We start from the raw sequence: 94,844 nt of genomic DNA, 5'->3' as shown, positions 1-94,844 counted from the left end.
TTGACGAGGTGCCAGCTGGCAACCTCGCTTTCATCACGGGTCTTGCAGACGTTCTTGCAGGCGATACTCTGGTGGCCCCGGAGCTGCACGGGATGGAGCCGCTTGACAGACTACAGATGCCGACTGAGCCCGTTGTGACCTACACTGTCGAGCCAAAGATGCTCAGAGACCTCAGCACTATTCAGAAGCCCATAATGGACTTCGTGAGAAGCGACCCGGCTCTGGAGTTCACCGTAAACCCTGACACTGGAGAGATGCTACTGTCGGGAGCAGGGGAGCTTCACATTGAGATAGCAACTGAGAAGCTGAGGAGGATTGGTGTCGAGATTCAGCTTGGACGTCCAGTGGTGGTGATCAAGGAACAGATGACAAGAGATGGCCCACTCTGCGAGGGTGGCGGTCCAGAGACCAGCCGATTCAGTGCGCGTGCGGTGTTATCGCGCCCAGACCTGTCAGGACACACGGGCAATGTGTTAGACTCCGAACCGAGGTCAGACTGCCACCTGATCGACTCCACAGGCACGATTGACCCCAAGTCCCAGGAGGCACAATGGGTGAGAGAGGCCTTCAGAACCGCCATCAACAGGGGACCAAAGAGAGGCGAGAGGATGCGCGGCGTGACGGTCATCATCGAGTCCGCGGAAGTTCGACTGGAGTCGGAAGAGATGTCATGGAGAGACATCACCCAACCCCTGCTGGATGCGATAAGAGCCAGTATCTGTGGTGGACAACCAGAGTTGGTTCAGCCATGGGCCAGACTTGAGATCAGCAGCCCAGAGGAGCACGTTGGCACAGTCACTGCAATCCTGATGAGGAGAAAGGGACGAGTGCTTGAGATGGACTCGGAGAGAACACTCTATCGGATTGAGGCTGAGTTGCCTGTGAGCGAGTCCTTCGGACTGGCCAATGAACTCCGCACCGCAACGTCAGGATGGGCCACATGGGGAGCAAGACCTGGTGAATACAGGCCTTTGGGCAATGGGTGAGTTGGGTACGGGAAGTGAGCAGGGGTCGTGTCTGTCCGAAGACACTGGACCGGGGAGGGCACTCCTAGAGAAGAAGTCAGTTGAACAGGCAAGTCGACCTCTGTTTCTGCGAGTGCACACACGGGAACACGAGCATCATGCAGTGTGTGTGTCTGAGGTCGTCCAACTTCCGGGCAGCTGCTGCGAGACCCGTGGGCGCCTACGCCCTGAGATAGAAGCGTCGGCTCATCTCCTGCCCCAGATATGCCAGTACGCGCCTGTCAACCATCGCCACACCATCCATCATCCTCAGCGCTCTTGTCAGGTTGGAGAACACTGCATTGAGATACGGTTGAGCTCTGAGAGGTTCGGCCTCTTCAATCATCTGAAGGTATGCATTCGTTATCTTGATCAGCCCAATCCAGTCTTCGGACAGTAGATAGTCAGATTCATCGGAAACGGCGTCGAGCGCCTGGGAAGACCGCGCCTCGCTGATGATAGCCTCATAGTGGCTCTCAAGAGCGGTAGAGAACCGCAGAAGGACCTTCGCAATTGACAGCGACGTCGCCCTGATGAACTCCGAGGACTCTGTGAGCTGCGATGAGACCTTGTCTGTAGCGAAGAACTCCAATGCGGCTCTGTAGAGCCCTGTGGCCAGCTCCGAGTAGTTTCTGTTGTGGTAGAACTGCCGGACTGTCCGAGACAGTATTGCGTGTCCTGACCAGTACTTTGCGAGCATCTCGTCTACCTCCGCAACCGCAGACACTGCTGGATAAACCACATCCTGGGCGACCTCAGGGCTGGTGGCCTGAGTATTCAACTTCCCCAGGGCCAGAGCCTCCATCAGCATGCCGACTTTCGAGAACTGTGAGTCACTGGAAGCCACGGAGGCCGCTCTCCTTCGGAGAGCAGTCCACTGGGAGTTCATGAGAGGGATGACAAGGAGCGCACCGCTCAGGAAGGGCGACCGATGCGATGGGTCAAGGTCTTCCAGCATCCCATCAATGTCCTCTAGAAGGCTCTTCAGTCGGTCAGGAAGTACAACACCGTGACGAAGCACGAGCCAGACTACGTTGTACAATGCAATGCCAATCTCAATGAGCGCACGCGAGTCCGTTGGAAAGAGCTGCATGTATTGTGCAAGGGTATCGCGTAGCTGGTCCATCAGACTGGCTGACACGGGCACTCTCGAGTCCCTCAGAGCCGAGAGAGACAGGCCCAGTCTGCTTCCAAGAAGCTCAATCGTTGACACACGTCCCTCGAGAAGAAGCCGCTCTCGAGTCTCAATCGCTCTCTGAAATGCTTTGACACCCGCAGACCAGAACTCGTCAGACTCGGTGAACAGACAGATCCACCCGAGTGTGTTATCGCACTGTGCCTCCTCAGGGGTAGGGTCGTACACCGTACGGTCAACTTGCTGAAGCGTTGCCTTGGCCCGCTCCATGTACTGAACAGAGATAGCAATGTTGTCGTGGTCGCCGAGGAGTCCATGTGCCAGCCCCAGACCAACCAGACAGTTGTAGACATGGAGGTCATCCTCGGCCCGGCGAGACTCCAATGACTCAAACGTAGCAAGAGACGCTTCCAGCATCTGAATGGCTTCCGGGACTGCCTCCCGCCACCCATTGGCAAGTATGTTGGAGCCTATTGTAAGCTGAGCAATACCCAGCTGGCACGGGTGTAACTTTCCGCGTGATATGGCTTCGGAATAGAATTGAATTGCCTTCCGAGACAGGGCGCGTGCTACCGTATGGTCTACAGAGTCGTCCCGTGTCTCGTTGATAGCCTGCTGGAGTGTGACGAGAGCTGTGAGCTCAGGGCTGTCCATCACAACCTTGGAGCGCTCCAGACCCTGTAGTATCACCCGCGCCTGACTGTGGATTCCCAGTTCAGTCTGGACAGCTGCCAGGTCGAGCGCAGTGCTGACAGCGACCTCGTCCATCTTCATCTCCCTGGCAATATCGACCACTCTGTTCAGCAAAGCCTCAGCACAGTCAAATAGGCCCTCCTCCATCAGCAGATAAGTCAGATAGTGGACCTCGTGGATAGCCAGACGGGTTGACTGAGGGTGGTCACGTTCATATATGGCCTCAAGTGTGAGCAGAGTCTCGTCTGTCAGAAACTGTAGCAGAGGGCGCAGGTTGTGGCGGAGAGCGGTGGACATTGCACTACCGAGCTCTCCGAGAATGTCAAGTAGGACAGGAATGGCGTCTATATCAGGCAGAATCTCGGTCTCGGAGCGACGATGAGCGTTGGTGAATCGTGTGTCTAGGAGAGAGATGAGCTCTGGCATGGTGCGGTCTTCGCTGAAGGAGAGCCGCACAATCAACTCCGTGAGTTTGATATTGGCAAGCCCCGGTCTGCGGAGTATGATCTCTTCAATAGCACGAGCCACTTCAAATATCAGGTCTATATCGTCGGGAACGGAACGCGCCACGTTCTGGATAGCAGAGAGACCATCATCCAAGGAGATAGATGAACACAGAATCTCTCTCAGTGTTGAAATGATACGGGAGTCCAAGGCTGCAACTCCTCTCAAGTACTGCAGAATTCGGCTGACTCCCAGTTAAAAGCTTTCACAGCTATTCAAGCACGAACTCTCTCCATGCACGAGAGGTTTCTGTTCCCCGCATACGCTCGACCCGAAGGGAGTAGGTGACCTTGGGACCCAAGTCATCGAACTTGAAGCGCAGAACAGCGTCAGTGAGATACGAGAAGGTGGCATACGTCTTGTCGTCGTGAACGCCATCCTCAAGAATGTACATTATGCTGTGTGAGTTCTGAGTGAGCCTGCCACTGAGTCTCTGTACCGCACGCGGAATGTTCGCAGGGTTTGAGTTCAGTATCAGGGTTGAGAGACTGTCGATTACAACCCTAGCGGCTACCATCTTATCAAGTACTTCCGACAGCACGATGCCCAGCTCACTGGTGTCGTCCAGCTTTGACAGCGAGTGTGCTACACCACCCTTGGGGGCGCCCATCCGCTCCGAGTATCCATCAATAAAGACGAATCTGCCCTCGCGTTCATATTCCTCAACAGGCCATCCATGCCGGCTCATGTCGTTGCGGATGACTCTCGGAGAGACATCGGTCGTGACAAACACTGCAGGAAAGCCCAAGGTAAGCCCCTCAGCAAGAAAGGCCTCTGCGTACGTCGTCTTGCCTGAACCAACCTCACCGACAACCATGATTGATATCTGTGTGAGCTGTCCAAACTGAACCAAGTCCCCAATCATGGGATATGCCTTGAACTGGAACTGCTGTGGTGTTGTTCCTTGGGACCTGTCCATACTCACGTTTCAGCTGCGCCCCCTATTCTAGCTGCCGGGTCCAATCTCGCCAGGCCAGACGCGAATGCCCTCGTCTGTGATTCTCATGGAGTGAATTCGTGAACTGTGCTTCGAGCCACGGAGCTTCAGCACCTCTATTGACCGTGACCGTGATGTGTCACTGATCTTCTCGTTGTATAGCACAATGACTCCTGAGGCGAGAAAAGCCTCGATGTCAAAGACGCCAAGGCCGGTCTCTTGGGCAGGAATCTCACTTGTAAGTAGGAGAGTCGCGCCTGTCCCGGTGATATGCGCACACAGTTTGAAGAACTCCTCCCGTAGTATGTCACGACTTCTGAACTTGTAAGCCATTATGGAGAGTGTATCGATGACCACCCTGCGAGCGTGAATCTTGTTGATTCGATTCAGGATGATGGCTTCAAGACCGGACAAGTCGAAACTTGGGTACTCGACCACTGTGACAGATGGTGGCTTTGCCGGAGAGAGGTCAACAATGCCAAGCATATTCTCTTGTTCAAGCTTGCTTAGATTCATGCCAAACCTGAGCATGTTGCGCTTGATGAGATGAGGAGGTTCCTCCAGCGTCACGAGTACGCCTGGTTCTCCGTATTCAACCGCTCCACGATACAGGAACTGCGTGGCCAAGATGCTCTTGCCTGTACCCGGCTTCCCGGCCACAAGTATGGTGTCACCGCGTGGAAAGCCGCCTTCCACTAGCTCGTCCAGACCGGGAATGCCTGTCTTAACCCGATCGATATCTTGTCCGCTCATTCTACAGATCCCTTCTTGGACAGTCGATGTCCGAGTATCATCTTCATCATGACGTCAGGTTCCGGAATACCTGTCAATGACATACTACCAATCATTATGGTGGGCACAGCAAGCACGCCATACGCTTCGGCCGCTTCAGGTTGTTGACTTACATTGATGACTTTTATCATAAACATCTTGGGGTCTAGCGTTGAAAGGAACTCATGCAGTACTTCCTCTGCTCTGAAACAGAAACCGCATGTGTCCGACTTGAAAAACACTATCTCAATCACAGAAGATGGCCGATTCGAGCCCTCAGCGGTGGTCGTCTGAGATGTGTCTTCCAAGCAGGCGTTCTCCGATGTGTGTTTGGTGCGGGCTCTCTATTGGATGGGCTCTCTTGAATGTTTTGAGTAGTCCATGTTCTCACCAGACGCACTCGAACCAGCTCTATCGCTTGTAACGCAGTAGATTCTTAATCCGTGTCGCAGCTTTGCCGAGAGGCCGGGAGTGGTATCTTATGTTCCGAGGCATGAGGACTGCCAGAAGAAACGTGTCACTGCCATCGGTGGTGATGGTCTTCACTACCATCTTGCCGGCTGTGCACCTCACCGAGATGTCACGGATGTCACCCAGAGAGAGCTCCTTCTTCACGCGTTCGCTAGTATCGACCAAGTAGCCAGCCATGGCGGCGACAAGGTCACGATTTGTCGTCGGTGAGACTGCAGACGCAATCAGAAAACCTCCATCCTGTCGTGCGAGAATCGAGGCATGATACCCACCCTCCCTGTTCATGTCTTCGAGGATATCAGTGAGTGAAGCATAGTCAGGCCTCTCCATGCATTGAAACGCTCCCTGTTAGGACTGCCATTCCGTTTGCGCATTCGCCTATTAAATGATGATGTCACAGCCCCGGACTTGTCGAGGAAGCGATGGGGACCATAGATTTAAGGGTGCGACCTCATCTGCTCACATTCAGGATGTGACACCTGTGACAGCTGAGTACCGGTTCAAGATAATCATGCTTGGGGACGGCGCAGTGGGTAAGACCGCACTCACTACCAGGTTCACACAGGACCACTTTGATGCCGACTACAAGCGCACAATCGGCTCAGACTTCTCTGTGAAGAGACTACAAGTACCTGATATCAATGCCAATGTGACGCTACAGGTGTGGGACCTTGCAGGTCAGCCCAGGTTCGAGGTTGTGAGACAGTCATTCTACAGGGGAGCGAGGGGAGGACTCCTCGTCTTTGATGTCACACGAAGACGCACCTTTCTCAATCTGGACCGCTGGAGGGAGGAGGCTCGGGCAAGTCTGGGTAGGGATGTGCCCATGGTGGTTGTGGCCAATAAGGTGGATCTGGAGGGCAGCAGAGTGGTCACGACACAGGAGGGAGAGGAGTACGCCAAGAGGATTGGCTCACTCTACGTGGAGTCGAGTGCTCTCACCGGGGAGAATGTCGAGGACTCGTTTGTGAAACTGTGCAGGGTTATGATTGAAGAGGCAAAGAAAGCAATCTAGTCCTCCTTCGGTTTTCCTTTCAATAGACCGAGCGCTTTCTTGCACTGCCATATGAGGTAGAAGACTTGCCGGTCCTGAAGGACCTCTGGGTCATATTGCCCCCTCAGTTCGTCAAGTGCCCTTGTCAACTCCTCGCGTCGCAGCATCTGGGAGTCGGCCTCAATCTCCCTGAGAAGAGCCCTGAACGGTTGGAGCATGGACTCCATTTGAACCACATCCCAGCGTATGATGGCCCCGCTCCCCTCGCAGCTGACAAACGAACTCTGGTCAGGAAACCACTCGATCCCATCAACCTCGCTTGTCGTCTTGCCCTCCCCACTAATCGCGTAAGGCGAACCCATCCACACATAGATGCACTTGTCACTCGACCCCGAGGCAATCATGCTGCCGTCGCTGCTGAACGAGGCCGTCCGTACCTCCTCTGAGTGGCCTCGAAGTGTCTGAATCATCTTGAGCTCAGGTCCGGTGGCATCCCAGACAATAGCGGAGAGGTCGGAAGACGTGGAGACCACCTTGGCTCCATCGGTCGAGAAGCGCACCGAGTGAACTGCAGTGCGATGCTCCTTTATCCACTGAGTCTTATTCCCAGTCTTCGCGTCCCAGAGACCGATGATTCCGTCAACCCCACCGGAGACTATTCTGTCACCGCGCGGGTCCCAGTCACAGGAGACCACGTAGAGCGAATGTCCTCGCAACTGATGTGTCTTCGAACGGCTGCCCACGTCCCAGACAATCATGGTGGTATCACCACTCGACGTGACCACACGGGAGCCGTCCGGAGAGAATGCGATGGACAAGACAGGGTACGAGTGACCCTCAAGACGTGCGATGCACTCCCCAGTGCGTATGTCCCAGAACTTCAGTATGCGGTCCACGCCACCACTCGCGAGAATGTCACCTCTCGGAGAGAAGGCCATCGATGTACAGAGATAGTCATCCTTCAGACGCTGAATCTCCTCTCCGTTACGCACGTCGTAGAGCCGAATCGTCCGGTCCTGATGCGCTGCGGCTATCATCCGACCTATCTTGTTCATGGCCAATCTCCGAGTGATCTGATCGGCGCTCTGTGCCGCGGGCTTCAACACCTTCGGCTTCAAGAAGAGTGTGAGTTCCTTCTGCTCCAACTTTGACACCCGAAACTACACTGCTTCCCCTTGAAACGTACTCTAAAAGCCTTGTGAGTGCGCACTACTGTACAACTGTGGAGGTTCTCGAGGAGGTCTACTCACTGTCACTACGTTCGGTGGGAGTTCTCAGACAACATCATGGCCGCTCTAGGCCATGCCGCCAGCCTCAAGAATCTTGATTGCCAGTTCGAGGAAGGCTGCCTCAACATTGTGCCCTGTCTTCGCAGAGGTCTCAAGGAATGATGCGTGTGCACCCTTCTTTCGAATCTGTTCTGCGAGGCCCTTGCCCTCCTCAGTGGTGACCATTGTCTGTTTCATGACCGGATTGTCCTTGAACTGCTCCCGCAGGTCAATCTTGTTCCCAATCACGACGACTGGAATCATCTTGCCAGCGTTGTGCCAGCATTCTTCGAGCCAGTTGGAGAGATTGGTGAAGGAACTCCGCTCCACCGTTGAGTAGACGGCGAGGGCTCCCTGGGCGCCCTTGTAGAAGGTGGAGCGCACACTCTTGAAGTGCTCTTGTCCAGCGAGATCCCAAATCTGTATACTGACTTCATGTCCGCCTTCGAGGACCATCTTCTTGACGGCAAAGTCTGCACCGATGGTGATCATGTAGTTGGCTCTGAAACCCTCTCCCATGTAGGTTCGACGGAGCGAGGTCTTTCCAACCGATCCGTCACCCATTAAAACCACCTTAAAGAGCGCTGTGACCATCTCTGACCACCGGCGAAGCAACTAATCTGCTCGGCTATTTTACACTTCCGCTATTTGAGTGTTAGGCGAATGCATTCCAGAGAAGAAAAAGGTGACTGGAGTGACGAGCGGGGCGTCTGAAGCACCTTAGTTTCGGGGAGGACTCCCCCTCGGGAGTGTTCCACAGGCAGTACACAGACGGGAAACAAAGGGGAATACTGCTGACGCGCATGATGAAGAGTACAGGTCATACCAGCGACGGTCGTATTCAGAAGCCAGACACCTGTGCGGACTTGTCGTACTGGTGTGTGGCGGTCTCGTCAAATGGTGTGAGCAAGACGAGCCCTGTCTGCATACCAGTGCTCACCCGACCAGCCCATCTATGGATGACGGGTTCGGACAAGCCCAGCAGTATGCATGAAGAGCAATTGGAAGAGAACCGAACAATGGGTCGTACTGCCCGGACTTTCAGAGATGCCCTTGACATAGAGGAGGAACGCTGGAAGGACTTCAGGCGAACGCTCAGGCCATCTAAGAGAGAACTCATGGACAGAATATTCGAGTATGCGAGGATGTCTGGCGACGCGGGTTCAATGATTGTCACGCCGCGGGTCACCGAGGTCGTGCTTCTGTCTGCAATGCTGGAACTACTGCGGGAGATAGAGGAGCTCCAGCGAAGGATAGGCGTGCTTGAGGGGACCACTAAGGAGAATGCACAAGATGATGGTGCAAGGGTGGCTCTTGGATGCGAGCATAGACCGTGACAGAGATGCACTGACACTGTGGATCAAGTCAAATGGACAGACACGCGGTTGCGTCTACCGAGGTTTTCAACCATCAGTCTTTGTGAGCACAGGTCTACTCGGCAGTGGTGAGAGAGAGAGGGACAGTTTCCGTCACGCAATAATGGAACACGAAGCAGTGACACGGGTCGAAGCGGTGCGCAAGTATCTATCGGTATACGATGACCATCCGAGTGATGTCCTAGAGGTATTCACAAGACTGAACTCATTTCACGAACTTGCACGAGACTTGGAACAGATTCCCGGTGTCACAGTCTATCATGCTGACATCAATCCGGTGCAGCAGTTCTTCATAGCGGAAGAGGTCTTCCCATTCGGACGTGTAGAGGTGGAAATGAGGGGAGAGGAGATTACAAAGATCAAGTGCCTTGACCGACGTGAGGACACGGAGTACGAGACACCCGAACTGGAAGAGATGCAGATTGAAGTCTTCGTAGACACCAAGGGTCTGTTTCCAAGAGACGAGGACCCAATACACCACATTGAGGTCCACCACCGAAAGAAGACCATTGTGGTTCAGGAGGAGGATGAGAGAGAGACCCTGCTTCACCTTCAGCGGCTCATTGACACGATAGACCCGGACATCATAGTCACAAGGGGTGGTGACGAGGACCTCTTCAGATACCTCTCACTACGATGCAAGGTCAACGGCGTGGTACTTGTCTTCTCAAGAGATGGCACTCCGCTGAGCGTGACACACAGAGAGCACCAGTCATTCTGGCAGTACAACCAAGTCGTCTTCAGAGCAGGCAATCAAGTCATGTTCAATGGCAGAATTCACATTGACAGGGCAGAGAGCCTGTACTATTCGCCCTCAGGACTAGAGGGTATTATTGAGGGCTGCAGACTGGCTCTTGTGCAGCCCCAGAGAGTCGCACGAATGTCGATTGGATCCATCAATGCAGCAGTTCAGTATTATACCGCATACAAGAGAGGTATCCTCATACCACCGGTGAAACGTAATCCGGAGTTCCTAAAGACGATGACCGCTCTTGCCGCAATTGATAGAGGGGGACTCATACTGCAGCCCGAGCCCGACGTATATGATAGCGTCATAGAGTGCGACTTCGCGTCGATGTATCCAACACTCATGGTCACACGCAATATCAGCCCGGAAACGGTCTGTGCAAGGATAGAGTGTCCCCACGACTACAAGTACTGTATAGATGTCCCCGGGGTGGACCTTAGGATCTGCAATCGCAGGAGAGGAATTGTAGCAGAGTCGCTGGAACTCGTAGTCAGGAAGAGAGCTGCCTTCAAGAGAGCTATTGCACAGGGGAGAGAGTCCCGGAAGTACGAGTTGATGCAGAACACACTCAAGGGAGTGCTCGTCTCATGCTTTGGATATCTGGGATTCAGGAACGCAAGGTTCGGCAGAGTAGAGGCGCATACTGCGGTCACTGCCTTTGCACGAGATGTACTGCTCACGACACAGGCAATTGGAGAGAGCATGGGCTTTGAGGTGATTCATGGCATTGTTGACTCACTCTGGCTCAGGTCTGCAGAGAAGCCGGACTACGACAGAGTGCAGGAGTTCTGCAGGGCCGTCAGTGGCGCAGTTGGCATTGAAATGTCACTCAAAGGGACATACCGCTGGATGGTGATCCCCTCCTCGCGTATTCATAGTTCAATATCACCCATGAACCGCTATTACGGTGTGTATCTGAACGGATCAATAAGGACACGAGGAATAGAGACGAGAAGGAGGGACACATGTCTGTACGTGGGAGACTGCCAAAAGGAGATGATCAAGACCCTTGCTCGAGCGAAGGACCGAAGGGAGTTCATCAAAATGATACCATCGGCATGGGAAGTATGCAGGGACTTCATCGACGGGCTCTTGGAGGGGGATGTTGACATCAGAGACCTCGTACTACATTCCAGACTGACGAGAATGCCTCACGAGTACCGTACTACATCCAGGGCGTCAGTGGTGGCACGGCAGCTCGTCACAGCAGGCAGAGAGCTGTGTGCCGGACAGAAGGTGAGGTATATACTGACAGAGCCCGACTCAATGAATCCAAACAGACGTGTCAGGGCCTTGGAACTCCTAGACCCAGCGACCCGGTATGACTCACATGCATATGCCATACTCTGCGTCAGAGCTTTTGAGAGTCTGATACCCGCCCAACTCATTGACTCGCAAGAACTTGACTCGTATGAGTCACTAGCGAGTGCTGTACCACCCGACTGACTACTCGGTGACTGCGTGGGCTTGCATAGCAATGCGCGGCTTCAACTCTCGCACAGGAATGCCGGTCTCCGCAGATATCTTGAGTACATCGTCAGCCTCCGGCTTGATGGATATCACACTGCCATCCAGTCCACGTGCCACCTTGACGCGGACCATGTACTCCTTGTCATCAATCTCAAGCCTGCACACGACAATCTCACGAGTGGCCTTCAGTCGTTGCCAAGTAGTGTAACGGATTCCAAGTGTGCCAAGGTTCCGAATCATCACCGCAGCAACACTTTTGAGACCAGCCTTAGGGGCAATCACCTTGACCACGAAGCAAGGTCGGTTCTTCTTTCCAAAGGCGGGAATCATGACCACATCATAGGCAAGTCCCTCGACCAGAAGGGTATCAAAGAGGTTGCCCATGACCTCCCCATCGACATCATCCACATTCGCCTCGATAACAACAACCTCATCGTCGGCCCAGGAGTCGAGGACCTCCATTCTCTGACCTGCCTGTTGTTCGGCTGGAAGCGGCTTGCGGGCTTCTGCCTTTGCCTCGCTCTTCGAGGGCGGAGCGACCTCGGTGGGAGGCTCAGTCGCAGGTGCCCTTTCTCCAATCAGGATTCGCATCGCGTTCGGCACGGTCCCAAGCGTACGGCTTCCAAAGCCCAGGCCCTGCTTTCGCGCTATGAAGCCATCAGCAGACTCCAGGTACTCATTGGCTAACGTGACAAGTATCGCTGCACCAGTTGGGGTCAGGACCTCCGTCTTTGCGTCGCCGGTGTGGAATGGCACGTCGTGAGATACAAGAATCTCTGCCACAGCGGGAACAGGGACCTCGAGGTCACCGTGTTCCGTATGTATGCTTCCACTGCCAACAGCGACCTTGGTGGAGAGGAATCTCGCCCGACCGAGCAGACCAGCACGCTCGAGCAAGTACATGGTGCCAACAATGTCGAGTATCGTGTCAATGGTACCAGTCTCGTGAAGATGGAGGCTCTCCAGCGGTGTATCGTGAACTCTTGACTCAGCCTCAAGCAGTATGGAGAGAGCCCTGTCTGACAGCGTCTTCGCAGTGGAAGACAGCTCTAGTTCCTCGCTCACAGTCTTCACTATGCCATGCATCGAGACAGGTGACAGTCGAAGCTGGTTGTCTCGAGCAATCTCAAGACGCTTCCCCGACCCGGCACCTGAAGCACCTGAGATCACCCTTACTCTGAGAGCAGGGTCATAGATGAGGAGACTTGCCGCGACAGGCACGAGAGCCTGGTCGTCGCCTAGAAGGTCAATTAGTGCGGACAGGAACATATCTCCCGAGGCGCCTGCCGCGCTTACGTCTATCAGCACTGAGCTGTCTGGCACTGATGTCTTCACTACTCCTTGGTGGCCGGGTGAAAACCCTTACTGGGGGTTATGGTACTATCGGTACGTGCGCATTTGAACCACTCCCACGCTGGCCGCTTAAATAACGTTGTGAGTACAAATCATCGGTCCGGCGCCTGTCGTCGCGCAGTCAGACCCTCCGAAGACCGGGGTCACTTCTGCGGACGAGGCACGCTCTCAAGCCTCGAAGAGAGCACACAGCAGCTCTGTGCGTGTGCGCCCAGCATGCATACCACTAGACTCTGCTTGCCGGACCATCTCGTCGCCACTGCTCAAAGATTGCCATGTACATGCACTCACGCGGACTTATCCACATCTCAGAGTAGTCAAAGGCCTGGTCTACAAACTCGACGGGCGCATCCCTTATGATGACCGCAGGTGTTGCCTCATCAGACTCGCCCATGAGGGCTGTCGCAGCAGAGGCAAGATTGTCTGCAACTCCGCGTCGGGTGATTCTGAGCACATTTCCAAACAGGTCCTTGCGCCCACGATCATCTGCAACCGGACGAAAGCCGGCCACGCCAAGTGCCATTCCTATGTTTCCGAGCCGAAGCGGCTGTGTCCTGCTGTCGATTATCATCACAGCAATGTCCTTTCCATATCTGACTCGTACTTGCTCACGAATGCGAGCGGCACTGGCCTTTGGGTCTCTGGGGAGCAGCGTGGCAGTACCCGGAGGACTGTTCGACTTGTCAACACCTGCATTTGCCATCAGTGTGTTATTCTTGATTGTGAGGAGGACATGAGGGATTCCGCCAAGAATCTCGTCGGCCTCGCGTAACACGAGTTCGGCCACAGCAGGAATCAACTCGTATTTCCCAGCGAGTCTGTTGGCCTCAGGGGAGACCTGAACGTCTGAGAGCTTGACAATTGTTCCCTCAGTTGTCCCGAGGGGGGTCTCAGCAATTACGAGGATGTCTCGATCTCGAAGCTGCTCTCCAGATGCGGTGAGAGCATCCACAAGCACGTCAAGGATGTCATCCTCGGGGGTGATTATCCTAGTCCTTATTGGAATCACAAGCATGCGCTATCCCCGAAGCGACGGGGGCGTTGGGGCGATAAAACCTATCGGTATGAGATTCAAGCGTCCGAACCTGCATCGTGTCGAGTCCCAGACTGTCTGTCGGACTGAAGCTTCATTCGCGCGGCCATTATGCACCTGTCACCTCTCCTGCCGCCCATCGGATGCTCCACAGTACCCATCGAGTTCATGCACCGGGCGGCAACAGCGGCACCAATGGCGAGTCCGTCCTCGACAAACACAAGCTGATGACTGTCGGTCCACTTTGTCCCGTCAGGCAGTCTCAGTGAGCCTGCGATGAGCTCGGGCTTTCTACCAGTCGTGGCAGCACGACCCGTTATCCCGAGTGAAGTGTCTTGCATCACCAGCCCGTTCTGGGACGCAAGGGTGACAATGCGCTGTACCGTTGCAGTCTGAACGAGGTCCACAACGGCAAGTAGATACCTTGAGTCATGCTCAGCCATTATGGCCGCCCCGAGTTCCTCAAGTCTGCAGAGGTCAGAGCCGTCCGTGCCCACATCCACACCAATCATGGTGACACCGGCCTCCGCAGCAGCCTTAGGGTTGACAGGGACTGTTCCAAACCGATTCACTCCTACGGGCACAGGCTCAACCCGGATCATGCGCTCGGCTGACTCCACCCACTCAGAATCGACGGCCACACGAAATGTGGAGGGTGTATTTGGCAGGTCGAGTGCACAGCCGTCTTCGCGACTGACGAGTCCTGAACCTCGGACTATAGCATCAGGGATAGCACCTGCGAGACCCGCAAAGGAACCAATGGTACGCGCATAGGGGTAGGAGTTGTCCGTCACGCGGCCAGCAAGAGTTGTACCGAAGTCTAGGGTCATCACAGGGTTACGAAAGTCCATACCTGAGCCTTTGACGGCTCCCTTTATCCCAGCCGTGACGAGTTCCCCCTCCATCTCATTGGCCACTATCTCTGTTGTAGACGGCGGAAGACTACTTGCGATGGCCCCATCGAAGTAGACCTTTCTCAGCCAAGTATAGTCTCTCAATGAGGGGGGAAGAGCGTCTTCACTCATTGCGGCGGTCATTGACCGGGTTGGTGCTCCAGCCTGAAGACATCCCTCCGCAAGAGCACGCACCAACTCATCCACCTCCTCAGGTGTGGAGAAGCCGGCAGTGACACCGGTCGATCTCACAACGAAGTGAACGTCGGTCTTCAAGTCAATTCTGGCACTGGCCACCGCTGCTAGAATCACGTCACGGACCAGATCAGTCACCGCCTCGCGCGTCAGTTCCACACCGACCAGAGTCTTGCCAAAGACCTGCTCGCCAACTCTTGGAGGGCGCACGGAACGGGTCATCCTGACCTCCTTGGCGAGCTCGAAGACCTCAGCGGTCTGAAGGTTTGTCGTCATCAGAATGCACTTCGTGGTCGTATTGCCGAGCTCAACCGAGGCCACAGTGTAGTAGGGCTTTCCGCGCAGAGATGAAACCCCTATGCTTCGCGGACGGATGAATTGGAAGTTCACCAGACCACCTCGCAGACTACAGGAGCTTTCGAAACGGGTGGTTCTCCTCGGGTGTGAGCCCAAACTCCATGCTTGCTGACTCGGCTGCGAATACGTCAGCCATTGCGACCACAGGGAAGACCCTGCGTGCGTTGCTGATTGGGCCGTAGAGAACAAAGTCTCCGCCCATGGCCTGAACGAGGAGTGGAGATGCGGTGTCACAGGCCTCATATGCGTCTCTGTCAGTCTTCTTGTAAGCCCTCAGCCACGGCCATGATGTGGGAGCATTGTGTACACCTGAGCCAGTAGGCTGACCGTAGAGAGTCTTGGCGACCATGATGAAGGAAATGGATGTGCCGGCTCCAGCACCGATGGCAGTTGTTGCCGTATCCACAAGGGGTTTCGTCACACCCAACTCTCGGGCCAGTTCCAGCAAGCCCTTGTCCCTACCCGAGACCGGTTGCTCCAGTACAGCCCGTCTTCCAGCAATCGTGGAGTCGTGCGGATTGAAGGCCAGTATGATGGCACTCTGAGGTCGAGTCTCTTCAAGTCCCCGGATCTCTTCATCCGTCACTGAGGCGTTGATGCTGTTGTATACGGCTCGGTCTAGGAGGCCAGTCTCTTGGCAATGCCGGAGCCCATCCAGCCGGACCTGAGCGTCTGTCGAATCGATGAGAAACGGTGAGCTGGTAGCATCAGAGACAAAGTCGATGTAACGGACCATTGCCGCAGACGACTCGGCAAAGACCTGAACCATCGCGGGATTGCCTGTGACCTCTGAGACCCGGTCCTGTTCCTCAATCTGCCGTCGGGCGGCGTCTCTGTCAAACAAACCCTTCTTGTGGTCCGCGACCACCTTGTCACCACTGTAGAATATCGTTCCAACCAGAACAGTTGGGGTCTCGCCTCTTACGCCACCGATGCGGACGCCGGCGATGTTGTAGATGTACTGTTCTCTCTCGAAGAAGTACATGACTAGACCTCCCTTACAGACAGTAGAGTCCCGCCTTCATCACTGTGTCTGAGTTCAACCCCCACTAACGACGGATGACGCGTCACCATGACAAGCGACTGACGTCTCTGAACCAGTCCGCTGTCTGGTTCGAGCGCAACACCGTACTCGGGAAGAACATAGACATCACCACTGACCATACGTTGTTTTGTCTTCTCTCTGGAGGCCCTGAAGGTGACCCACATGGGCTCGGCAGAGAACGGATGAACTTGTCGTGAGAGCAGTTCATCCACCGTTGCCGCTATCTTCTCAGGGTCGGACACGTTCAGCATGTCAACGAGTTCCACTTGCTGTCTGAAACGCTCCACGGCCTCGACAGGGACGTTCTCAATGTACGGGATGGCGCCCTCGGCCTCCCGAATGCGACGCGTGTCAGGGTCCACACCATTGCGGTACAGTGCTCTCACTGAAGCACCGGTACGATGCCCCGGCACCTCAGGACCAGCCAACACAAAGAACCGTATGGAGGGGTTTGATATGACGTTGGCAATCATCCGCTCAATGCCGATGTTCTCGGTCTTGCAGGTCCCGATTATTGCATACTTGGCTGGGACATCGAACTTCTTGCCAAGGGTGCACACAGCCACGCTTGCACTCGGGTCCTTGACTTCAAAGTCGCCCGGTACCGGTGGCCAGCGCTGCTCACGGTCTTTGTGAACCATCAGTGCATCCCTCACTCGAATGTCGGTGGGTCGAAGAGCTCACGGTCTAGTCCCAGAGCCTCATTGGTCTCGGCGGCAGCCGACGCAATGGCATTTCCAGTCAGGGCAACCGCAGCAAACACCTGCTTGGTACGCAGCATTGAGCCGTACATGATGCAGTCACAGGCATACACCTGTGCATTGACCGTGGCTGCAACAACGGCAGCAAGATGTGTCCCCTCGTCGTCGAAACCAGGCTCTCGTATGAACCTCCACGCCGATGGTGCGTTGTGCGGTCCCAGACAGGTTGGGAGACCCAGCTGTGACTTGATAGCCAAGAGCGTGCGGTATTCTAGCCCGTAGCCCGCACCGACGGGTAGTGTTGCCGGGTCCACCATGAGCCTTGTGATGCCCAGTTGCTCTGCCTCTGCAACCATCTTCTCTATTACTGCCATGCGGTCGACGAGTGACGTTGCACGAGGGGCCCAGCCAAGGACCACAGCCTTGTCAATTGAGCTCTCTCTCAGGAGCGCTTTCTCGTCCTCCTTCATGGACATGTTGATGGAGTTGTAGATTGCCCGCTCTGCCAAGCCGGTCTCACAGCAGTACTCGATTGCCCGCACCCGCGCGTCTGCGCTTGTTGACTCGAACATGAACGGCCCATCGAAAGCCTCAGAGAGCCATGAGAGGTGTTTCTCCATCGCAAGGGGTGTTCTTCCAAACGCCTGGATTATCAGAGGGTGTCCTGTCCTGTTCACCATGTCGACCCCGGTCTGGACCCACTCGCGAGCCATCTCTTTGTTGAAGGTGCCATCCTTTGTACTCTCGACAATGGGCTGGCCCTTGAAGAACAGCCCTCCAACAAGGACGGTTGGATGCTGACCCGGTTGACCGCCGATGCGGACCCCACTGAAGTCGAAGACCTGTTGCTCTCTCTTGAACACCAGCATGTCGTCATTCACCTCTCACAGGCCGCGGATACAGGCCCGACCCTCTGACAAGCTCCGGAATGCAATCCTCCCAGCCAACACCCATTATGTGAATGCCGTTAACTCCTTTGACCGAGCGGACCTCTCGTATTGTCTCCAGAGCAATGGTGATGCCTGTGCGCTTCATCGCTTCTCGCTTCTCGTCGCCGTGAAGGCCGTCACCCGAGCACTCGAGCCGCTCAATCACCTCGGAAGGTATCTTGATTCCGGGAATCCTGTCGTTCATGAACCGTGCCATCTTTGCGCTCTTCAGTGGTATGATACCAGCAAGGACACTCGCGTCAATACCCTCTATGAGGCCCATGAAATCTCGAAACCTGTCCGTGTCGTATATGGCCTGGGTCTGAAAGAACCGCGCGCCTGCAGACTGCTTCTTCTCCACGCGCCATGCTTGGACCTCCATCGGATCAGCATATGGATTGAAGGTGGCACCTATGAATAGCTGAGGAGTGCCCTCCAGCTCAGTGCCGGCCAAGTCACGTCCGGTCATCAGGTGACTGGCAATCTGAAGAGCCTGCACTGAGTCAATGTCGTACACCATCTTCGTCTGGGGATGAGTGCCCAACAGTGTGTGGTCACCAGTGACAAACATCACGTTTCTGACGCCGAGAGCATACGCCCCGTAGAGATCGCTTTGAAAGAGCACCCTGTTGCGGTCTCTTGTCGACATTTGCATAATGGGTTCGGCTCCGGCCCTGAGTACGAAGTGTGCACACACCATGCTGCTCATTGTGGGAATACCACGAACGTTGTCGGTTATATTGACTGCATCACAGTGGTCCATCACGACCCGGACCCGCTCAGTCACTAAGGAGTGGTCTGTACCGTGCGGGGGACCCACCTCACCGGTCACGACAAAGTCGCCCCGCTCAAGCAGAGATTGAAAGTGACTGAGCACGAGTTCGGTCTTCTCCTGATAGCCTGTCTGTCGGTTCCTCAGGCGGTCTGCTTATCAGCTTTCCCAATGCATGACTCGTGACTGGAGGTCATGGGACCGACATCTACGAGATGTGAGTCGTGTTCGGTGACCTGAGTGTCATGTAGAGAACTATGGCAACTGTGGTAACGGCCAGACCGACCACTGCAAGGAACTAGATGGCTAGGAATCCAGAAGCCATGCAATGTGTCACGCAGACCATTGACCGCGTCAGGAACACTTGAGTGGCCAAGAAGCAGTCCGCGTAGGACCTATGTCCCGCATGATGTAACGGTGCGCTCACACCAGACATACGAGTGGATGAGTCTACAGAGCAGTACGTGAGGGCATTGTCGCTCAGGTGAGCTGGACATCGGGATGAACTTCTCCACGCGCCCTGTGCATTTACTCCTCAAGATGGACCACTGCCCGTGGACCCTTTGCCTTGCTCCAGTCCTTTATCTCCCAGATGCGCCTGATGTTCTCGAGCTTCCCAAGGGACTTGAGCCGCTCGTATATCAATTGCCACACGCAGTCGGTATTCCTGTCTCTCTCACACTTACCGTCCACAGAACCGCCGCAGGGCCCGTTCAATATGCCCTTGGCACACCTAGCAATCGGGCAGATACCGCCTGTGAGATGAAGGATGCACTCACCACAGAGAGCACACTGTTCGTAGTGATGGTGTCGCTCGGGCATATTGCCGAGGAACTCCGAGTCTGTGGCAGGGAAGGACTCCTTATCGGGCAGGAGCTGTGTGAGTGTCTGAGTGGCGACGCCGCAGGCCTGCACCAACAGAGCATCAGCCTGTCTGATTATTGCGCTGCTCTCCGCGACAGCCTGCCGAAGGGCGTTCATGTCGCAAATCCCGCCCTCAACGAAGACATAGCCTAAGACCTCCTTCCCATGGGCCCGCAAGAGGTCCTCCATGTCCTCCAGCTGGAGAATGCCACCCACATCGCATAGCTGCGCGCAGCCAGAGTCACCAAATAGTACAATCCTCTGTTTGCCCTCGAGCATTGACAGGATGTCGTCGGCAGACTTCAGCTCCATGACTATCAAGACGTGTCACACTCAGTAGGAGGCATGAGGGACTTGTCAAAAGGCTATCGCATTAGGCGATACATAGATTGAGATGGCTCACTCCTGCGTGACTCTTCTGACTGAACCTGCTGGGAGGATCTTTACCAGCCGCTCGGCGGAGGCCTGATCGAACCGAGCAATGACCTGAATGCCATCCTCGGCATATGACTCGGACTCTACAAGCCCAACATGGTGTATCCATGAGAGAAGGGACATGCTCAGGTCTCCATACGGAAGCAGAAGCGCGTATGGACTCATAACAGGTAGGTTTCGATCAATCGCATCAAGGAGCTCCTCTAGATTCGTGCGCTTGGCAGCGGAGATTGGCACAACACATGAGACCAACTCCTGCAGTGCAGATACTCTCTCGGCCAGCTCCTGAGGCCTAATCAAATCGGTCTTGTTCAAGGCCGCCACGATGGCAAACGAGTTGACACCAATATTCCGGAATGTGTCAAGGCAGGAGAGCGTCTTCCTCCGGATTTCGCTTGGTTGGTCTGACCCGTCCACCACAAGCAGAATCAGGTCCGTGTCGGCAAGCTCCATGAGTGTTGTGTTGAAGGCCTTCAGCAGAGCGCTTGGCAGGTCGCTAATGAAACCGACCGAGTCTGAGATTACGAGCCGGCGTCCGTGCACTCGAATCTCTGAAGACTTGGTCGCAAGTGTTGTGAACAACTGGTCTGCAATCTCGACGCCTGAGCCAGTGAGCGCGTTGTGGAGCGTGCTCTTGCCTGCGTTGGTGTATCCTGCGATTGTCACTTCAAAGACTCCCTTGTCCGAACGCCGCTTCCTCACCAGCTCTTGGGACCGCGATATCTCCTCCAACTTGGAATTGATTAGCGCGATTCTCCTTCGAATCTCAATCATTCGTAGATTGAGAAGGTCCTCGCCTGCACCAATCTGTTCTCCAACGGGCCTGGCACCTGTGTGCTCCCTCTGCAGCCTCATTCTCAGCTGGTGTTTGATGAAGGGCAGCTCATATCTGAGCCGAGCGTGTTCAATCTGGAGCTTCGCCTGTACCGTCTGGGCGTGCTTGTCAAATATCTCCAGGACCAACTGTGCCCTATCGCGCACTTCAGTCTTCCATGCCTCAATGAGACGGAACATCTGAGAGGATAGAAGCCCCGGTGAGAACAACACAACATCGACGTCATTGGCATCGATCCAGATGCGAATCTCGTCTACCTTGCCGGAGCTTATACCGAATCTTGAGTGGGGCCCACCGACAATATCGAACCTGCCAACCACTGTGTAGCCGGCTGTGCTAGCCAGAGCTTGGAATTCGTCCAGAAGGTCAGGCTCAGACCTGCGTCGTCGCTGAACAAGGAGAGCTCTTGTGTCATCCACGGGCGCAGGCGGACGCATACTGTCTTAAAGAGTTCGAAGTGAGTCATCGCGATAGCGCATGGATCAGTTCGAAGTGAAAGCGTGTGATGGCCTGGCCAGACTGGGTAGGCTGTCCACAGGGCACGGGGCAGTGACCACACCGCTCATCATGCCGGTGGTCCATCCGGGCAAGACCGCCATATCTCCTAAGGAACTTCGACATCAATACGGCTTCGAGATGGTGATAACGAACTCCTACATCATCAAGTCAAGGGCCGAGTTCAGAGAGAGAGCATTGAGCGAGGGGGTGCATGCACTTCTTGACTTTGACGGCCCGATAATGACCGATTCCGGCACATTCCAGATGTACTTCCATGCACTTCCGGAGAACGAGATTGACCACCTCGAGATAGTCCGATTCCAACGGGCGATAGGGTCAGACATAGGCACGATACTCGATGTGTTCTCTGCACTGGACGTAGGTCGACAGAAGGTTGAGGAAGACGTACGAGTGTCACTCGAACGAGCAGCAGCGTCCGTGCACGAGAAGGGCGAGATGATGCTCGCCGGCACAGTGCAGGGAGGTGTCTTTCCGGACCTCCGAGAACGCTCCGCAATTGAGATGGCCAAGCTTGACTTCGAAGTCCATCCTGTCGGCGGGGTCGTTCCGATGATGGAGCAGTACCGCTACGCAGATGTCGTGCGAGCAACACTGGCTGCGAAGAGGCACCTTCCGCTCAACAGACCAGTCCATCTGTTCGGCTGTGGGCATCCGATGTTCCTCCCCTTCGCCACTCTGCTGGGGTGCGACCTCTTCGACTCGGCCTCATATGCGAAGTTCGCTCAGGATGGCAGAATGATGCTGCCAGATGGCAGCGTGCATTTGAAGGATCTCCGAGAGCTTACCTGTCCCTGCCCCGTGTGCTCCAGCACTTCAGTCCAAGAACTGAGCACAATGGAGAAGCCAGAGAGGGACCTTGCTCTCATGCGGCATAACCTATATGTGACAGCAGCCGAGATGCGCACGGTGCGACAGGCCATCTCTGAGGGACGGCTGCTTGAACTGGCTTCAAAGAGGGCCCGGGCCCACCCCAGACTCCTGGAGGCGCTTCACGTTCTGCTAGACCACGGAGAGCAGATTGAGAGAGAAGACCCAGTCGGTACGGGTGTGTCGGTCTTCTACACCGGCTGTGAAACGGCAAAGCATCCCGTATTCGAGAGATTCCACTCAAGGATTATTGAACGGTATCCGTACGTGAAGACCAAGACGGTTGTGCTCGTGCCCCATCTAGGCGACAGACCATTCCATGAAAGCGCTCCGGATGTGCTGAAGCTTGTCCTCGGAGTCGCACCAGAAGATGTGCTACTCCACTTCGTGACACCGATAGGAGTTGTCCCCTGGGAACTGGGGCAGGTGCATCCAGCTCAGCAATCAGTGTTTCCGGAGACAATTGACCACGAGACAATCAGTGTCGCTGCTCACAGAGTCCGAAGACTCATCGACAAAACAGAGTATGACAGAATAATCTGGCTTTCCAGAAGGACACCAACAGACTCTGTCAGGGATGTGTTGGATAAGACGCACGTCCACTCTGTCGATAGTGTCTCGGAGGCTGCATCGTTGATACCCGACCACACACATGACCCTGCACCGTGGGAAACACGGCTACTGAAGGCGGTCTTTGCATATCAGTGGTCACTCGACCTGAACAGACTCCACCCAGAGAACTTTCGCATCAGTGTCTCAAGGTCCACCGGGAAGATAAGGCAGATACACTCTGAGGAGGGAGTTCTCTTCACACTTGTGCCCAACACAGGACTGCTCACCCCCACCTTTCTGGGTGGAAGCGCAATGCTCAAGGCAGGGCTGGACAGACGATACATCGTTGCAGTCGAGGACGACGCCGTGGAGTTCGTTGCGGAGGGCAAGTCGGCCTTGGCGAGATTCATCCACTATGCAGATCCGGAGCTTCGGCCCGGCGAGGAGGTGCTTGTGACTGACACGAGAGGGGTTTTGCTCGGTGTGGGAAAGGCGCTTCTGAGCGGCAGGGGAATGAGGGCCTTTAGGAGAGGGGTGGCGGTCAGCATCAGGCACTACTTGAGGCAGTAGAGGTGCCGCTAGGCGTGAAGAGCGGGTGGCCTGGGACCTTTCTCAGAGCATCCACACCACCCATCGGCAGAACCATTACCTCCTGACGCGGTGCATACAGACGGATTGTGTCCCCGACCTTGACTTTGGACTCGGGTTTCAAGAGCGCTTGGGCTGGGGTGCCACCCACGTCAAAGTACGCCTCAAGCGAATCCCCAACATAGATGGTCCGTGTGACAACACCAGTGATCTCATTGTCAGCATGGTCCGCGAGAGTCAGGTTGAGCGCCTCGGGGCGAATCGCACACACGACCTCCTCGCCCATCTCGAATGGATAGCCGTTAATGGTCGCCTTGCCAGTCAGAACGGAGCCACTGGAAATCCTGACCTCCAGATAGTCGTCAATCCCTGAAATCGTGCCCTTGATGAACGTACAGCGTCCGATGAAGTCAGCGACGAAGATGGTCTGGGGGATCGTATAGATCTCCTTGGGCGTTCCGAACTGCTGAACATATCCCTTGTCCATCACAGCGACTCTGTCGGAGATACTCAGGGCTTCATGCTGGTCATGCGTAACATACACAGTGGTGATTGACAACTCTCTGTGGATACGGATTATCTCCTCGCGCATCTCGTTCCTCAGTTTGGCGTCGAGATTGGACAAGGGCTCGTCTAGGAGGAGCACGTCAGGTTCGATGACCAGTGCTCTGGCCAGTGCTACTCTCTGCTGTTGCCCGCCTGACAGCTGATGGATGTGACGATTCTCAAGCCCCTCCATTCGGACAAGACTCAGTGCGTTCATGACACGCTTCTCAATGGCAGCCCGCGTGTACTTCATGCCATTGACACGTTTGAGCTTGAGTCCAAAGGCCACGTTATCGAACACCGACATGTGTGGCCACAAAGCGTAGTTCTGGAAGCACATCCCCGTGTTGCGTTTGTGTGGCGGGACCAGAGTGACATCGCGGTCATCAAAGTATACCTTGCCGTGGTCCGGATAGTAGAACCCTGCAATGATCCGAAGCAGGGTGGTCTTGCCGCAGCCAGAGGGACCGAGCAGCGTCGAGAGCTCTCCCTCATGTAGGGTCATGTTGACCTCATCAGTGGCGACCACCTCACCAAAGGTCTTTCTCAAGTTCTCCAAGCGAATCTCTACCATCTCTAGCACCTCATATCCCAGTCATTGCAGAAGACCTAGCTCCAAGTATCCTGTTTGTCACCGTAATGACAATCATCTGGAGAATCATCATGAGCACGCCCAGACAGGCTGCGTTGAAGTAACCACCATACTGCCCAGTGGCGTTCAGAATCTCATTGGTCCAGAAGGTCATCGGAGCCTCAGCGTGACCGATACTTCCTAGAATCAGGCTGGTACTGACCTCACTGACCGAGTAGACAAATGAGAGAAGGGCACCAGCCAATACACTCACTCCAATCAGCGGCAGCACAATCTTGGTGAAGGTCTGTTGCTTGCTGGCGCCTACGCTCATGGAGGCCTCTTCCAGCGCCACGGGAGTCGACTGCAGGCCCGCATACGCAGCTCTCACCGTGAATGGGAACTTCCTTACTGCATAAGACATTGTTATCAGGAAGGCAGGGTGATTCTGAGGGAGCAATGGAGTGTTGTAGAACAGAGTGAAGTAACCTGTCGCAATCACTATGCCGGGCAGTGCAATCGGCGATGTGACCAATAGGTCAAGCCCAGTCTTGAATGGTATGTCGCGTCGTGCGATGAGGTATGCCGCGCTGACTCCGAGAAACACTATGATGATGGTTGCTATCACACCGTAGATTAGAGTGAGGTTTATCGAGTTTGCAACATTGTCATACTGCCACAGCACAGAATAGTTGTCCAGCGTCCAGCTGTCAGGTAGGACGGAGTCTGTAGACCAGGTACGAGCAAAGGAAAGGATGATGACAGCGATTTTCGGGATTAGGGCGAGAAAGAGAAGCGGAATCATGAGCGAATACAGAACAAGAGATGTCCCGGCGCTCAGTCTTCTTGTACGAGGATTCCACTGGCCGCCTTTGGAACCCGAGGCGTATGACCGGAGGGACGCATATCGACGGATGGCGAGGAAACCAAGAAGGGCAAAGACAAGTAGTATCATTCCGACGGCCGGACCTGCAGGAGGTATGACACCGGACTGCCTGCTGATAATGCTCTGATAGACCTGATAGGCCATGGTCTTCTGGGCCTGCTGGTCTTCGGAGTACACTAGTGGAGTCCCTAGGTCTTCAATGCTCAAGATGAAGGTCAGTATCGCACCGGCCTGGATACCGGGCATGGCCAACGGGAGAGTCACCTTCCTGAATAGAGTGAAGCCAGTGGCGCCCAAGTTCTCAGCCTGCTCTTCAAGTGACGGGTCAATCCCCACAAACGAGGAGTACGCATTGAGGTATACCAGTGAGAACAGCGAAAGGCTCTGCACAAACACTATTGCAGCCAGCCCTCTAAGTTCGAATCTAAAGGGAATCCACTGAAGCGTTGTATAGAAGAGATTGTTGAAGAAGCCTGCACGACCCATGAAACGTTCAATGCCAATGGCGCCTATGAACGGAGTGGCCAGAATTGGGAATATCAACAGTGTTCGGACAACCGACTTGCCGGGAAAGTCGTACCTTGCAATCACGAAAGCAAAGAAGACGCCTAGCAGGACTGAGAAGGCAGTCACTATGACAGCCACATAGATGGAGTTCAGAACCGCGCCGAAGTCCCACCCCTGAAGAACGACTAGATCCCCGCCGGATGTGACTGTGGTCAGGTCTACGTAACTAGTCCAACCGGTTTCAGGGTCGTACTGCCAAGGCCAGAAGTTGGTGTCCCTGAACAGAGTCACAAAGTTCACGAGTGAAGGCAGGCCCGTGGTTGTGTCGTAGAAGGCCATGAAGAAGACGCTCAGCAGAGGCAGAACAAGGAACAGCATGAACACCGTGAGTACTGCAGCTATCTGAAACCACGACAAAGAGTCCAACTCGCGTCGCATCTTCGATATGGATTCGGCAATCGAACTCCGGGGGTTCCTCAGAAGGCGTTTCACCCGATGATGCCACGAAGAGTGCGACACTACTGAAGTACGTAGTCGCTTCATTCGGGACCTTACAGAAGCTGGAAGCCTCCGAAGTCCCGAGAGCAGCTGGTCCAACGGGCGTGCCGACTCAAGTTCTGGCTCATCAGCGGGCTGCTTCTCGCGCATCTGTCAGGTTCGCCTCACGAACTGCCGTGTGGGGACGTCTGAGTACTGGACTCGCACCTACTGCGAAGGCGTACGTAGCTCTGACGGCATAACAGGGCAGGACGCTGAAGCCCTGTTCGCAGCCTGTCTATTATAGGTATCCGTAGCCTTCTTCGAATTTGACTGTCAGTCTGCAACGTTACAGTCAACAGACTCGGCATGCCATCGGTTGTCCGGACCTGTGACCTAAGGTGGTGCGGTGAGCCCTGCCACACGGGCAAGGCTCGTCTTGCTTACGCAACCGCGAAACTCTAGCGGGCTTGATGTGGAATGAACACTATGGTACAAGCGCGTCAACGGCTGCATAGACTGCGGCATACTGAGCCTTCGCTGCTGTCGTCCACAGATTCTGTACCTGTTCTGCATAAGTCGGGTCAGAAATCATGTCACTGTTCATGTCAATCGCATACTGGACCGTAAACTTTCTTGAAAGCGATGACTTTGGGTCTACGATTGTTACTGGAGTTCCCATCTGAATGGCGAAGCTGTTGAACTCAGCCTCTGAAATATGACCGGCAAGAAGAGCATCCACCATCAGGTCCCAGCAGGAGACTAGCTCGTTATGCGCGTCGGTGAATACAGCTTCGAAATACTTCGTGAAGGCAGTATTCGTCAGGACAGAGAGGGTATCATTGAAGTCTATGCCAGTGTTCTGAACAGTCTGGTTGAAGGTCGCATAGAGAGTAGTCTTCGTCGAGCCATATGGAGTGTCAAATGCCTCTCTCATTACGGGCATCCGCATGATATTGGGGTTCAGCCACAGTGCTTGTGTCTCCGGCATAAACATCCAGTCCAAGAACCCTTCTGACAGAGTCATGTTGGGAGCATTGAAGGGAATGGCAATCGGGTCTCCATTTACAATCGTCTGTCCCTGCGGGATGATGTACTCGCAGTCGGGGTTCTTTGATTGGCTCAGGTAGCCGTAGAAGTCAATCGCCATTGCAACGCCAACTTGCCCTGTCTCTGCAGCGGTCTGGGTTTCAACAGACCCGGGGTATATGCGAGCACTCCCTGCCATGCGCGCCATGGTAATCCAACCATCATCCCATCCAAGAGCCTGTGTTATGATCTCGTAGATTCGTGTGTTGGATGTGGTACCCGGCGCATTACCCATCGCCAACGTCGGGATTGTGGGCAGTAGTTTTCCATATGTGGCATTTGCAAGGTCGGTCCACTTGTGGGGTACTGGCAATTGATACTCATCCAAGAACGCATGATTCACGATGAATCCAAACGATGAGATGGCTGCTGCCACCCACATTGTCTGACCAAGGGTGTTGTTGCGCTTCATGTCTGCACCAGCCAATGTGTTGTTGACCCTTGCGAGAGCAGCAGTCATGAGAGGACTGGTGAGAGGGGCAAGGCGGCCGTCTCTGAGCAGCTGGTCGAACAGCGTGGGACCGCCACCCCAACACACATCAATGCCACCAGCCGCGATTAGCTCGTCCCAGAACTCCCCAGTGGACGTCTTCCATGTGATCTCCGTGATGTGATTCGCCTTGGCAAAGTCGCTGTTCAGGAATGCACTTCGGAAGACGGATTGGATTGACACATCATGTCTCGTAAGAATGGTCAGTGCCTTTCCGGGGGGTCCAGTGGGACCGCCACCGATAAGGGACATGCCGATGACAGTGCCACCAATTACGACAGCAAGAACGACCACACCAAGCACAATCTTCTTGGTGTTGGCAGCAGACTCAAACTCGCTCATGTTGAATCCTCGTTGGATTGACTCCTTTCTGGAGGTTACAAGCATGGACTAGTCAGACCAGAGTAATTAAGCCTTTTCAACAGCGGCACTATGTCCAGCGTCGTGCAATCCAATCCGTTTCCCGCGGGTCTCTTGCGGTTCTCATTCACAACAGGCACGCCTTAGGAGGCCCAAAGGTTGCCCACAAGAAGGATGTGGATACTCCTAGTCGTTTCATGTTCGTGGAAGAGGTCAAGTGAAGTTGTCCGAGTGCATCTCGAAAAGGTTTTATCATACGAACCAGCACGAGTATTGTCTTCGACCTTGAAGACCATACGGAGGATTAGAACAATGGATTCCAAACTTCAAGTGAAGAGAATTGCATCGTTAGCATTGCTTGCAGCTCTCTTCATTCCAATCCTGATTGGTCCGCCACCAGCAGCAGCACAGACCCCAGAACCTCTAAAGATTGGGTTCTCGTATTCGCATGGCGAGTACAAGGCGGGTATCGCACCGCTTGACAACCTGCTGAGCGCGAACCTGACTAGGCTCGGATATGAGACCGTCTGGGCCAAGGGAGGCATCAACTCGACATTTCTGTCAGACCTTGACGGACTTGTGCTGACGTCCATATACGGGGCGACTTCAGGCTATCTCCAAGCAGAGAGGGATGCCATAGCGGCTTGGTTTGCGACTGGTAACAAGTTCATTTGGGTTGCATACGACTCGGACTACCACGGTGGTGCGAATGACGGCCAGTTTATCAACGATAACATGACAGCAATCCTCGAGGCTGTCAAGTCCCACGTCTATGGAGAGCCGACTGCAGTCCAAGACCCGATTTCAAATTGCGCAGCAGCATACAGGCCTGTGGCCAACGGCACGAGCACAAATGCCTTTGTCGCGAGCATCGTGCACAATGTCACGAAGGTGCTGATGCATGGTCCCACACTCTTGTACGGCAGCAATAGCGCCAATCCCGGCGAAAATGTCGCACCCGTAGCACTAGAAACGGTCAACATTCCGAATGTCTACCCGTTGCTGTACTATGGTGGCAATGCGACCATTGTGGACAGTGACACACTCAATCCCTACGCCCATACAGCGGGTGCAAAAGGGGCATTTGTCGCCATGACCATTGAAATCAACGCAGGTTCGAGCGGCAATGGGGTGATAGTGGTCTCAGGAGCTTCACCATACGGTGACTACCAACCAATGTATTCTCATCAATACTACGGTGTCACTCTGGACGGCTACTATCTGGTACTCCAAACGATTGACTTTGGTCTGAAGTATGCCACCAATCCACCCGTCGACATGACATTACTATACGTTGGGATAGGTGTTGGCGCGGTGGTCGTAATAGTCATCATCGTTGCGTTGATGAAGAAGAAGTAGATGGCACTTTGCGAGTCCAGACCGAGTACCAATCAGTCTGGCTCTAGGAGTCACACATGACTTGCCCGGCCCCCGACGCTTGGATGGGGACCGGTCTTATTTTTCTGTTCTAATCGAGATGGCGCTGAGAGCCTTGTGAGCGTTCTTTCAGCAGGTCTTGGACGCCTAGTGGTGAGCGTCTACAACCTTCGCATGGCTCGGTAGACCGGTGTGAAGGCCTGGAGTCTCACTCATACACACTCCGTGCAGGAGTACTTGGCCAATCCCGTGAGTGTCCAACCTTACGGCCGCTGTCACACGCCCTCTTTCGTCTCATTCAGCATGTCGCGCTCTTTCGTCCTGCACTTGGAAGAAGGCTTATGTCTTGCCACACCCAATACTAGGCTGTACCATCTCCGAAGAGGTTCCATCATTGAAACACCCGGTACTTGACCTAGTCATTCTGCTTCTCATCATGACATCGAGTCCTTTTGTCAACATGAGCCATCCTGCTGACACAGGCAGCATGGCTACTGCAGACGGTCTTCTTTCCAAGAACGTGCTGTTTGACGAGGCGCACACTGCGAACGGGAGCAGCCTGTGGGCACCGGGAAACGCGTCACTTTTTGGGTGGATGCTCGGTGTCAATGGTTACAACTCCTCAACCAACTTTGACCAAGCACTCGATTCGGGAGTACTGACCGGATATGACATCCTGGTCATTTTCTTCCCCATGATTGCACTCACCGCCTCTGAGGTAGAGGCGGTCCATGCGTTCGTAAGAAATGGAGGCGGGCTTGTACTGGTCGGTGCAGACAGCGACAACTGGTGGGGATTCTCAGGCAAGAACCTGAACCCCATCTCCGAGGATTATGGGGTGATCTTCAACGAGGACAAGACACGCGACACTACCAGTTCGTTTGTCGCACACAGTCTGACTGTCGGAGTCACAGATCTTCTTATTCAGGGCGACCAGCTCTTTGGTTGCTCTCTGGAGGTCACGGGCAATGCCACTACTGTGGTCACCAAGGATGGGAAGAGCATTGTGGCGATTGCAGAGGCCGGGGCGGGAAGAGTCGTATTCTCCGGAGCTCCGGGGCCATTCTACGTGTATCGCCAGAGGTCATACGGGCATGGAGATTCACACTTCCAGTTCAGTCTCAATGTCATTGACTGGGTCGCGCACAACACACAGAGGACCGCGGTCATTCCCGAACTCGCTGCCGTGAGAGCGGGCACAGGCCCAAGCCTAGGCACAACAGAACTACAGGAATACAGCATGTTTGTTGGACTAATTCATGATCATACCACACATAGTGATGGAGCTGACACTCCTGAGAGCATGCTTGCAGCTGGACTGAACAAGGGACTTGACTTCATGGTCATCACAGACCACGCACACAAGAATCCTACGCCGATAGAAGGAGTGACAGGAGCGATGGCGGTCCGTGACATCGCGCAACCACATGGCCTAGATGTGCACATAGTTGTTGGGGCGGAACTGTCTTCGGTCCATCACACTGTCGCATTCCCTCTGACGGAGAACATATGGACGTCCAGTCAACAAGAAGCAGTGGACCAAGCACATGGACAGGGTGCCATCGCCATCCTTTGCCATCCCACAATCGACGCTTCTTATGCTGACACTTACGAGCGCTTCGACGATTATGGTTACGATGCAGTTGAAATCGTAAACACAGGATACTTCTACGGTGGGGAAGCAGCCTATTTCAAGAACTTTGTTGGCGCCAGTGACGGCCACTCCGCATCGTTCGTCGGTCAGGTGCTGAATGCTGTATTCGTACAGAACCCCTCCGGACCAAACGGGCAGATTGCTGATGCGGACCTTGTAGATGCCATTTTGAACCGAAGACTCGTAATCCTTGACCGGGTAAACAACATGGTATTCGGCCAAGCGGTGTGGGTGAACCGTTATCTGGAATTGATGTCACTGGCGGAGACCCAGCTTGAGACTGCACAGGACACAATTGCTGCGATTAGCTCCACGACGAGTATAGGCCTTTCCGAAGCTTACCTTCAAGCTGCCAGCGTCGCTCTCGACAGCTGGAACCCGTCCCGTGCATCGAGACTCGCCATCAATGCGACTTCCGAAGAGGCTCTAGGCATTGATATCCAGATGGACGCAGCTGTCTATGTGGAGCCCAATACTCAATTCCCACTTCTCTTTAGGATCAGGAACAACCATACCTATCCCATCTCGATGAACACGTCCATGTGCGCGCTGCACTCGCTCACTGTTGATACGGTCACTCAGACTGTTGTCGCTGGCGCAAACAACTCTGAAACCTACACGCGCACGGGCACATCTGATGATGGTGGGTTTGTTGAGTACTGGCTGAACATCGTTTCGATCAATCTGACGTCATATCTGTCGCCCGTTCTTCTCACTCATACCGGAGTCATTGACAATGTCACCCACAAGATAAACCCGGCGGCCTCTGGAAACAGCATAACCATCACATATCACACTGATGCACTCTCACGCGGGAGGATATCTGCAGTCAACCTCGTCTATGATGATGGTTCAGGCGAGAAGAGCGTGGCCATGAGTGTTGGCTGGACCACCTACGAGAAGACGCTCGGACCGTACACCTCTTCTACGAACGTGACGTTCCGTGTGGTCATTGTTGACGATGCCAATCACACATACAACTTGCGCACACGCGTAGTTGAAATCGTTTCCGAAACAGGGGGTGTGGTACTTGATCCGATGACTCTCTCTGTCGGAGTGGGCGTGTTGATAGCAGTTGTCGCACTTGTAGTGGTCCTCAAGCGAAGAGGAGTAGTCTAGATCGTACAGCGGCAGCACATGATGAACACTGCCTCGGGCATGTCACTTCATCGGCGCACGAGTGTTAGTTACCGATAATTGCTAAGATTGTTCGCTAAATGGTGCAGTATGCCGTTCTGCAAATCTCTATATGCGTTATAGTACTACTAGTACTTAGGAATTCAGCGGGGTGTGCGGTTGTCTGCATCACCGGAACCACAGGACATTGATGACAGCCTGCTCGAGAGAAGCGCACTGTCATCCTTTGGAACAGCAATAGTGGAGTTCGAAGCGACACTATTCCAGAAGTTTCTGCACATATCAAGCAGACACTCACTGACCACACTAGAGGGGTTCAGGAAACTCCTAGCAAGGATGCAAGCCAAGGGATACGTGGCCCCACTGGAACTTCACGGAAACAGGGCTTGGAAGAGGCTTGTGGTAGAAGACCGGATTGAGGATGTGTTAATCCCACGCAAGATCAGGCAGCTGGAAGAGGCGCAGCGCGCATTTGTGGCGGGCTATGAGATTCCTGGGAGGACGGGAGACCGCGTAGTAAGCGAGTCAAAGGCCATTGCGGAGGACATACTCCGTACGATGAGAGCCAAGCTCTTCGCGGGGAAGCCAACGGATGAAGCTTCACTTCGACTGATGCTGAAGCATGTGGAGAACATGAGAAAGGCTCTGACAGCGTCCCGGAGAGAGCTGGAGGAGTATCTCAACACTCAAGCACCATCTCTGAAGCGGGAGATGGAACACCTACTCGACGCTAAGGGGGAGGACATGATTCTCCTCTCGCTTCGTCTCATCGAGACCGGATGATGCGCTCGCCTAGTATGCTCTCTCTATCAAGAAGTCGGCAAGATCAACTAGGAACTGCTTGCCCTTGGGGTTCAGTGGTGGTTTGGCGCTGTCTAGAGCGGCCTTTCCTTCGGCGAGAAGCTGCTTCATGATTCTCGTCGCAGCATCTAGGGCGCCCGATTCCTTGAACACCTTGCGAACCGTCGCAACCTCATCCGCAGTCATGTTTTGCTTACCGAGCAGCGACTCCAGTGTCTTTCTGTGGGCTTCTGAGCCGAGAGCATACGCCTGTATGACAAGCATCGTCTTCTTGCCCTCGCGAATGTCCCCATCAGCCGACTTGCCTGTCACTCGCTCATCTCCGAACGAACCAAGTATATCATCCTGCATCTGAAACGCTTGACCGACCTTTACACCAAACGTACCAAGAGCGGAGAGCTGTGATGCGGATGCTCTGGCCATAGTCGCACCCATGAGGAGAGACTTCTCAAACAGCACAGCCGTCTTCAGGCGAACCATTGTCAAGTACATGTCTGGTGAGGCATTCGGGTCTTGAATCATCACCATCTCCAACATGACGCCATCAGCAAGCTGCTGGTATGCGTCCTGATAGTACTTGAAACACGCAGTGGCAGTCTCTGGGTCAAGGTTGGAGTCGGTTATTATCTGACAGCCCATGTTCAGGAGTATATCACCACCGAGGATTGCCATCGCCGCACCAAAGTCTCTGGCTCGTTCCTCGTCAGATCGCCTGTTCTTCTTGTACCACTCCCTGTAGAGAGCATGCATCGTGGGTCCTCCGCGTCTGGTTTCATCATGGTCTATCAGATCATCGTGTAGAAGCGACCCGTTATGGAGCAGTTCGAGGGCACATGATGCTCTGTAGAGATGCTTGAGCTTCACCTGTTCGCTGACAGCCTTATAGCCAGTGACCACTAAAAGAGGGCGTAGTCGCTTGCCCCCCCGAGTGAGGTACTCGGTGACACTGCGGTAGTAGTGTTCGTGTATCAGCCCAAGCTGCTGACCCTGCTTGACCTTCAGGTCCATGTACTCGGCGAGTGCTTGGTTCACCGTATTCAGCTCGGCTTTCATTGTTTCCTCGAAGTTCGACAAGTGCAGACCTCACTCCATCTGTGACGTCCGGGCATATTGCGGCCTATTTAGGCATTTCTCATTGTGTCGAACATTGGTTCACGAATTGGCGAAGCTCACCATAGAGCCCGGAAAGAGAAGAAGCCACAACTGCCTGCGGTTCGATGAAGTAGACGCCACAAGAGTCGTGGCAACATTCGCCGCTGCATCGACACTACTGGCGTGTGAGAGGATTCTCATATTGCCATTCGTCACCATGATTCATGTCTAACCATGCAGCTCCTGCCTCATGTCTGCAAGACGCAGCATCGGAACGACGACCCCTATCAATCGCCATGCTCACAGTGTCCACTATGCCTGGTCACGGCTCGGGCAGGTGACTGGATGCTTGACATAGGTGCTGTAGAGTGTCATCAGAGTCGAAGACCTATATCAGTAGTAGTCCACGCATGACAATCACACAGGTCCCGCTCACCTTCACGAGCCTAATATCAGTTGCATCGCCTTGAACCTCTATGAAGAGCTTCCCCGGTCGCTTCATGAAGTGCCCCTGTTCAACAACAATACTAGTGACAGGTATGGTGGGTTCGAACAGACCGTACTTTATCATGTAGCTCCCCATGCTCGCTGCACCAGAGCCTGTGACAGGGTCCTCGGGAATCCCAAGCGCGGGGGCAAAGTGGCGGACGTGCACATCTGAAGTGGGTTCAAGAGTCTCTCTCGTGAACAACTGCATGGAGAGCCAGTCAGACTCTTTCTGGAGAGCGTCGAGACGGTCCCAGTTCGGATGGACGCGCTCGAGTGCCTTTATGGTCCTCACGGGAATCATGACCTGAGGAATACCTGTGCTCACAGTCTGGATGGGGCCCTGCGTCATTATGTCTGCGAGGTTCAGACCTAGCGCCTCAGCATACTCCTTTGGGTCATATGTGTTCATGAACTTGGGACTCTCACGAGAAATCTGGATCTCATGCATGCCGGTGCTCTCGTTCTTCACGACTTCCACTTGGACAATGCCAGATGCGGTTTCGGCGGTGAACATGCTCACATCGGCCACAGCCTCTATGTCACCGGTGTCTAGGAGCGCTGCGAGAGCCGCGGTCACAAGATGACCCGAGAAAGCCATCTCGCCACGAGGGGTCATGAACCTCAGTCGCATATCAGCCTTCTTGGACGGGTACACAAACACCGTCTGCGCAACGGCCATCTCACGGCTCACCCGCTCGGTCATCTTCTCATCGAGACGGTCAGCCCGAAGCACAACTACAGCAGGATTTCCACCATATGGGACGTCTGTGTATGCGTCAACCTGAAGAACCGGTATCTCTGAACTCCGCTTCATTGAACACACTCGACAGGAATTCCACAACCGGCTAATTAACCATGCTACATGACCTAGGTGCGGTTCTGGCACTCATGCTACTACAGCGACTCCATAGAAAGCATATTCTCCGGGCATGCCGTTTCTTCATAGACTTGATTCAACTATCAGTCTGCCACATTGGCGAGAGTGGATTCTGTTGATTAGGGCTCTCTGACTGCAGGACAATCACACAGAACAATGAGGTGGCGGGTGTGTGGGTAATCGTGGTAGGAGGGGGGAGTTTCGTAATTGAGGGCATGTAACGAAAAACTAGCCCACGCACCCGCCTTTGCTATCAGACTGTCTTGGTTCTTACATGCCGTTGGGTGTATATGCATCCTCACAGCTGCTATTTAAGGTTTCTACTTTGGACTTTTCCTAGTACGGCTGCAAGTTCGACAATAAGGGGCATCAAAGGTAGGACTTGTCGAACGATCTCCCGGACAGGGATAGCCCTTCGAATGATGCCTGTCTACTGGTCGTCCATTCCTAGATGCACACAGTCTAGCAGAGGAGGCCTGCTACTCCCAGGGGCCTGTACTCCCAGGGGCCTGCACTGAGATTACTCCTTGAAGCTGCCTGAAGGAGCCAATTGAGTTCTGACTCAGTGCAGCTACCCGGGGCTCATGACCATCTTGTGGCATGTGCCTGTCGATGTCCGACTTCTAGGCAATGGTTACGAACCTTGGAAGGGTCTGACGATGCTGTCCTCCTCGACTTGATCGGGCTTGTGACCCTTTCGCCACTGATCGATGGACTTTGCTAACTTCTTCTCAATCAGTGGTCTGTGGATTGTGTTCATCGTGCAGAACGGGATGATTCGCCCATCTGGCACTGCATAGTTTATGTCACAGTGCTGAACTCGTTCCAAGTCGAAGTTGTACGGGTCTTGGAAGTGCATCATGCCCACCATGATTACGCGTTCCATGAACTTTGAGAGCGACTCGTAATCGCCGCGGTTGAGGAAGGCGCTGACTAGGTCCTTTATCAGGCCCTTGCGCTTTATGTGGCGAGCACCTCCCGCCAGCTTGGCCTTCGCCCTTGCGCTCGCTCCTCTCTTGCCCTGGACAAACAGCTCGGAGATCTCCACAAGCAACTCAAGGAACTTCTCGACATCTATGAGCTTGGTAATTGGCTCATAGCTACCATCCTCATCGACATAGAGGAAGGTCGACATTCCGCAGGCGAAGTGTGAACTCAGTTCCAGCTGAGGAGTACCCTTCATGAGTCCGAGAGCCCTTCCGACGGGCATCATCGCTGGAACAGGATACCATTCCGAAGCGGGTATTCTTCCGCCAGTCTGTTCCTCGATCTTGTGTATTGCATCCGGAATGGTGATGCGCATCCTGTGGCGTGCATCATGGTCAATACGGCCAGTTATGCTCACAGGCTGGAAGTTGACGCAGCGTATGACATCGCGGTTCTGTACTGCAAACTCGATTATCCTACCCAGCTGATCGTCGTTGACTCCTCTCACGACAGTTGGAACCAGGACGAGTGAGTCCAGTCCGACCTCCCTGCAGTTCTTGATGGCTTGCTGCTTGATTGGAAAGAGATCAACACCGCGTGCTGTCAGATATGGTTCTGGCGTCACACCATCAAACTGCATGTATATTGTTGACAGGCCAGCCTCTTTCAACTGACGGGCGAACTCCAAGCTCTTGGCCACACGGATGGCATTGCTCGCTATCTGTACATGTCTGAAACCAAGCTGCTTTGCCCATCGGATGTACTGGAGAATGTGCTTGCTGACTGTCGGCTCACCGCCCGCAAACTGAATGGCCGGGGCCGGAACCGGCATGTTACTCCTGAGATTCTTCATCATCTCAAGCACTTCTTCCGGTGTCGGTTCATACACACTACCCGACTCAGCTGCCTGTGCGAAACAGATTGGGCAGCGAAGGTTACACCTGTTGGTGACGTCAAGAAGAGCAAGTGCGGTATGGGACTTGTGTTCGGGACACTGCCCGCAGTCTTGTGGGCAGCCAAGGACTGTCTGGGTCCGCGGATTGTCAAGCCCCACGGACTTGTACCAGTATGTCGAGGCACGCCTGTACATCTCGGCATCGCCCCAGTAGACATCGATGAACTCCCCGTGTTTCTCACATGTCTTCTTGTACATGACCTTGCCATCTTCCTCGTATAGCATCGCATCGATGACGACCACCTTGTCGTCCGTCAGGAAACACTCTGGGCAAATCGACTGAGTCTTGTGTGGTAGGGTTCGCGGGGGATACTTCTCGACATGGTACCTCTTGATGTCATGCCCACCTGTGACATGGGTGGGTGGCACCTCGGGCACCTTCTTGACTTCTGGTTCCATTAGATGACTCTCCAGGAATTGTAGTACCACCACTGAAGCGAGTGGTATTCTGACTCTGAGCCTGAGGAGGGAGTATATAACCGTTGTCAGATGTTTCAGAGTATGAAAGGAGGGATTCCTAGTCCTCCTCAGTGGGGAGAGTGAGAACATAACCCATCTCAAACCCCCCACGATCGGCTCGCTTTTTTGCCACGATGAGGTCGAGTTGTTCTCGTGATATCCCCCGCGTCTTGGCCAACTGGAGTACTGCCTCAACTATGTCTGCGAGTTCCTCGTTCGACCCGGATGAAAAGAGCTCCTCCGCCTCCTCAAGTACCTTCAGACGAAGCAGATGGTCAAGCTCCTCCTTAAGTGCAGTCCGCACAACGGGAGTCTGTCCGCTGCTTCGAATCAGGTCCGGTATGCGGTCGCGCACCAGTTTTTCTCTTGCCAAGAGGTCCCTGCCTCCTTGGCTACGAGATGGCCAGCGCCACGTCTAGATGGTTCCGAGCCACTTCGATGAAGGACTGGACGCCCGCAAGGAGGTCTGCTGGCAATGCCTCGGTCCAGACACTCCTGTCGCCTCGATCGACCCCGTGCTTCATGTCCTCAAACCGAAGCAGTGATGGTTTGAGTGACTTGTCAATACTGACTGTCCCAATCCACTGACCATCTCGAATCACCTCGTAGAGAGGGAGCTTGTAGCGTAGTGAATCAGGTACAATCGCGTCCCAGTAGAAGGAGAAGCCGTTGAACTGCTTGGGCTGACCTAGGGCTATTGTATACGTGTCAAGGTGTGCGTTTGCAGCAACAACCTTGTAGACCATACCTATCCTACAGTTAAGACACTGATTGAACTCCAAACCGTCGCCCGACGGAGTGACGTAGGCAATCCCGTTCTTCTCGATGTTCTCATCATTGCAGTGCATACATAGGCGCATACCCCACCTCACGTCAATCTGGTCCTTCAGAGGGCCGCCCATGAATCGACTCAACGCTCCTCTGAACGCAGTCTTGGCAGACTCTACGCCCTCAGTGTCCATCTTCTTTCTCACTGCAGTCCAGAGTTCTAGACGGTCCTGCCACAGCACATTCAGGACCATGTCGAACAGCTTGTCAAGTGTCCGATTCTCCAGAGCGCTCATAGTAACCACACAGCATCACCATTGCGTTCCACGTAATTAAGTCTTCAGCGCATACACTCGCCCATCCAACAGGTGGGTCAAGAAGACTTAGCCTAAGGTTTTTAACAGGTTTAGGTGAGTGACCACCCCAAGCCAATCAGGTGAGAAAAGGATGGATTGCCAAATCATCCAGCAAGTCTGGTCGCAAGTCTGCGAAGACTGATCCAGTGCACTCTCCTGATGACAAACATGATAGCCGCTCTGTTCTCAAAGACTGATGACCAACAAGAGGAGACCATAATGAGCCCATTGCCGAAACGGTACGACCCTGTAGCCATAGAGAAGGAAGTCCTGCAGTTCTGGGAGAAGGACTGCACTTGTCAGAAGACTGTAGAGTCTAGGTTATCCGGTCCGAAGTGGAGCTTCCTTGAGGGACCCCCTACAACAAACGGATTCATGCATGCTGGTCACGCTCGCGGCAGAGCCATGAAAGATGCTCAAATCAGGTACATGACCATGATGGGCTACAATGTCTGGAGGCGAGGTGGCTGGGACATGCAAGGGCTACCTGTGGAGCTTGAGGTCGAGCGTAGTCAGGGCATCGCTGACAAGGGGGACATAGAGAAGACACTGGGCATGGACGTGTTTGTCAAGAAGTGCAAGGAACTTGTCGACTACTACTTGGCTGGATGGGTGCGAGACTCTGTGAGACTCGGACTGTGGCTGGACTTCGAAACGGCCTACCAGACCAGAAGAGATGACTACATAGAGCATGTGTGGCACTTTCTGAAGATGGCAAGCGAGAAGGGACTTCTCGGCAGAGGATACAGAGTGAATCCCTCTTGCCCGCGCTGTGTGACGGCGGTCTCTGGTCATGAAGTCTCTCAGGGCTATGCCACCAAGGTCGACCCGTCCATCTACGTCAAGTTTCCGTTGTACGGGCGCGAGAACGAGTACCTTGTAGTATGGACCACCACACCCTTCACACTCCTTTCTAATGAGATGGTCTCGGTCCATCCTGACTTCACGTATGTGAGAGTGAAGGTTGGCATCGAGCACTGGTGGCTTGTTGAGAACCTAGTCGGAACGGTCATGCAGAAGGCAGGTGTGGAGAAGTTCAGCATCGTTGATTCATGCCGAGGAGAGGAGATGCTCGGATGGAAGTATGAGCATCCGTTCAAAGCAGAGGTGCCTTTCCACAGCGAACACACAGAAGGGTATATGCACGCGGTGGTTGTGGGCGAACACGTCACCGTCGAGGATGGCACAGGACTCGTCCACACGGCGCCCGGGTTCGGCCCTGACGACTTCGAGGTGGGTGTCAAGTATGGGGTCCCGGTCTTCTGCCCGGTCACCAAGACAGGGAGATTCACGGAAGAAGTACCGCTCTTCCAAGGGAAGTATGTGTTCGATGTGAATAAGGACGTCCCTAAGATGCTACGGGAGAGGGGTCTCCTTGTGCACGAGGAAACAATAGAACACGAGTATCCGCACTGTTGGAGGTGTGACACACCGCTCATCTACCTTGCAGACTCGTCGCAGTGGTTCCTCAAGATGATAGGCGTGAGAGACCGTCTGGTCGAGAAGAATAACCAGATCCAGTGGACCCCTGAGTGGGCAGGAACCGGAAGATTCGGTGACTGGCTGGCCAATGCGGACGACTGGTGCATATCGCGCTCGCGAATATGGGGCACACCATTGCCCGTATGGGTCTGCGAGAAATGCAAACACGAGGTTGTGATTGGTTCAAGAGACGAACTGAAGAAGCGTGCGGGCAGACTCCCAAAGGATTTTGAGCTGCATCGCCCTTGGGTCGACGCGGTCGTGCTCAAGTGCGAGAAGTGCGGAGGTCGTATGCTGCGTGAGCCGTTCGTCACCGACTGCTGGTTGGACTCGGGAATGGCACACACGGCGAGTGTCGACTATCTCAGAGACCCCAGTCTCTTCAAGACACTGTTCCCCTACGACTTCATAACTGAGGGAGTGGACCAGTCTCGTGGCTGGTTCTACAGTCTCCTGTACACATCAACTGTCATGCACGACAGCTATCCATTCAAGACCTGCGTGAGTCAAGGTCACGTGCTTGATGAAAAGGGCGGGAAGATGAGCAAGTCCAAGGGCAACGTCGTCTGGATGAAGGACGAGCTGGACAAGGTCGGAGCAGACGTGTTTCGGCTCTTCATGTTGAGCAGGTCTACGCCGTGGTCCAGCATGAACTACGATCCGAAGGAGGTCGAGTTCACAAGGAAGTACCTCGACATCCTGTGGAACGTCTTTCTATTCGCCGAGACATACATGGAACTGGACAAGTTCAGATTCGATGAGAAGAGGATGAGAAGGGGGCTTCGCAAGGCCGATTTGGAGGACCGGTGGCTTCTCTCAAGGGTTCAGACTGTGCTTGGAGAGTATCATGAGCACATGGGGAAGTACTTCTACCACCAAGCCAGCAGAGCACTGATCGACTTCTTGAGCGAGGACCTGAGCAGGGTCTACATACCTCTGGTCAAGAAGCGAGTCTGGCTGGACAGCGAGGACCCGAGGAAGATAATGGCGTACGATGTCATGTACTACACTCTTCAGACGCTCACAAGGGCGTTGAGTGTGTTCACACCATTCCTTGCCGAGAAGCTCCACAGGGACTTCTTCACTCGCTTCATGGACGGACTGCCCGGGTCAATCAACATGACGGACATGCCCCGCGTCGAGAAGAAGCTCTTGGACAAGGAGATGGAGGCCACATTCGAGGTACTTCAGGAACTCAGGAGTGCTGCCAGTAATGCCAGGAACAAGAAGGGAGTGAAGCTCAGACATCCAGTGGCCAGAATCATGCTTGTGCCGGTCTCTGATGAGGTGGCTGCGAGAGCAAGAAGCCTGGCTGAAGTGCTAAGGAGCGATCTGAACACTCGGGAGTTCGAAGTACACATGACAGACGTAATGGCAGGCTTCGTCAGACTGATTGTGAAGCCAAACTACAAGGTTCTCGGTCCAAAGTACAAGTCACTGATGAAAGACATAGTCGCCACATTGCAGCAGGGGGACGCTGCCGCGCTCAGGAGAGAACTGGAAAAGGGTAGCGCAAGAATAGAGGTGCGGGGAGAGAACATAGTCCTTGAACCCGGGGACCTAGAATTCGAAGAGACCATGCCAGACCATCTCGGACTCGCCCATAGCAAGATAGGCAAGGTATATGTCGACATGACAAGGACCAGAGAGCTTGAGGCAGAGGGGCTGATCAGGGACGTCACAAGGAGGGTTCAGGTTATGCGGAAGGAACTGAACCTGAGAGTGGAGCAGTCGATAGATCTAGTTGTCCAGTTCTCGGAGGCGGAGTCGGCAGAGCTGGCCAAGTCCGTTGGTGGGTACCTGGCAGGTGAAACACGGGCTGCGAAGATAGACATACTAGGTCCAGATGCAAGAGTCAAGTGGAAAGAACATGCGTTCGTCAAGGAGTGGGAGATAGATGACCTGAAGGTGAAGGTGGGAATGTCACCTATCTCCCCTTAGGATGGTCGTACGCTATCGTCTCAGTGAGCGCATAGAAGAACTCCGTGTTCTTCTCAATCGAACTCAGAGAGACCCACTCGTTGGGACCATGGATGTTATCACCCTCGGGGCCAAAGTCAAAGACCTGGACACCTTTGCCGACAAAGAACCGAGAGTCTGACGCGCCGCCACCCTCGACAAACTGACATGGGAGTCCGGCCTTCTTCAGTGAGTGTGCTGCAGCTCTCATGAAGTACGACTGTGTATCAGAATCGACGAAGCCCGCACCGCTGTCCACATGGACTGATTCTGCTTCAACACGACCGCCCAGTGCCCCCTCTATGGCTCGCTTTACAGCACCCCCGTCATTCGTCATTGCTCTGACGTCACAGTATAGCCTCCAGACCCCGTCCTTTAGGCCTAGTAGGTTCGGGGCAACGATCGTACCCCTCTCTGACGGCCTCGTCGGAAAGCTCGCGCAGGAGATTGCAAGCAAGGACCGCATCAGGCCGGTCAAAGCGAGGTCATACTCCACTTGCTCACCAGAGTCGGAAGGGCTAACGAGGTCCAACTCCACCCAGTCGGGAACCACGTTTGATTTGATGAACGCACCCCGGATGTCCTTGACTAGTGAGGTCGGATGTGACTCCAGATACCGCGAGGCGGCAAGCATGGCATGTCTGTCCACACCGAGCCGCAGGTATGCCGAGTGTCGCGTCTGAGAACCGAATGTGTCAGTGTTGAACCGGACGGGTTCCACTGTCCCAGTGGTGTACTGCTTCACTGGTCGCACTGTTATCGTTGCAGGCAGTATGTTCCGGCGCCTGAATATCACCTGCTGATGGATGCCGTCAGCAACAAGCACATAGCGTGGAGAGAGACCCTCACTGCGAAGGTGCTCTCTGAGATACCCTGCGCCGTTCACTCCGCCTACTTCTTCATCCCCGGTGGCTGCGAACAGCACGGTGCATGGCAACTTGGATTCAGCCAGTTTCTCTGCAAGCAAGAGCACAGACACTATGTTGCCCTTGTCATCGCTGCTACCGCGTCCAAATGCCTTGTCATCTTTCACAATAAGGGTGAACGGGTCGCTCTCCCACCCGTTTCCCGGGGGTACAACATCGAAGTGTGTGAGAAAGAGAATCACGTCACCTCCAGTGCCCATCACACCCAGAGAAGTATAGACACCTTCGTGTTCCAATAACTCAGTCCTGACTCCCAACGCATCAAGGTGGGAATTGATGTATTGGGGGCATTCACTCGACGGACGCCGATTCTTCTCGGGGTCGCTAACGGTGTCAAAGGCAACGAGGTCAGCCAGCAGCTTCTTCGATTCCACTCGCGTTTCAGCTCGGTTGTCAATTCGTGATACGGAGAGAAATAGATACCGCCTGCACGTCCTTTCTCATGCGAGAAGACAGAATGGTAGCGCTCCGAAGAGCGCTACTCAGAACACGCTAGCCAGTCCGTTTGTAGACATAGCGGGCCCAGTTGCTCGGATCAGGCATCGACTCGGGCATCTTCTTCCGCTTGCGAATCTCAAGTATCTTGGACTGCTGCAGACTGGGGGGCAGTGTATCGAACCCCTTGAACTCATAACCGAAGAAACTGCGGCCGGATGTGGCGCTTCTGAACTCATCGGCTATGCCAATGGTCTCTGCGGTCGGAAGTGTGCCCTTGATTGTCACAGTCTCCTCCTCAGGCTCAATCGTCACAATCTGCCCCCTGTGACCAGTGAGCACCTTGATGACCTGTCCCTGGGTGTCTGAAGGGGTCTTGATGTCAACGGAGAGCACCGGTTCGTGTATTGATGGCGCACCGGAGAGGAACGACAGGTTGAGAGCCGCAGAGGTCATTATGGCAATTTCACTGTAACCAGTGTGTGCGGGGTCAGTGTGGACGGTAGCATCAGTAATGACCACCTTGACACCCATGACTGGTTCGTGGGCAAGGGGACCGGAGTCGATAAACTCTCTGAAGGTGGACTGGACATACGGCAGTATCCTGTCGAATCTCTGAACACCGGACATGGCGTCAACAAGCATGGAGGACTCGTAGATGTCAAGTATCTTCCTCGCCTCCTTCGGGTCCCAGCCTGCTTCTTCCCTGAGGATGTCTGCTCGCTCACGGGCACCCTGTTCAGCTGTGATTCGCTTCTTCCGAATCAGCTCGACTGTCTTTTCATCTAGGGGCTCGACATACAGCTTGAGTCGGTTGTGACCATTCGGGGACTTTGTGTGGAACTCGGCTCCTCGCTGACTAATCTTCTCACGGTAGACTATCACAGGCTCAGACACCTTAATCTTGACCTGTTCATCGATACGCTTAGTCAGAATCTCAATCTGAAGAGGGTCAATACCATCAAGACGGTACTCTCCAGACTCCTTGTCATGCACGAAACGTGCGGTTGGGTCAGCCATGATCCACTTTGACACGGTCTCACCCAGCTTGGCGATGTCAGAAGGGTCCACCGGCCTAATACTGCGACTGACCACAGGTTCGCTGGCATAAACTATGGCCTCGAAACCAGGTAGGTCCGAGTCCGGGTCAACAAAGGACTCGCCTGCCGGGCACATGAAGCCAAAGACCGAAAACAGGTTGCCTGCGGGAATCTCCTCCATGTCCAGGATGTCCGTGATCTCCTGTACCCCCAGACGCTTGATGCGAGCGTTCTGCTTCATGTTCACCAGTCGAACCTCCTGTTGGGCCTTAAGAGTCCCCGAGAAGACGCGACCGATGAGTGTTGGTCGCTTGCTCTTTGGATCTACGAATATCTTGGTGATCATGCCAATCAGGGGACCCTTGGGGTCACAAGCAAGCAAGGCCTGACCGGCAGGGGTCTGCAGATCGCCTCTCCAAATTCGAGGGATCTTGTACTTCTGTGCCTCACGGGGGTTAGGCAGGTGCTTGACAATCATCTCAAGAAGCGCCTCATCCAGGGGCAGATTCGCCCGGAGCCAGTCCGCTTGGCCTTGGTTGTACTTCTCGAAGACGACCATTGGGTTTATGCCTTTCTTCTTGAGTGTGCTGATTGTGAAGGCCCACCCGGTCTTGGCGCTGCCTATTGCAACACTGGCGTCTGCGAAACTCACTTGCCACGACTTTGCCATCTCTGGCGGTGCCACCTTCCTGATGAGTTCGTTCACCTTGGCAATGATGGCATCGATTCTCTCCGAGACCTTCTTGGGCGGCAACTTCAGCTCGTTTATCAGCCGGTCCACCTTGTTGACAAAGAGTACAGGTCGGCACGCCTCGCCTCCAACTGACAGACGGATGTTGGTTTCTGTCTGGGGCATCACGCCCTCAAGCGCATCGACCAGAATCACCGCACCGTCGCTTGCTCTTAGTGCACGAGACACCTCTCCTGTGAATGAGAGATGTCCTGGAGTGTCAGAGAGCTGAACCAGATACTCCTCACCGTCAATTTCGAAGTTCAGCAGTACGACGGATGTGAATATCGTGATTCCTCGCGCCTGTTCTTCCTCGTCACTATCGGTCATCAGAGCTTGGCCTGCGGCAGCGTCACTCATCAGACCGGCTGCACGCAGCAGATAGTCACTCGTGGTGGTCTTCCCATGGTCGATATGTGCAGATATCGATATGATGCGTTTGTGCTCAAAGTCATCGGACATTATGAGCTTCTTGATTGCCTCTGGATCCTTGATTTTGACCAAGTTGCTCACCCTAGTCATGCAGAGCTCTATCTCAGGCTGATTCTGCCAGCTCGAGAGAACTCGACTTAATCCGCCGGTCGGGCATCGGCGACAGGTCGCTTCACATTTGTGCTCCATAAAAGACTATCGTCATATACGCTACCTGAATGCAACCACTACCATCCGTTCGGAACTTGCAGAGTACGGTACACGCGGAAGCTTGTTCTGACCATACATGTCAATCCTGATGAAGCCAGCATCCTCAAGCAGTGATCGTATCTCAAGCGCAGTGTACATCCGAATGTCATTGTTGGACATCGCATCAGAGTTCATCAGAATCACTCTATCCCTGTCAGTGTCAATGAAGACGGCGGGTCGACCGCGAAGTACTCCTGCCTGCGCATCCAGAACATATGGTTCGGTGAGCAGATATCCCCCTTCGAGCTTCGTCCATGTCGGATGAAAGCGTGGGAGGTTGTACGGATTCATGAGGTCAATCAAGAGGCCGCCTCCTTCGAGAAGCGAGTCATGCACGCGCTCCAAGATCCGTCGGTTCACTTCGTCGTCAAAGAAGCCAAAGCTGTGGCTCAGAATGGCCGCCCCATTGTACTTCCTCTTCAGCTTCATCACTCTCATGTCGCCAACGTGAAAGTCAACATCGAGCGACTGTTGTAGTGCTCTCTGCTGCGCCGTCTTGATCAGTGTCTTTGAGATGTCAAACCCGGTCACCTCAAGACCGTGCCTGCAAAAGAGAAGACTGTGGTCACCTGCTCCACACGCGATGTCAAGAATGGCATCACCTCTCTTCAGAGCGAGCAGCTGGATACAGCACTCGACAAGCATATCGTCGTACTGGGCGATACCTTGAACCGAACTACGATACTTGACGCGCATGACCTCAGCCCAGAAATCGTCCCAGCCGCTTTCAACAGTCTCCATACTGCTTCCATCCAGACCGGGGAGGGGGACATGCCGATATGAATCTTGCTTCTTCCTGCAAGCCTGTCATGGAACATGGGGAGCGACCCGCCCTGTGAATCTCCGCCGGGAGGGACGCAGACTCATGCTACAGGAATCAATGAAGAATCATTACTACGGGTCGCTTTGTTCCAATGCAATTGATGAGCTTTTGCCCTATAAATCTGCGGGTTGTCTTCTTTAGGGAGGCATTAGACGAAAAAAAAAGCAGGATCCTTCGAGTAATGGCACAAGTCAGTACAAGACTCTCTGTCGCTCATGATAACCAGAAGCAGAATAGAGACAGAAGGCTGATGACAGATTCGCCTGCGAGTGAGAGTCATAAGATGGACGTCCAGAATAGAAGGAGTGGTAGCCCCGCCAGGACTCGAACCTGGGTCCAGCGGGGTCTCTGTGCGTGATATGACCTCGCGCACACCAGAGCCGCTGATGATGGACCGCTACACCACGGGGCTGTGGTTGGAAACAACGAATCCAACCGTCACTTCAACCACTGAAGTGGGCACTAAAATCTTTTCGGTCGTACAGCCTCGAATGCGAGTTCAGTGTGGACACGCAGCGCCAGCATAGCATACGACACCTCCCGGACCCTTTCCACTTGACAGTGTCTGGCCTTCTGAGTCAAGATGTAACGAAAGTCTCCATCAGAACTCGTGTTGTAGCCAGTGGGCCCAGACCTGAGCACTAGGCATATGTGTCGCAGCCGACAACAGTCCGGTTATCAGCATACCGGTTGCGCAAGCCGATACAGCTCAATGTCCCGAAGGTTAATTAAATGCGAAGTCAACCGACACCATAGAGAAGATGCCATTCTGGATGGACCTCACAAACGTGGGCTTCACGAGAGCAATGCGTGAGACTGAGGTAGCTGTCATGCAGACGGGGGCAGTAGAGGCACACGGCACTCACTTGCCACTTGGTACAGATATCATATTGCCGCAGTATCTGGCCGGAGTCGTCGCAACCAAGACAAATGCACTAGTTCTGCCTCCGATACCGTTCGGAGACAGCTGGTGGTTTGACGAGTTCTCAGGCACGGTCTCTGTGAGCACCAAGACGCTCACAGAGCTGTACGCAGAGGTAATGTCCGCGGTGTTTAGACATGGTTTCAGGTACATTGTGGCACTGAACGGTCACGGAGGCAATGTCTCAGCGCTTCAAGAGGCTGCAAAGAAGACGACTCTCAATGCGGAGAGAGCGGTCATAATAGTCAACTGGTGGGTTGACCTGGCAAAGTCCGCCAGACAGATTGTGCTGGAGACTCCTGAGGGACACGCGGCCGAAGATGAGACATCCGAGGTGATGCATGTGCGTCCGGAACTTGTCGTGGGTCCACCACCTCCAGCTTCGAGAGTGACTCCGAAGTTCAAGATCATATCTGGCAACTACAGACAGGAACTCTATCCGAAGGCGGTGTTTGGCGACCCGACAAAGGCATCAGCTGAGAAGGGCAGGCTCATCATGGAACAGGCATCAGAGGAGCTCATTCAGCTCATCGAGCAGCTGCAACTAGGACAACTACCTATGAGCTAGATACCCACTTTGAAGATGAGTGCATCTCTCAGTACTCGCTGGAACATCCTGAGCAGATTCATACCATCGGTAGCAATCGTTGGGAAATAGGGCAGTCCCTCAGCATCCAACGCCTCGATCATGTAGTTCACAGGGAGCGCGTTTGGCAAGTCCCTCTTGTTGAGTGCTATGATGATGGGTATTGAGACCATCTTATCAGTACCAAGAGCAATCCTCAGCTCCTGTATGGACGCAAGGTTCTCGTTCATTGCCTCCGGCCTCGAGTCAGCCATGAAGATTATTCCATCAGCATCTCTCAGCACGAAGATTCTGCTTTGAGCATGCCTTCGCTGACCTGCCACTGTGAACACGTCGAATACTATCTTGTCACTGGCGGCAACCGGAATGAAGTCAAAGAATGTCGTTCGTCCAAGCTCGTCTCCAATCTCCACGATCTTGCTCTTTGAGAGTGACCTCACATTGGCGAAGAGCCAGCGAAGCGCAGTAGTCTTGCCTGACAGAGACGGACCATAGAAGACAATCTTGAGATGTATGCGACCTTCAGCGTCGCGCTTCAGTGCCTGTCCAGGGACCATGTCAACAACCCTCTGGGGTCGGACCTGCGCTGCCTTCGCCCTGTTGGCTGTGCTGGTGGCGTCAATACTCAGGTCCTGTGATGATGCCACTAGCGTGCCCATAGGTGTCACAGTCCGCCTCTCCCCAGGAAGCGGAGCAGGGAGGGGGGTCGAGGGGGCTTCGGTGGTAGAAGACATCCGGGCTTCAGTGGTCGAAGACGTCGGTGCGTCAGGGGTTGATGGCGCAGATGTGAGCTTGGAGTCCTCTGGAGTCATTACCTTTGGTGAACGCTTCAAACGCGTCAGCAACCTCCGGAACACGTACCATCCACTCGCGGGTATTTACGGATTGCACACGTGTCTTAAATCTTCGGTGTCGAGACTGACTTCGACATCCAGTGAGGTTTATCTTGTACATTCAACTGTGCACGGCGCATGACCCCTATCGTGGCAGAGTCCTTCGTCGAGTCCAACTTTCCCACCCTCAAGGATATGACCTACCTCAACACAGCCTCAACGGGTATCGCACCAGTCTCCATGAGGGAAGCAGTGGTAGAATACCTTGAGAACAGCTCAAAGGCGATTGGAAGCTTTCAGGAGACCCTAGATCTCTTCAAAGCAGTGAGGAGCAAGTTGGCCAAGCTCCTCGGCGGGAAGACAGAGAACTACGGACTTGTCACAAGTACAAGCGACGGCCTAAACGCAGCAGCACAGGGAATCAACTATCCGAAGGGTTCAAACATCGTGATATGTGACCTCGAGTTTCCCTCAAACTACATACCTTGGCAGCAGGCCTCAAGACTCTACGGAGCAGAGCTCCGTGTCGTCAGGTCTCATGACGGAGCGGCTTCAGTTGACGATTTTGTCAGGATGATGGATGACAATACGGCCGTTGTCGCGGTGAGTCATGTGCAGTTTGGATCAGGATACAGGATGGACCTCAAGCGAATCTCAGAGGAGGTACACAAGAGGGGCGGACTCCTAGTTGCAGATGTGATTCAGTCAGCAGGTTGGGCGGACTACAGCCTAGTGGATGCGGGAGTTGACTTTGCAGCTGCTCAAGCAGCCAAATGGATGATAGGGCCCATAGGCGCGGGATTCGTGTATGTCTCAGACAGGGCGATGGAGCGGTTCACACCCCGATATCTCGGATGGTGGGGTGTTGAGGGTGTTGAGGACTTCACATACAAGGACAAGAGGCCACTTGGAGATGCGAGGAAGTTCCAGATTGGCTCTCCAGCGATGATGGCGTTCGTTGGGATTCAGCCCTCACTCGACGTCCTTCTTGCTCTTCCGGCCAAGGTTCGTGAGAGGGCGGCCATGGAGTGTGCAGACCACTTGCGAAAGAGGCTAAGAGAACTGCGTATACCATACTACGAGTTTGGAGAGAAGAACAACTCGCCCATTGTCTCGTGCAAGGTGGAAAACGCTGATGAGGTAAACAAGCGACTGTTCAATCACCGCATACACTGCTCCGTAAGAAACGGGAGGCTCAGAGTGTCACCTCACTTCTACAACACCGTGGCGGATATTGACAGACTCGTAGAACAACTAAGGTGATAACTTGTTTGAGAACATAGTTGGACCTGTCTACTTCAATGAGAGCTATTCTTTCGATAGCAACGTAGTATACATAGACTGTGGAGACCACCAAGTGCTAGTCGACACAGGAACGGGGCTATACCCGGACATGCTGGATAGGGCACTCCGGGACGTTGGAGCATCGCTGGAAGGCATAACCGATGTTGTGTTTACGCACTCTCACATCGACCACATCGGAGGAGTGGTGCACCTGTTGAAGAACAGCGGACTGAGGACATATCTGCACAAGTCAGAGGCCGACAGGATAAACGCAGGCGACATGCACCTCACACTTGCAGACACTTTCGGGGGGACACTGCCCAAGTTCAAAATCAGTCAGCCACTGGAGCAGGATCAAGTCCTCAGTTTTGGTGACATTCGTCTCAAGGTTCACCACACCCCAGGTCACTCGATAGGAAGCATATGCCTTCACGAAGAGTCCCTTCGCCTATTGATCACAGGGGACACCATGTTTCCGGGAGGCAGCTTTGGCCGGGTAGACTTTCCAACGGGAGACCCGAAGCAGCTGGTGGAGTCGCTCCGTAGAGTCGCGCAGATTGACTTTGACATTGCTCTTGCCGGTCACATGGGATCAATCAGACACGGAGGAACGAGAGCAGCGCTCCGCTCATATGAGATGGCAAAGGCCATGTTCAGCTAGATGTCAGCTCTTGGATAAGCCGCTCTGGGGTCAGTGTTTCCTCACGAGAGAGCCTCTGTTGGCGAGAACGGACCTTCGACTCAAGAGCGGTCACAAGAGCGTATACCGCCTCACTCAGAGGGACTGGGACGCCCAGCTCTCGTCCGAGACGTACGACAGCACCCGTCATGTGGTCAATCTCGGTACGCTTCCCTGCTCTTAGGTCTTGAAGCATCGAGTTGATGTTGCTCGCGGTAGCCTTGGCTGTCCCAAGTGTGTAGCGGACAGGGTCATCAGTGGTCAAGTGAATGCCCATCGCACGGGCAACACGGGTCGCCTCGTCAACTAGACCTATGACGACCGGTCGGAGAGAGAGACAGTCGTGAATCTCCCCGTTTGTCATTCCTGTCAGGGCACCGACGGGATTGATGCCACAGTTCACGATTGTCTTGGTCCATACCAGTCCATCAAGGTTTGCCGATGCCCTGACAGGGAAGCCTGCCTTCTCGATTAGGGAGGCTACGGTCTGAGTGGCGTCCTGATGCTCGGGATAGTGCGTGCCAATCTCCGTGACACCGAAACCTGTGATGACCACTTCGTTGTGACTGGTCTTCCTGGCACCGGCACAGGTTGTAGCACGTATCACTCTTGTAGTGTGAAGCTCACTCGCGACAGCCCTCTCAGTTCCTATGCCGTTCTGAAGAATGACAACGTATGACCCTGAATCCACCAGATGACGAATCTCTCGAGCAGCTTCCAAGGTGTCATACGCCTTGGTTGTGATGAAGACGAAATCGGCGCGAGATATGGTGGACGCATCGTCTGTTATCTGCGGGTGCAGGACGTGGTCGCCCATAACGCCGCTGACATGTAGACCGTGCTCTCGGACTGCATCTGTGTGCGGGGGTCTACCTACAAAGGTGACATGGTGACCGGAAAGCAGCAACATACCGCCATACATGCAGCCGACTGCTCCCGCGCCTACGAAGACCAGTTTCATCGTGTCTGAACCTCCCTGCTTCTCAAGGTTTCTCCAGACTGTGTGTGCAACGAAAGAGCCCACTCCTGTAGATGCTGAAGCATAATGTCAACAGACTCTCTCAGGTTCTCAGCATTGTCGAAGTGGGTGGTTATGCGTCTGAGAGTCGAAGTGTCTGCATTGGACAGGTCTCGTGCGAATTCCACCATCAACGGAAGGGCACGGACGATGTTGTCTACAACCGTGACGTTCGCATGGACTGAGGTCCGGCTCATCGGATTGAGGTCGATTGCAAGGACCATCTTGCCGACTCTTCGGAGTGCCTCTGTTCGGTCGCCGTCTTCAAGCGGCACCAGAACAACATCAGCTCCGCCAATACCCTCCGGGTCGACCTTCCGCCTGTTGCTACTTAGCTCTGGAATCGTGACAGATGGACGGTCTCTGGTGCCCAAGACTTCTGATGCGCCAGCCTCCCTCAGAGCATGGACAATGGCATCCTCGCGCTCGGGTGAGTAGTAGAACAGGTTGACTTCGAGGGGTGCGCCTGTGAGATTGGAGAGGGTCACAAGGTCTCTTGCCACTAGCGAACATGCGTTTCCGTTGACACTAATCACTGGGTGTTTCGCCAAGAGCATGTGCGCGACCGCAACTTGAGAGGCGATTCGAGCCACTTCTGTTGTGCGTTCTCCAATCAAGTAGTCGAATGCCTCGCCACGACCATGCGCTAGCAGCCCTGCAGTGGCCACAACACTGGCTCTGTGTCCCTCTATTATCCTGTGACGAATCTCCAGGGAGACCCTTCGGGGGTGATCATGTGGAATCTCAGTGCTGGTCATCTCAGGACACGCCCTCCCACTTCTGCAATGTGTGTGTCATGTACCTCGGACCTGGGCCACAGTCTACAGAGCAGATCGATCACACGCGGTACACTCCCATCGTCGCAGAAACAGAACACCGAGTCGCCAAGCATTACCATGCTTGAGTCCTCAAACCCTGCATCGTAGAGGAGCTTGAGCGCCTTCCTAACGCGAGGAGCAGACAGACCGGTCGCCTCAGTGAACTCCCGAGACTTTGCAATCAGTGTCTCGAATGAAGGACTCCGATGGAGATCAGCGACCAGCCTGCCACCGGACTCATTGATGCGCTTCCGCTTGTCTTGGTCACTGAGTACGGCCTTTGTCTCAATCCCGCTCGCGGCAGCCAACACGACATGCATATCCCGGGGGTATTCCAGACGTACTGCCTGCCCTATCCCCGGAGCACCAGGCTTCAACCTCACCTCTACGCCGCCAACAACCTGACCTATTACATCGCCCAGACCAGTGCGGTTCAGGACTTCGGCACTGTGGGCATGACGCGCAGCATCGTTCACAGTCATGTGTTGTCCAAGGGCTTCTCCAAGAGACAGGGCTGTACCGAGAGCCCCTGCTCCTGATGCCCCAAGCCCGGCCCCTATCTGCAGTGCGGACTCGTGGCGCACTGTCACATGGACATGTTCGGAGCCAGACTCGTCAAGCATTCTCTTTACCACCATACGTGTCACTGGAGCGTCTATTGGTGTCCCGTTGTAGAACACATCAATCGTGGTCTCATTGCGATGCTCCAACGCCACTGTCGTCAGCGTTCCCATTTCTACAGAGAAGCCCCCGCCGACTGAACCACGTTGCAAAGGGTCCTCGGGTCCGTCCATGATTCTGAACAGACCTGTGACATGTCCGGGGACAAATGACCGGACAAATTCAGTCGAGGACATGGCTTCTCGTTCATTGAAGGTGTTGAGAAGCCATGTATAAATGCATTCATTGATGACACCAGTCAGGATATACGTGTATATACATGGCGGCCTGTGCTCAGTCAAGAGGCACCAGCCGAGTGTAGCCCTTCTCACGCGGGTCATCGCTGGTGGAAGCAACAGGGAAGGCCCACCGGCCGTCGATATCACGACCGCTCAAGTCGTACATTCTGAAACTGCCAGAGGACCATGTGAGAGGGCTGAATCCCAAGAGAAGAGTCTGCGTGCGCCAGCTGGTCACCACAATGTGGCGGCTCATCTCTGCAGTGGGAACCACCAGGAATGCATTGGACAGCTCCATCAGGAGGGAGGTGCTAATCCTGTAGAAGAAGCTGTAAGTCTTGCGATGCTCGTCCGGGCCAAGTCTGCGGAGGTCATTCAGGTATCTCATGATCGTCTCGTCATGCACAGTCTGGTCCATGACATCGGAGAGGTCTTCAACATCCACTACAACAGCGGTTTCGAAGTAGTAGGCCAGAGGAAACTCCGTGACATGAAATACGACAAACCGATCCTTGGTGATGATGTTGTAGAGATGCTGGAAGATTGCCTGTTTAGAGTAGAGCATGTTTGAGTCCAGTCTCGCAGGATTGAAGTTCTTGGACTCGTGAGAGATCACAACTCGGAACATGTCGTCGAGCATATCACCATCATAACCCACCCTCACGACGTGATAGGGAGGGTCTTTCTTGTCACTTGGCACGCGCCCGCTGAGAGCGAGAAACTCCCTGAAGTCGCGGTCGAATGTGTCAAACTCGCTGTCACTGTCCAAGACGAACATCGACTGGTTTGGCGTTCCCAGCGAGTCGAGAACTTCTGCGTATGCCATGTAGCGAGCCCGCTTCTCCTGTGAAAGACCACCAAGGACCTCATCCCAGTCTAAGGACCTTGCCAACGCTCTCTCAATCACCTCCGAACTAGGTCTCAGCACCAAGCGCGCGGCATACGTGTGGAATCCTGAATCACAGAGCATGCCTCTAAAGTCTGAACAGGGGCTGGCTGCAGTGCAGACTGCCATCGCTCACCAATCTTGGCGCATATATTCTTTGCTCAAGCACACCATGCTACTCATCAACGAGTAGGTATGACACGGCCGATATGTTGTTGAGTCTGTTGGGCATCCAATCCACGGAAGCCATATTCCTGCCAAGAGGAGCCATGTGGTACATACTACCAGATTGACACCGCCCGGAGTGTCCAGACGGGCGGCGGAATCCCTCCGAAGACTACTGCAGCGCACCAACGACAGTCACATACGCAGGTCTCGAGTTCATGGAAACCGACGCACAAACGCGACGATGAGGTATACGAGAGGAGATTAGGCAAACACGAGCGTACAGCGTACCATTCTCGGATGGTGAGGTCAGATAAGTTAATAGTACGCGCTCCCGACTTGATGACAGGGTGTCAGTTTGCTCCCCATGAAACACACTTCCAAGCTGATTGTGGGTAGCCTCAGCAGCACACTAGCAGGAAAGACAATTGCCCTCTGTGTCACAGGAAGCGTGGCAGCTGTCGAGTGTGTGAATCTGTCACGCACATTGATGCGTCATGGGGCAGAGGTCTACTCGGTGATGAGCGAGAGCGCACAGAAGATCATTCACCCGTTCTTGCTGGAGTGGGCAACAGGAAACCCTGTGATAACCGAGCTTACAGGACAGATTGAGCACGTAAGTCTGGCCGGAGACCACCCCGAGCATGTGGACCTTGTCCTTGTTGCTCCTTCGACGGCGAACACGATAGGTAAGATAGCTAATGGCATAGACGACACGCCTGTGACAACAACAGTGTCCTCTGCGATAGGAGCACACATACCGGTGGTGATCGTGCCCGCCATGCACAAGTCCCTCTATGATCATCCCGCAGTCTTGGCCAACATTCAGAGACTGAAGGACATGGGAGTGAGAGTAGTGGCGCCAAGAATGGAAGAGGCCAAGGCGAAGATCTCCTCGGTGGAAGCCGTCGTCGAGACCGTCTTTGAGATACTGGGACCCAGAGACCTTGTTGGGCACAGCTTCGTTGTGACAGCTGGTCCCACCAGAGGTTGGCTGGACCGCGTGCGCTTCATGACCAATCCATCGACTGGCAAGATGGGCATTGAGACAGCGAAAGAGATAGCTGCAAGAGGAGGAGAGGTCGTATTGGTGCTTGGCCCCACGAGCCAACCTGTTCCCGAACACCTAGACACCATCCGAGTCGAGACTGCCAAGGAGATGCTCGACTCAGTACTCTCTTCGATAGCAGACAGGAAGGCTGACGTGTTCATCTCGTCGGCTGCAGTGCTCGACTTCGAGCCTGAGGAGAGGGAGGACAGGAAACGTCCGTCGGGCGAGTCCTACACTGTGAGGTTGGTCTCCACCCCGAAGATAATCGACACGGTGAGACGCAAGTACAGCGACCTGTTCATAGTGGGTTTCAAAGTCGAGTCAGGGGTCAGTGAGGCCGAACTCGAGTCAAAGGCACGCGAGAAGATACTGTCAGGGGTATGCAACCTCGTAGTGGGAAACGACGAACGCAAGAGAGGTGTAGCGTTCGGCTCCGACACCAACGAAGTGGTGATAGTGGGAGAGGACGGGTTTCTGGAACACGTACCCATGGCCTCAAAGAGGGACGTTGCTCGACGGCTGATTGACTTGGTCGTTGAGCGGCTTGACAAAAGACGCCGGTGAATGGTCACACGTCTACAGTATGTCTACGAGGCTCTGAGCCAGCCTCTTCATGTCTAGGAAGATAAGCCCCAGCTGTGCGTCGGGCTTGGCCAGGACCATCATGAGGGCATTGTCCCCAACAGAGGTCATCAGTGTGTAACCCCTCTCACTCTTCACGTATATTTCAAGGAAACTGCCGCGATTGAGCTCACCTGAGATCTTCTCACCCAGGGAGAGCATCGCAGCGCTTATTGCGGCAACGCGCTCCTGCTCACTCTCAGGCAATGCTGACGATATCATCAGACCATCACTAGAGACTAGTGCGGCGCCCTCCACACCGGGCACTGTTTCAAAATCGCGAATTGCTGAGTTGATCTTGTCTACACGGCTTGCCATCTGGCTGACCTCTACACCAAGGTAGATGAGGTGAGTCGCATCCACTCCACTATAAAATCTTGTTATGAGAATGGGGCGTCCGACCCACTCATTTGCGCAAAACACTCATACACCAAAGAACTCCTTGGCATCAAACTCCGATTCCTTCTTCTTTCGCTCCTCTCTCCGTCTGCGTTCCTCCTCCTTCTTCCGCTTGCGCTCTTCTCTGGTCATGTTGTCTCTTCTGATGAGGCTTCCAAGGTGCCATGATGGTAGGATTGTCTCACCTCTGCGTCGCTTGATATATGCATACCCGACGAAGAGCGCTATTATCCCAATCGAGAGTATCGCTATCGCAGGCCAGGGCGACGGCCGGACGTACATGAATCGGTACAGCACAAGTGTGAGTGTGTCATGCCCAGCCTTCTTCGCTGTCAGGTTCAATGTCAACATACCCACATGTTCATTCGTCCACGTCTCGTCCAACAGTATGCTGAACTGACCAGGAGTGGTCTCGTGGAGTCTGTCACTGACATCTGAGGAGTTCAACCGTAGACTCAGAGCAACCCCGGAGACAGGCTTGCCAACACGGTCCGTGATACGGAGCACGACCGTTACACGGTCTCCGCCCCATATGATCACCTGACTGAGTGAGATGGATCTCAACCACAGCGACGGCTGGTTGCCCCACAGAGCGATGTTCTCCACAAACTGGTTCAGCCATTCGCCACTAGGACGGATGGTTGACAGCATCACCTTTCCAAAGCCGACAGAAGATGCGATGATTACGGGTCCTATGGGGTCGGTGGCAAGGACCGAGTAGTTCTCCCACATGGACAAGAAACGGCCTTGGTAAGATGTGCTGCTGTTGAGGAGATTGGGAGTTGTCATCAGAGGGTGTGTAGTGTCAGTGAGTTCGATAGACAGGCCGCTAGGACCTTCGTCGACTGAAGCTCCCCACGGGAGCCATTCACTATCGTCGGACACGCCAATCAGGGCCAAGACACCACCGCCGGACACAAATGTTGCCAGAGCAGATGCATCTACAGCCATCAATGCGGAGAATGAGTCGTAAGAGCCAGGTTCTAGAATCACGCACTTCCGGACTGGAAGGAGGCTACGGAAGCCAGAGTAGTTATCAACCTCATAATAGTCATAGTCCACGCCAGCTTGTGTGAGTGCCGACGGAAGCGTACTCGAGGTGCCCAGTGCAGCCACCGGGTTCGTTCCACGTCCAGGTACGTGAGAGCCAAAGACTGCAGATTGCCCATCTACAGCAGGCACCCTTGGAACAGCATCAGGGTCATAGAGCATGATGCTCGGATCGCCGAAGAGCACATGCTGACATGCATAGTCTCTGGGGTCTTGGCTGGGCGGATTTGAATAGTCATATGAGACCTGCACGATTCCATGACCAAGCGCGCTACCAATGGTCTCACCGCTGGCGAGGTCTTCAAGCATGACCAGAGATACCATCGCAGCCGGCTGGAAATAGACTGTGCGTGGCGAGGCCACAACTGACACAGCCCCGTGCTCCATGAGCGTCATGGGAAGCATTGAACCTCCTAGAAGACAGGCTGTGAGAATAACAATGGGAGACCCCATGTTACCCACACCGGCCGCGAGCGTGGCGGTCGACTCGATTCGATGAAGAGACTCCTCTTCCGTGAACTGGACAGGGTTGACCAGTTTGTCTGCATTTGCGTCTCTGGTTGACGAACTCTCACGACCATACTCTGCATCCGTGCTGCGCAGAGAGAAGAGACCGTCTCCACCCGGGCGAGCTGGAGGGTCCGTGGGATAGCGCGTCAGCGTCCCGTGGGTGCTAAGGACCCACAGGGCAGGTTGAGCCGCGAGAGATGCGAAGACTTCGCTGTAGCCCACATGAGCATCGACTTCCAACCCGGCGTCTTGAACAGAGTCGGATGTGTTCTCAAATTGGTAGATGGTATGGATCTGGGCACCGTTGTCAATGAACTGAGCACCGTGAGTGTACGCATACATCGTCACTAGCGCACGGTCTGCGGACTCAGCGATCCGGAAAATGAACCTGTGGAGAGCCGCACGATTGACCTGCACCGCTGCCAGAGAGGGTGTTGCGGCAGGAATCCGACCGGGCAAGAAGTGGCTCTGTATGGACCGGTCGAAGCTTGTCTTGATGACAGTATCAGGGGACACGACTACCACTTTCTGAGGGACAGTCGAGTTATACGCACCCCGGTCGTCTAGGAAACCCTCGAACGCCTCAACCGAACTCGTCATCGTATAACGGTTAGGTATGCGCTCGTCGAACCAGCCGTTCTCACTTCGTGTGGAGTATCTACTGGTGATGTAGATGTCGATCTCTGGTCCTATGAGATACGGGTACCATGTTGCCTCAGCTCTCGTGGTCATCACGTTGTGCTGGTCACACAGAGAGAAGACTGGAGCACCATGAAACGCTGCAGAGTATGCAGCTGCTGGAAAGAACTCCGATGCATCACCACGCGGAATAGTGATGACAACATCATTGCTCTTGGACAGCTGGCGAATCCACTGTGAGACCAGGGGATAGTTGTAGAGATTGACCACAACACCAAGTGAACTGAGTTCTGTCATGACCGATACAGAGTGCAGATTGGCGGGGTCAACCAAGAAGATGTGGTTGACATCGAGTTCTTCAATGACCCAAGACGTTATCTCCGGGACCGATGCTGCGTCTGTATACAATAGTGGGGAGTTGAGAAGGGAAGCAAGGACGGCACCATTGGCAGCAGACTCGAGAAAATACTGCAGGTCCTGAGGCAACCGCTCAATGACCCATGAGACCTTCGCGTTGTTCTGCTCGCCATTAGCATTCATCCAGGCGACAACGACCTGCCACTCTCCCTCCATCGGGTATGGTACCGAAACAGACTCGCGTCCCGGACCAGAGATCAGGCTACCCGAGGGGGCCCACTGGACAAGCCGTCCTTGTGGGTCGATCAGAGCGAGATTGAGGTCAGTACCCCTCTTGTCCCAAGACAGAGTGACGTCCAGTGACTTTGCGTTGGCTGGGACCGAGATAGACTCCGTGTACCCGGGGTGAAGAATAAGCTCGAAGTCAAGAACGACAGGGAAGATGCCTATCGATTGAGGAGTGATTGTGACATCCCATGTGCCGTTTGCGGTGTTCGGATACCAGAAGTAGAGAGGCACGGGCGCATGGACAAGTGGACTGAAGCGTTCCCAGTAGGTCTGGCTCCTTATCGAGTAGTCCACATGATGTCCAAGGGGATCGTCCAAGACATGAGTGCACCAGAAGTCACCTGTCCAGTTGAATGCGCCCTCCAGCCAACCAACACCGGAGGTGGAAGAGAAGGATACTGAAAAGGGGTTGTCGGAAAGGACTGTGACTTGACTGGTCTGTGTCACAGTCGTCAGTCCCTCCATCGACCGACTCGATTCCCCTGTCAGGGGAGTAGGAGTGGTCCAGGCATCATGTGAGAGGGCGACGACCGCAGAGTCGGATTCGCTCCAGTCGGCCAGTGCAAGATAAGCTGCAATCTCTGCCGAGGTCCCTCCCCGCACCCATGGGTAAGGTACCACACCGAGCGCTGTAGCAACGGACTCCACAGACTCAAGTGTGGCATCCCCGACCACCGTGAACTGAGTAACCCCGCCATCGACATCGAGATACTCCACCCAGTCCTCAAGAAGCCATCTCTGTGAGTCGGACTGATTGAAGAAGAGAATGGGAGAGATATATCGGCTAGTACCGTTCACGAAGACGCCTGACGGGATAGAGGCCATATACGCAAACTCGTCGACGTAGGAAGAGGAATCCGCATGGACAAGGGTAGCGCGTCGCAGAGGAACAGTATTGTAGGTGTCCATGAACTCCGCCAGTTGAAACACTCCGGCGCGTGCATGCTCTGAGGCGGTGTTCTGAAGCAATCCAGGACTCCAATTAGCACCTAAGATTAGGAGAAAGGTCAGGATGGTGAGCAAACTGCGGCAGTCTTTGGACATGACAGTCATCCTCTTCGGATACAGACCGGAGAGGGAAGCAACTGTATTAGAGTTTTGTCTGCGGTTCCACCGGGCGTCAGAGCCTGCTCGTGCCACATCACTCGACGTCGTTGTCCGTGTCGGAGTAGTCCTCACCTTCAGTCCCGATGTCTAGTAGTTCCTCATCAAAGTCCTCGTCGCTGAGTTCGGACCCGTCCTCCGCCTCTTCCTCAGGTTCTTCAGGAAGGTTGTCAATCACCTCGTCAATCATCGGTCTTAGGCGCCGTCGAGTTGCCTTGGGCACATCCCAGAGCTTGCTCTCGGCTCGTTCTATGACCTCTCTGGCGATATCGAGTATCCCAGCCTTGACGTAGTATTGAGCAGCCTCCACAAACAGCTCCACTGCCTTCTTCTGGTTCTCCTGCGTCTCAGCAATGTCACCCAACAACGAGAGAGCGTCTGCGATGCCGGATGCGTCATCCAGTTCTCGATAGATTGTCAGGGCCTTCTTGAAGGTCTTCTCAGCGTTCTCCCAGTCCTCCTTGTCGGCATATGCATTACCGATATCCATGACTGTGCTCACGAAGCCCTGCTCATTTCCGGCAGCCTTGTAGACACGCTGGGCCTTCTTGAAGAACTCCATGGCTTCTTCGAATGCATTCATACCGAGCTTTGCAAGAGCCAACCCGTAGAGCGCGTCTGCAGTGCCATCTTCGTTGGAGGTCTTCTCAAAGAAAGCGAGAGCTTCACTGAGGGTCTTGGCAGCATCCTCCCAGCGCTCAAGGTTGATCTGAGCGACTCCGAGATTGTAGATAGTGTCCCCAATTCCGGCCGCCTCTTCCAACTCCTGATACATCTTCAGTGCACGCTCGAAGTTCGTAAGGGCCTCCTGATAGTCTGCAACAGACATGTAGATATTGCCCACCGTGTTGAGTATTTTGGCCGCGGTCGATTTGTCACCCGCTTGCTCAGCTGCTGCGGCCTGTTCAAGGAGTTGTACTGGGTCAAGGTCTTCGAAAGAGTCGCCCTCGGTCATGGGGTTCACCTCTGTCTGTGCACCGGGGCCATTTCACTCGCTTTTGATTCTTTCTCCATGACCTTCTAGCGTCGTACGAGCATCGACGGATTCTCCAAGAGAGGTCTCACAGAGTCCCGGACCACGAACTGCTCGTCGCCCACTTGCACCTCAAGGAGCTTTCTGAGCTCGAATCTACGAAGATACCCGACTACTTGGTCACGCCCCATCTTCAGGTCGGACATCAGGCTACTGAGTCCGTGGGAGGTGCCGCTGTACTGAGCGAACTTGGTGAAGACTGAACTCCATTGCATCATGGTAAGAAACAGGAGCGTGCGAAGCATAGCATCCACATTTGCACCTGTCTTTGCGGACACCGGTATCACAGGAACGCCGGCCAAGAAACGCATGTCCTCCCTCAATACATCCACTGGCCGGGCGGCAGAGAGGTCCTGTTTGTTGGCAGCAACCACGCAGGGGACACCGGGAAGGAAGAAGGCAATCTCCCTGAAGAACATCTTGGCTCTTGCGTCGGACTCCTTGTCTGCTGAGTCAACTACGAATACGATTCCATCAGCACCTGAACTCAGTATCTTTCGCATCGTTCTGAAGCGCAGAAGACCCGGAGTGCCAAAGAGGAAGACGGTCATACCATCCACGTTAGCCACACCATGATCCATGGCAATGGTGGTCCCGCGCCGTTCCACGTTTATGCATGCACCATTTGTTATGTGATGAATGAGAAGGCTCTTGCCAGCTTCGTATGGACCCGTTACAACAATCTTCATTCACGCTCACCATCTTGGATAACTAGAGCCGCACAAACCTTGCAGTAAACCGGGAGATAAATGGTTTGTCGTTGGATGCTCGGGCTGAGACCCGGCGCTGTCAGGACACAATGTCGCTAGAATAGGGCACATACAAAGAAGTTATATCGGCAAAACACGAAGTATACTGTGAGATTCACTTTGGAGTGAAGTCGAACATGGCCGAGTCTAGAGAAATGGTCCAAGAGGAGTTCTGGCTGTTCCGAGAACCAGAACTCGCAGAGATTGCCGAGCTGAGGAAGTTCATCGACCCAGAGATTGACCTCTCCTCACTGGAAGGCATCACTGAGCTGTTTGACAGCCTGAACCACCTGCTCGGGTAGCCACCAGAAGGGGCTGTCTAGCGGCGACTGACTGAAGAGAACTGACCGAGGTTTGAAACTGGCCGCTTGCGGCGGCCGTCCTCAGTGGCAATCCCAGAGGGTTAAGACCACATCACGGGAACCCAGTTTCGAGATACTGAACATCCGAGGCCAATCTTGCCTCGGGAAGTCCACTAGGTCGAGTCACTTCGCCGACAATCCAACATGGGAGGGACTGACCTTCGAGGATTCCACAGAACTCCTCGACACGGGACTTGTCGATGACCACAAGCACACCTCCTGCTGTTTCTGCGCCGCGCCCGGTGGCGAGTCGATGACCAAAGAACTTGGCCAGTTCAAGCGTGCCCTGAATGACTGGGACCTGACTGAAGACAATGTCGACACCACTCATACGAGCAAGATTAGAGCCATGTCCGAGCAGGCCGAATCCAGTGACATCAGTGGCAGCATGGGCGGCGACCTCTCTCATCGCTCGCGCGACTTCAAGAGCGCTCTTTGTCATTATTCGTACTGCAGTCTGCTGCATCCGTTCCAGCTCGGTCGTAGTGAATCGCGCAAGAAGAGGGTCGCGCTTCGACTCGTCCTGTATGTCGCGATATGATCGCATTGCGGGTTGTATCCCTAGGGGTTTTGTGAGTACCACGACATCCCCGACACGAGCTCCGTTAGAGTGAATGATCTCGTCGGGTCGAGCAATGCCCATGCATACACCCCCGAAAGCAGGACAGGGATTTGTTATGGTCTGGCCACCCATTACGCGTGAACCAACCGACTTCATGAAGTCGTTCATTCCACGCAGGACAGCAGCCGCGACAGCCCTGGTCACTGTGGGAGGATAGGCGAGGAAGGCCTGAAGGGAGAGAATCTCGGTGACCCCCATGGTGAAGACATCGTTGGTTGAATTGCAAGCAACAATCTGCCCTTGCACAAATGGGTCGTCATGAATTGGAGTGAAGACGTCGATGTTCTCAACCACGGCGAGGTCCTCGCGAACTACTCTGACCACAGCATCCTCTCCGAGCCCGCCTGAACAGACAGCTCCTGGTTCCAGCAGACCAGCCGCCTGCAGAAGGCCTGTGAGTTCATCTTGCTTTACCTTACAGCTTCAGCCATGAGTTGTCACCATTGATGTGAGCCGTATGTCGGTCACTCGGCTTTCTGTCCTCCTTGGTCCATTGTTTCTTGTCAGGACCAACCTTCAGCTACTGGAAATGCCACATAATAAGCAATCGGCGACGCACAGGACTGGGCTGTTTCGGAACGCTTATAGCAAAAGACTCTGCTGACAACGAAGACAGGCCGGAGATGAGTGTCTTGGAACTCAAGAGAATAGGAGACAACGTCTACGAGATATCGAAGGGCACCAAGCCCTGCATGAAAGTACCTGTGAGAGTCTATGCATCACAGAGGCTTGTAGATAAGATGCGACAGGACGCAACCTTCGAGCAGGGAGCGAATGTCGCATGCCTCCCCGGAGTCTACACTCATAGTATAGTGCTTCCTGATGGACACCAGGGCTATGGTTTCCCCATAGGCGGGGTAGCGGCCACAGACTATGACAGCGGGGTCATTTCACCCGGCGGGGTCGGATATGACATCAACTGCGGTGTGCGTGTTCTGACCACCAGCCTGGATGAGAAGGATGTGAGACCCAAGATAAGAGAACTTGTGGACAGACTCTTCCAAGATGTACCCACGGGAGTTGGAAAGTCCGGACTGACCCGGCTGAGCGGTTCATCAGGAGTCGACGAGGTGTTGAGTCTCGGTGCCAAGTGGGCCATCGAGAAGGGTCTCGGTTGGGAGCAAGACCTCGAACACACAGAGGCTGGCGGAAGCCTTGAGATAGCTGATGCATCAAAGGTGTCCTCTGACGCCAAGAGCAGGGGAGTGGGGCAAGTCGGGACTCTTGGCTCGGGCAACCACTTCCTTGAGATTCAGACCGTGGACACAATCTATGACGAGGCGGCTGCAAAGGCCATGGGAATAACCAGGGTCGGGCAGGTCACAGTCATGATACACAGTGGTTCAAGAGGTCTTGGACACCAAGTCTGCAGTGACTACATCAGAATCATGACCCAAGCGATGAGGAAGTACAACATCGAGGTACCGGACAGAGAACTGTGTTGTACGCCAACCACCTCAACAGAGGGGCAGGCATACTTGGGTGCGATGAGCGCGGCAGCTAACTATGCGTGGGCCAACCGACAGGCGATGATGCACTGGACGAGAGAGGCCTTTGCAAAGGTATTCGGGCAATCTGCTGAAGACCTTCAGATGAGACTGGTCTACGATGTTGCACATAACATAGGCAAAGTTGAGGAGCATGTAGTAGAGGGAAAGAAGCGCAAGGTACTAGTTCACAGGAAGGGGGCGACGAGAGCATTCCCACCCGGTCATCCAGAGACACCTGCCGAGTACAAGAACATCGGACAGCCGGTTCTGATCCCGGGTACAATGGGAACGGCGTCGTACATACTCGTTGGAAGCCCGACCGCCATGGAACTGTCATTTGGCTCGACAGCACACGGTGCGGGCAGATTCATGAGCCGTGAGAAGGCAAAGAGGGAGTTTATGGGTCGGGAGGTACAGGCCAGTCTCGCGAAGGATGGCATCATAGTCAAGTCACCCCAAGCCATTGGGATTGCTGAAGAAGCACCCGGAGCCTACAAGGATGTCGACGAAGTCGTGAAGGTCTCGGACTCGGTCGGGATTGCAACGAAAGTGGTCCGACTCAGACCAATGGGTGTTATCAAGGGTTAGCAGCAGCTGCCCAGAAGTTGGACGGTCTTGGACATCGCTGCGTGGTGCATGTATACCTCCGTGCGGGAACTGAGAGCTCGAGGTCGGCTCGGCACATCATGAGACCTCAAGGAGTGACCCCAGTGCCGTATCCTGGGAGTGACAAGACTCCTGTGTCCAACTTTGTCCAACCAAGAATGAACGGTTAGCAGCAGGTGCTCAGAAGCCGGACATTCTAGAGCCTGTCCGGTTTGGACTCGTATAGCAGGCGGCTGCTCAAGTGCCATGGTCGGACTGTGAAGAGCCACGACCAACTCCTGCAAGCACCAGTCCTATTCCGGATAGGACAACGACAAAGCCTACCAGACCCAGTGGTGTAGGTATCTGACTCTCTCCGAATACCAGTATACCAAGAATGGTCGCACCAATGGGCTCTCCAAGCACTGCAGAGGACACCACATATGCTGGGACCAGAGTGAGGAGGTAGTTGTTGACTGAGTGACCAAGAGCAGTCGGGAAGAGGGCCAGTGCTAGGAAGATTGTGAGTTCTGCGGCGTCTAGAACTACCACATCTATGGACATTGCAAAACAGAGTAACAGAGTGGCACCTGCGGCAGAAAGATAGACGATCATGGTGTAGACAGCAATTGGAAGTCCTTTGGCATATCGGCGTCCGCCAATGAAATACACAGCCAAGAGGAAGCCACTTATGATTGAGAGGAGGTCGCCAGTGACCGCTCCGAGTCCTGAAACCGTGAGGTCATTCCATGCGACGACAAAGACGCCTGTCACGGCCACCAGTACCCCTGACCATGACACTCTTCCAAGGGGTTCTCGGAGAACGAATGTAGAGAAAGCTGCAGTGAAAATAGGTGAGATATTCACCAAGGCCACGCTGGCCGGGATTGTGGTGAGTGTGAGTGATGTGAACCAGGTATAGAAGTGCAGACTCAGTACCATGCCTATGAGCAGGAGCCACTTCCAGCATTCTCTGAATCCATCACTGGCAATTGACTGGTAGCCTCGATGGGGGAGTGCAGCCAAAGCCATTAGAATCCCTCCTAGGAGAGTCCTCCAAAACACAATGACCAGGGGATGGGAACTACTCATCTTGATGAGAACACTGGCACTGGAAACCATGGAGATCGACAGAAGCAGCAACAATCCAATACGGATACGTTTGTGGGACCCGAGTCCACCACCGCTCGACATAGCCTTACACCAGATGAACCGACTCCCGACCGCACGCCACACATCTGAGGCGGTCTTCGGTGACTTGAGCGACCTGTGAACCACAGCCGGGACACCTCTGCACAATCAGACTATCAAAGTCCAAGCTCTGAAGTAGGCTTCGGACCTCAGAGATGTCCGAGTACTCGATGAGCGCCTTTCCGGTCGCACCACGCAGCATGCAGGAAAGCCGCTGAGACCCTCTTCGACTGAACATCAACACGGGCTTCATGAGCTCGACTGCAAGCATTACCTCCATTCCAACGCCGTGCGACGGGCTAGAGACCTCTGCCACTAGGACATCACAGAGCCGGACTTCATTGGTGTCTCGTTCAAAGATGCGGTCTGGGCTATCAGATGGGAGAAACTGAGGAGCAAACACTGTGAGGCCCATTTCTTCGAGCGTGACGACTACGGTCCTGTAGAAGGTGTCTTCTCTGCGGCTCTCGTCTACTATCGGACCTGACAGATAGACACGGGTCATGACTATTGATACGCTCCTATCGGACTTCTTAGCTCGAGTCATCGTCCCTTGGACAGATCAGATATCGGAGGTATACTCCCATCGTCGGGTATCACATCGACCTTTCCCGCTCTGCCCAGAGAGAGCTGTATTTTCCCCTGCCATTCCTTTGCCCAACCATCAGTAATCTTGACAATCTGACCTCCCTTCAGTTCATCACCACTGCCAAAGCCCCAAAGGCTCAGGACTATCGTGGCGCCCGACGAGTCCATTACCAACACTTCTCGAAGCTGAGTCTTACGTCCACCTCGAGTCGTGATTATCCTCGGAGGACTGACTGAAACCACTCTGACCGTGATCTCAGGCACATTCTGTCCGGCCTGAATATCGCTTATTCTCATACCATCCTCTCCGAACTTGCTAGAAGGGAGAACCTCGGCTCGCTGGGCCAATCTACATAGAAGTGGGTCTGTTCCGTGAATAACCACCCAATGAAGGCATCGGTCCATCTAGTCGTCTTCAGACCTTCATTCTACGTCTGTACCGGACTCTACAGTGTGTTTCGTGCCGCCCTTGACATCCTGATTAGACTTGGGAAGACTGTCGCGTCCGAGTACAAGAACTAGTCCCTTCTTCTCATCGTCACCGACTGCTTGGGGAGAGAGTGTGCCATCATCAGGGCCCGCTGCTTCGTCGCTACGGAGTGCTTCGAGGGCCTTGTCAATCTCCGTCGCGGGCACGGCGTCAAGCTCTTCGACAAGTATCTCGTCAGCCTCAAGCTCACGACACAGAAACTCCTTGGCCAGTTGAACACCGTTTCCCTCTTCGGACACTTCAATCTCAATCTCAGAGTCGGAGATCTCAATCTCCGAGTCAGAGATTTCAATCTGAGCGTCGCCCAGCTCAGTGCTGATTCGGACTTGGCTCTCAGTTGCCGCGGTCAGTTCCACATCATCTGAAGGAGGATGCGTTCCCTGCTCTTCTGCAACTGTTCCCTGCTCTTCTGCAACTGTTCCCTGCTCTTCTGTAACCGTTCCCTGCTCTTCTGCAACCGTTCCCTGCTCTTCTACAGTATGAGCGGCCGGTTCCATTCTGGCTGTGGGCACTGATGGCGTTTCCTCTTCAACCGTGTCTACTATTTCCTCGACCTCTTCGACTATCTCGTATTCGCCATCTGCTTCCACAACATGGCCAGCCTCATCCACAAGGACCTCTTCCACAACTTCCACAACACCTTCGTCGGTCGCTTTGGTTTGCTTTTCGCCCCGAACAGTGACCTTTGAGGCCCGCTCTGTGGCCTCGTCAGTGAATCGCAATAGGTCCTTTGCTGGAACATCTGGGAGAGCAACTCCAACATACTGTGCTGCTGCGGTCATGAGGATCCGAAGCATCTCATCACGCTTTGCCTTGTCGATGGCCACCATCGGGTAGGTAGGCACACCTAGGACCTTCTGGACAACCTCAGGCTTCATGGCGTTGGGCTTGTCCTGTTTGTTAGCAATGGCAAACACGGGCACCTTGGGAGCATCACGTCGAATAAGCTTCAGGATGTCCTTGCTGATTATCACATTCCTGAGTGTCGAGTCGCACACCAGGAAGATGACGTCAGCACCATGGAAGTAGAACCGCCACAGCGTCCTGAATCGCTCCTGCCCGGCAAAGTCCCAGATGACCAGAGAGTAGTTTCCAAATCGGATGTTCTCAACGGTCTCAAGATTCAGTGCGATTGTGGGTACATACTGGAGTGGAGGAGTGTCCCCAAGAAGGAGATGAAGAGCAGTGGTCTTACCCACACCACCTTCCCCAACGAGAGCAATCTTCAGTCGCGTTGTGACCGATTCCTCAATCAACCGCGCATAATCTGTAATGACAGAATCGAGTCCGACCTCGGCAATTCGCTTCTTCAGAATCTTTGAAGCCTGCGTCAATCGGTCTTGGAGGCTGTGATCATCCTCATTGCGGTCGCAAGCGAACACCAGAAGGAGGTCTTTTACTATCTCCTTCCCACCGAACTTGTTGTCACCCACAATCAACGGAAGATCTCTCAGACTGACATCTGCGGCCCTCAGTTCAGTACTTGTCGTGACAAACTCCTTGATGTCCTTCTGATTCACCTTGACAGGCCAATAGCTGGAGTTTGCAAGGATCTTTAGTGTGGAAACGCGTATGAGGAACGTGTTATGAATCATTGGGACTCACTCATGCTTCAAGTGTCTACTCCGATAGGATGCAAATTAAACCTTCATGTACATACTTCCGATGGAGTTTACAAGATGACCGAACGACAGGGGGGAGGCGAAACCCGCACGAGGCGGATTCCGCATCCGTCAGGTCATGTGGACCAGCTCTCCACCAGGTTGCGCTAGAAATCGGTATGTGCGAATACCTGCAAGACAAGTCTTGCAGAGGGACCAATGCTAGAAACTCAGACTTGGGACCAATCTTGTGAATGCGAGTTTCAGACGGGAAAGGCGCTTCCCAGTGTAGAGCTCGGACCTGAACAAATCAGATCCTCAATGCAAATGCGCAACTGGAGGGCATATGAACCTTCCTAGTCACAGCTCACATGCAGAAACACGGACGGACTAACGTGGAAAGTTGTCACGGAGCAGCCGAAGATGATGGTGCACCATCTCCATCTGTCGGGAGTCGTCGGGTGCCTTTTCAAGCTCTGCAACAAGAGTCTGGAGGAAGTACTCGGGGAAGAACAACCTGACCCTTATGTCGTTGAGAAGGAAGAGCCACTTGTCATAGTCACCAGAAGGACCCTTGCGGCGTTTCTCGGAAACTATCCTGTACTTCTTCAGTGTCTGAATGGCAGTCCGCATCTCCTTGGCGGGAATCCCAAGACTTGCTTCAAGCTCCGCGATGTTCACTGGTCGCATCCTGAGCTCGCTCAGCACATCATAGCAGTCCGGGTCAGCAAGAACCTGAGCGACGGACACAGTGTCCTCAGGGGTCTTCTGCCACTCGGTCAGGAACTCCATCACCTCTGCCTTGTACTCGGCGGCCAGTTCAGGGTCAAGAATCGACGAGGCGGCTTCCATGGCAACCAAGGGTGGAGCACGAAACACTTCTAGGTCCTTTATCATGAACACACAGGTGCGGCCAATCTCATCAACCCACTCGGTCTTCACCAGACCGAGTTCTTCGAAGGGAGCAATTACCGAGTCAACGCTTACGCTCGGAAGACCGGTAACCATCTTGAGCCATTCCTCGAGGTCTTCTTTGGATATGCCGCCACGCCAGAGCTTGGGAAATACTGCGCGAGCCACCTCATCGGAGAACAACCGAGCGAGCCTGCTCTCATCGGTCATTCCAGCCAACCGTATGATGCGTCGATAGGTGTTCTCAAGCTCTGACTGAAGCTCGACATCGGTGAGCGACGTCACTGAGTTCGTTAGTGGAGAGACTATCGATGTCAGAGCGGCCTCGTACGTCTTTGGGTCCTCATTGGAGGTCAGGAGAAGCGAGACACAGTACTGCTCCTCTTCTCTCACTACACCTGTGTAGTATGACGCGACGTTGTACTCTTCTCCACCAATTCTAACACTCAGAGATGCAAAACCAGCTGTCGCATCACCCATGGCATGGGATGTGAAGATACGCATGATCTCTGTGTTTAGGTCCTCCCGATAGTAGTCAGCAAAGTCTGCAGGAACTTTTGCCTTGAGCACAGCGCCTATTTTCGAGTCCCAGTCTATGAGCAGCATCGCCACGGGCATTATTGCGGTCTCCCTGAAAGGTCGAGATATGACGAGATTTGCTGTACCATGAACGGGTCGGGTTACCGGATTAAAAAAGCTTCTGCAAAAATCGTTCGCCAAAAGGCTGCTCTGCGTCTTTCTCAGCTTGGTAGGTTTTGCAGACTCTTGCAGCACATTTGAGAACTCCACATATTAGTCGACATTGACAGAGCTCACAAGTGGTATCAGTCTGCATCTCACGGGGTCGTTGTTCTGGCGTATACCAGTCCACTCATGTCTGGCCTCGCAACCAATCATAGATTCTACAGTACACATCATGTATGACCTGATCCACTGACTGTGTTGCATCGACAACTACGTAATTGGCAGAGTCTTCCCGAGCCATCTCAAGGTAGTTCTGTCTGACTCGCACAAGTCGCTCCATCCTCTCAAACTGCCTGTTAGGTTCACTGGTCCTAAAGCCGACCCTGCGGAGTGCTTCGTCGACAGGGAGGTCAAGCAAGAACACCAAGTCTGGTTCAGGAGCTCCCACCTCTTCACGATTCCTTCGCAGGATTTCCCTCCAGTCAATTCCCGTACTGGTGCTCTGATATGCGCCTGTGGCAAAGAAGTACCGGTCCATCACAACCACTTTGCCCGACTCCAGTGCTGGCCGAATCCTGTTCTCCACGTTCCATCTGCGGTCCAACATGAACAGATCTAGCTCCTCGGAGGGGGATAGCGTTCCAGCTCTCGAACGCTCCCAGATCTCCTTCCCCCACCTGCTCTCCTTTGTGGGTTCCCTAAGTCGCACAGCGTCAGTACCGTCCTCCAAGAGTATTCGGAGTACGGACTCGCAGACTACGGTCTTGCCTGCTCCGTCAATCCCCTCGAGAACGAACAGATGGCCTCTGTGTCTTGACTTGTGCGTGGGCGGGCCTATTCCTTCATCCAAGGCAGTGTCAAGCTCCTTTCATCTTTGGCCATTCCACATGAACTGCGGCATGGACTCACACAGACAGACCCCCTAAAAACCATCTCATTCTCAAGACAACCGCTCGTCAGTAATGCTTAAATGAAGCTCAGCATCTCGTAGGTCAACCTATCCTAGAAGGTGGTGACTACACTGCGACGATTGGCACTGGTTGCCTGCATGGCTCTGGTAGCTGTGACAATGCACATTCCTGCCGTGAGCGCTCATGCTGACGCCACAACCCCAGCAGCCGTCGGTGTCACACTCGGTCTAGACTTCGGAAATGGAACGGTCATATCATTCAGCGACTTGGAGGGCACAGACGTTCTTAACCTGACACAGAGTGCTGTCGAAGTGACCGTTTCATGGACCGGAGACTTGGCTTTCGTGACATCCATTGCGGGCGTAACCAACATGCCAGTGGAAGGTCGCTGGTGGCAGTACTGGGTGAACGGGGTCTTCGGCACCGTGGCAGCCAACAAGCACAGGATCAGTGATGGAGATCATGTCGTCTGGAAGTTGACTGCTTCGGCGTTTTCTACCGAGAACACGGAAGCCCCTGAGCCGCTTCTATTGCTACTCACAGCCCTAGTTGCAGTCTCATTCGCGCTGGTACTAGTAGTCGGCCGCGTCAACCTGAGGAGAGGACCGCACACATGAACAAGACACTACTATGCCTAATGATACTCATGATGTTCCAACCTGCTACGGCAGTAGCCGCAGGTATGCAGTACAGTGGCGTGTTGCAACCGGGCCCCTTTGGCACACCCGTCATCTCGTGGACTGTCCTGGAGGCTCCTGACGTGCCGTTTGAACTGTTCTTTTCGGGGTCGGGAAAGTGGCTCGCTGCGAAGAACAGCATGATGGTCTTTCAGGTGACCGAGATTGGCGAGGATGTCAATGGGACACTCACCCTTGGAAATGCGACTTGGAAGGGAAAGGACACTGACATTGCGAAGGACTTGACTCTAAGCATATGGGGGCTCACCCCATGGCTGCCGGGACTCGTTGTCCCTGTTGGAAATGAGAGCTTTGCGCTTCTCAACCAGACAGCCTATCAGGCCGCCAGTAGGGTTGCAGGCAACTACATGAATGGCACAGTTCAGTCGTCATTCAAGGAAGTGACTGCGACAGGTCACGCCTACCTATGCATGGTCTTGGAATACGAACAAGACGCCCCCGCCTTCGGAAAGGCTCAGAAGACCCGACTGGCCTATGACACTGTGACAGGCATATTGGTAGAAGGGAGCACGTTCTACAGCTTCGGTCAAGACTACAACCTGACAATTGAGTTGCAGTCGGTGACCTACGCCGGAGGATTACTGCTTCCTATCGTGGCAGGAGTAACAGTCGCAGCCATACTGGCAGTCGTTATCATCTGGACGAGAAGAAGATAGAGGTCCGTGAGAAGAGCGTGGGGTGGCGGCTAGTGGGCGCATCATCCGCATACGTTCGGCTTCGCTCTAGCGAACATCTCTCGATGATTGCCATCATGAGTGCTCTCGCGCTCGTTGGCAACTATGCGCTTGTGGCAATACCGAACGTCGAACTGGGCACAACAGTGCTCTTTGTGACTGCCTCAGTCTTTGGATTCTCAACTGCGCTCACATGTGTCATACTGATGTCGATTGTCTATAGCTGGTTCAACCCATGGGGAGCCTTTGTACCGCAGATCTGGCTTGGCCAAGTCTGCGGCTGGATACTCATCGTTGCACTTGGCGCGTATATGGGATCTAGACTCTGGAAACGGAACAACCGTGCGCATCTGGTAGTTCTGACACTCGCAGGTGCGCTGGGTACATTCTACTTTGACTTGGTCACAAACATCGCCTGGTCATGGACTACGGGCATCCCGATTGGGGCTGTGCTTGTCACAGGCATCCCGTTCATGCTGATGCATGTGGTCTCGAATGCAGTTCTATTCCCTCTTGTCACACCGCCACTCCACGGTGCCATCACTCAGGTTCTGAAGACAGGCGGCCCCTCAGACCTGAGTGAAAGCGATTTGAGAGCGGAAGAGCAATTAAGCGACTCGCAGGAAGCGCATGCGGAGAGTTAGAGCACTTGTCATGGTTGCGCACAATGACTCGTCTTGCAGAGCCAGCAGATGGTAGAGTCCCCCCTGTGTTTAGGCCATATCATGTGGCTGTTGCGCTTGTTATGATAGGGCGCGAACAGCCTCTCGGAAGATATGAGATGTGTGAGAACATGTCCATTGGCGAGGGCAGTGTCAGGACGCTCATCAAGCGACTCACTGAAGAGGGGTTCACAGAAGCTGATGGCAAGCAAGGACAGAGACTCACACAGAAGGGACTGGCGCTGTTCAAGGCCATAACAGCCGACATCCCAATGGGGCTGTTCCTAGACCTCAGAGGCCTCGTGCTCTACAAGAAGGCGTATGCGAATCTGGTGAGAGGGCGAGCCAAACACGTCACAAACGGGATAAGACAGAGAGACGAGGCAATAGTCCACGGAGGCCTCGATTCGGCAGGTGCCACCACATTGGTATACAGGAATGGACTCCTGGTGATGCCTCCCGATGACTTCCAGGTCCTGAGAGTGTATGAGAGGCAGACCCTGCTGCTCCTGGACAGTCTCAAACCGGAAGATGGTGATGCAGTGGTCATTGGCACATCAGATGACCCAAATGTCGCAAGAGAGGTCTCCATGGCTGCGGCCATGACACTATTCAGAGATGACCGGTGACTCAGAGAAACCGGCCCACTGAAGGACTTCAGTGAAACGGGCCAGATCCACACGCTGACTTGGACTACTTCCACAGATGGGGCCGGCAGCAGAGCACTCCACACATAGCACATCTTCACACACGGGCCAGTAGTACGATAGAGACCTGCTGAGCTGCGACTCTCCTCGGTCAGCTCGATAGGGTTAAATATGCTCACTATTCTATGACCAGAGAATACTTCGAAGAAGGTCTGAGCCTAGTGGGAGAAATACGAATTGCCATAGCAGGACTCGGCAACTGTGCCTCCGCACTCATCCAGGGTGCTCACTACTACAGACATGCAAAGAGAAACGAAGAAGTCCCCGGGCTGATGCATGTGGACTTCGGAGGCTATTTCCCTAAGGACCTCAGGTTCGTTGCAGCTTTTGAGGTCAACAAGAACAAGATTGGCCTTGACATTGCAGATGCCATCTGGGCCAAGCCAAACTGCTGTGCTGTGTTTGCACCAGATGTGCCCAAGACAGGTGTGAAGGTCCTTCCGGGGCCAATCTCCGACGGGGTGGCGCCTCACATGAGGGAGTCCTTCTACACGTACGATGAGAAGGAAATGAAACCGGTGGATGTCGCGGATGAGCTAAAGAAGGCAGACGCAGACATGCTCATCAGCTACCTGCCGGTGGGAAGTGCGGAAGGGTCTCGGATATATGCCAAGGCCGCTCTGGAAGCCGGCGTAGGGTACATCAACGCGATTCCGGAGTTCATTGTTTCGGACCCGAGCAGTCCTCTCGCCAAGGAGTTCGAGAGACGCGGCATACCCTGTGCCGGCGACGACATCAAGAGCCAACTTGGAGCCACAATTCTGCACAGAGTGCTCACTCAGCTCTACCATCAAAGAGGCCTAATCATCGAGAACACGTACCAACTCAACATAGGTGGAAACACCGACTTCGAGAATATGCAGGTAGAGAGCCGCCTAAAGTCGAAGAGGATTAGCAAGACAGAGGCAGTAACTAGCTGCGTTCCGTATGAGCTTCCGACCAAGATAGGCCCCAGCGACTATGTGCCGTTTCTGGGTGACAACAAGGTGTGCTACATCACAATGCGGTCTAGGGCCTTTGGTGACCTCCCACTTGACCTTACGCTCAAGCTCTCTGTTCAGGACTCGCCGAACAGTGGAGGAGTCATCATCGATGTTGCGCGTGCGGTCAAGATAGCGCTGGACCGTGGCATTGGCGGGGAACTGTCAAGCATATGCTCGTACTCGTTCAAGCATCCGAGGTATCAGATCGACGACTTCGAAGCAAGAAAACGTGTTGACGAGTTCATCGAGGGAAATAGAGAGAGGTAGTACATCCCCACCAGCAGAGTGCACGGAGGCCCGGCGGATTGTTGAGCCCGGACCTCCATGCTTTCATTCACACTAGAGCTCGGTAAAGCTCTTCACGGTCTTCTCGTCAAGTCGCTTGATGACTTCCACCAAGAGCTGAACAGCGTTCTCCACATCGTCAAGGTCCAACATCGCGTGATGAGAGTGGATGTGTCGTGTGGGGATGCCTATGAACAGCGATGGGACACCGCTTCCTGTCACATGGATTGCACCAGCATCTGTGCCCCCAGCCTTAAGGAACGCAGGTTGGTGCTTGATCTTCATCTCCTCTGCGACCTTCAGGACGAACTTCCTCAGCCGCGGATTCGGAATCATCGATCCGTCGCCGGCAGACACAGAGACTCCTTTGCCCATCTTCTGCACAAGACCTTCCGCACTGGGCACATCACCGGATATGTCCACATCGAGGGAGAAGCCTATGTCGGGCATGATCATCTGAGCCGCAGTCTGAGCACCTCTCAGTCCCACTTCCTCCTGTGTGGTGGACACAAAGTAGACGCTGTTCTGGTGACCCACCTTGTCTTCCGACAACCGTTTCAAGACTTCCAGACCAATGAACACACCTATTCGGTCATCGAAGGCCTTTGACACTGCGAGATGCGCTTCCCTGGTCGTCTCCTTCGCATCCTTGTCGTCCCCGTCCTTCTCTTTCTTGATGCGCTTCATGGTCCGGAAGAAGGAGTATGGAACGGCAGGGTCTCCGACTCGAATGCCGAGCTCTTTCACCTCGTCGGCAGAGCTGCACCCGATGTCAAAGTACATACGCTCCTTGGTCATCACCTTGGCGCGGTCTTCAACCGAGAGAACATGGGGTGGGGGAGCACCAATGATGCCTATGACCTTCTCCTTTCCTTCAGACGGGGCAATTACCACCTCCTGCGCCAGTAGCGTCTGGTCCCACCATCCTCCAAGCTGATGGAACTTCAAGAAGCCGTTCTTGTCAATCTCGGTTATGACAAAGCCAATCTCGTCGACATGACCGGCAAGCATGACTTTCGGTCCAGTCTTTCCCCGCCTGAACACCAGCGAGCCCATTCGGTCATGAAGCACCTCTTCCGCGTACTTTGATCCGTAGTCTCGTACTATCCTCTGCACCTCGTGTTCGAATCCGCTCGGCCCAAAGGCATTGCACAGCGTTTCAAGCAGTTTCAGGTCAAGTCTTGTGGGTGTCAAGATGCTCAACTCACTATGTGTTACGCATCTACGCGAGCACCAGTCCTATATATCCTCTAGCTGGTACAGGCAATCGAATCCCACTGTGGATTTCTACTAGCCGTTAATGCTCGCCTTCGCCAAAAGGTGGAAGGCCTTCTCGACATTCTGCCCTGTGAGAGCACTCGTCTCGAGATACCCTGCCAGTCTGTTCTCCGTGACGAAGTCTTGGCCCATCTCTGTCGTAATCACTCGCTCTTCCACAAGGTCAACTTTGTTAGCCAGAAGGATTATGGGGATTCTCTGGCCCAGCGCAGTGTCAGTCTCCTGGATCCACTTGGGTAGCTCAACCCATGTGCTCTTGCGCGTCACATCGTAGACAAGGAGGGCACCCTTCGAGCCTCTGTAGTAGCTTGTCCTGATGAAGTCGAACCGTTCCTGTCCGGCCAAGTCCCAGACTAGTAATTTGACGACAACATCGGCACCCTTCGCGTCTTGGGTGGTCACGGTCTTCACAGCAAACTGAGAACCAATCGTGACAATGTACTGCTCTGAGAACTTCTGCGTCAGGAATCGGTTGACAAGGGCGGTCTTCCCACTACCCCCCGCACCAATCATGCACACCTTCCTCATGTAATCGAAAGTGTCTGTCAACCGAAAGCCTCTCTTTCTACTATACCAAGTGCTTAGAAGGGGCCAAGAGTCACAGTCACATCTATACCGCTTGGTCTTCAACGCTGTTTCTTGTCCCTTAGCATTTAGAGCTTTCTCCAATGGAGTGAGGCGAAGATGTCACCCGAGTCGGTTGGCTCCACCGACTGCTGTCCTCGCTCACAGTCCGTTGAATGATTTGCAGATGTACAATGACAAGTACTTTCATTGGTGACAGAGGCATACTGTTCTTATACCAAGCCGGCGTGTTGCAGACTGGTCAGATGTGAGCAAGATGCGGCTTATCACGGTCAAGATGAGCGACATATACGTCGATGGCGTAGACAAGCTCGTAAAGAAAGGCATGTATCCATCGCGGAGCGAAGCAATCAGGGTTGCCATTAGGGACCTATTGATGAAGGAGCTGTGGGTGGATGGAGTGCCTCCAACAGCCCTCTCCGAACTGGATGAAGGGAACTGAGCCGGTATTAGCAGGCGCAATGTACATTAGGCTGGGGCGTTGACAACCTGCAGCCACTACACGCTAAGTGGGAGGTCATCCTCTTGAACATAAGAATACTATTCAAGAGCTTTCGGCTCGCATTCCGCGCCAAGAAGAGAGTCACTGCATTCATTATAATCTATGCAGTACTGTACATAGTTGTTGGAAGAGGCCTGCAGCAGGGAGGACCACCAGGTTTCGAGCTGCCGCTGCTGGGTATGGCGCTCATCGTGGCCACGGTCTACGCCATTCTGATAGCTCAGTTCAGAAGAAGAGACATAGCAATCCTGAAGTGTGTATCGTGGGCGAACGATGAGATCCTTCTTCTCTTGGTTGGAGAAGTGATAATCGTGGCCTTGACTTCGTTCCTGCTCGTCTTTCAAGTCAGTGTCGAGGTTCTAGGACTCATATCCTACGTAGGTCAGATAGAGTTACTGGGGAACATTAGAGACCTGATAGTCGTGGGATTCAGCCCAATGATTCTGACACTGTTCTACATAGTAATCCTACAGATTCCAGGCCTTGCTCTCGCACAAGCCAGAGCGATGAGGATTCCACCGATGAGAGCGCTGAGGGAGGAATAGAAGCATGGCAAACTCAATAATCTCAGTCCAAGATGTAAACAAGGAATACGGTCGGGGCAAGAAGACAGTTGCAGCGCTTAAGAACATCAGCCTCGAGATAGACCGTGGCGAGTTTATTGCCGTAGTGGGGCCCAGTGGCTGTGGAAAGTCCACCCTCCTCCATGTCATGTCAGGTCTGGAAGCTCCCACTTCCGGGAGGGTATTGCTTGATGGTGTTGATGTGACGCTCATTAGCGAACGCGATATGCCCAAACTCAGAGCACTGAAGATCGGCTTCGTGTTTCAAGCGTTCCTCCTCTTAGAGGACCTTACCGCTCAGGAAAATGTTGAGGCCGTGTTGTGGCCCAGTGACGAGCTCAAGAGAGAAAAGCAGGAGGCGATGGCCCTTGAGGTTCTTCGCGAGGTGGACATGCTCGAACGAAAGGATCACTTCCCACGTCAGATGTCAGGAGGAGAACAACAGCGTATTGCCATAGCCCGTGCTCTGGTCAACAACCCTCCAATCCTGTTCTGCGACGAGCCCACCGGCAACCTAGACAGTAAGACCGGAGAGACTGTCATGCGCTTCATCTCCAAAGTGGCCAAGGAGAAGAACATGACGGTGGTCCTCGTAACACATAACGAAGAGCTGGTGAAGTACGCCAGGAGAGTACTCCGGATGAAGGACGGAGCAATAGTCTCGGACAAATAGACACAGTGGATCACATCGACACCTAAATCTGGCTAGGAAGCAAGCAGTCAACATGGGAGTGTCTTACCTATGCCGTCCTCCGACTGTGATACGCTTGACAGCATGGCCGACGACATGGCCAAGCTGGGCTGCAACACTGAGGCGGTGGAGCTGTTCATTCAAGCTGCCGAGTGTTGGAGGCGATGGGAGCAGTACGCCAAGGCAGCAACGTCCTATGAGCGTGCCTATGAACACGGTATGCTCTGCCACAGTTACGGTCCCGCAGGGGAGGCGATGATGGAGGCGGCGTACTTCTGGATACTAGAGGGACAGCATCAGAAGTACGAGATTGACTGCCAAATCGCCTCAGAGGCGTTCATACTTGCGGCAGAGCACGAGAAGAATCCTAAGAGGTTCGTGGACGGTGCATTCAGCTCCATAATGGGAGGAGACCTCGAACTCGCACGCCAGCTCATACATGCAGCCGCAGAAACGACACATGGGCAGGCCAAGGAGCTGATCAATCTTGCTCTGATGCTCAGTGAGTATCAGTTCGGTGATGCCGAGAAGTACATCGATGCAGCTCTCGTCCGAGTGATGACAAGAGAGGGTGTATCGAGGGTGAAACGCCAGTTTGTATTGCTCTTTGCAGACTTCGTGAGGACCTCTCTGGAGTCCGAAGTCGCTGTCAGTATAGCCAGTCTGTCTGAGAGCACAGGCCTAGAGCCACATCGTGTTGAGGGTCTTGTGAAACGTGGGATTGATGAGGGCATAATCCCAGCTTATCTCGACGAGGAGTCGAAAGAGCTCGTTGTCGACAGTGACAGAATGGATGTTTCAGACTTGGCACGAAGAAGAAGACCAATCCTGAGCAGAGACATTGAGGACCCCGGCGCATGGGACACGGACATTGATGAATAAGCAGACAATGACTTTAGAGAGGCATCTCGTAACCAGCTGCTGTAATGCTGGAGAGTACTCGACTGCACGGAGGTCATCTCAGGTTCTCTTCAATTTGCCCATGTCCGGTTCCCCGGTTCGCCTGACCTAGACTGGTCTTCGTGTAAGTCGCAGTAGGCCAGTCGCAAGGACGCCGAGGAGGGATCTGGCCATCGAGGAGGGACCAAATCTGAGAGGGCGTTGATGAACGCGCGAATCGACCGAACCGCCTAATTGGCGCCATGAGGAGTTCGAACAATGGCACAGATGCCCATGTTGACACTCGCGAATCTGATGAAGAAAACGTTATAGGCATGTTTTGGTTACGCCCGTCTTCGCCCGCTCCTGAACTGATAGGTGGTATCGATGTCTGAAGGGCTGAAATGGCTGCAGTGTCCTGTATGCAAGGAAACCATTTACTGGAAGGCGCCACTAGAAGCCCTGAAGGAAGTGAAGCGTTTTCCGATTCCCATAGTCATTCGTCACAATGACCATTTTCTGGTCTGCTACATCGACAGTCAATATCAGATTGCAGACACTGAAGTGGCAGTTTCGCTTGTGGATGCGACTGCGAAGAAGACCTGACATGTTAGCGGCTATCAATGATGACAGCGTCAAGATTGTTGTCTAACGCCCATTCGAGCACTCCTGATGCCTGAGCGCTCGCCAACCCCCAACTCCTCAGATTTGTAACAAGACGACGGATACCCGATACCCAGTCACGCAGAGCCTCTTGGATTCTCATCTTTATCGCAACGTCATCTACTTCACGAAGGACTGGCAGAAGCTTCGTGACCAAGGTCTGGGAGAGCACAAGTATTGTTTCAAGTCGGGCAATCCACTCATCTCTAGGCAGCCCCGACAGAGTCTGTGCGACGGCCAGATGGTAGTCATACTGAGTCATATAGTAGCGGAGACGCCATGCTAGGACTTCTACAATCAGTGTACGATGTGCAGTACTGGGCGCAGTACGAATGAGGAGAGTGAGGAACCTCTCGCACATCTCATCTGCGGACTGACTTGCGTCGTAATAGAGTGCCATGGCCTGCTGGTACTCCTCGCTTTGGAGGCACTCGTCAGCTTCGGAGTTGGCTCGCCTGAACCTACTGATGATTTCCCGGGTCTTGTTGCCTTCCAAAGCCTGCGGCCTCCTCGTCACGCTGAGAGATACGTCACTTCAACACCGAGTACGTCGTCCATCTTGCGCACCAATGCACATAGCTCTTCAATCTTGTCTCTCTCGCCAGCCAAGAAATACCCCTCCCAAATGCATCGGTCATGCATTGGACAGAAACCAGTCGAATGCACCATCTGCATCTCACGGCCTCGTATCAATGATAGAAGCGAATGCGCGGAGTGTCGAAACCTGCTTAGGGTGAAGGCAATACGAATCTGCGCGATATGTCTACTGGCAACAGGAATCACGCGGAGAAAGCCGCTCTTGGTGGCAACAATAAGGACTGGTGAGCCATCAGTAAGACCCACGGTCGACCCGAGATGCTTGAGGTCAATACTACATCCTCTGACTAGAGATACCAACCCCTCGGTCAGTTCCTTTAGGACGCCCAACCGAGCATACCCTCCAAGAAGGCCTGTCCGGCCGGAGTCAGTCTGTATCCTTCCGCTCCCACAATCAGTAGACCCAGTGTGGTGAGCAAGGGGATCTTGACTTCCAGACAGCTCATCGAGAGGCCGCCCAGTCGAACAAGGTCATTGTCGTCGGTGCAGCCCTGATCCACTAGACAGAGAATCTCAACTCCCATATCTCCAATAAGGTACTTGGTTGTGTCTGTGCCCACTCCGTCTAGCGTACTGTCGGTCAATTCCATCATGGGACAGTCTCAGTTCATTCGCCAAAAAAGGTGTCGCGCATGTCCTCGCGCCCATATTGACCACAGTCACACTCCCGGGGGCTTGTTTGCAGACTTGAACTCGTCAGATGATGAAGCCCACTCGACAAACTCCTGGCTCGGTGGGTCCGTGTCGTAGTTCTGACGTCTGGCAGCCTCCAGAAACCTTCTCGGCTCACCAGCAAGCTCAGCCATGGTGAGGACCTCATGGTCTACGGAGTGGCCGGTATCCACGACGGGTGACAACCACTCATTGTATGTAGCTATGCGCGCGAGATGATGGTCCACGACTAGGACGGGAAAGGCTTTGGAGAGTTGCAGAAGCGACTCCTGTGCTTGGCGCCGTTCATCTGGAGTGAATGTATCCAGATACAACGGAGGACCACCAACTATGGCAACATCGGCAGGGATGGACTTGAGGTACTCCAGAGTTGTGCGGCTGGCGGGCCCCTGAACGTCGGGCGCGAACAAGACCGTATTGTCACCATGCGTGATGATGGTGGCCAGAACAAAACCCAGCGGACTGCCATCCCGACCATGAGGCAGTGGGGGAGAGTACTTCACAGAGGTCCCTCCATAGTGGAACTCCTGATTGTCTGCCCAGTGGACAGACTCGGCAGTCTCTGCTACATCCCTTTCAAAATAGAAGCCCCTTCGCCTCTGTGACGGGTTGATGTGTTCTCGGTTGTCTTTGGCCAACACGGTCTTTCCCTCAACCATACGGAGCAGTTCCTCCTTCGAACTGAACAGGTACCTGAAGTCTGTGAAACCCGGTCGGACATGGTCATGGTGATAGTGCGAGATGGAGATCACATCGGCACTTCGCGCCGCAACGAATATGCGCTCGAGGCGTCGCATAAGCTCACGGTACTCGCTTGGATGAGGCTCCAGCTGGAAGCGCATAGCCAGAGCAGCCGAGGGGTCTAGGAGCACGACTATGTCTGGAGTCTTGACCAAGGTACACATAGACCTGACTCCGATGCTCTCAGAGGCCAGTGGTGTCACTTCAATATCGCCAGTCTTCAACGTCCCGCTTCCCTGAAGTAGATTAAAGAGTACTGCGAATCGGTTCGGGCCAGCTCCGCCTCATACATTCCGAGTTCACTTCTCGGTCTTCGAAGCTCTCTGAACATGAACCAGTCGGATGGAAGAAAAGCCTTGTCTTGCGACAACACGAGGTCTTCGGAGAACAGACCGAGTGCGCCCTCGCTGCTTCTGACATCGCATCGGTCAATCTCGGCATAAGACACGAATATCAGGAAATGCGCCATTAGGCGTCCATTCGCGTCGACAAGTCGCTCAGAAACCACTCCTCGGTAGTCGTAATTGTCAACTTTCTGAGCGCCGGTCTCTTCCATGACCTCCCGTATCGCGGCACTGCGTATATGTTCCCCCTCAGAGATCTTTCCGCCGACCAGACTCCACAAGCCCTCGTAGGGAGGCTTCTCGCGCCTGATGAACAGGTAGTCCTTTCCATAACGGAGAATCGATATCGCGATGGGCAGAATCGTTGTCAATGTCTTGCGTCCCTCAGTCGGTACTGATGCGGCTGGAGGAGCATCGTATAAAGATGTGAGGTGTCATGACGCATGGGCCAAGCTTCTTAGCCACGACGGGTGTAGCTGAACACAAGGTCTGAACATTGGACGGGCTCCTGAGCAAAGCTGTGAGAGAATCAGTCCTCTCGGTGGTCACACCCCTACAGAAAGAGGTCATGCTTCAGCAGTCAATCATTAGGAGTGTCTCCGATGCTCTGAGAGACAGAGCAGAGCAGATTGGCAGGTCATACGCATTCATTGAACCAGAGGGGTCTACAGGGAAGAAGCAGACACAACTGAGGGGAGCATCGGACATCGACCTCTTCGTTGGGCTCATTCCTGAGGATTACGAGCACACACTCGGACTGCCAATGCGCGAGAGAGAAGCTGCATTGAGACAGACAATGGAAGACATAGTCAACGACTGGTTCATCCCGGCAGCACGCTTGGTCAGCGCTGAAAACATCCAGAAGACCTATTCCCAGCACCCATACCTCTCGCTTGCGCACAGCGGACTCGAAGTTGACATTCTGCCCTGCTTCAACCTGTCAGCTTCAGACATAAAGGAGAGGGGACCCATAACCGCAGTCGACAGAACCGTTCACCACACACGCTATGTGAGCAGCAGATTGAATCCAAGACTGAGGGAGGACGTACGCATTCTCAAGTCGTTCGTCCGAGCATGTCACGCATACGGCGACAAGTGCGCAGTTGGGAGGATGGGGTTCACCGGATACTCGCTTGAACTGCTCGTCCTATTCGGCGGAGGCCTTGAAGGAGCATCACAGAGACTGTTGAGTCTTCGGGAGAACCCGCAGGATCCGGATGGCAGAACCCAGAAGGAACTGAGAGAGACCAAGGGTCTTCAGGATGACTATGTCTACATAATGGATCCGACAGACACGTCAAGGAATGTTGCTTCTAGCTTCACCCCGAGAAGCTGCAACTGGGTGATTCATCAGATGTCTCAGCTGCTGCACACGTTGAGGACTGGAAATGACAATCAGGTTGTTGAGATGCTCCTAGAACGGCCCATTCCCATGGACCCTCTTCCCGACTCTATTCGAAACCACTCATTCGCGCTGGAGTTCCGGTCTGATGGCTCTGCACACTATACAGTACTGCGTGACAAGCTATGGAGCGTAATGCAGAGACTCACACACGAAATGATCTCGGAGTCAAGCGGTGAGAGGCGATTTGGGCGAGTACTCTCAGAGATGTACTTTGAGGGTGACAGATATGCAGTTGGTCTTCTTGTGGAACGACCAGTCATTGAGAGCTCGTTTGTGCGCAGGGGACCTCCCGTCATCTTGAAAGAGGCTGTGGAGAAGTTCAGGAGTGAGCATCAGATGACTTTTGAGAAGGACGGCTACGTCTGGACACGAACAGACAGGGTGTGGACAAGGGCCGAGGACATGGCTCGGAGCTTCATGAAGCATTCGCCTGTCGACGGGCTTGTTCCAGTTGAGGACCGAAGCGTTGTCACAGCACGGGTCTTGAACACCCTGTATCGATATGTCATGCGGATAGAGCGGCTGTTCGACAATGGAGAGAGCGACAAGTCTGAAACCAGAGCTGGAGGAGCATGATGACCATGGCGTGGGATGAGATTGCGCTTGTGACACCGAAGGAACCTGCACTTCACTATTCCCCATACCCCAGACCCAACTTGGAGGCGTACGAGAACGCATTCCGTGTGCAAGTCATAGAGGAACACCTGCGAAACACAGGAATCATCGAACGTGTTATTCATCATAGAGCTGAGAAGGCCACTCTCAGAGATGCACTGATGGTACACACACCCTACCTGGTGGACTCCGTGAGGCTCATGACAGAGCTTGGCAGCGGCGAGATTGGAAACGCAGCCCTCGCAAGTCCCGAGCTGTTAGACTCGGCTCTGAGTGCCGTTGGCGGAGCGATGAGAGCTGCGGACACCGTCACCAGTGGCAGGGCAAGACATGCATTCGCACTGGTACGACCCCCGGGTCATCATGCCTCCCAGTCCTCTGCGGGGGGACTCTGCTTCTTCAACAACGTGGCAGTAGCAGTACGACATGCAATGAAGACCCGTGGAGTCGGACGGGTCTCCATACTCGACTTTGATGACCATCATGGAGATGGTACATCAGACATCTTCTATGCGGACAAGAGTGTGCAGTACATCTCTATACATGAGTACGACCAAGAGAACTACGGAAGAGGCCACTACTGCGAGGTTGGCTATGAGGAAGCAGAGGGCACAAACATAAACATCCCACTCTTCGACTCATCTCCGGATGAATCGTATGCTGCAGCGATTGACAGGATTGTGAGGCCTATAATGACCGAATTCAGGCCGGACATCATAGCGGTGTCTGCGGGCTATGACCCGCACTATGCAGACCCTGTCGGGAACATGGATGTGGATAGTAGGACGTTCTGGAGGCTCGGGTCCGTTGTGCGAGAGATAGTTGACTCTGTTGGAGCAAAGGGGTCGTTCTGGGTGCTCGAGGGGGGTTATAATCCCTCTGTGCTGGGACTGTGTGTGCAGGCCAGTCTGACTGGTCTGGCCGGAGATCCTCAGCCCACGCTGCAGGACCAAGTCCGGAGAGGAGTCAATTCACGTCTTGTTCAAGCAAACCTTGAGATAATTGAAGCAGTGCGAGACACTCTGGGAATCTGCACCTAGTACCAAGAGCAAGGTTTTAAGCGAGCACCGAACGTGCCCCTTGTGTTCACGCCCCAAGGTGGGACAAATGGCAAAGAAAAGGAAGTCTAGCGGACGGAGCAAAGGCGGCCATGGCAAGTCAGACACTGTCCAGTGCACAGCCTGTGGACGAGTCATACCCTCGGACAAAGCAAAGAAGTTCACCAAGAGGACCTCCGCAGTGGACCCTCAGCTGGCAAGAGAGCTTCGGCAGCAGGGAAGCTACATCCAGACCAAGACTGTGACCCAGTATTATTGCATCAGCTGTGCGGTCTCAATGGGCAAGATTCAGATCAGAAGCGATTCTGAGCGCAAGCCCAAGCCCAGATTCTAGTGCAAGATGTACAGTCATGCAGAACATTGCATTCAGAGGCCGGAGAACCTCATGTCTTAGTGGGGGCTCCGGATGTCATTCTGTGTGTTGCAGTTCGTCCTCATTATGCCCAAGACACCCACGAGTGGTGAGTTCAGACTGAATGACCTTCCCGGCACGGGCGGAAGAATAGATGTTGTCTGCAGAAGCCTTGCTGCTTGTTTCGACTGGGGACCAGTCTGTTGGCCCAGAGAAAGGCTTCAGTTCCATGTGGTGCTCTCTGACAAGGTGACTCTGTCATTCCGATGCCCACAGCAAGTTCCGCGTGGTGAGGTTGCATGGGCCCGCACCATAAAGGACTCACTCTTGGACAGACCTCCACAGTATGTGGAGTTGTCCTACAAGAGTGCTGAGGAGACGCTTCGTGAGATTAGCACTGCGGGCTCGACAATCTGGGTGCTGGACGAAGAAGGCACACCAATTGAGGACGCTCTGAGGTACAATCGAGCCTCACAGAACAGTTTTATCTTAGGAGACCATGAGGGATATGACTCCAGCTCGACAAGCTTATTCCAGCGACTCGACCTGAGGAGAGTCTCTCTCGGACGAGAGAGATACCTGAGTAGCCATTGTGTTGGCGCAGTCATAGCAACAATGGAGAAGATGGTGGCAAGAGGACAGTGAGTCACTCGGAACAGAAACCAAAGGCAGTAGGCAGACTGGTCAACAAGCTGACAAAGGAGATGCTATGGATATACATACTGCGTCTGCTACAGGAAGGGCCGCTCTATGGGTATGAGATAAAGAAGAGGGTGACCGAAACATTTGGATTCTCTCCAGCCACGGTGAGCGGCTACGCAATCATCTACAGGCTCATCAAGGACGGACTAATCGCCACTCAGACCGCTGCGGATTCGCCGCGCAAGTATTACGAGATCACCGAGGCGGGCAGACATGCAATGCAAGAGGCAAAGCACTTCCTTGAGGAAACACTCGAAAGGGTATTCGACATGACATGAGAAGCGGGCAGTCCTACCGTATCTCTATGTCTGGGAGCAGAACGCGCAAGCGATGCTGGATGTCCTCCTCACGCAGCGGATGCGGGTATGACGGATTCTCGAGGCGTAGACTGGCCACTGCACTGGAGTATGCCGACGCATAGCGCAGGTCATAGTCCTTATCTAATGCAAGAGCGAAGGCAGCAAGGAACACGTCGCCCGCTCCGCATTGGGTTGCGCGCTTGACGGGGTAAGCAGGTACCACCAAGAAGTCGGAACCATCGTAGACTATGCAACCCTTCTCAGCCATCGTGACAATTCCGATGTCTGCGCCCCAATGAACCAGCAGCTCAGCACCTATGAATGGGTCCCTGTCATGTGACAATGCCTCGGACTCTCTAAGGTTGATTCTGGCCACATGAACAAGAGCACAGATGCTTCGTGCCTTTGTCGTGGTGAGACTAGGCTTGAAACCGCCATCCTCTGTCACACGGTAGAGCTGTGGATGCCATAGTAACCGCGCATCGGAGGTGTCAGCAATCCACTGCACCAGTTCCGTGTCGACCTCTTGGAAGGACGGACATAGGAGAATGGAGTTAGACAGGACAGTCTCTTCGGGTATATCTCGAATTCTCAGACTGTGAGGCGAAGCCATGTATTCGGATGGACATCCGTCGAGGTCAAGGGTCACCTCGGGTCCGGCCATGTGACCACTATCGATAATATGGTACTCCGGAATGCCTAGGCGGTCAAGGTCTTTGGACACCGCCTCCCTCAACTCGTTCGGTACAGACATGATGGAGATGAGGTTCTCTATACCAAGTCTGGCTGCCGTCAGCGCGGTGCAGATTGCGGGTCCAGCAAGACTGCCTGAAGCACCTCTCTTCAGTGCCTCCAAACGTATCAACGGATTACCAAGGACTGCAAGCTCATACATGGGGATTCTCTTCCTGCTGCGCCAGTGGAATCATCTTTCTGGCGTATGCTAGTCTCTGGATGACCGTGATATGGGACAGGATGCCGACAAGCACTATGCAGACTGTCAGAATGTTCGTGATGCGTAGGCTGGCGAAGAGGCTCGTCGTCTCGCCTGGAAAGAGAGCAAGGAAGTCCATCCAGAGATTGGAGGGTGACAGAGCAAGGAGCAGTATCCCGGCAAATGTGAGCATGAGCTTCTCCTGTCGCTCTGCGACGCCAACGGTACAGCTCTTCATTCCACCGACAGACTCGGCCTTGGCTCTTGTGAAACTGGCCATCACCATACCGAACAGCGCAAATGTGCCCCAGAACCAAGGGAGGAAGCTGTCACCCATAGTGTAGGGCCACCATGGGATGGTCACGTTGCCGACGGGCCCCATCATCAGTCCCAGGACAAAGAGATACTCTGCATAGCGGTCTAGAGTGTGGTCGTAGGTGGCGCCGAACTTGGATGCAAGATTTGCGGCACGAGCCACGGCTCCGTCAAGCATATCCATGAACACGGTCACGAGCATGGTGACTAACCCCAAGAGCAGCTCACCCAAGTAGAAGAGATACGCGGCCAACAGGGCCACCAACAGTGTGAGTGTGGTTATGCCATTTGGCGTAATGCCGGTCTTGGCCAGCAGTCGGCCAACAGGCATCATAGCTCTCTGGTAGCGCTCACGAAAACGGCCTAGCATTGAGTCTTGCACCCGTCCCTATTCTGCGGGCGGCCGCTCTGTGTTTCTAATAAAGGTGTTGTGCGGAAGCGACCAGTCGCAGGAGTCATCTCCGCAGAGTGAAGAGGAACCATCATATCGCGTGACTCCTGCGAGCACAGGCATCGAGAGCCGTTCCGTGTATCGTCTTCGCCAGCCCGTGAAACCTCGGGAAGACTCATGGCACAGAGTTGTGCAGAGGCCCCGTGCTAGAGGACACTTGTGATGCGTTTGACGACCCAGTCCACGCCGAGGGCATTGATAAACGGCCCAAGTCTGGGTCCCGACTTGCTCGATATGAGAACGCGGTACAGGACCAGGAAGGCTCTCTTCTCAGTGATCCCTGTTGCTCTAGCCCTGTCGAACACTTCCGCCTGTATCGCCTCGTCACTCTCATGGTGTCCTCTGAGAGCATCGGCAAAGCTGCGTAGGAAGAGCCTGTCGGCATCTGTGAGGGTTGCTCGAATCTCCTTCGGGACCGTTTCCGGCACTTCAACGCGGTCCCTTTCCGAGCCATGCTGCTGCACCCACCTCAGAGCCTGCATTAGACGAACACGGGCAAGTTCGACTGCCTCAGGAGGCACCTGCTGCAGTCCGTACTGCTTCTTGATCACATCTACACACTTCGTCAATACTGTCTCATGCCCAAGAATCCCCTCAAGCTGGGAGTGGAGGACTGCTGCCCTGAATGACAGCTTGGGAATATAGCCGCCGAGTGGACGCACTTCACTCAGTGGAAACAGGAGTCGAGCCATCTCGCTTCGGGACGGGTCGTCAGACGCATCCAGACCATAGAACAGCCTCTCGAAGCGGTCGTACTGGTCCACCATGTCAGGAATCCGTTCGGGCTGGATGTTGATGGTACGCTGTAGGTCCGTCCGCAACATCAAGAATCGGTATATCTCTCCCGGTGCGATTTCTCTCCACGCACGAGGCGTGTAGACGACGCCCTCAGATGTCGCCATGTCGCGCCCACCAATCTGGACCCATTCAAACGGGACTTTGACAGGGCCTTCCCATCCGAACACCCTACGTGAGACCTCAAGACCGGTGTCGTAAGACCCACCCTTCACAGAGTGGTCCTTTCCAGCAGGTTCACATGTGACCTTGAACAGATGCCACTTTGCAGGCCAGTCAACACGCCATGTGAGCTTCACCCTCAGCCTGTTCAGCGGCTGCGTGTCAGCATGACCGCATTGTGTACACTCAAACGTCACCTTGTCAGTCTTGCTGTCATAGTGTGTGATTCGATTCGGCAATATAGACCCCTTTTTCCCAGACTGAATATGACCACACTTGGGGCAGATTACAGAGGCAGGATACCACTCACTCATAGACTCGACGTACTGGGCATGTTGAGCTTCTTCGAAGTCACGGGCGACATACTCAATCATTATGGAGCGAATGACTTCTGTGTTCTTTAGACACGTGCGCACCTCAGAAAGCATCTTCCCGCTTTCATACAACTCCGACGTCCATACGATCTCAGGATTGACGCCGAAGTGGGGAAATGTGTCAATCAGCTCATTGGTCCAGTGGTCGCCATAACTCTTGCAGCAACCATACTCATCAGGCACGTCCGAATATGGGACCCCAGCCCACTCGTCAAGTGATAGTGTTACTCCGCGGGGAAACGATCGGACGGGGTCATAGTCATCCACAACAAACATTGTCCGTGCCTTCTTGCCCGCATCCAGCAGCTTCCGCTTGATGACGTCGGATGTGATCAGTTCGCGCATGAAGCCTATGTGGATACTACCACTCGGGCTCTTCCCCGAGGAGATTAGATACTCCTTCACGTCCCTCGCTAGGACTTGGTCAAGCACATCTTGAATCCAGTGTATAGAGAACTCTTCTTCTTGCTGTTGTTCTTCGGGCATTGTTATTCATCATGACTCCGACACAGAGGACGCCTGAGAGCGAAGTCCAATCTCGCTCACAGGAATGCACACATCCTCTGAGGAGCGCTGAACGTGGTGCGCTAAAATACGTTGTCGTCATAGTGGCAGGCATGGAGAGAGTCGCTGAATGGGCTTGGACTGCGCACAGCATGACCTCAGTCTGTTCTAACCACTCTGACAGGCCTCCAATCCGAACACCACATCGTCCTGTAACCGTGTGCCGAGTACTCGCAGTCATTCGGAGGCTGGACGGTCTTGTCCACTTGGCGTGTGATGGTGATTCGAGAAGATGTACACGGACTGGGACGGAGGTAGTTCTGACCTCAGGTGACCTTTTGAATGAGCAAGGTGCCATCTCCTAAGAGCGCCCTGAGTCTGCCGGACTTCGTCTGACTGACAGTGAGCCGTTTTTGTGCAAGACTCTCACACAGAGAACTCTGAGAGACGAAGCTCAGACGGCCTGCCGAACACACCATATACTGGTATAGATGCCAACACCACGACAAGGACTAGCGCCAGAAGAATCGTGACGAACATCGTGGGTAGGAAGACTATCGAGGGGACTGATGCCTCGGGTACGAGTCCGTAGACACTGAAGAAGAAGGCACCGAGCAGAGCAGGGATGCCCGCAATCAGAACCATGTGAACGCCCTCGGCAATCATGGTCTTGATTATGAAGAGAGGAGAAGCTCCAATGGACTTCATGATGAGGTAGTCCCGGAACCTGCTCGAGACGGACACAAGCAAGTAGCTCACAAGGCTGAGAAAGGCGCTCACGAGGGCCATCACAGGAAGAGGCTGAAGGAGATACCATATGCTTGCGACCACGCTCAGATTCTTGTCCAGGACCTCTTGCTGAAGGAAGACACTGAGACCGTAGCTGCTCGCCAGTGACTCGACTTGGGATATGGTCTGAGAGTCATACGAGTTGAGCTGGACCAGCAAGAGGTTTGACTCGTTGACACCCCAGAGAGACTGCATTCTGGCTAGGGACATGAGTGCAACCATTCCTCCGTTGGATATGTCGAAGGCATAGGCAGTGATGTTAAGCCGAATGCCCCGAACTCCTAGCCGCTGAACCAGTGGGTCCACAAACATAGTACTGGCCATGTAGCCTCCAATCCATGCATCTCCGGGTCCTGATGAACCAGGACCTTCAAAATACCACTCCGAGACCGTGTTCTTCCAGTCTAGTCCCACCACAAGGGCCTTGAAAGTCTGGTCATTGCCCAACCGTTCGTACTCCTGTGTGGTCGGATTGAAGATCACAACGGATGCTTCCAACACATCCTCATAGGCAATGAGTCTCTGGTCTACGGTATTAACGCCATTGAGGTCTGAGATGGCCTCCACCAGAGATGCAGGGATCATGTTCTCAGGTCTGACAAACTCAATTGAACCATTCAGAGGCGAGCTGAGCAAAGACATGGCATTGTAGTATGTCTCCAGTAGATCCGCATCACCTACAGCCACGATGTTAGTTCCCATGCAGCGAGTCAGATATGCATCAGTGGTGGTCTCCACAACACCACCGCCTATCCATAGCGTGGCTGCAATCGCTATGCTGAGGGAGAGTGACAGGAGGGACCGCCTCCTTCCTGCAATCTTCCTGCCTGTAGACCGAGAAGCGATTCTGAAAGCAAGTCCAAACGTGTCAAGGTACCCGACACTTCTCACCCTCTGTCCCAAATCCGGGTTCAGACAGGATATCGGAGATGTGTTCACGGCGTCATAGATAGGCTTTTGCACAGCAAAGTAACCTATGAAGAGGAACAGTACAACAATGGCAAGCATCTGAACGAGGGGGAACTGGAACTCCACCTGCAATCCTGGCAGGGCCCAAGACAACCATGCCATCCCACACAAGTATAGCCCGACCCCTATTGCCAAACCCATCAAAGTACCGCAAAGGAGGAGTGTGACGCCCTGGGCCATGAAGTGATCGTACACGGCGACCATCGTGGTCCCAATTGACTTCATGAGACCTATGTCGCGTCGCCTGTTCGTCATCTCAAGAGAGACCGTACTGGTCACAACCACGACCCCAAGGACGAGCGCTAGTACGAGTGTACCCCAGATGAACGCCTCGAAGAAGGTCCTGAGAGTCGCTGAGAGTCCCAGAGATGTGATGTAAGCAGTGACACCTAGAAGTGTGTTGGCAAACAGATACAGAAAGACTGAGAACGCTACAACTGTCGAGATGGACAGTAGGACTAGCATGGTGTGGTAGGGCCGTCGCCTGAGATCTTGCAGGGCATAGTCGCGCTGTTCAGACATCCGCCTTCAGTTCTCCTTGCTTCATGGTGAATACGCGAGCGCCCGGCCTGCGTGTAATCTCTGAATCATGTGTTATCACAATCACCGTCTTGCCAAGCTGGTTGAACTCCATGAGGAGTCTTCGTATATGCTCGGCGCTCCTCTCATCAAGATTGGCAGTCGGTTCGTCCGCCAGGATCAAGGGTGGGTCATTGGCCATGGCCCGAGCAATGGCAACCCGTTGCTGTTCTCCAGCGCTGAGCTGGTATGGAAGATGGTCATGTCTCTCTTCCAGACCAACTTGCTCCAGCAGCTTGGACGCTCTTGCCCTAGTCGCTGCAACAGGCACATCCACCAGCTGCATTGGAAACATGACGTTCTCAATGGCGGTCAGGGTAGAGATCAGGTTGTAGCTCTGAAAGACAAAGCCGGTGTTAAGAAGCCTGAAGTTGGCTCGGAAGCTCTCATCGTAGTCGCCCACGGGTACGTCCATCACCATGACACGACCAGACGTGGGATAGTCTATGGCGCCTATGATGTTCAGCAGGGTTGTCTTGCCAGAGCC

The 94,844-nt window shown here is 54.0% G+C and carries 86 protein-coding genes and 1 tRNA gene; 31 read left to right on the top strand and 56 right to left on the bottom strand.

What is annotated here, in order from left to right; translation table 11 throughout:
- The coding region (locus HXY34_12060) for a hypothetical protein (GenBank protein NWF96867.1) at nt 1-986 on the top strand (986 nt) is incomplete at its 5' end.
- Nucleotides 987-1,185: 199 nt separating this feature from the next.
- Here the strand turns inward: HXY34_12060 and HXY34_12055 are convergent.
- The 5 genes from HXY34_12055 to HXY34_12035 form a co-directional block, all read right to left on the bottom strand.
- Entirely contained in the window at nt 1,186-3,486 is a 2,301-nt protein-coding gene (locus HXY34_12055) for a hypothetical protein (GenBank protein ID NWF96866.1), read from the bottom strand.
- 61 nt (nt 3,487-3,547) lie between these two features.
- A complete protein-coding gene (locus HXY34_12050) occupies nt 3,548-4,255 on the bottom strand; it encodes a hypothetical protein (GenBank protein ID NWF96865.1) in 708 nt (235 codons plus the stop codon).
- Between the two features lie 27 nt (nt 4,256-4,282).
- Nucleotides 4,283-5,026 carry an AAA family ATPase gene (locus HXY34_12045; GenBank protein NWF96864.1) on the bottom strand — a complete coding sequence of 248 codons (744 nt, stop codon included), beginning with the start codon at nt 5,024-5,026 and terminating at the stop codon, nt 4,283-4,285.
- A complete protein-coding gene (locus tag HXY34_12040; GenBank protein NWF96863.1) occupies nt 5,023-5,352 on the bottom strand; it encodes a thioredoxin family protein in 330 nt (109 codons plus the stop codon). Before HXY34_12040 ends, HXY34_12045 begins: the two co-directional genes overlap by 4 nt.
- Nucleotides 5,353-5,455: 103 nt before the next feature.
- A complete protein-coding gene (locus HXY34_12035; protein ID NWF96862.1) occupies nt 5,456-5,845 on the bottom strand; it encodes a hypothetical protein in 390 nt (129 codons plus the stop codon).
- A gap of 151 nt (nt 5,846-5,996) precedes the next feature.
- Here HXY34_12035 and HXY34_12030 point away from each other — a divergent pair, with 151 nt between their 5' ends.
- Nucleotides 5,997-6,530, top strand: a complete 534-nt coding sequence (locus tag HXY34_12030; GenBank protein NWF96861.1) for a GTP-binding protein — start codon at nt 5,997-5,999, stop codon at nt 6,528-6,530.
- Here the strand turns inward: HXY34_12030 and HXY34_12025 are convergent.
- Both HXY34_12025 and HXY34_12020 read right to left on the bottom strand, forming a co-directional pair.
- Nucleotides 6,527-7,663 carry a WD40 repeat domain-containing protein gene (locus HXY34_12025; protein ID NWF96860.1) on the bottom strand — a complete coding sequence of 379 codons (1,137 nt, stop codon included), beginning with the start codon at nt 7,661-7,663 and terminating at the stop codon, nt 6,527-6,529. The genes HXY34_12030 and HXY34_12025 overlap by 4 nt on opposite strands.
- Before the next feature lie 141 nt (nt 7,664-7,804).
- The gene (locus tag HXY34_12020) at nt 7,805-8,341 is read right to left on the bottom strand and encodes a GTP-binding protein (GenBank protein ID NWF96859.1); all 537 of its coding nucleotides are present in this window, start codon (nt 8,339-8,341) and stop codon (nt 7,805-7,807) included.
- A 239-nt stretch (nt 8,342-8,580) separates the two neighbouring features.
- On the opposite strand from HXY34_12020, the gene HXY34_12015 reads away from it, so the two are divergent.
- Nucleotides 8,581-9,114 (top strand): hypothetical protein, encoded by a 534-nt coding sequence (locus tag HXY34_12015; protein NWF96858.1) that lies wholly within the window; start codon nt 8,581-8,583, stop codon nt 9,112-9,114.
- On the top strand, nt 9,071-11,347 hold the full coding sequence (locus HXY34_12010; protein ID NWF96857.1) for a hypothetical protein: 2,277 nt from the start codon (nt 9,071-9,073) through the stop codon (nt 11,345-11,347). The genes HXY34_12015 and HXY34_12010 overlap by 44 nt, the downstream gene beginning before the upstream one ends.
- On the opposite strand, the gene larC is transcribed toward HXY34_12010, so the two are convergent.
- From larC to hflX, 9 genes are all read right to left on the bottom strand, one after another.
- Nucleotides 11,348-12,706 (bottom strand): nickel pincer cofactor biosynthesis protein LarC, encoded by a 1,359-nt coding sequence (larC, locus tag HXY34_12005; GenBank protein ID NWF96856.1) that lies wholly within the window; start codon nt 12,704-12,706, stop codon nt 11,348-11,350.
- A gap of 244 nt (nt 12,707-12,950) precedes the next feature.
- Nucleotides 12,951-13,739, bottom strand: coding sequence for a coenzyme F420-0:L-glutamate ligase (cofE, locus tag HXY34_12000; GenBank protein NWF96855.1), 789 nt, complete (start codon nt 13,737-13,739; stop codon nt 12,951-12,953).
- 56 nt (nt 13,740-13,795) lie between these two features.
- Nucleotides 13,796-15,250, bottom strand: coding sequence for a methanogenesis marker 14 protein (locus tag HXY34_11995; protein ID NWF96854.1), 1,455 nt, complete (start codon nt 15,248-15,250; stop codon nt 13,796-13,798).
- A gap of 1 nt (nt 15,251) precedes the next feature.
- Entirely contained in the window at nt 15,252-16,187 is a 936-nt protein-coding gene (gene mtrH, locus HXY34_11990) for a tetrahydromethanopterin S-methyltransferase subunit H (protein ID NWF96853.1), read from the bottom strand.
- Between the two features lie 2 nt (nt 16,188-16,189).
- Nucleotides 16,190-16,888 carry a tetrahydromethanopterin S-methyltransferase subunit A gene (locus tag HXY34_11985; GenBank protein ID NWF96852.1) on the bottom strand — a complete coding sequence of 233 codons (699 nt, stop codon included), beginning with the start codon at nt 16,886-16,888 and terminating at the stop codon, nt 16,190-16,192.
- A gap of 11 nt (nt 16,889-16,899) precedes the next feature.
- Complete coding sequence (locus tag HXY34_11980) at nt 16,900-17,817, bottom strand: hypothetical protein (protein ID NWF96851.1); 918 nt, start codon at nt 17,815-17,817, stop codon at nt 16,900-16,902.
- Between the two features lie 4 nt (nt 17,818-17,821).
- Nucleotides 17,822-18,754, bottom strand: coding sequence for a methylenetetrahydrofolate reductase (locus tag HXY34_11975; protein ID NWF96850.1), 933 nt, complete (start codon nt 18,752-18,754; stop codon nt 17,822-17,824).
- A gap of 423 nt (nt 18,755-19,177) precedes the next feature.
- On the bottom strand, nt 19,178-19,834 hold the full coding sequence (locus HXY34_11970) for a methylenetetrahydrofolate reductase C-terminal domain-containing protein (protein NWF96849.1): 657 nt from the start codon (nt 19,832-19,834) through the stop codon (nt 19,178-19,180).
- A 78-nt stretch (nt 19,835-19,912) separates the two neighbouring features.
- Nucleotides 19,913-21,202, bottom strand: a complete 1,290-nt coding sequence (gene hflX / locus HXY34_11965; protein NWF96848.1) for a GTPase HflX — start codon at nt 21,200-21,202, stop codon at nt 19,913-19,915.
- Nucleotides 21,203-21,260: 58 nt separating this feature from the next.
- Here hflX and tgtA point away from each other — a divergent pair, with 58 nt between their 5' ends.
- Nucleotides 21,261-23,291 (top strand): tRNA guanosine(15) transglycosylase TgtA, encoded by a 2,031-nt coding sequence (gene tgtA, locus HXY34_11960; GenBank protein ID NWF96847.1) that lies wholly within the window; start codon nt 21,261-21,263, stop codon nt 23,289-23,291.
- Here tgtA and HXY34_11955 read toward each other — a convergent pair.
- The 3 genes from HXY34_11955 to HXY34_11945 all read right to left on the bottom strand — a co-directional run bounded on the left by HXY34_11955 (nt 23,269) and on the right by HXY34_11945 (nt 28,217).
- Nucleotides 23,269-24,429 (bottom strand): ABC transporter ATP-binding protein, encoded by a 1,161-nt coding sequence (locus tag HXY34_11955; protein NWF96846.1) that lies wholly within the window; start codon nt 24,427-24,429, stop codon nt 23,269-23,271. The two genes, tgtA and HXY34_11955, sit on opposite strands and share 23 nt — an antisense overlap.
- Before the next feature lie 10 nt (nt 24,430-24,439).
- A complete protein-coding gene (locus tag HXY34_11950) occupies nt 24,440-26,311 on the bottom strand; it encodes an iron ABC transporter permease (GenBank protein NWF96845.1) in 1,872 nt (623 codons plus the stop codon).
- Nucleotides 26,312-26,783: 472 nt separating this feature from the next.
- The gene (locus HXY34_11945; GenBank protein ID NWF96844.1) at nt 26,784-28,217 is read right to left on the bottom strand and encodes an ABC transporter substrate-binding protein; all 1,434 of its coding nucleotides are present in this window, start codon (nt 28,215-28,217) and stop codon (nt 26,784-26,786) included.
- A gap of 330 nt (nt 28,218-28,547) precedes the next feature.
- Here HXY34_11945 and HXY34_11940 point away from each other — a divergent pair, with 330 nt between their 5' ends.
- From HXY34_11940 to HXY34_11930, 3 genes are all read left to right on the top strand, one after another.
- Complete coding sequence (locus HXY34_11940) at nt 28,548-29,594, top strand: hypothetical protein (GenBank protein NWF96843.1); 1,047 nt, start codon at nt 28,548-28,550, stop codon at nt 29,592-29,594.
- Between the two features lie 364 nt (nt 29,595-29,958).
- The gene (locus HXY34_11935; protein ID NWF96842.1) at nt 29,959-32,385 is read left to right on the top strand and encodes a hypothetical protein; all 2,427 of its coding nucleotides are present in this window, start codon (nt 29,959-29,961) and stop codon (nt 32,383-32,385) included.
- Between the two features lie 177 nt (nt 32,386-32,562).
- Nucleotides 32,563-33,186: a hypothetical protein gene (locus HXY34_11930; GenBank protein ID NWF96841.1), complete on the top strand. Its 624-nt coding sequence runs from the start codon at nt 32,563-32,565 to the stop codon at nt 33,184-33,186.
- Between the two features lie 9 nt (nt 33,187-33,195).
- Here the strand turns inward: HXY34_11930 and HXY34_11925 are convergent, their stop codons facing one another.
- On the bottom strand, nt 33,196-34,278 hold the full coding sequence (locus tag HXY34_11925; protein NWF96840.1) for a polyprenyl synthetase family protein: 1,083 nt from the start codon (nt 34,276-34,278) through the stop codon (nt 33,196-33,198).
- A 73-nt stretch (nt 34,279-34,351) separates the two neighbouring features.
- Here HXY34_11925 and HXY34_11920 point away from each other — a divergent pair, with 73 nt between their 5' ends.
- On the top strand, nt 34,352-34,528 hold the full coding sequence (locus HXY34_11920; GenBank protein NWF96839.1) for a hypothetical protein: 177 nt from the start codon (nt 34,352-34,354) through the stop codon (nt 34,526-34,528).
- Nucleotides 34,529-34,684: 156 nt separating this feature from the next.
- On the opposite strand, the gene HXY34_11915 is transcribed toward HXY34_11920, so the two are convergent.
- The 4 genes from HXY34_11915 to HXY34_11900 form a co-directional block, all read right to left on the bottom strand.
- A complete protein-coding gene (locus tag HXY34_11915) occupies nt 34,685-35,599 on the bottom strand; it encodes a PhzF family phenazine biosynthesis protein (GenBank protein NWF96838.1) in 915 nt (304 codons plus the stop codon).
- 697 nt (nt 35,600-36,296) lie between these two features.
- Nucleotides 36,297-37,769, bottom strand: coding sequence for a radical SAM protein (locus HXY34_11910; GenBank protein ID NWF96837.1), 1,473 nt, complete (start codon nt 37,767-37,769; stop codon nt 36,297-36,299).
- A gap of 292 nt (nt 37,770-38,061) precedes the next feature.
- A complete protein-coding gene (locus HXY34_11905) occupies nt 38,062-38,376 on the bottom strand; it encodes a nucleoside triphosphate pyrophosphohydrolase (protein ID NWF96836.1) in 315 nt (104 codons plus the stop codon).
- A gap of 19 nt (nt 38,377-38,395) precedes the next feature.
- Entirely contained in the window at nt 38,396-39,067 is a 672-nt protein-coding gene (locus HXY34_11900) for a hypothetical protein (protein NWF96835.1), read from the bottom strand.
- Between the two features lie 156 nt (nt 39,068-39,223).
- On the opposite strand from HXY34_11900, the gene HXY34_11895 reads away from it, so the two are divergent.
- Entirely contained in the window at nt 39,224-42,550 is a 3,327-nt protein-coding gene (locus HXY34_11895; GenBank protein NWF96834.1) for an isoleucine--tRNA ligase, read from the top strand.
- On the opposite strand, the gene HXY34_11890 is transcribed toward HXY34_11895, so the two are convergent.
- The 4 genes from HXY34_11890 to HXY34_11875 all read right to left on the bottom strand — a co-directional run bounded on the left by HXY34_11890 (nt 42,537) and on the right by HXY34_11875 (nt 47,615).
- Nucleotides 42,537-43,868, bottom strand: a complete 1,332-nt coding sequence (locus HXY34_11890) for a M20/M25/M40 family metallo-hydrolase (protein ID NWF96833.1) — start codon at nt 43,866-43,868, stop codon at nt 42,537-42,539. The two genes, HXY34_11895 and HXY34_11890, sit on opposite strands and share 14 nt — an antisense overlap.
- A 118-nt stretch (nt 43,869-43,986) precedes the next feature.
- Complete coding sequence (locus HXY34_11885; GenBank protein ID NWF96832.1) at nt 43,987-46,203, bottom strand: elongation factor EF-2; 2,217 nt, start codon at nt 46,201-46,203, stop codon at nt 43,987-43,989.
- A gap of 138 nt (nt 46,204-46,341) precedes the next feature.
- Nucleotides 46,342-47,121 carry a class I SAM-dependent methyltransferase gene (locus tag HXY34_11880; GenBank protein ID NWF96831.1) on the bottom strand — a complete coding sequence of 260 codons (780 nt, stop codon included), beginning with the start codon at nt 47,119-47,121 and terminating at the stop codon, nt 46,342-46,344.
- 388 nt (nt 47,122-47,509) lie between these two features.
- Nucleotides 47,510-47,615 (bottom strand) — tRNA-Gln (locus HXY34_11875).
- A gap of 361 nt (nt 47,616-47,976) precedes the next feature.
- On the opposite strand from HXY34_11875, the gene HXY34_11870 reads away from it, so the two are divergent.
- On the top strand, nt 47,977-48,693 hold the full coding sequence (locus HXY34_11870) for a creatininase family protein (GenBank protein ID NWF96830.1): 717 nt from the start codon (nt 47,977-47,979) through the stop codon (nt 48,691-48,693).
- Here the strand turns inward: HXY34_11870 and HXY34_11865 are convergent.
- Nucleotides 48,690-49,370: a GTPase domain-containing protein gene (locus HXY34_11865; protein NWF96829.1), complete on the bottom strand. Its 681-nt coding sequence runs from the start codon at nt 49,368-49,370 to the stop codon at nt 48,690-48,692. The two genes, HXY34_11870 and HXY34_11865, sit on opposite strands and share 4 nt — an antisense overlap.
- A gap of 312 nt (nt 49,371-49,682) precedes the next feature.
- Between HXY34_11865 and HXY34_11860 the strand changes: the two genes are divergently transcribed.
- Together HXY34_11860 and HXY34_11855 are read left to right on the top strand one after the other, a co-directional pair.
- Complete coding sequence (locus HXY34_11860) at nt 49,683-50,807, top strand: aminotransferase class V-fold PLP-dependent enzyme (GenBank protein NWF96828.1); 1,125 nt, start codon at nt 49,683-49,685, stop codon at nt 50,805-50,807.
- Nucleotides 50,808-50,811: 4 nt separating this feature from the next.
- Nucleotides 50,812-51,489: an MBL fold metallo-hydrolase gene (locus HXY34_11855; protein ID NWF96827.1), complete on the top strand. Its 678-nt coding sequence runs from the start codon at nt 50,812-50,814 to the stop codon at nt 51,487-51,489.
- Here the strand turns inward: HXY34_11855 and HXY34_11850 are convergent.
- From HXY34_11850 to HXY34_11835, 4 genes are all read right to left on the bottom strand, one after another.
- Nucleotides 51,482-52,468 (bottom strand): 2-dehydropantoate 2-reductase, encoded by a 987-nt coding sequence (locus HXY34_11850; protein ID NWF96826.1) that lies wholly within the window; start codon nt 52,466-52,468, stop codon nt 51,482-51,484. The two genes, HXY34_11855 and HXY34_11850, sit on opposite strands and share 8 nt — an antisense overlap.
- The gene (locus HXY34_11845; GenBank protein ID NWF96825.1) at nt 52,465-53,283 is read right to left on the bottom strand and encodes a phosphopantothenate/pantothenate synthetase; all 819 of its coding nucleotides are present in this window, start codon (nt 53,281-53,283) and stop codon (nt 52,465-52,467) included. The genes HXY34_11850 and HXY34_11845 overlap by 4 nt, the downstream gene beginning before the upstream one ends.
- Nucleotides 53,280-54,200, bottom strand: a complete 921-nt coding sequence (locus HXY34_11840; GenBank protein ID NWF96824.1) for a GHMP kinase — start codon at nt 54,198-54,200, stop codon at nt 53,280-53,282. Before HXY34_11840 ends, HXY34_11845 begins: the two co-directional genes overlap by 4 nt.
- A gap of 97 nt (nt 54,201-54,297) precedes the next feature.
- The gene (locus tag HXY34_11835) at nt 54,298-55,134 is read right to left on the bottom strand and encodes a hypothetical protein (GenBank protein NWF96823.1); all 837 of its coding nucleotides are present in this window, start codon (nt 55,132-55,134) and stop codon (nt 54,298-54,300) included.
- 526 nt (nt 55,135-55,660) lie between these two features.
- Between HXY34_11835 and coaBC the strand changes: the two genes are divergently transcribed.
- A complete protein-coding gene (coaBC, locus tag HXY34_11830) occupies nt 55,661-56,908 on the top strand; it encodes a bifunctional phosphopantothenoylcysteine decarboxylase/phosphopantothenate--cysteine ligase CoaBC (GenBank protein NWF96822.1) in 1,248 nt (415 codons plus the stop codon).
- A 12-nt stretch (nt 56,909-56,920) separates the two neighbouring features.
- On the opposite strand, the gene HXY34_11825 is transcribed toward coaBC, so the two are convergent.
- The 4 genes from HXY34_11825 to HXY34_11810 all read right to left on the bottom strand — a co-directional run bounded on the left by HXY34_11825 (nt 56,921) and on the right by HXY34_11810 (nt 63,034).
- Complete coding sequence (locus HXY34_11825) at nt 56,921-57,283, bottom strand: roadblock/LC7 domain-containing protein (protein ID NWF96821.1); 363 nt, start codon at nt 57,281-57,283, stop codon at nt 56,921-56,923.
- A gap of 105 nt (nt 57,284-57,388) precedes the next feature.
- Entirely contained in the window at nt 57,389-61,177 is a 3,789-nt protein-coding gene (locus HXY34_11820) for a hypothetical protein (GenBank protein ID NWF96820.1), read from the bottom strand.
- A 172-nt stretch (nt 61,178-61,349) separates the two neighbouring features.
- Nucleotides 61,350-62,267 (bottom strand): tetratricopeptide repeat protein, encoded by a 918-nt coding sequence (locus HXY34_11815; GenBank protein NWF96819.1) that lies wholly within the window; start codon nt 62,265-62,267, stop codon nt 61,350-61,352.
- Nucleotides 62,268-62,332: 65 nt separating this feature from the next.
- Nucleotides 62,333-63,034, bottom strand: a complete 702-nt coding sequence (locus HXY34_11810) for a GTP-binding protein (GenBank protein NWF96818.1) — start codon at nt 63,032-63,034, stop codon at nt 62,333-62,335.
- Between the two features lie 197 nt (nt 63,035-63,231).
- On the opposite strand from HXY34_11810, the gene HXY34_11805 reads away from it, so the two are divergent.
- The gene (locus HXY34_11805; GenBank protein ID NWF96817.1) at nt 63,232-63,396 is read left to right on the top strand and encodes a hypothetical protein; all 165 of its coding nucleotides are present in this window, start codon (nt 63,232-63,234) and stop codon (nt 63,394-63,396) included.
- 112 nt (nt 63,397-63,508) lie between these two features.
- Here HXY34_11805 and selD read toward each other — a convergent pair whose 3' ends face one another.
- Entirely contained in the window at nt 63,509-64,465 is a 957-nt protein-coding gene (selD, locus tag HXY34_11800) for a selenide, water dikinase SelD (protein ID NWF96816.1), read from the bottom strand.
- A 236-nt stretch (nt 64,466-64,701) separates the two neighbouring features.
- Here selD and HXY34_11795 point away from each other — a divergent pair, with 236 nt between their 5' ends.
- On the top strand, nt 64,702-66,156 hold the full coding sequence (locus HXY34_11795) for an RtcB family protein (protein NWF96815.1): 1,455 nt from the start codon (nt 64,702-64,704) through the stop codon (nt 66,154-66,156).
- Between the two features lie 255 nt (nt 66,157-66,411).
- Here HXY34_11795 and HXY34_11790 read toward each other — a convergent pair whose 3' ends face one another.
- The 6 genes from HXY34_11790 to tmk form a co-directional block, all read right to left on the bottom strand.
- Nucleotides 66,412-67,347, bottom strand: coding sequence for a DMT family transporter (locus HXY34_11790; protein ID NWF96814.1), 936 nt, complete (start codon nt 67,345-67,347; stop codon nt 66,412-66,414).
- A 4-nt stretch (nt 67,348-67,351) separates the two neighbouring features.
- A complete protein-coding gene (locus HXY34_11785; GenBank protein NWF96813.1) occupies nt 67,352-67,891 on the bottom strand; it encodes a nucleoside 2-deoxyribosyltransferase in 540 nt (179 codons plus the stop codon).
- Nucleotides 67,888-68,229 carry a hypothetical protein gene (locus tag HXY34_11780; GenBank protein NWF96812.1) on the bottom strand — a complete coding sequence of 114 codons (342 nt, stop codon included), beginning with the start codon at nt 68,227-68,229 and terminating at the stop codon, nt 67,888-67,890. Before HXY34_11780 ends, HXY34_11785 begins: the two co-directional genes overlap by 4 nt.
- 126 nt (nt 68,230-68,355) lie before the next feature.
- A complete protein-coding gene (locus HXY34_11775) occupies nt 68,356-70,017 on the bottom strand; it encodes a GTP-binding protein (protein ID NWF96811.1) in 1,662 nt (553 codons plus the stop codon).
- A 396-nt stretch (nt 70,018-70,413) separates the two neighbouring features.
- The gene (locus HXY34_11770) at nt 70,414-71,553 is read right to left on the bottom strand and encodes a hypothetical protein (protein ID NWF96810.1); all 1,140 of its coding nucleotides are present in this window, start codon (nt 71,551-71,553) and stop codon (nt 70,414-70,416) included.
- A 253-nt stretch (nt 71,554-71,806) separates the two neighbouring features.
- Nucleotides 71,807-72,469, bottom strand: a complete 663-nt coding sequence (gene tmk, locus HXY34_11765; protein ID NWF96809.1) for a dTMP kinase — start codon at nt 72,467-72,469, stop codon at nt 71,807-71,809.
- A gap of 180 nt (nt 72,470-72,649) precedes the next feature.
- On the opposite strand from tmk, the gene HXY34_11760 reads away from it, so the two are divergent.
- The 5 genes from HXY34_11760 (at nt 72,650) to HXY34_11740 (ending at nt 76,521) form a co-directional block, all read left to right on the top strand.
- Nucleotides 72,650-73,147: a DUF4430 domain-containing protein gene (locus HXY34_11760; protein NWF96808.1), complete on the top strand. Its 498-nt coding sequence runs from the start codon at nt 72,650-72,652 to the stop codon at nt 73,145-73,147.
- Complete coding sequence (locus HXY34_11755) at nt 73,144-73,884, top strand: hypothetical protein (GenBank protein NWF96807.1); 741 nt, start codon at nt 73,144-73,146, stop codon at nt 73,882-73,884. The genes HXY34_11760 and HXY34_11755 overlap by 4 nt, the downstream gene beginning before the upstream one ends.
- 17 nt (nt 73,885-73,901) lie before the next feature.
- Nucleotides 73,902-74,546: a hypothetical protein gene (locus tag HXY34_11750; protein NWF96806.1), complete on the top strand. Its 645-nt coding sequence runs from the start codon at nt 73,902-73,904 to the stop codon at nt 74,544-74,546.
- A gap of 5 nt (nt 74,547-74,551) precedes the next feature.
- Nucleotides 74,552-75,193: a DUF4443 domain-containing protein gene (locus tag HXY34_11745; protein NWF96805.1), complete on the top strand. Its 642-nt coding sequence runs from the start codon at nt 74,552-74,554 to the stop codon at nt 75,191-75,193.
- Between the two features lie 203 nt (nt 75,194-75,396).
- A complete protein-coding gene (locus HXY34_11740) occupies nt 75,397-76,521 on the top strand; it encodes an inositol-3-phosphate synthase (protein ID NWF96804.1) in 1,125 nt (374 codons plus the stop codon).
- 72 nt (nt 76,522-76,593) lie between these two features.
- Here the strand turns inward: HXY34_11740 and HXY34_11735 are convergent, their stop codons facing one another.
- A complete protein-coding gene (locus HXY34_11735) occupies nt 76,594-77,733 on the bottom strand; it encodes a M42 family metallopeptidase (GenBank protein ID NWF96803.1) in 1,140 nt (379 codons plus the stop codon).
- A gap of 96 nt (nt 77,734-77,829) precedes the next feature.
- The gene (locus HXY34_11730; GenBank protein NWF96802.1) at nt 77,830-78,366 is read right to left on the bottom strand and encodes a GTP-binding protein; all 537 of its coding nucleotides are present in this window, start codon (nt 78,364-78,366) and stop codon (nt 77,830-77,832) included.
- Between the two features lie 292 nt (nt 78,367-78,658).
- Here HXY34_11730 and HXY34_11725 point away from each other — a divergent pair, with 292 nt between their 5' ends.
- From HXY34_11725 to HXY34_11705, 5 genes are all read left to right on the top strand, one after another.
- Complete coding sequence (locus tag HXY34_11725; protein NWF96801.1) at nt 78,659-78,844, top strand: type II toxin-antitoxin system ParD family antitoxin; 186 nt, start codon at nt 78,659-78,661, stop codon at nt 78,842-78,844.
- An 83-nt stretch (nt 78,845-78,927) separates the two neighbouring features.
- Nucleotides 78,928-79,449 (top strand): hypothetical protein, encoded by a 522-nt coding sequence (locus HXY34_11720; GenBank protein NWF96800.1) that lies wholly within the window; start codon nt 78,928-78,930, stop codon nt 79,447-79,449.
- 4 nt (nt 79,450-79,453) lie between these two features.
- Complete coding sequence (locus tag HXY34_11715; protein NWF96799.1) at nt 79,454-80,140, top strand: ABC transporter ATP-binding protein; 687 nt, start codon at nt 79,454-79,456, stop codon at nt 80,138-80,140.
- Nucleotides 80,141-80,209: 69 nt separating this feature from the next.
- Entirely contained in the window at nt 80,210-81,040 is an 831-nt protein-coding gene (locus HXY34_11710) for a hypothetical protein (protein ID NWF96798.1), read from the top strand.
- Nucleotides 81,041-81,424: 384 nt separating this feature from the next.
- On the top strand, nt 81,425-81,643 hold the full coding sequence (locus HXY34_11705) for a hypothetical protein (protein ID NWF96797.1): 219 nt from the start codon (nt 81,425-81,427) through the stop codon (nt 81,641-81,643).
- A 4-nt stretch (nt 81,644-81,647) separates the two neighbouring features.
- Here the strand turns inward: HXY34_11705 and HXY34_11700 are convergent, their stop codons facing one another.
- The 5 genes from HXY34_11700 to HXY34_11680 form a co-directional block, all read right to left on the bottom strand.
- The gene (locus HXY34_11700) at nt 81,648-82,196 is read right to left on the bottom strand and encodes a hypothetical protein (protein ID NWF96796.1); all 549 of its coding nucleotides are present in this window, start codon (nt 82,194-82,196) and stop codon (nt 81,648-81,650) included.
- A 17-nt stretch (nt 82,197-82,213) separates the two neighbouring features.
- Nucleotides 82,214-82,627 (bottom strand): hypothetical protein, encoded by a 414-nt coding sequence (locus HXY34_11695; GenBank protein NWF96795.1) that lies wholly within the window; start codon nt 82,625-82,627, stop codon nt 82,214-82,216.
- A complete protein-coding gene (locus HXY34_11690) occupies nt 82,615-82,890 on the bottom strand; it encodes a hypothetical protein (protein NWF96794.1) in 276 nt (91 codons plus the stop codon). The genes HXY34_11695 and HXY34_11690 overlap by 13 nt, the downstream gene beginning before the upstream one ends.
- 66 nt (nt 82,891-82,956) lie before the next feature.
- Nucleotides 82,957-83,934 carry an MBL fold metallo-hydrolase gene (locus tag HXY34_11685; GenBank protein NWF96793.1) on the bottom strand — a complete coding sequence of 326 codons (978 nt, stop codon included), beginning with the start codon at nt 83,932-83,934 and terminating at the stop codon, nt 82,957-82,959.
- Entirely contained in the window at nt 83,931-84,425 is a 495-nt protein-coding gene (locus tag HXY34_11680; GenBank protein NWF96792.1) for an NUDIX domain-containing protein, read from the bottom strand. The genes HXY34_11685 and HXY34_11680 overlap by 4 nt, the downstream gene beginning before the upstream one ends.
- 125 nt (nt 84,426-84,550) lie before the next feature.
- Here HXY34_11680 and HXY34_11675 point away from each other — a divergent pair, with 125 nt between their 5' ends.
- From HXY34_11675 to HXY34_11655, 5 genes are all read left to right on the top strand, one after another.
- Nucleotides 84,551-86,035 carry a hypothetical protein gene (locus HXY34_11675; protein NWF96791.1) on the top strand — a complete coding sequence of 495 codons (1,485 nt, stop codon included), beginning with the start codon at nt 84,551-84,553 and terminating at the stop codon, nt 86,033-86,035.
- Nucleotides 86,032-87,114, top strand: coding sequence for a histone deacetylase (locus tag HXY34_11670; protein NWF96790.1), 1,083 nt, complete (start codon nt 86,032-86,034; stop codon nt 87,112-87,114). The genes HXY34_11675 and HXY34_11670 overlap by 4 nt, the downstream gene beginning before the upstream one ends.
- Nucleotides 87,115-87,181: 67 nt before the next feature.
- Entirely contained in the window at nt 87,182-87,466 is a 285-nt protein-coding gene (locus HXY34_11665; GenBank protein NWF96789.1) for a 30S ribosomal protein S26e, read from the top strand.
- 72 nt (nt 87,467-87,538) lie between these two features.
- A complete protein-coding gene (locus HXY34_11660) occupies nt 87,539-88,129 on the top strand; it encodes a hypothetical protein (GenBank protein ID NWF96788.1) in 591 nt (196 codons plus the stop codon).
- A gap of 59 nt (nt 88,130-88,188) precedes the next feature.
- Nucleotides 88,189-88,464, top strand: coding sequence for a helix-turn-helix transcriptional regulator (locus HXY34_11655; protein NWF96787.1), 276 nt, complete (start codon nt 88,189-88,191; stop codon nt 88,462-88,464).
- Between the two features lie 13 nt (nt 88,465-88,477).
- Here the strand turns inward: HXY34_11655 and HXY34_11650 are convergent, their stop codons facing one another.
- From HXY34_11650 to HXY34_11630, 5 genes are all read right to left on the bottom strand, one after another.
- Nucleotides 88,478-89,380: a hypothetical protein gene (locus HXY34_11650; protein NWF96786.1), complete on the bottom strand. Its 903-nt coding sequence runs from the start codon at nt 89,378-89,380 to the stop codon at nt 88,478-88,480.
- Nucleotides 89,373-90,104, bottom strand: coding sequence for a CDP-alcohol phosphatidyltransferase family protein (locus tag HXY34_11645; protein NWF96785.1), 732 nt, complete (start codon nt 90,102-90,104; stop codon nt 89,373-89,375). The genes HXY34_11650 and HXY34_11645 overlap by 8 nt, the downstream gene beginning before the upstream one ends.
- A 227-nt stretch (nt 90,105-90,331) precedes the next feature.
- Entirely contained in the window at nt 90,332-92,002 is a 1,671-nt protein-coding gene (gene lysS, locus HXY34_11640; protein NWF96784.1) for a lysine--tRNA ligase, read from the bottom strand.
- A gap of 444 nt (nt 92,003-92,446) precedes the next feature.
- A complete protein-coding gene (locus HXY34_11635) occupies nt 92,447-94,300 on the bottom strand; it encodes an ABC transporter permease (GenBank protein NWF96783.1) in 1,854 nt (617 codons plus the stop codon).
- Nucleotides 94,293-94,844: ABC transporter ATP-binding protein (locus HXY34_11630; GenBank protein ID NWF96782.1), on the bottom strand; the 552-nt coding region annotated here is incomplete at its 5' end. The genes HXY34_11630 and HXY34_11635, both read right to left, overlap by 8 nt.

Source organism: Candidatus Thorarchaeota archaeon, assembly GCA_013388835.1.
GTDB lineage: Archaea > Asgardarchaeota > Thorarchaeia > Thorarchaeales > Thorarchaeaceae > JACAEL01.
Note: the sequence above shows the minus strand (reverse complement) of the source record. Positions and strands in the feature narration are given on the sequence as shown.

Bases quoted from the DNA above. Each gene is read 5' to 3' on its own strand.
- HXY34_11650 (NWF96786.1), bottom strand. From the start codon at position 89,380: ATGTATGAGCTTGCAGTCCTTGGTAATCCGTTGATACGTTTGGAGGCA.
- HXY34_12015 (NWF96858.1), top strand. From the start codon at position 8,581: ATGATGAAGAGTACAGGTCATACCAGCGACGGTCGTATTCAGAAGCCA.
- HXY34_11635 (NWF96783.1), bottom strand. From the start codon at position 94,300: ATGTCTGAACAGCGCGACTATGCCCTGCAAGATCTCAGGCGACGGCCC.
- HXY34_11865 (NWF96829.1), bottom strand. From the start codon at position 49,370: ATGGGCACGCTAGTGGCATCATCACAGGACCTGAGTATTGACGCCACC.
- HXY34_11770 (NWF96810.1), bottom strand. From the start codon at position 71,553: ATGCCCGTGGCGATGCTGCTCATAGACTGGGACTCGAAAATAGGCGCT.
- HXY34_11910 (NWF96837.1), bottom strand. From the start codon at position 37,769: ATGCTATACGAGGAAGATGGCAAGGTCATGTACAAGAAGACATGTGAG.
- HXY34_11790 (NWF96814.1), bottom strand. From the start codon at position 67,347: ATGTCGAGCGGTGGTGGACTCGGGTCCCACAAACGTATCCGTATTGGA.
- coaBC (NWF96822.1), top strand. From the start codon at position 55,661: ATGAAACACACTTCCAAGCTGATTGTGGGTAGCCTCAGCAGCACACTA.
- HXY34_11840 (NWF96824.1), bottom strand. From the start codon at position 54,200: ATGTCCTCGACTGAATTTGTCCGGTCATTTGTCCCCGGACATGTCACA.
- HXY34_12045 (NWF96864.1), bottom strand. From the start codon at position 5,026: ATGAGCGGACAAGATATCGATCGGGTTAAGACAGGCATTCCCGGTCTG.
- lysS (NWF96784.1), bottom strand. From the start codon at position 92,002: ATGCCCGAAGAACAACAGCAAGAAGAAGAGTTCTCTATACACTGGATT.
- HXY34_11645 (NWF96785.1), bottom strand. From the start codon at position 90,104: ATGCTAGGCCGTTTTCGTGAGCGCTACCAGAGAGCTATGATGCCTGTT.
- HXY34_11815 (NWF96819.1), bottom strand. From the start codon at position 62,267: ATGACCGAGGGCGACTCTTTCGAAGACCTTGACCCAGTACAACTCCTT.
- HXY34_11690 (NWF96794.1), bottom strand. From the start codon at position 82,890: ATGATGGAATTGACCGACAGTACGCTAGACGGAGTGGGCACAGACACA.
- cofE (NWF96855.1), bottom strand. From the start codon at position 13,739: ATGCTTGTGATTCCAATAAGGACTAGGATAATCACCCCCGAGGATGAC.
- HXY34_11795 (NWF96815.1), top strand. From the start codon at position 64,702: ATGAGTGTCTTGGAACTCAAGAGAATAGGAGACAACGTCTACGAGATA.
- HXY34_11980 (NWF96851.1), bottom strand. From the start codon at position 17,817: ATGCTGGTGTTCAAGAGAGAGCAACAGGTCTTCGACTTCAGTGGGGTC.
- HXY34_11810 (NWF96818.1), bottom strand. From the start codon at position 63,034: ATGAAGATTGTTGTAACGGGTCCATACGAAGCTGGCAAGAGCCTTCTC.
- HXY34_11945 (NWF96844.1), bottom strand. From the start codon at position 28,217: ATGAGCGAGTTTGAGTCTGCTGCCAACACCAAGAAGATTGTGCTTGGT.
- mtrH (NWF96853.1), bottom strand. From the start codon at position 16,187: ATGTACTTCTTCGAGAGAGAACAGTACATCTACAACATCGCCGGCGTC.
- tgtA (NWF96847.1), top strand. From the start codon at position 21,261: ATGGATCAGTTCGAAGTGAAAGCGTGTGATGGCCTGGCCAGACTGGGT.
- HXY34_11780 (NWF96812.1), bottom strand. From the start codon at position 68,229: ATGAGAATAAGCGATATTCAGGCCGGACAGAATGTGCCTGAGATCACG.
- HXY34_11775 (NWF96811.1), bottom strand. From the start codon at position 70,017: ATGATTCATAACACGTTCCTCATACGCGTTTCCACACTAAAGATCCTT.
- HXY34_11900 (NWF96835.1), bottom strand. From the start codon at position 39,067: ATGAGCGCTCTGGAGAATCGGACACTTGACAAGCTGTTCGACATGGTC.
- HXY34_12050 (NWF96865.1), bottom strand. From the start codon at position 4,255: ATGGACAGGTCCCAAGGAACAACACCACAGCAGTTCCAGTTCAAGGCA.
- HXY34_11705 (NWF96797.1), top strand. From the start codon at position 81,425: ATGTCTGAAGGGCTGAAATGGCTGCAGTGTCCTGTATGCAAGGAAACC.
- HXY34_12020 (NWF96859.1), bottom strand. From the start codon at position 8,341: ATGGGTGACGGATCGGTTGGAAAGACCTCGCTCCGTCGAACCTACATG.
- HXY34_12010 (NWF96857.1), top strand. From the start codon at position 9,071: ATGATGGTGCAAGGGTGGCTCTTGGATGCGAGCATAGACCGTGACAGA.
- HXY34_11655 (NWF96787.1), top strand. From the start codon at position 88,189: ATGCTATGGATATACATACTGCGTCTGCTACAGGAAGGGCCGCTCTAT.
- HXY34_11665 (NWF96789.1), top strand. From the start codon at position 87,182: ATGGCAAAGAAAAGGAAGTCTAGCGGACGGAGCAAAGGCGGCCATGGC.
- HXY34_11860 (NWF96828.1), top strand. From the start codon at position 49,683: ATGACCCCTATCGTGGCAGAGTCCTTCGTCGAGTCCAACTTTCCCACC.
- HXY34_11955 (NWF96846.1), bottom strand. From the start codon at position 24,429: ATGGTAGAGATTCGCTTGGAGAACTTGAGAAAGACCTTTGGTGAGGTG.
- HXY34_12035 (NWF96862.1), bottom strand. From the start codon at position 5,845: ATGGAGAGGCCTGACTATGCTTCACTCACTGATATCCTCGAAGACATG.
- HXY34_11660 (NWF96788.1), top strand. From the start codon at position 87,539: ATGTCATTCTGTGTGTTGCAGTTCGTCCTCATTATGCCCAAGACACCC.
- HXY34_11755 (NWF96807.1), top strand. From the start codon at position 73,144: ATGAACAAGACACTACTATGCCTAATGATACTCATGATGTTCCAACCT.
- HXY34_11710 (NWF96798.1), top strand. From the start codon at position 80,210: ATGCCGTCCTCCGACTGTGATACGCTTGACAGCATGGCCGACGACATG.
- HXY34_11870 (NWF96830.1), top strand. From the start codon at position 47,977: ATGGACCTCACAAACGTGGGCTTCACGAGAGCAATGCGTGAGACTGAG.
- HXY34_11785 (NWF96813.1), bottom strand. From the start codon at position 67,891: ATGACTCGAGCTAAGAAGTCCGATAGGAGCGTATCAATAGTCATGACC.
- HXY34_11880 (NWF96831.1), bottom strand. From the start codon at position 47,121: ATGGAGACTGTTGAAAGCGGCTGGGACGATTTCTGGGCTGAGGTCATG.
- HXY34_11845 (NWF96825.1), bottom strand. From the start codon at position 53,283: ATGACCAGCACTGAGATTCCACATGATCACCCCCGAAGGGTCTCCCTG.
- HXY34_11725 (NWF96801.1), top strand. From the start codon at position 78,659: ATGCGGCTTATCACGGTCAAGATGAGCGACATATACGTCGATGGCGTA.
- HXY34_11670 (NWF96790.1), top strand. From the start codon at position 86,032: ATGATGACCATGGCGTGGGATGAGATTGCGCTTGTGACACCGAAGGAA.
- HXY34_11740 (NWF96804.1), top strand. From the start codon at position 75,397: ATGACCAGAGAATACTTCGAAGAAGGTCTGAGCCTAGTGGGAGAAATA.
- HXY34_11915 (NWF96838.1), bottom strand. From the start codon at position 35,599: ATGAAGCGGAGTTCAGAGATACCGGTTCTTCAGGTTGACGCATACACA.
- HXY34_11940 (NWF96843.1), top strand. From the start codon at position 28,548: ATGGATTCCAAACTTCAAGTGAAGAGAATTGCATCGTTAGCATTGCTT.
- HXY34_11985 (NWF96852.1), bottom strand. From the start codon at position 16,888: ATGGTTCACAAAGACCGTGAGCAGCGCTGGCCACCGGTACCGGGCGAC.
- HXY34_11825 (NWF96821.1), bottom strand. From the start codon at position 57,283: ATGGCAAGCCGTGTAGACAAGATCAACTCAGCAATTCGCGATTTTGAA.
- HXY34_11805 (NWF96817.1), top strand. From the start codon at position 63,232: ATGGCCGAGTCTAGAGAAATGGTCCAAGAGGAGTTCTGGCTGTTCCGA.
- HXY34_11850 (NWF96826.1), bottom strand. From the start codon at position 52,468: ATGAAACTGGTCTTCGTAGGCGCGGGAGCAGTCGGCTGCATGTATGGC.
- HXY34_11715 (NWF96799.1), top strand. From the start codon at position 79,454: ATGGCAAACTCAATAATCTCAGTCCAAGATGTAAACAAGGAATACGGT.